Origin of the sequence: Deinococcus sp. Arct2-2, from assembly GCF_004801315.1 — a bacterium.
GTDB lineage: Bacteria > Deinococcota > Deinococci > Deinococcales > Deinococcaceae > Deinococcus.
The window spans coordinates 1-115,052 of sequence record NZ_SSNW01000004.1 but is presented as its reverse complement, the minus strand read 5'-3'; the positions used below and the strand labels follow the sequence as shown (position 1 = coordinate 115,052).

102 protein-coding genes, 5 tRNA genes and 2 pseudogenes (1 of these 109 running past the window's edge) are annotated in these 115,052 nt (G+C 61.9%); 65 read left to right on the top strand and 44 right to left on the bottom strand.

Translation table 11 applies throughout. The features are described from left to right. Both E7T06_RS03375 and E7T06_RS03370 read left to right on the top strand, forming a co-directional pair. On the top strand, positions 1-164 hold the 3' end of the coding sequence (locus tag E7T06_RS03375) for a cobalamin B12-binding domain-containing protein (protein ID WP_136364438.1). The gene continues 274 nt to the left of window position 1, outside the view; 164 of the gene's 438 nt are visible here — the last part of the coding sequence; its start codon lies off the left edge, out of view; the stop codon is at positions 162-164. A gap of 11 nt (positions 165-175) precedes the next feature. Next, positions 176-1,342 (top strand): MFS transporter, encoded by a 1,167-nt coding sequence (locus tag E7T06_RS03370; protein WP_136364437.1) that lies wholly within the window; start codon positions 176-178, stop codon positions 1,340-1,342. An 88-nt stretch (positions 1,343-1,430) separates the two neighbouring features. On the opposite strand, the gene E7T06_RS03365 is transcribed toward E7T06_RS03370, so the two are convergent. Both E7T06_RS03365 and E7T06_RS03360 read right to left on the bottom strand, forming a co-directional pair. Continuing rightward, a tRNA-Ser gene (locus E7T06_RS03365) sits at positions 1,431-1,520 on the bottom strand. Between the two features lie 84 nt (positions 1,521-1,604). Beyond that, positions 1,605-1,919 (bottom strand): twin-arginine translocase TatA/TatE family subunit, encoded by a 315-nt coding sequence (locus E7T06_RS03360; protein ID WP_136364436.1) that lies wholly within the window; start codon positions 1,917-1,919, stop codon positions 1,605-1,607. Positions 1,920-2,100: 181 nt separating this feature from the next. On the opposite strand from E7T06_RS03360, the gene E7T06_RS03355 reads away from it, so the two are divergent. Then, positions 2,101-2,643 carry a DUF2721 domain-containing protein gene (locus tag E7T06_RS03355; RefSeq protein WP_136364435.1) on the top strand — a complete coding sequence of 181 codons (543 nt, stop codon included), beginning with the start codon at positions 2,101-2,103 and terminating at the stop codon, positions 2,641-2,643. Positions 2,644-2,886: 243 nt separating this feature from the next. On the opposite strand, the gene rpoC is transcribed toward E7T06_RS03355, so the two are convergent. Beyond that, entirely contained in the window at positions 2,887-7,536 is a 4,650-nt protein-coding gene (gene rpoC, locus E7T06_RS03350) for a DNA-directed RNA polymerase subunit beta' (protein WP_136364434.1), read from the bottom strand. A gap of 211 nt (positions 7,537-7,747) precedes the next feature. Beyond that, positions 7,748-11,194 carry a DNA-directed RNA polymerase subunit beta gene (locus E7T06_RS03345; protein WP_136364433.1) on the bottom strand — a complete coding sequence of 1,149 codons (3,447 nt, stop codon included), beginning with the start codon at positions 11,192-11,194 and terminating at the stop codon, positions 7,748-7,750. Between the two features lie 508 nt (positions 11,195-11,702). Here E7T06_RS03345 and E7T06_RS03340 point away from each other — a divergent pair. After that, positions 11,703-12,494, top strand: coding sequence for a tetratricopeptide repeat protein (locus E7T06_RS03340; RefSeq protein WP_136364432.1), 792 nt, complete (start codon positions 11,703-11,705; stop codon positions 12,492-12,494). After that, positions 12,491-13,003, top strand: coding sequence for a hypothetical protein (locus E7T06_RS03335; RefSeq protein ID WP_168733346.1), 513 nt, complete (start codon positions 12,491-12,493; stop codon positions 13,001-13,003). The genes E7T06_RS03340 and E7T06_RS03335 overlap by 4 nt, the downstream gene beginning before the upstream one ends. A 97-nt stretch (positions 13,004-13,100) precedes the next feature. Here the strand turns inward: E7T06_RS03335 and E7T06_RS03330 are convergent, their stop codons facing one another. From E7T06_RS03330 to E7T06_RS03290, 9 genes and pseudogenes are all read right to left on the bottom strand, one after another. Continuing rightward, a complete protein-coding gene (locus E7T06_RS03330; RefSeq protein ID WP_019012057.1) occupies positions 13,101-13,361 on the bottom strand; it encodes a cold-shock protein in 261 nt (86 codons plus the stop codon). Positions 13,362-13,713: 352 nt separating this feature from the next. Beyond that, entirely contained in the window at positions 13,714-14,076 is a 363-nt protein-coding gene (gene rplL / locus E7T06_RS03325; protein ID WP_136364430.1) for a 50S ribosomal protein L7/L12, read from the bottom strand. Positions 14,077-14,268: 192 nt separating this feature from the next. Continuing rightward, a pseudogene (rplJ, locus tag E7T06_RS03320) lies at positions 14,269-14,760 on the bottom strand (50S ribosomal protein L10); the annotation flags it as partial. A gap of 196 nt (positions 14,761-14,956) precedes the next feature. Continuing rightward, entirely contained in the window at positions 14,957-15,649 is a 693-nt protein-coding gene (rplA, locus tag E7T06_RS03315; protein WP_136364428.1) for a 50S ribosomal protein L1, read from the bottom strand. Beyond that, positions 15,642-16,076 (bottom strand): 50S ribosomal protein L11, encoded by a 435-nt coding sequence (gene rplK / locus E7T06_RS03310; protein WP_136364427.1) that lies wholly within the window; start codon positions 16,074-16,076, stop codon positions 15,642-15,644. The genes rplA and rplK overlap by 8 nt, the downstream gene beginning before the upstream one ends. 185 nt (positions 16,077-16,261) lie before the next feature. Next, on the bottom strand, positions 16,262-16,834 hold the full coding sequence (gene nusG, locus E7T06_RS03305) for a transcription termination/antitermination protein NusG (protein ID WP_136364426.1): 573 nt from the start codon (positions 16,832-16,834) through the stop codon (positions 16,262-16,264). 10 nt (positions 16,835-16,844) lie between these two features. Continuing rightward, positions 16,845-17,024, bottom strand: coding sequence for a preprotein translocase subunit SecE (gene secE, locus E7T06_RS03300; RefSeq protein WP_136364425.1), 180 nt, complete (start codon positions 17,022-17,024; stop codon positions 16,845-16,847). Between the two features lie 82 nt (positions 17,025-17,106). After that, positions 17,107-17,274 (bottom strand): 50S ribosomal protein L33, encoded by a 168-nt coding sequence (rpmG, locus tag E7T06_RS03295; protein WP_019012050.1) that lies wholly within the window; start codon positions 17,272-17,274, stop codon positions 17,107-17,109. Between the two features lie 344 nt (positions 17,275-17,618). Continuing rightward, positions 17,619-18,791, bottom strand: coding sequence for an aminotransferase class V-fold PLP-dependent enzyme (locus tag E7T06_RS03290; RefSeq protein WP_136364424.1), 1,173 nt, complete (start codon positions 18,789-18,791; stop codon positions 17,619-17,621). 47 nt (positions 18,792-18,838) lie between these two features. Between E7T06_RS03290 and E7T06_RS03285 the strand changes: the two genes are divergently transcribed. The 7 genes from E7T06_RS03285 (at position 18,839) to E7T06_RS03255 (ending at position 29,819) form a co-directional block, all read left to right on the top strand. Further along, positions 18,839-20,233, top strand: a complete 1,395-nt coding sequence (locus E7T06_RS03285) for an FAD-dependent oxidoreductase (protein ID WP_136364423.1) — start codon at positions 18,839-18,841, stop codon at positions 20,231-20,233. Between the two features lie 129 nt (positions 20,234-20,362). After that, positions 20,363-21,169 (top strand): hypothetical protein, encoded by an 807-nt coding sequence (locus tag E7T06_RS03280; protein ID WP_136364422.1) that lies wholly within the window; start codon positions 20,363-20,365, stop codon positions 21,167-21,169. Continuing rightward, positions 21,166-24,657 (top strand): ExeM/NucH family extracellular endonuclease, encoded by a 3,492-nt coding sequence (locus tag E7T06_RS03275; RefSeq protein WP_240740822.1) that lies wholly within the window; start codon positions 21,166-21,168, stop codon positions 24,655-24,657. The genes E7T06_RS03280 and E7T06_RS03275 overlap by 4 nt, the downstream gene beginning before the upstream one ends. Positions 24,658-24,927: 270 nt before the next feature. Next, positions 24,928-25,611, top strand: coding sequence for an SDR family oxidoreductase (locus E7T06_RS03270; RefSeq protein ID WP_136364421.1), 684 nt, complete (start codon positions 24,928-24,930; stop codon positions 25,609-25,611). Then, complete coding sequence (locus E7T06_RS03265) at positions 25,608-26,273, top strand: HAD family hydrolase (RefSeq protein ID WP_136364420.1); 666 nt, start codon at positions 25,608-25,610, stop codon at positions 26,271-26,273. The genes E7T06_RS03270 and E7T06_RS03265 overlap by 4 nt, the downstream gene beginning before the upstream one ends. Positions 26,274-26,672: 399 nt before the next feature. Next, entirely contained in the window at positions 26,673-29,189 is a 2,517-nt protein-coding gene (gene hrpB / locus E7T06_RS03260) for an ATP-dependent helicase HrpB (protein ID WP_136364419.1), read from the top strand. Next, on the top strand, positions 29,190-29,819 hold the full coding sequence (locus tag E7T06_RS03255) for a class I SAM-dependent methyltransferase (protein WP_136364418.1): 630 nt from the start codon (positions 29,190-29,192) through the stop codon (positions 29,817-29,819). A 118-nt stretch (positions 29,820-29,937) separates the two neighbouring features. On the opposite strand, the gene E7T06_RS03250 is transcribed toward E7T06_RS03255, so the two are convergent. After that, positions 29,938-30,405 (bottom strand): DUF4188 domain-containing protein, encoded by a 468-nt coding sequence (locus E7T06_RS03250; protein ID WP_136364417.1) that lies wholly within the window; start codon positions 30,403-30,405, stop codon positions 29,938-29,940. 82 nt (positions 30,406-30,487) lie between these two features. Here E7T06_RS03250 and E7T06_RS03245 point away from each other — a divergent pair, with 82 nt between their 5' ends. Then, on the top strand, positions 30,488-31,054 hold the full coding sequence (locus E7T06_RS03245; protein WP_136364416.1) for a PadR family transcriptional regulator: 567 nt from the start codon (positions 30,488-30,490) through the stop codon (positions 31,052-31,054). Between the two features lie 191 nt (positions 31,055-31,245). Here the strand turns inward: E7T06_RS03245 and ddrA are convergent, their stop codons facing one another. The 3 genes from ddrA to E7T06_RS03230 form a co-directional block, all read right to left on the bottom strand. Beyond that, positions 31,246-31,845: a single-stranded DNA-binding protein DdrA gene (gene ddrA, locus E7T06_RS03240; protein ID WP_136364415.1), complete on the bottom strand. Its 600-nt coding sequence runs from the start codon at positions 31,843-31,845 to the stop codon at positions 31,246-31,248. A gap of 187 nt (positions 31,846-32,032) precedes the next feature. Beyond that, entirely contained in the window at positions 32,033-32,899 is an 867-nt protein-coding gene (locus E7T06_RS03235; RefSeq protein ID WP_136364414.1) for a serine protease, read from the bottom strand. 157 nt (positions 32,900-33,056) lie between these two features. After that, complete coding sequence (locus E7T06_RS03230; protein WP_136364413.1) at positions 33,057-34,643, bottom strand: S8 family peptidase; 1,587 nt, start codon at positions 34,641-34,643, stop codon at positions 33,057-33,059. A gap of 938 nt (positions 34,644-35,581) precedes the next feature. Here E7T06_RS03230 and E7T06_RS03225 point away from each other — a divergent pair. The 9 genes from E7T06_RS03225 to trpD all read left to right on the top strand — a co-directional run bounded on the left by E7T06_RS03225 (position 35,582) and on the right by trpD (position 43,819). Continuing rightward, entirely contained in the window at positions 35,582-36,040 is a 459-nt protein-coding gene (locus tag E7T06_RS03225; RefSeq protein ID WP_240740821.1) for a TetR family transcriptional regulator, read from the top strand. Positions 36,041-36,192: 152 nt separating this feature from the next. After that, complete coding sequence (gene hisB / locus E7T06_RS03220) at positions 36,193-36,813, top strand: imidazoleglycerol-phosphate dehydratase HisB (RefSeq protein ID WP_136364412.1); 621 nt, start codon at positions 36,193-36,195, stop codon at positions 36,811-36,813. Beyond that, positions 36,810-37,445, top strand: a complete 636-nt coding sequence (gene hisH, locus E7T06_RS03215) for an imidazole glycerol phosphate synthase subunit HisH (RefSeq protein ID WP_136364411.1) — start codon at positions 36,810-36,812, stop codon at positions 37,443-37,445. Before hisB ends, hisH begins: the two co-directional genes overlap by 4 nt. Positions 37,446-37,778: 333 nt before the next feature. Then, complete coding sequence (locus E7T06_RS03210; protein WP_136364410.1) at positions 37,779-39,764, top strand: 1,4-alpha-glucan branching enzyme; 1,986 nt, start codon at positions 37,779-37,781, stop codon at positions 39,762-39,764. Next, positions 39,751-40,044 (top strand): hypothetical protein, encoded by a 294-nt coding sequence (locus E7T06_RS03205; protein ID WP_136364409.1) that lies wholly within the window; start codon positions 39,751-39,753, stop codon positions 40,042-40,044. Before E7T06_RS03210 ends, E7T06_RS03205 begins: the two co-directional genes overlap by 14 nt. Positions 40,045-40,261: 217 nt before the next feature. Beyond that, positions 40,262-41,695, top strand: coding sequence for an anthranilate synthase component I (trpE, locus tag E7T06_RS03200; protein WP_136364408.1), 1,434 nt, complete (start codon positions 40,262-40,264; stop codon positions 41,693-41,695). Between the two features lie 36 nt (positions 41,696-41,731). Further along, the gene (locus E7T06_RS03195) at positions 41,732-42,115 is read left to right on the top strand and encodes a four helix bundle protein (RefSeq protein ID WP_136364407.1); all 384 of its coding nucleotides are present in this window, start codon (positions 41,732-41,734) and stop codon (positions 42,113-42,115) included. Beyond that, complete coding sequence (locus E7T06_RS03190; RefSeq protein WP_240740820.1) at positions 42,112-42,756, top strand: aminodeoxychorismate/anthranilate synthase component II; 645 nt, start codon at positions 42,112-42,114, stop codon at positions 42,754-42,756. Before E7T06_RS03195 ends, E7T06_RS03190 begins: the two co-directional genes overlap by 4 nt. 46 nt (positions 42,757-42,802) lie before the next feature. After that, positions 42,803-43,819: an anthranilate phosphoribosyltransferase gene (trpD, locus tag E7T06_RS03185; RefSeq protein ID WP_136364406.1), complete on the top strand. Its 1,017-nt coding sequence runs from the start codon at positions 42,803-42,805 to the stop codon at positions 43,817-43,819. A 7-nt stretch (positions 43,820-43,826) separates the two neighbouring features. Here trpD and E7T06_RS03180 read toward each other — a convergent pair whose 3' ends face one another. Continuing rightward, positions 43,827-44,333, bottom strand: coding sequence for an endonuclease V (locus E7T06_RS03180; protein WP_136364405.1), 507 nt, complete (start codon positions 44,331-44,333; stop codon positions 43,827-43,829). After that, complete coding sequence (locus E7T06_RS03175; RefSeq protein ID WP_136364404.1) at positions 44,330-44,791, bottom strand: Lrp/AsnC family transcriptional regulator; 462 nt, start codon at positions 44,789-44,791, stop codon at positions 44,330-44,332. Before E7T06_RS03175 ends, E7T06_RS03180 begins: the two co-directional genes overlap by 4 nt. Positions 44,792-44,971: 180 nt before the next feature. Here E7T06_RS03175 and E7T06_RS03170 point away from each other — a divergent pair, with 180 nt between their 5' ends. The 5 genes from E7T06_RS03170 to E7T06_RS03150 all read left to right on the top strand — a co-directional run bounded on the left by E7T06_RS03170 (position 44,972) and on the right by E7T06_RS03150 (position 49,685). Beyond that, positions 44,972-46,396: a KamA family radical SAM protein gene (locus E7T06_RS03170; protein ID WP_136364403.1), complete on the top strand. Its 1,425-nt coding sequence runs from the start codon at positions 44,972-44,974 to the stop codon at positions 46,394-46,396. 34 nt (positions 46,397-46,430) lie between these two features. Next, positions 46,431-46,928 (top strand): DUF4274 domain-containing protein, encoded by a 498-nt coding sequence (locus E7T06_RS03165; protein WP_168733345.1) that lies wholly within the window; start codon positions 46,431-46,433, stop codon positions 46,926-46,928. A 24-nt stretch (positions 46,929-46,952) separates the two neighbouring features. Further along, positions 46,953-48,341 carry an acetyl ornithine aminotransferase family protein gene (locus tag E7T06_RS03160; RefSeq protein WP_168733344.1) on the top strand — a complete coding sequence of 463 codons (1,389 nt, stop codon included), beginning with the start codon at positions 46,953-46,955 and terminating at the stop codon, positions 48,339-48,341. A 376-nt stretch (positions 48,342-48,717) separates the two neighbouring features. Then, positions 48,718-49,233, top strand: coding sequence for a type II toxin-antitoxin system antitoxin SocA domain-containing protein (locus E7T06_RS03155; RefSeq protein ID WP_136364401.1), 516 nt, complete (start codon positions 48,718-48,720; stop codon positions 49,231-49,233). Continuing rightward, positions 49,230-49,685, top strand: coding sequence for a hypothetical protein (locus E7T06_RS03150; RefSeq protein ID WP_240740819.1), 456 nt, complete (start codon positions 49,230-49,232; stop codon positions 49,683-49,685). Before E7T06_RS03155 ends, E7T06_RS03150 begins: the two co-directional genes overlap by 4 nt. Positions 49,686-49,857: 172 nt before the next feature. On the opposite strand, the gene E7T06_RS03145 is transcribed toward E7T06_RS03150, so the two are convergent. Together E7T06_RS03145 and serA are read right to left on the bottom strand one after the other, a co-directional pair. Beyond that, positions 49,858-50,745, bottom strand: coding sequence for an aminoglycoside phosphotransferase family protein (locus E7T06_RS03145; RefSeq protein WP_136364400.1), 888 nt, complete (start codon positions 50,743-50,745; stop codon positions 49,858-49,860). A 142-nt stretch (positions 50,746-50,887) separates the two neighbouring features. Next, positions 50,888-52,513, bottom strand: a complete 1,626-nt coding sequence (gene serA / locus E7T06_RS03140; protein ID WP_136364399.1) for a phosphoglycerate dehydrogenase — start codon at positions 52,511-52,513, stop codon at positions 50,888-50,890. A gap of 214 nt (positions 52,514-52,727) precedes the next feature. On the opposite strand from serA, the gene E7T06_RS03135 reads away from it, so the two are divergent. Further along, positions 52,728-53,978 carry an Nramp family divalent metal transporter gene (locus E7T06_RS03135; protein WP_136364467.1) on the top strand — a complete coding sequence of 417 codons (1,251 nt, stop codon included), beginning with the start codon at positions 52,728-52,730 and terminating at the stop codon, positions 53,976-53,978. Between the two features lie 156 nt (positions 53,979-54,134). Here the strand turns inward: E7T06_RS03135 and E7T06_RS03130 are convergent, their stop codons facing one another. The 5 genes from E7T06_RS03130 to E7T06_RS03110 all read right to left on the bottom strand — a co-directional run bounded on the left by E7T06_RS03130 (position 54,135) and on the right by E7T06_RS03110 (position 61,221). After that, positions 54,135-55,031 carry an aminoglycoside phosphotransferase family protein gene (locus tag E7T06_RS03130; protein ID WP_136364398.1) on the bottom strand — a complete coding sequence of 299 codons (897 nt, stop codon included), beginning with the start codon at positions 55,029-55,031 and terminating at the stop codon, positions 54,135-54,137. Between the two features lie 22 nt (positions 55,032-55,053). Next, on the bottom strand, positions 55,054-55,701 hold the full coding sequence (gene aat, locus E7T06_RS03125; protein ID WP_136364397.1) for a leucyl/phenylalanyl-tRNA--protein transferase: 648 nt from the start codon (positions 55,699-55,701) through the stop codon (positions 55,054-55,056). Between the two features lie 108 nt (positions 55,702-55,809). Beyond that, positions 55,810-56,241: a PaaI family thioesterase gene (locus E7T06_RS03120; protein WP_168733343.1), complete on the bottom strand. Its 432-nt coding sequence runs from the start codon at positions 56,239-56,241 to the stop codon at positions 55,810-55,812. 390 nt (positions 56,242-56,631) lie between these two features. Continuing rightward, the gene (locus E7T06_RS03115; RefSeq protein WP_136364396.1) at positions 56,632-57,426 is read right to left on the bottom strand and encodes a nitroreductase family protein; all 795 of its coding nucleotides are present in this window, start codon (positions 57,424-57,426) and stop codon (positions 56,632-56,634) included. Positions 57,427-57,774: 348 nt separating this feature from the next. Further along, a complete protein-coding gene (locus tag E7T06_RS03110) occupies positions 57,775-61,221 on the bottom strand; it encodes a DEAD/DEAH box helicase (protein ID WP_136364395.1) in 3,447 nt (1,148 codons plus the stop codon). Between the two features lie 558 nt (positions 61,222-61,779). On the opposite strand from E7T06_RS03110, the gene E7T06_RS03105 reads away from it, so the two are divergent. Then, the gene (locus tag E7T06_RS03105; protein ID WP_136364394.1) at positions 61,780-62,613 is read left to right on the top strand and encodes a hypothetical protein; all 834 of its coding nucleotides are present in this window, start codon (positions 61,780-61,782) and stop codon (positions 62,611-62,613) included. A gap of 189 nt (positions 62,614-62,802) precedes the next feature. Then, positions 62,803-64,293 carry an alpha/beta fold hydrolase gene (locus tag E7T06_RS03100; protein ID WP_136364393.1) on the top strand — a complete coding sequence of 497 codons (1,491 nt, stop codon included), beginning with the start codon at positions 62,803-62,805 and terminating at the stop codon, positions 64,291-64,293. Positions 64,294-64,509: 216 nt separating this feature from the next. Here E7T06_RS03100 and E7T06_RS03095 read toward each other — a convergent pair whose 3' ends face one another. From E7T06_RS03095 to E7T06_RS03085, 3 genes are all read right to left on the bottom strand, one after another. Beyond that, positions 64,510-65,433: an L-lactate dehydrogenase gene (locus E7T06_RS03095; RefSeq protein ID WP_136364392.1), complete on the bottom strand. Its 924-nt coding sequence runs from the start codon at positions 65,431-65,433 to the stop codon at positions 64,510-64,512. Between the two features lie 116 nt (positions 65,434-65,549). Continuing rightward, complete coding sequence (locus E7T06_RS03090; protein WP_136364391.1) at positions 65,550-65,891, bottom strand: hypothetical protein; 342 nt, start codon at positions 65,889-65,891, stop codon at positions 65,550-65,552. 95 nt (positions 65,892-65,986) lie between these two features. After that, on the bottom strand, positions 65,987-67,510 hold the full coding sequence (locus E7T06_RS03085) for a glycine--tRNA ligase (RefSeq protein WP_136364390.1): 1,524 nt from the start codon (positions 67,508-67,510) through the stop codon (positions 65,987-65,989). Positions 67,511-68,011: 501 nt separating this feature from the next. Here E7T06_RS03085 and E7T06_RS03080 point away from each other — a divergent pair. Continuing rightward, positions 68,012-68,560, top strand: coding sequence for a Rieske (2Fe-2S) protein (locus tag E7T06_RS03080; RefSeq protein ID WP_136364389.1), 549 nt, complete (start codon positions 68,012-68,014; stop codon positions 68,558-68,560). 11 nt (positions 68,561-68,571) lie between these two features. Here the strand turns inward: E7T06_RS03080 and E7T06_RS03075 are convergent, their stop codons facing one another. The 4 genes from E7T06_RS03075 to E7T06_RS03060 all read right to left on the bottom strand — a co-directional run bounded on the left by E7T06_RS03075 (position 68,572) and on the right by E7T06_RS03060 (position 73,207). After that, on the bottom strand, positions 68,572-69,390 hold the full coding sequence (locus E7T06_RS03075; RefSeq protein WP_136364388.1) for a metallophosphoesterase: 819 nt from the start codon (positions 69,388-69,390) through the stop codon (positions 68,572-68,574). A 145-nt stretch (positions 69,391-69,535) separates the two neighbouring features. Then, a complete protein-coding gene (locus E7T06_RS03070; protein WP_136364387.1) occupies positions 69,536-70,117 on the bottom strand; it encodes a YcjF family protein in 582 nt (193 codons plus the stop codon). Positions 70,118-70,417: 300 nt separating this feature from the next. Further along, on the bottom strand, positions 70,418-71,890 hold the full coding sequence (cysS, locus tag E7T06_RS03065) for a cysteine--tRNA ligase (protein ID WP_136364386.1): 1,473 nt from the start codon (positions 71,888-71,890) through the stop codon (positions 70,418-70,420). Positions 71,891-72,214: 324 nt separating this feature from the next. After that, entirely contained in the window at positions 72,215-73,207 is a 993-nt protein-coding gene (locus tag E7T06_RS03060; RefSeq protein WP_136364385.1) for a LysR family transcriptional regulator, read from the bottom strand. Positions 73,208-73,334: 127 nt separating this feature from the next. On the opposite strand from E7T06_RS03060, the gene E7T06_RS03055 reads away from it, so the two are divergent. After that, positions 73,335-73,652 (top strand): hypothetical protein, encoded by a 318-nt coding sequence (locus E7T06_RS03055; RefSeq protein ID WP_136364384.1) that lies wholly within the window; start codon positions 73,335-73,337, stop codon positions 73,650-73,652. A gap of 325 nt (positions 73,653-73,977) precedes the next feature. Here E7T06_RS03055 and E7T06_RS03050 read toward each other — a convergent pair whose 3' ends face one another. The 4 genes from E7T06_RS03050 to E7T06_RS03035 form a co-directional block, all read right to left on the bottom strand. After that, positions 73,978-74,817 carry a metallophosphoesterase gene (locus E7T06_RS03050; protein WP_136364383.1) on the bottom strand — a complete coding sequence of 280 codons (840 nt, stop codon included), beginning with the start codon at positions 74,815-74,817 and terminating at the stop codon, positions 73,978-73,980. Beyond that, the gene (locus E7T06_RS03045) at positions 74,810-75,286 is read right to left on the bottom strand and encodes an NUDIX domain-containing protein (protein ID WP_136364382.1); all 477 of its coding nucleotides are present in this window, start codon (positions 75,284-75,286) and stop codon (positions 74,810-74,812) included. Before E7T06_RS03045 ends, E7T06_RS03050 begins: the two co-directional genes overlap by 8 nt. After that, entirely contained in the window at positions 75,286-76,035 is a 750-nt protein-coding gene (locus E7T06_RS03040) for a helix-turn-helix transcriptional regulator (protein ID WP_136364381.1), read from the bottom strand. The genes E7T06_RS03045 and E7T06_RS03040 overlap by 1 nt, the downstream gene beginning before the upstream one ends. Before the next feature lie 279 nt (positions 76,036-76,314). After that, a complete protein-coding gene (locus E7T06_RS03035; protein ID WP_136364380.1) occupies positions 76,315-77,349 on the bottom strand; it encodes an ion channel in 1,035 nt (344 codons plus the stop codon). Between the two features lie 108 nt (positions 77,350-77,457). On the opposite strand from E7T06_RS03035, the gene E7T06_RS03030 reads away from it, so the two are divergent. After that, a complete protein-coding gene (locus tag E7T06_RS03030) occupies positions 77,458-78,885 on the top strand; it encodes a dipeptidase (protein ID WP_136364379.1) in 1,428 nt (475 codons plus the stop codon). Positions 78,886-78,985: 100 nt separating this feature from the next. Continuing rightward, on the top strand, positions 78,986-79,618 hold the full coding sequence (locus tag E7T06_RS03025; protein ID WP_136364378.1) for a phosphoribosylglycinamide formyltransferase: 633 nt from the start codon (positions 78,986-78,988) through the stop codon (positions 79,616-79,618). A gap of 118 nt (positions 79,619-79,736) precedes the next feature. Here the strand turns inward: E7T06_RS03025 and E7T06_RS03020 are convergent, their stop codons facing one another. Further along, on the bottom strand, positions 79,737-80,141 hold the full coding sequence (locus E7T06_RS03020; protein WP_136364377.1) for a hypothetical protein: 405 nt from the start codon (positions 80,139-80,141) through the stop codon (positions 79,737-79,739). Between the two features lie 156 nt (positions 80,142-80,297). Between E7T06_RS03020 and E7T06_RS03015 the strand changes: the two genes are divergently transcribed. The 9 genes from E7T06_RS03015 (at position 80,298) to E7T06_RS02975 (ending at position 88,942) form a co-directional block, all read left to right on the top strand. Beyond that, the gene (locus tag E7T06_RS03015) at positions 80,298-80,858 is read left to right on the top strand and encodes a DUF402 domain-containing protein (RefSeq protein ID WP_136364376.1); all 561 of its coding nucleotides are present in this window, start codon (positions 80,298-80,300) and stop codon (positions 80,856-80,858) included. 113 nt (positions 80,859-80,971) lie between these two features. After that, on the top strand, positions 80,972-81,490 hold the full coding sequence (locus E7T06_RS03010) for a DUF4442 domain-containing protein (protein ID WP_136364375.1): 519 nt from the start codon (positions 80,972-80,974) through the stop codon (positions 81,488-81,490). 137 nt (positions 81,491-81,627) lie between these two features. Then, positions 81,628-83,127, top strand: a complete 1,500-nt coding sequence (locus E7T06_RS03005) for a YifB family Mg chelatase-like AAA ATPase (RefSeq protein ID WP_136364374.1) — start codon at positions 81,628-81,630, stop codon at positions 83,125-83,127. Positions 83,128-83,209: 82 nt separating this feature from the next. Then, positions 83,210-84,304: a sorbosone dehydrogenase family protein gene (locus E7T06_RS03000; protein WP_168733341.1), complete on the top strand. Its 1,095-nt coding sequence runs from the start codon at positions 83,210-83,212 to the stop codon at positions 84,302-84,304. A gap of 4 nt (positions 84,305-84,308) precedes the next feature. After that, positions 84,309-84,809, top strand: coding sequence for an HNH endonuclease (locus E7T06_RS02995; RefSeq protein WP_136364373.1), 501 nt, complete (start codon positions 84,309-84,311; stop codon positions 84,807-84,809). 130 nt (positions 84,810-84,939) lie between these two features. After that, positions 84,940-85,206 (top strand): hypothetical protein, encoded by a 267-nt coding sequence (locus E7T06_RS02990; protein WP_136364372.1) that lies wholly within the window; start codon positions 84,940-84,942, stop codon positions 85,204-85,206. After that, on the top strand, positions 85,203-87,095 hold the full coding sequence (locus tag E7T06_RS02985; RefSeq protein WP_136364371.1) for a site-specific DNA-methyltransferase: 1,893 nt from the start codon (positions 85,203-85,205) through the stop codon (positions 87,093-87,095). The genes E7T06_RS02990 and E7T06_RS02985 overlap by 4 nt, the downstream gene beginning before the upstream one ends. Positions 87,096-87,196: 101 nt before the next feature. Next, entirely contained in the window at positions 87,197-87,808 is a 612-nt protein-coding gene (locus E7T06_RS02980; protein ID WP_136364370.1) for a hypothetical protein, read from the top strand. Positions 87,809-87,913: 105 nt separating this feature from the next. Then, positions 87,914-88,942: a hypothetical protein gene (locus E7T06_RS02975; RefSeq protein WP_136364369.1), complete on the top strand. Its 1,029-nt coding sequence runs from the start codon at positions 87,914-87,916 to the stop codon at positions 88,940-88,942. Positions 88,943-89,049: 107 nt separating this feature from the next. On the opposite strand, the gene E7T06_RS02970 is transcribed toward E7T06_RS02975, so the two are convergent. Together E7T06_RS02970 and E7T06_RS02965 are read right to left on the bottom strand one after the other, a co-directional pair. Beyond that, positions 89,050-89,595 carry a mismatch-specific DNA-glycosylase gene (locus tag E7T06_RS02970; protein ID WP_136364368.1) on the bottom strand — a complete coding sequence of 182 codons (546 nt, stop codon included), beginning with the start codon at positions 89,593-89,595 and terminating at the stop codon, positions 89,050-89,052. Continuing rightward, positions 89,576-90,169 (bottom strand): sulfite oxidase-like oxidoreductase, encoded by a 594-nt coding sequence (locus E7T06_RS02965; protein ID WP_136364367.1) that lies wholly within the window; start codon positions 90,167-90,169, stop codon positions 89,576-89,578. The genes E7T06_RS02970 and E7T06_RS02965 overlap by 20 nt, the downstream gene beginning before the upstream one ends. Positions 90,170-90,452: 283 nt before the next feature. On the opposite strand from E7T06_RS02965, the gene E7T06_RS02960 reads away from it, so the two are divergent. Further along, positions 90,453-91,373, top strand: coding sequence for a DUF4032 domain-containing protein (locus E7T06_RS02960; protein ID WP_136364366.1), 921 nt, complete (start codon positions 90,453-90,455; stop codon positions 91,371-91,373). Between the two features lie 222 nt (positions 91,374-91,595). On the opposite strand, the gene E7T06_RS21455 is transcribed toward E7T06_RS02960, so the two are convergent. Together E7T06_RS21455 and E7T06_RS21620 are read right to left on the bottom strand one after the other, a co-directional pair. Next, complete coding sequence (locus E7T06_RS21455) at positions 91,596-92,168, bottom strand: hypothetical protein (protein WP_136364365.1); 573 nt, start codon at positions 92,166-92,168, stop codon at positions 91,596-91,598. Positions 92,169-92,198: 30 nt separating this feature from the next. Next, positions 92,199-92,900: pseudogene (locus tag E7T06_RS21620) on the bottom strand (transposase). 305 nt (positions 92,901-93,205) lie between these two features. On the opposite strand from E7T06_RS21620, the gene E7T06_RS02940 reads away from it, so the two are divergent. From E7T06_RS02940 to rsr, 8 genes are all read left to right on the top strand, one after another. After that, positions 93,206-93,541: an Asp23/Gls24 family envelope stress response protein gene (locus E7T06_RS02940; protein WP_026299144.1), complete on the top strand. Its 336-nt coding sequence runs from the start codon at positions 93,206-93,208 to the stop codon at positions 93,539-93,541. Between the two features lie 4 nt (positions 93,542-93,545). After that, the gene (locus tag E7T06_RS02935) at positions 93,546-95,165 is read left to right on the top strand and encodes a DAK2 domain-containing protein (RefSeq protein ID WP_205750796.1); all 1,620 of its coding nucleotides are present in this window, start codon (positions 93,546-93,548) and stop codon (positions 95,163-95,165) included. A gap of 113 nt (positions 95,166-95,278) precedes the next feature. Next, complete coding sequence (locus E7T06_RS22045; protein WP_276605546.1) at positions 95,279-95,401, top strand: hypothetical protein; 123 nt, start codon at positions 95,279-95,281, stop codon at positions 95,399-95,401. 41 nt (positions 95,402-95,442) lie between these two features. Then, positions 95,443-95,517 (top strand) — tRNA-Glu (locus E7T06_RS02930). A 37-nt stretch (positions 95,518-95,554) separates the two neighbouring features. Continuing rightward, positions 95,555-95,630, top strand: a tRNA-Gly gene (locus E7T06_RS21100). 248 nt (positions 95,631-95,878) lie between these two features. Continuing rightward, positions 95,879-96,018 (top strand) — tRNA-OTHER (locus E7T06_RS21095). A 240-nt stretch (positions 96,019-96,258) separates the two neighbouring features. Next, positions 96,259-96,335 (top strand) — tRNA-Arg (locus E7T06_RS02925). 80 nt (positions 96,336-96,415) lie between these two features. Then, positions 96,416-98,047 carry an RNA-binding protein Rsr gene (gene rsr / locus E7T06_RS02920; RefSeq protein WP_240740818.1) on the top strand — a complete coding sequence of 544 codons (1,632 nt, stop codon included), beginning with the start codon at positions 96,416-96,418 and terminating at the stop codon, positions 98,045-98,047. A gap of 164 nt (positions 98,048-98,211) precedes the next feature. On the opposite strand, the gene E7T06_RS02915 is transcribed toward rsr, so the two are convergent. Continuing rightward, positions 98,212-99,951, bottom strand: coding sequence for a bifunctional metallophosphatase/5'-nucleotidase (locus E7T06_RS02915; RefSeq protein WP_136364361.1), 1,740 nt, complete (start codon positions 99,949-99,951; stop codon positions 98,212-98,214). Positions 99,952-100,157: 206 nt separating this feature from the next. Between E7T06_RS02915 and murF the strand changes: the two genes are divergently transcribed. The 11 genes from murF (at position 100,158) to aroQ (ending at position 113,089) form a co-directional block, all read left to right on the top strand. Continuing rightward, the gene (murF, locus tag E7T06_RS02910; protein WP_136364360.1) at positions 100,158-101,447 is read left to right on the top strand and encodes a UDP-N-acetylmuramoyl-tripeptide--D-alanyl-D-alanine ligase; all 1,290 of its coding nucleotides are present in this window, start codon (positions 100,158-100,160) and stop codon (positions 101,445-101,447) included. Between the two features lie 269 nt (positions 101,448-101,716). Beyond that, positions 101,717-102,457 (top strand): hypothetical protein, encoded by a 741-nt coding sequence (locus E7T06_RS02905; RefSeq protein ID WP_136364359.1) that lies wholly within the window; start codon positions 101,717-101,719, stop codon positions 102,455-102,457. A 482-nt stretch (positions 102,458-102,939) separates the two neighbouring features. Beyond that, positions 102,940-104,118 (top strand): type IV pilus assembly protein PilM, encoded by a 1,179-nt coding sequence (gene pilM, locus E7T06_RS02900; protein ID WP_019011135.1) that lies wholly within the window; start codon positions 102,940-102,942, stop codon positions 104,116-104,118. Continuing rightward, positions 104,111-104,818 (top strand): fimbrial assembly protein, encoded by a 708-nt coding sequence (locus E7T06_RS02895; RefSeq protein ID WP_136364358.1) that lies wholly within the window; start codon positions 104,111-104,113, stop codon positions 104,816-104,818. The genes pilM and E7T06_RS02895 overlap by 8 nt, the downstream gene beginning before the upstream one ends. Then, positions 104,815-105,474 (top strand): type 4a pilus biogenesis protein PilO, encoded by a 660-nt coding sequence (gene pilO, locus E7T06_RS02890; RefSeq protein ID WP_136364357.1) that lies wholly within the window; start codon positions 104,815-104,817, stop codon positions 105,472-105,474. The genes E7T06_RS02895 and pilO overlap by 4 nt, the downstream gene beginning before the upstream one ends. Next, positions 105,471-107,024 (top strand): hypothetical protein, encoded by a 1,554-nt coding sequence (locus tag E7T06_RS02885; RefSeq protein WP_136364356.1) that lies wholly within the window; start codon positions 105,471-105,473, stop codon positions 107,022-107,024. The genes pilO and E7T06_RS02885 overlap by 4 nt, the downstream gene beginning before the upstream one ends. A gap of 3 nt (positions 107,025-107,027) precedes the next feature. After that, positions 107,028-109,268 (top strand): secretin N-terminal domain-containing protein, encoded by a 2,241-nt coding sequence (locus tag E7T06_RS02880; RefSeq protein ID WP_136364355.1) that lies wholly within the window; start codon positions 107,028-107,030, stop codon positions 109,266-109,268. Positions 109,269-109,398: 130 nt separating this feature from the next. Then, entirely contained in the window at positions 109,399-110,547 is a 1,149-nt protein-coding gene (aroC, locus tag E7T06_RS02875; protein ID WP_136364354.1) for a chorismate synthase, read from the top strand. Between the two features lie 309 nt (positions 110,548-110,856). Beyond that, positions 110,857-111,444, top strand: coding sequence for a shikimate kinase (locus E7T06_RS02870; protein ID WP_136364463.1), 588 nt, complete (start codon positions 110,857-110,859; stop codon positions 111,442-111,444). Next, complete coding sequence (gene aroB, locus E7T06_RS02865; RefSeq protein ID WP_240740817.1) at positions 111,431-112,534, top strand: 3-dehydroquinate synthase; 1,104 nt, start codon at positions 111,431-111,433, stop codon at positions 112,532-112,534. The genes E7T06_RS02870 and aroB overlap by 14 nt, the downstream gene beginning before the upstream one ends. A 123-nt stretch (positions 112,535-112,657) precedes the next feature. Further along, on the top strand, positions 112,658-113,089 hold the full coding sequence (gene aroQ / locus E7T06_RS02860) for a type II 3-dehydroquinate dehydratase (RefSeq protein WP_019011128.1): 432 nt from the start codon (positions 112,658-112,660) through the stop codon (positions 113,087-113,089). Positions 113,090-113,194: 105 nt separating this feature from the next. On the opposite strand, the gene E7T06_RS02855 is transcribed toward aroQ, so the two are convergent. Continuing rightward, complete coding sequence (locus E7T06_RS02855) at positions 113,195-113,602, bottom strand: hypothetical protein (protein ID WP_136364353.1); 408 nt, start codon at positions 113,600-113,602, stop codon at positions 113,195-113,197. A 230-nt stretch (positions 113,603-113,832) separates the two neighbouring features. On the opposite strand from E7T06_RS02855, the gene rplM reads away from it, so the two are divergent. After that, positions 113,833-114,258 (top strand): 50S ribosomal protein L13, encoded by a 426-nt coding sequence (gene rplM, locus E7T06_RS02850; protein ID WP_136364352.1) that lies wholly within the window; start codon positions 113,833-113,835, stop codon positions 114,256-114,258. A gap of 2 nt (positions 114,259-114,260) precedes the next feature. Then, a complete protein-coding gene (rpsI, locus tag E7T06_RS02845) occupies positions 114,261-114,662 on the top strand; it encodes a 30S ribosomal protein S9 (protein WP_019011124.1) in 402 nt (133 codons plus the stop codon). The last annotated feature ends 390 nt before the right edge of the window (positions 114,663-115,052 follow it).

Here is a 115,052-nt window from a genome sequence, read left to right as displayed (position 1 = left end):
ACATCATCGTGTTTGGCGGCGGGATCATTCCCGATCAGGATTTGCCCACGCTGAAGGAGTTGGGCGTGGGCCGCGTGTTTACGCCGGGGGCCAGCACCGAAGACGCCGCCACCTACCTGAAAACGGCGGTGGCCGAGCGTTGGCAAGCGCAGGGCGAAGCGTAGATGTCCCTTCAATGAGCGCCACCACCACACCCTCTCCCCACGCCGATTATTTGCGCCTCGCTCCGCTGTACACGGCTCAGGCCTTGGCTACAGGCGCAACCACCGTCAGTACCGTGCTGGCCAGCCTCGTCATGAGCGGGCTAGGCAGCGAGAACTTGGCGGGGCTGCCCAGCACCCTGATCAGTGCGGCGGCGGCGCTTTCGGCGGGTGCGTTTGGGGCGCTGATGCTGCGCTCTGGGCGGCGCTTGGGGCTGGGGCTGGCCTTTGCTCTGGGGGCGGCGGGCGCGGTGGTGGGCTTTGCAGGAGCGCGGGCGGGCGTCGTACCACTGTTCCTGCTGGGCGCAGTGATGATGGGCGGGGCGCAGGGCGGCTACCAACAGGCCCGCTACGCCGCCGCCGAAAGCGTGCCCGAATCGCGGCGCGGCACGGCGCTGGGCGCACTGATGCTGATGAGCGTGCTGGGTTCCTTTCTGATGACGGGCGCGTCGGGCGTGGTAGAAGGCATCGGCGCGGGCTTGGGCGTCAGTGCGGAGGTGGGCGGCTGGCTGATGGGCGGCCTACTGCTGGCGGTGGCCGCCGTGCTGATGGCGTTTTGGAAACCGCTGGTGGCTCCGGTAAGTGCAGCAGTGGCCGTGCGCCTGCCGCTGCGGGCTGCGCTGGCAACTCCGGGCGTGCGGTCTACGGCGCTGGCTGTGGCTGCTGCACAGGGCATCATGGTGACCCTCATGAGCCTGACGCCGCTTCGGGCACACCATGAGGGCATGGATCACACCGGAATTGCCGTCCTGATTTCGGGCCACATTCTGGGCATGTTCGGCTTCGGCTGGCTCACCGGGCCGCTGATAGACCACTTTGGCCTGCGGCTGGGCTATATAGGCGGCTCGGTGCTGCTGGTGGCGGCGGCGCTCACGGCTCCGTTGGCGGGTTCGGCGTGGCTGGGGGCCAGCATGTTCTTACTGGGCCTCGGCTGGAATCTGGCGTTTGTCAGCGGCTCCAAAGCCCTGACCCGTTTCCCCGCCGTGCAGGGCGTCACCGATGGCCTAGGCTACGTCGCGGCAGGCACAGGAACGCTGCTGGGCGGCTTCGTCATCGCCCGCGCCGGATTCCCGCCCCTAGCTTACGCCTGCGCCGTGCTGGCCCTCCTGCCGCTCGTAAGCGCTTGGCGGGTGCGGCGGTAGACCTTCACACCACAGCAACAAGTAGGGCCGCAATCCATAGAGGTTGCGGCCCTACTTTAATTCCAGCTTACTGTTAAGCAAGCTCTTTTGGCGGAACGGGAGAGATTCGAACTCTCGAACAGGTTGCCCCGTTACACACTTTCCAGGCGTGCTCCTTCAACCACTCGGACACCGTTCCAGCGCACGCCAATCTAGCGGAGGCGCGGCCAAAAATCAAATGCCTGATGGCGTGGCTGATGGGTGCAGACAGCTAAAGCGTGTACTAGACGTGTTCTGGCGCTTTTTCGGTGGTAACAGGGGTAACGGCTTGTGCGGGCTGAGGGGTCACTTCTTTAGCCATCACTACGCCGGGCGTCACCGCAGAGGCAGTGATGGTCTGCACAGGCGCGGGGGCCGCCGACTGCGCGGGTTCGCGCATGCTGCCTTCAAATTCTTCTTTCAGGCCAGCGGTACCTTTGCGGAACTCGCGGATGCCTGCGCCGAGGCTTTTGCCCAGTTCGGGCAGCTTGCGCGGGCCAAAGACCACGAGGGCGATAATCAGAATAACGAGGATTTCTCCGGGGCCGATATTGGGCATACTAGGTACCTCCGTGACGTAGATAACGCGGGTGGGCGGCGTCGTGCCCCTATCTTACGCCCCATGTCGCTCCGTCAAACGCAGCATGGATGATAATTTGCCAGCCCTATTCCAGAGGTGAACGGGGCAGCGTCGGGGGTGTCTGACTGCCCCGCTGCCCGCCAAGCCTTACCCTAGTGGCATGGCCGACCCCAGCCTCGCTGTTCTGACTGCCATGATTACGCCCGCCGTCCTCATCAGCGGCGCGGGCACTTTGTTGATGAGTACCAGCGCCCGCTTAGGCCGCAGCACTGACCGGGTGCGTGTCCTCACTGCCCGCTTCAAGTTTTTGGTGAGCGAGGAAGGGCAACGGGAGCCGCTGGCCCGAGAAGAAAAACGCATGATCATCGAGCAATTGCCGCGCCTGACCCGCCGCACGCGCTATATCCAGCGGTCTATGCAGGCCTTTTATCTGGCTGTCACGCTGCTCGTGTGTACCAGCATCCTCATCGGCGCAGGCAGCCTCGGCAAGTTTGACACTGGTCTGGTGCCCATCCTGCTCGCCATTTTGGGAGCAGGCGGGCTGGCTTACGGGGCGCTGCTCCTCAGCTATGAAGCCACCCTGAGCGCCATTACCACCCGGCAAGAAATGCGCTTTTTGGAGAAGCTGGGGGCGCACTACGCGGGGTTGTATAACGAGGCCGCAGAGGAAAAGGCTGAGCAGAACAGTGAACTTCGGGTGTAGGGGACTGGTCTAAGGGTGGAGGGGTCTAAGGAAAAGAGTGCAAACCGTTTGGGCCGCCGTTGCCCTCGCCTCTCGTCAGACTGGCAGAGCGGCAAAGCGGGGCAAGGGCTGGTGAGCGCAGCGATTGCCCTTCCTTAGACCCTTCGATCAACGCCCCCAAGCCCCCCAATCAACACACAGCCAAAAAAAGCCCCCACCCGTTTCCGAGTGGGGGTCTTCCCTACTGACCTAAATGTAGAGGCTTCAGCCGCTAAAGCTGATGGTCGGCGTGCTGGTGGGGCGGGTGTCGTCGTAGCGCTGGGTTCCGGTGACGGCGTCGGGGCTGACGCTGCCTTCGCCGTATTTTTCCAGTGTGCGCTCGTCGGCCACCTGCATTTCGCGCACGGTACGGAGGCCCGTTCCGGCGGGAATCAGTTTGCCCAAGATCACGTTTTCCTTCAGGCCGATCAGTTCGTCGACCTGACCCTTCATGGAAGCTTCGGTGAGAACGTGGGTGGTGTGCTGGAAGCTGGCCGCGCTGAGCCACGACTTGGTGGTCAGGCTGCTCTTGGTAATGCCGAGCAGCACGGGCTTCCACGAGCTGGGGGTCTGGCCTTCGGCAAGGGCGTCGTTGGCCTGATCGACTTCCCAACGCTCCACCGTCTGGCCTTCTAGCAGTTCGGTGGAACCGCCGTCGATGACTTCTACCCAGCGCAGCATCTGCCGCACGATGATTTCGATGTGCTTGTCGTGCACCTTCACGCCCTGAGAGCGGTACACGCGCTGCACTTCTTCCACGAGGTAATGCTGGGCCGCGCCGCTGTCTTTGTAGAGCAGCAAGTCGTGCGGGTTCACTGCGCCGCGGGTCATGGGCTGTCCGGCTTCCACACGGTCGCCGTCCTTCACGATCAGGCGCAGGGTCTTGGGCACTTTGGTCGCGGTCTTGGCCGAGTACTGATCGTCGTCGGCCTCAATCTTGATCATGTAGCGCTCTTCTTCTTCCTCGATCCGCACCAGGCCGTCACGGTCAGCCACAACCGCCTGCGTCTTGGGCTTGCGGGCTTCGAACAACTCGATCACGCGGGGCAGACCCATCGTGATGTCGCCGCCGCCTGCCACGCCGCCGGTGTGGAAGGTACGCATGGTGAGCTGAGTACCGGGTTCACCGATAGACTCGGCGGCCACCACGCCCACGGCTTCGCCCATGCTCACGGGCTTGGCCTGAGACAAGTCGTAGCCGTAGCACTTCTGGCACACGCCCGCTTTTACGCGGCAGTTCAGAGGAGTACGGACATACACGCTTTCGAGGGCGCGGGCCTGCTTGGCGATCAGCTTCACGTCTTCAAGGTTCAGCATTTCGCCGGAAGGCACCACGCGGCCATCTTCGAGGGTCACATCTGCGGTCAGGGTGCGGCCATAGATGCTGGTTTCGATTTCGCTGGCCTTGCGCGAACGCCATTCGCCGGTGCGCTCGTCGGTGGCCCCGAGGAAGATTTCGGTGTAATCCGTGCTTCCGCAGTCCACGTCACGTACCACGACTTCGTGGGCCACATCGACCAGTTTGCGGGTCAGGTAGCCGGAATCGGCGGTACGCAGCGCGGTATCGGCCCCACCCTTACGGGCACCGTGCGTGCTGATGAAGTACTCGGCCACGGTCAGGCCCTCACGGAAGCTGGCCTTGATCGGCACTTCGATGGTGCTGCCGTCCGGGCGGGCCATCAGGCCGCGCATGCCCGCCAACTGACGAATCTGCTGGGGGTTACCACGCGCACCCGACTGGCTCATGATCCAGAGGGGGTTGAAGGGGTAGTTCTGCGAGAAGTTTTCGAACACGGCGTTCTTCACTTCGTCGGTGGTGTCGTTCCAGAGCTGCACGACCTGCTTGTAGCGCTCCTCGTGGGTCATAAAGCCGAACTCGTAGTTCTGCTCGATTTCCTTGAGTTTCAGGTCGGCGGCGGCCAGCAGCGCGGGCTTGCTGGGGGGCAACACGATGTCGTCGATGCCGATGGTGATGCCCGAAGTCGTGGACAGCTTGAAGCCGCTGTCTTTCAGACCGTCGAGCAGGCCCGCCGTCGCTTCGATGCCGAGGTGCTTGAAGCAGGCCATGACCATATCTTTCAGGGCGTCTTTTTCGTAGGTGGTGTCGAGGTCTACGAGCGTATCGACGAGGCTGGCCTGATTGCCCAGAGCCTCCTGCACGATCCGGCGGAAGCTGACGCGGCCCGCGCTGGTTTCGTACATCTTGCCGTTCAGGCGAATCAGGACGTGATCCTGATTGTCGATAGTGCCGCGCTCGACGGCCATGATCGCTTCATCGGGGCTGGAGAACACGTAGCGCAGACGACCGGGGCTGGTTTCCTTGCCGCGCAGCATGACTGGGCTGTTCAGGCTCAGGATGCCGCTGTCGAGGGCTGCCAAGATGTCTTGTTCGCTGCTGTATTCCGTGCCTGCGCCGGGAATGTCGCGGCGAAGCTGGGTCAGCGTAAAGATGCCGAGGATGATATCGCGGCTGGGCTTCACGTTGGGTTCGCCGTTGGCGGGCGAGAGCAGGTTGTGAGAGCTGAGCATCTGAATGCGGGCTTCGGCCTGCGCCTGTGCGCTCAGCGGGACGTGAATCGCCATCTGATCACCGTCGAAATCGGCGTTGAAGGCTTCACAGACGAGCGGGTGAAGCTGGATGGACTGGCCTTCCACCAAAACAGGCTCGAAGGCCTGAATACCGAGGCGGTGAAGCGTAGGCGCACGGTTGAGCAGCACGACCTTGTCTTCAATCACTTCTTCGAGGGCGTCCCACACGCTGTCGCGGGTGTCGCGGTAGCGCTCCAGCATCTTGCGGGCCTGCTTGATGTTGGTCACTTCGCCCTTCTCTTCCAGCACCTTGAACAAGAAGGGCTTGAAGAGTTCGAGGGCCATGCGCTTGGGCACACCGCACTGATGCAGGCGGAGCTGCGGGCCGACCACGATGACCGAACGGCCAGAGTAATCCACGCGCTTACCCAACAGGTTCTGACGGAAGCGTCCCTGCTTGCCGCCCAACAAGTCGGTCAGCGAGCGCAGGCTGCGGTCGGAACCGGGGTTGGTCACGGGGCTGCCGCGCCGTCCGTTGTCGATCAGTGCGTCCACAGCTTCCTGAAGCATCCGCTTTTCGTTGCGAATGATCATGTCGGGCGCGCCCTGTCCGATCAGCTTCTTGAGGCGGTTGTTGCGGTTGATCAGGCGGCGGTAGAGGTCGTTCAGGTCGGACGTGGCAAAGCGTCCACCGTCAACTTGCACCATCGGGCGCAGGTCTGGCGGCATCACCGGAACCGTGTTCAGGATCATCCACGAGGGGTGGTTGCCGCTGCGCTTGAAGGCACGGGTGACTTCCAACCGCTTCCGGGCCTTGGCACGCTTATGACGGCTGGAATCCTTCATCATCTCGCCGAGTTCGGCTTCCAGCGTATCCAGATCGAGTTCGTCCAACAGTTCCTTCACGGCTTCCGCGCCCATCTTGGCTTCGAAATCGTAGGACTCGATCACGCGGACTTGCTTGCGGACGAGGTCGATCTCGATGCGGCCCGAAATCTCGGAACGCAGGTTGCCGCTGTCGGCCAACTCGTCGCCGGGTTCCACACGGTCACCGATGACCACGAGGGGTTCATCGCTGTACGGGTAAACTTTGGCCTTGCTCACGATCACGCTGGCGGGCGCGTGCAGGGTAATGACCCCGGCGGCCTCGGCAATGATTTCTTCTTCCTTGTCGATTGCGCCCACGACTTTCTGGCCCTTCTTGACTTCGCTGCCATCGCCGACCAGCACGTGCATGGTGGGGTTGATGGGGTACTCGGCGCGGCGCATCCAGTGGGCGGTGACCGTAACGTCGCCCTTCTTTTTGGGGAAGGTGACGGCGCTCAGGCGGCTGTCGCGGCTGACGCGCAGGCGGCTTCCGGCGCTGGCCGTAGCCAACGTGGCACCCGCTTCCACGATCTCGCCCTGCGCGACCTGCACGTCCATGCCGTGAGGCAAGTACACGCGGGCCAACACTTCGCCCAGCGGCGCGGCGGCTACTTCCTGCTCTTCCTCGCCTTCTACGGGTTCGGGGGCGTCCACGCTGGCGCGGATTTCCACCATCACCGAGTCTTCGCCGAGGTCATGCAGGAAAGCGGTGCCGTCTACGGGGGCCGTAATGGTCACGTCGGCTTCCAGTTCGGCCAAGATTTCTCCGGCCCGGAAGGCTTCTTGCTCCACCAGCACATCGGCGGGCAGGGGCAAAGCGGCCTCCACTTCTTCGCTGTACGCAATTTCGGCGCGGCGCGGGAAGCGGTACTGGGCGAGGCCGTCCATCTTGGCGACCACGTTGCCGCCCAAGATTTGTCCACGCGTCACGTACTCGCCGTCACGAATCACGGCTTCTTGCCCGCCGGGAATGGCGTAGGTTTCCTGACGGCCATACCGCAGTTCACGGTACTCGTCGTCGGTCAGCAGTTCGCCGCGCTTCAGGGGCCGCCCGTCTTTCTGGGCGTTCAGGGGCTGCGTCACGAGGAACGAAGAAAAGTACAGCACTTTTTCCAACTGTCCGGCGCTCAGGTCAAGCAGCGTGCCGATCTTGCTGGGCGTGTCCTTGACGTACCAGATGTGCGCGGCAGGCGTAGCAAGGTCGATGTGACCCATGCGGTAGCGGCGCACCTTGCTGGACGTGACTTCTACTCCGCAACGCTCGCAGACTTTGCCTTCGTAACGCTGGCGCTTGTACTTCCCGCAGGCGCACTCGTAGTCCTTGATTGGCCCAAAGATTCGCTCGTCGAACAGACCTTCGCGTTCGGGCTTCAGGGTGCGGTAATTAATGGTTTCGGGCTTTTCGACTTCGCCAAAGCTCCACTCGCGAATCTTCGCGGGGCTGGCGATGGCAATCCGTACCTTGCTGAAATCTTTCAAAGCAGTAGCTCCTGTGGTGGGAGGCGTGGTGGTGCTTGTGTGGGCGCGGTCTAAGGGTCTGAGGTGCTGGGGCGGTTGGCCTTTCGGGTGAACCCCCCCGTTGCTCTGCAACGCCCCCCATTGAAGGGGAGGACAAACCCGTTGCCGTTGTGCTGTTCTTAGACCCTTAGACCCTCGACTCTTAGACGCTGTTGCTAGACGCTCTGTCCGATCAGCGCTTGGGCATCATGCCTTCAAAGATGTCCACGTTCTTGTCGTAGCTGTCGAGCACTTCGACGTCCAGACCGAGCGAGTGGAGTTCCTTGACCAGCACTTTGAAGGACTCGGGAATGGTGCTGCCCGACACTTCTTCGCCTTTCACGATGCTCTGGTAGGCGGCGTCGCGTCCGTCGATGTCGTCGGACTTGATGGTCAGCATTTCTTGGAGGGTGTGCGCCGCGCCGTAAGCTTCCAGCGCCCACACTTCCATTTCCCCGAACCGCTGTCCGCCGAACTGCGCCTTGCCGCCCAACGGTTGCTGGGTAATCAGGCTGTAGGGGCCAGTGGAGCGGGCGTGCAACTTGTCTTCAACCATGTGGTACAGCTTCATGACGTACATGGTGCCGACCACTACGGGGCCGCTGATCGCTTCGCCGCTGCGTCCGTCGTACAAGACGCTCTTGCCGGTGCGGGCCAGTTGCATCTGTGCGGCGTCGTAATCGCCGTTGGGCGAATCGATGACACCCGTTTTGCCCGCACGGTCTAGCACTTTCTGCTCGCGGGAATCCAGCTCGAAGCCGTCATCCTTGCGGACTTGCAGGCGTTCGGCAGAAGCCACTTCCAGCATTTCCTTGATGGTCGCTTCGGTCACCGAGTCGAACACGGGCGTTTCAAACTTCTGGCCGGTCAGACGGGCGACTTCTCCGAGGTGGGTTTCCAAAATCTGGCCGAGGTTCATGCGCGAAGGCACGCCGAGCGGGTTGAACACCAAGTCGACGGGCGTGCCGTCTTCGAGGTAGGGCATGTCTTCGGGGGGCAGAATCTTGGAGACCACGCCCTTGTTTCCGTGACGGTTGGCGACCTTATCCCCCACCTGCAACTGACGTTTCTGGGCCACGTACACGCGCACCATCTCGCGCACACCCGGCTTCAGGTCGACGCCTTCGTCGCCCCGGCGGAAGCGCACGGTCTTGACGACGATGCCGCCCTGACCGGACTGCACGCGCAGCGAGGTGTCTTTCACTTCGCGGGCCTTCTCACCGAAGATGGAGCGCAGGAGGCGTTCTTCGGGGGTAGGCTCGGATTCACCCTTGAAGGAGGTCTTGCCCACCAGAATGTCGCCGGGTTTGACTTCAGCTCCCACACGCACAATGCCGTCTTCGTCAAGGTCGCGCAGGGCAGCCTCAGACAGTCCGGGAATGTCGCGGGTGATCTTCTCTGGCCCCAGCTTGGTGTCGCGGGCTTCGATTTCGTCTTTCTCGATGTGAACCGAGGTGTAGAAATCCTTGCGGATCAGGCCTTCGTTGATGCAGATGGCGTCTTCGAAGTTGAAGCCGTCGAAGGGCATGATGGCGATGGTGATGTTCTGGCCCAGCGCGAGGCGGCCCAAATCGGAGGCGGGGCCGTCGGCGATGACCTGTCCGGCCTTCACTTCGTCGCCCGTATCTACGATGGGGTGCTGATCGAGGTTGGTGCCTTGGTTGGAGCGGGTAAAGCGCACCAGTTCGAAGGTACGGACGTTGCCCTTCACCATTCCGGCGGTGGCCGAGTCTTCGCTGAGCGTGACCTGAATCACGCGGGCGTCCACGTAGCTCACGCGGCCCGTCACGTCGCTGACCACGCTGGTTCCGGAGTCGGTGACCACGCGGGTTTCGACGCCCGTGCCTACGGCGGGGCTATCGGCACGCACGAGTGGCACGGCCTGAGACTGCATGTTCGATCCCATGAGGGCGCGGTTGGCGTCATCGTGCTCTAGGAAAGGAATCAGCGAGGTGTTGATGGACACGATCTGCTTGGGCGAAACGTCCATGTAATCGACGTCTTCGTGCTCGTAGTAGGTCGGATCGCCTTTCTTACGCGCCAGCACACGCTCTTCGGCAAAGGTGCCGTCGGTGTTCAGCGCGGTGTTGGCCTGCGCGATCACGTAGCGGTCTTCGATGTCGGCGGTCATGTAGATCACTTCGTCGCTGACGACGCCGTGATTCACCTTGCGGTAAGGAGCCTGAATAAAGCCGAGGCTGTTCACTTTGGCGTAGCTGGAGAGCGAAGAAATCAGGCCGATGTTCGCGCCTTCCGGCGTTTCGATCGGGCAGATGCGCCCGTAGTGCGTGCGGTGAACGTCGCGGACGTCGAAGCCTGCACGTTCACGGGTCAACCCGCCTGGCCCCAGCGCGGAAATACGGCGCTTGTGGCGCAAATCGGAGAGGGGATTGGTCTGATCCTTAAACTGGCTCAGCTGGCTGCGTCCGAAGAACTCGCGCATGGCGGCCACGATGGGACGGTTGTTGACGAGCTTGGTGGGGGTCGCGGCGTCGGGGTTGCCGAGCAGCATCCGCTCACGCACGCCACGCGCCATCCGGCCCATGCCCACGCGCAGTTGGTCGGCCAGCAGTTCGCCCACCGTCCGCACCCGGCGGTTGCCGAGGTGATCGATGTCGTCTTCGGCTACAGGCACTTCCAGAGCGCCTTCCTCGATCTTGACGGTCTCTAGGCCCTGCTGAAGTGCCAGCAGATAACGGATGGTATCCACCAGTCCGGCGTCGCTGAACTTGCCGTCCACGAAGGTCAGCAAGGTGCGCTCAGGACGGTTGACGCCCAATTTGGTGTTCATCTTGAAGCGGCCCGGTTCGCCCAAATCGTAGCGGCGGGGGTCGGCCAAGAGGCCGTAGAGGTACTGAATGGCCTTGTCGCGCTTCGGTGGATCGCCGGGACGCAGCACGGTAAACAGGCGCAGCATGGCTTCGTCGGAACCCATGCCCGCGCTCTTGTCTTCAGGCAACTCTAGGTTGGGGTCAAATTCGGTAAACAAAGCTTTCAGGCTGGCGTCGTCGTAGCCCAGCACCCGCAGCAGCATGGCCACGGGGAATTTGCGCTTGTTGACCTTCATTTCCAGCACGCCGCCGTTGGATTCGAGTTCGATCCACGGGCCACGCTTGGGCATCGGAATAATCGCGCCCGTGTACATCTTCTTGATGCCCTTGTAGGAGCTGGTGAAGTACACGCCGGGGCTGCGGTGAATCTGCGAAATGACCACGCGGTCTGCACCGTTGATGACGAACGAGCCGTCAGCGGTCATCAGGGGCAGGTCACCGAGGAACACTTGGTCTTCTTTGATCAGGCCGCTGTCTTTATGGATCAGTTGCAGCTTGGCGTACATCGGGGCCTGATAGGTCAAATCTTTTTCGCGGCACTCTTCAGGCGTGTAGGGCACGTCTCCGAGGCGGTATTCCAAGAAATCTAGAACGAGGCCCGTGCTGCGGCCTTTTTCGGTTTCGTCGATGGGGAACACTTCGCGAAACGCGCTTTGCAGGCCCACATTGTCGCGGGCGTCCGGTGCGCGGTCTGCTTGCAGGAACGCCTCAAAAGAGTTCCTCTGCACTTCGGTGAGATCAGGAAGCGGGATCACTTCGGTGATCTCACCAAAGCGTTCGATGCGGGGCTTCTTACCAATAAAACTCATGCACACCTCGCGGGGCACCCTGATGGGAACATTGCACTCTTCCGGGGCAGAGAACAGCGCAAACGGGACAGCAACCTTTGGCTTTTACTCGCTCGCGGTTGCGTCCCAAACAATCTAATTAGTTGTGCGGTGCTGACTCGTACAGTCCAGCCGGTGTTGACGCCGTGCTGATTGGCACATCACTCCCGTCCAACCCATCATGGTCGGCCACAGAAGAATATAGGGGGTTTTGGGGCGGGTGTCAAGGGGTGAGTGCGAGGGAAGGATGGTCTGAAGAAGGACAATCGCTGGCGCTCACTCACCCCCCTCTGCTGGCGCAGCTCTGCGAGTCCCAGCCTCCCCCTCAAGGGTAAGGAGCTAAACCCCAGATATCTTGCCCTTGCCGTTTGCCCTCGCCCCTTGCGGGAGAGGGGCGCTCCGCTAGGAGCGGGGTGAGGGGGCAATTCCGCCGCGATCCCGCCTCAGCCCCCAACACAACTGACTCACCCGCCTTCTGTAGAGTAGAGCCATGAATGTCGGTTCCATCTTCAACCAAGCGCCGTGGCTGTTTACGGTGTTCTACGCGCTCAATATCTTGTTCCTCATTCACGCCATCGCCACCCGGCGCGGCGTCATTTGGATTGCCGTGCTGGGGTTCAGCCTGTTCGTCGGTGGATTTCTGGGGCCACTGATCTACTTTTTCTTAGAGTTTCTGCCCACTTTGCGTGGCGGGCGACGGGCAGCTACGAATGTGCTGCAAAGCGGCCTAGAGGCGATCAAACCACTGGATACCCGCATTCGGGAAGCGCAGGAGGAATTGGCAGAAAGCGATACGCTGGCCCACCGCGCCGATTTGGCCGGGTTGCTGGCCCGTGCAGGCCGCCCCGACGAAGCGCAGGCCACGCTGAATCCGCTGCTGGTGGGCATCTACGCCGACGATCCGGTGGTGCTGCTGACCAGCGCCGAACTGGATTTGGCACGCGGCAACCCAGCCGACGCCGAGGCCCGCCTGACCCGCGTTGACCTGCGAACAAGTGCTGCCACACGCACCCGCACCCTCACGTTGCTGGCTCAAGCGCAGGAGAAACAGGGCAAGGTGACCGAAGCCGACGCCACCTATATACAGGCGATGGTAGCCGCCACCACCGAGGAACCCCGCACCCGCTACGCCACCTTGTTGGTCGCCCAAGGCCGACGCGAAGAAGCCGCAGAACTGCTGGAGGCTCTCGCCAAAACAGAGCGCCGCGCCACCAACCTCTACAAGCGTCAGGAGCGCGAATGGTTTGCCTTGGCCGCCGAGCTACGGCGGAATTTGAAGTGATTTTGGCCGCGCCGCAATACATCTCTTCATTTCCCACTGAGAACGACTCTCGTTGGAAGGTGAGACGAGTTGAGAGTGGTCAGACCATCTGGGAATATATTTTGTCGCCTGATTTAGCGCAGAATTCGGCGCAATTGGCTTTGGACGGTCTTTTTCTGACCGTTTGTCCTACAAACTCCATCATTGCTACCAATCAATGTGAAGTTCTACGCCTTGATCCATTTACAGGCAAAATGCAGACCAGCTACACGGGCCAACTCTGGAAGGCAACCAAGGACTACGCGCTTATTTTTAATGACAGTTCTAAGACCTTCGCGGCACTTGATTACTTCAGATTCGATGCACAAGTCATCTTGCGGGCCAAAGTGATGACGGCCAGCGGTAGCCTCAGCTCTCGCCAAAAGTGCGGTGGATTTGACGTTTTGGGCGCACGATTCGATGAAGGCGTAGTTTCTCTGACTTGGAGGGACGTCTGCGGATTAGGGCAGACTTCTTTCACGGCTAAATAGCATTGCCAACCATTTGAAATACGCTCAGCGACAACGCAAAATCCCCCGGCCTTTCAGCTGGGGGATCAACATTTAAAATGTCAGAGGGTGTTGGGGATTACCAGCGGTCGTCGCGGCGAGGGCGGTCGCTGAACGCAGGTGCAGGAGCAGCCTTCGTGACAACGATGTTCTTGGCCTGGGGGCCTTTTCCGCGCTGGCCTTCTTCCACTTCAAACTCCACTTCGTCGCCTTCGTTCAGCTTCTTGAAGCCGCTGCTCTGGATCGCGCTGAAGTGTGCAAACACGTCGGGGCTGCCGGGTGTTTCGATGAAGCCAAAGCCTTTCTCTGCGTTAAACCATTTCACTTTACCTGTAGCCATCTTGATACTCTCCTTGCTGCTTCCAGCATTCTCAACCCAGCGGTGTCGGGCTTGCCAAGAACTTTTCCTGACCTGCCGTCTCAAAAGACACACCGGAGTAGAACTCGTGAAGAATAGTGTGCCCTTTGGCCGCAAAACGTATCTTGTATTACATTGAGATGCATAGGCTAGGCGGCTTACGCTGAAGGAAGACAGCAATTCAAGCAGCTTTGAACAGAACTGCTCCTATCCCACTGCTTACACACGCCATCGGCCACACGCTACACAAATAGGAACCCCCAACCACTTGGGCTGGGGGCCGCACTCCCGGTACTGCTTTTAAAGCTGGTACTGCTAGAACAAGTTTAGAAGATTACTTGAGTTCAACGCGTGCGCCAGCTGCTTCGAGCTGGGCCTTGATCTTCTCGGCTTCTTCCTTGGGCAGGCCTTCTTTCAGTGCGCCGCCCTTCTCGCTCATGTCCTTCGCTTCCTTCAGGCCGAGGCCCGTGATGGCGCGGATTTCCTTGATGACGTTGATCTTGCTGGAACCGGCGTCGATCAGGATGACGTCGAATTCGGTCTTCTCTTCGACCACTGCGGCGGCGGTGGCGGGGCCACTGGAAGCCACAGCTGCGGTAACGCCCCAAGTTTCCTTCAGGCCGTCGATCAGGTCGGCGAGTTCCATGATGGTGAGGGTGCCCAGTTGGTCGATAAGTGCCTGTTTGTCGTATGCCATGATGTCTTCCTCCGAATGTTGGTTTTGGTGGTGAGTGTTAAGCGGGTGCAGAAGCTGGGGTCAAGACGCGCCGGAGCGGTCTTAAACAGTGGCTTCGGGGGCGCTGTCGTCTGGTGCGGCGTCGGCGCTCAAGACTTCGGCGCTGACAGCTTCGGTGTCGGCAACAGCTGAGCTGGTGTCCACAGGAGCGCCCGCGCCCTCTTCGAGCTTGGCCTTGTAGGCTTCCAGAATTCCGACGAAGCTCGACAGGTGGCTGGACAGCACACCCACGAACTCGGACTGAAGGCTCTGCTTGCTGCCGAGGCTGGCAAGGCGTTCGATGACTTTCACATCGACGCGGTTGCCTTCCACGAGGCCGCCTTTCATGGCGGGAATGCCTTTGTCGTTGGCTTTGGCGGCGTCGCTGAGGGTCTTGGCGACTCCAGCGGGGTCTTCATGGGCCAGAACGAGGGCACTGGGGCCTTTCAGGGCGTCGGCAAAATCACGGCCACCATCCTGAAGGGCGATGTTGATCAGGGTGTTCTTGGCAACGATGAGCTGCCCACCCTTTTCGCGGATGTCTTTACGCAGTTTGCTCAGTTGCCCTGCGGTCAGGCCTTGGTAATCGACGACGTAAAACGTGTCGACGCCCGAAAGGCTGCCCCGAAGGCTGCTGAGGTTCTGCTGGTTTTTTTCGTTCGCCACGCGGTGAACCTCCTTTGTGTCGAACAAGTCCGGGTGCGGTAACTGCGCCCTGACAACTCGGCGGGATGTTTAAACTTGGCAAGAGTCCCCGCTGTCACGGAAGCCGGTCTAACGGTGATGCTGTTAAAAGGTGCAGAACGCACCGGGGTGCTGAAGTCAGCGGGGGCAGAGGCCAGAGCCTAAACCCCCGAAAAAATTACGCCGTGGTGAGCGAGAGGGGAATGCTCGGCCCCATCGTGCTGGTCATAAAGGCGCTGCGAACAAACACGCCCTTAGCGCTACCGGGTTTGGCTGCTTCGACGGCCTGAATCAGGGCCGCGTAGTTGGCGGTCAGATTGGCAGGATCGAAGCTGGCCTTGCCGATAGGCGCGTGAACCACGCCCGTCTTGTCGTTACGGAACTCGATGCGTCCGGCTTTCAGGCCGCGCACCATGCCCGTCACGTCAGGGCCGACCGTACCGCTCTTGGGGTTGGGCAAGAGACCACGAGGCCCCAGCAACCGCGCAAGCTTCTGGCCGACTTGGGCCATCATGTCGGGGGTGGCAACAACGGAGTCGAACTCCATGAAGCCGCCCGCAATGCGCTCGATCAGGTCTTCGCTGCCGACGACATCTGCGCCAGCGGCTTCGGCCAACGCCACATTTTCACCCTTGGTGATTACGGCCACGCGCACGGTGCGGCCCGTACCGTGAGGCAAGGCAACCGTACCGCGAACGTTCTGGTCGCTCTTGCGGGGATCGATGCCGAGGCGGAAGTGGATTTCTACCGTTTCGTCGAACTTCGCGGTGGCGATGTCCTTGACGAGTGCGGCGGCTTCGTCGATGGTGTACTGCTTGTTGCGGTCAACCTTTTCGGTCAACGCGCGGTACCGCTTACCGTGCTTAGGCATTCGGGGCCCCCTCGATGGTCACGCCCATAGAGCGTGCCGTGCCTGCCACGGTGTACGCGGCGGCCTCGATGCTGCCTGCGTTCAGGTCGGGCATCTTGGTTTTGGCGATTTCCAGCACCTGATCCCAGTTCAACTTGCCGACTTTGGCTTTGTTGGGGGTAGGGCTGCCCTTGCTCAGACCTGCAGCCTTGCGGATCAGGTAGCTCATGGGAGGGGTTTTGGTAATAAACGTGAAGGAGCGGTCTGCGTAGATCGTGATCTCGACGGGGATGATCGCGTCACCCTTGTCGGCGGTCAGCGCATTGAACGCCTTCGTAAATTCCATGATGTTCGCGCCGTACTGACCGAGCGCGGGGCCGACGGGCGGGGCGGGTGTCGCCTTGCCTGCCGGGAGTTGGAGTTTCACCATTCCGGTAATTTTCTTCATGTCTTGCCTCCTTAGCTCCCCCAGAACGCACCAAAAGGTGGCGGTGGGGTGCTGACGCTAAGTTCTGCCTGCCCGGTTGAGGGCTTCACTCTGAAAGTGAATTGACAGCAACTTTTTGATTTTACCGCCCGTTGCCCCTGTTTGCCTAGTCCCCAGTGGAAAGACAACTGTGGGGCAACACGGCTTTACTTGCTGACTTGTGCGAAATCGAGTTCGACAGGCGTTTCGCGGCCAAAGATGCTGACCAGCACCTTGACCTTGGCCTGCGGAGCGTTGACTTCGCTAATGATGCCGCTGAAGTCGGCAAAAGGCCCGCCCGTAACCCGAACCAAATCGCCGGGTTTGAGGCTGACCTTGATGCGCGGGGCTTCTTCGACGACGGGCTGGGCGGCCACGCCCACCGAGGCCAGCAGACGCTGAACCTCATCGTGAGAGAGGGGCACAGGGCGCGTAGCGGTGCCGACGAAGCCGGTCACGCCGTTGGTGCCGCGCACCACTTCCCACGATTCACCCAGTTCGCCGGGTGCGTCATCGTCTTCTACATCCATCTGCACGAACACGTAGCCCGGAAACAGCTTGCGCTTGACGGTTTCTTTCTTGCCGCCTTCACGCAGTTCTACGGCTTCCTCGCTGGGCTGCAACACCTGAAAAATCTTGGTGTAGTACATGCCCAGTTTCTTGGCCCGGTCCATCAGTTGGTCTTGCACGCGGTCTTCCTGACCCACGTAGGTATGCACGGCGTACCATTCAATACTCATGTCAGCCGCCTTATGGGAGGAGCGCACGAACGGCGGTGCCGAACACACGGTCCATGAAAAACACGATCAGGGTGAGTGCCACAACGAAGATCAGCACGGCCTGCGTGCCTTCCAGCACTTGCTGGCGGGTGGGCCACGTCACGCGGGACAATTCCGCGCGGGCGTCCCGGAAGTACTGAATCAAGTTCATGCGTTCACCTGCGCCTAGAAGAAAGAAAGCCGAACGGGTGGAGTCGCCTGACCGAGACTACGGGCAAGGCGGCCCCAGCAGATCAGACTTTCTTCTCCTTGAAGACGACGTGCTTTTTGGCAACGGGGTCGTACTTACGCAGTTCCAATTTGGTCTGCGTGGTGCGGCGGTTTTTGGTGGTCGTGTAGTAAAAGCCTGTTCCAGCGGTGCTTTCCATCTTCACGATAATACGGGGGCCGTCTTTCGCCATGTTCAAACTCCTTTCGCGGGGGGAAGCGCACGCGCCCCAAACCCTGCTCCCAGCGCTCCGCTGCTGCGGGTAAACCGGTGGGCTGCCTGCCAGTTGGTCAGGTGCCCGGTGATTGCGCTGGTAAAGAACCCGCCTTTTGGCGGGCAACATTCCAAGTATAGAGATCCGGGGGGCAAGTGTCTAGGGTTGGGTCACGTTTTGGGGGATGAGGGGATTGGCGTTTGTGGGCGAACCCCCCCATTGCTCCGCAACGCCCCCCCTTAGAGGTGGAGACAACAGCTGTTGCGCTCCCCTTAAGGGGGGCTGGCTGCGAAGCAGACTGGGGGGTTTACACGCGACTTAACTCATACCCGCAGCGCCGCCCAAGCCGCCTGCACCGCCGCCCCGCGTTCCACGTTCACGCCGAGGCCCGCAAAGCATTCTTCCAAGATTCCGGCAATCGCTAGTGCGTCGTAGCGGTCTGCATAGCCCATCGTGGACACGCGGAACACGGTGTCTTCGTGCGGAGCCTGACCGGGCAGGGCGCGTTGCCCCATTTCGGCAAGGCGGGCGGAGACTTGGCGGCCCGTGATTCCGGCGGGCGGGGTCAGAACAGCGACGGCGGGGCTGGTACGGGCGGCCCAAGCAGGCGCACCCAGCGCGGTTCCGGCGGCGATCAGGGCGTCGGCTTGACGGCGTTTTTCGGCCCACAGCACGTCCAGCGGCACGCACAACAGGCGCTCCAGCGAAAGCGAAAGCGCATAAATCAGGTTGATGGCGGGCGTTTGGGGCGTGCTGCCCGCCTTTTGCCCAGTCAGTTCACGGTGCATATCGAGGTAAAACCCACGCGGCGTGTTCTTGATCAGGCGGCTCTGGACTTCGGGGGAAAACAGCACGAAGCCGAGGCCGGGGGGCGTGGCGGTGCCCTTCTGGCTGCCCGACACGATCACGTCTACGCCCCACGCCGCCGGGCGTAACTCTGCCACGCCGTAGCTGGTAATGCAGTCGGCGATGATGATCAGGTCAGGGTTCCCCGCGCGGGCCGCCTGCGAAATCGCCGCCAGATCGTGCAGCGCCCCGGTGCTGGTTTCGCTGTGGGTGATCAAGAGGGTGTGGGCATCTTTGGCGGCGTCGGCCACTTCCTGCGGGTCAAGAACTTCGCCCCAAGGTTTCGCCACAATCTGCGCGTCGTAGCCCAAGCGTCCAGCCATTTCGCCCCAGCGTTCGCTGAATTTTCCGGCCTGCGCGTTCACGACTTTGGCCCCTTCTGGAACGAGGCTGACGAGTGCGCCCTCAAAGGCTCCGGTGCCGCTGCTGGTGGTGATCACGGCGTCGTAGGGATCGCCCAGCAGTTGGGTCAGTTTGGCGCGGGCTTCCATCAATTTTTCTATGCCTGCCGTCGTCCGGTGGTGCATCTGAGGCTGGGCCAATTCCAGCAGCACGCGGGGGTCTACCTCGACTGGGCCGGGCGCGATCAGGCGTTCCCGGTTGAGGGGGATGTAGGCGGGCAAACCGGGGCGGGCGGCGGTATCGGTCATAAGATCATCGTAACGGCCCCGGCGCGGCAGCGGGGTAGCCTGCCTGTATGGGCGCAAAATCGGCGGCGGGCAGCACGGGCAGAATCGTGATCATCGGCGGCGTGGCAGCGGGCATGAGTGCGGCCAGCCGCGCCAAACGCTTCGATCCGGCGGCGGAAGTGGTGGTCTTCGAACGCGGCGAATACATCAGCTACGGCGCGTGCGGCCTGCCGTATGTCATCGGCGGCGAGGTAGACGACTTTGACGACTTGATCGCCCGGACGCCCGAACGGATGCGCGGCCAAGGCATCGGCATTCGCACCGGGCATGAGGTGACGGGCGTAGATGCGAAAGCTGGAACCGTGACCGTGCTAGACCGCGCCGCCGGACGCACCACCACCGAACCTTTTGACCGCCTGCTGATCGCCACCGGAGTCCGCGCCGTGCGCCCCGACTGGGCACAGACCAAGTTGGGCGGCGTCCATGTATTACGCGATATTCCAGACGGACAGGCGATAGAAGCCAGTTTGCAGGGAAAGGACGGCAAAGCGCCCAAACGCGCCTGCATCGTGGGCGGCGGCTATATCGGGCTGGAGATGGCCGAGGCCCTGCACGCACGCGGCCTGAGTGTGGTGTTGCTGGAAAAGGGGCCGGAAGTGGCGGGGCGAATGCTGGACACGCAGTTGCAACGCCGCGTGCGGGCAGAGTTGGAAGCCAAAGGCGTGGATGTGCGCTGCGGTACGGCAGTGGAGGGCCTGACCGGAGAAGGGCACGTGACGGGTGTGCAGACCTCGAAGGGATTGGTGCGGGCCGATCTGGTGATCGTGGCAGTCGGCGTGAAACCCAATACGGAACTGGCAAAAGCGGCAGGCGCACGACTCGGCAAAACGGGCGCGGTGGCCGTCAACATTCGGCAGGAAACCAGCGTTCCGGGCATCTACGCGGCGGGCGACAACACCGAGAGCCTGCACCGGGTCACGCGGCGTAAGGTGCATATTCCGCTGGGCCTGACCGCCAACCGCATGGGCCGCGTGGCAGGCGTGAATATGGCGGGCGGCGACGCTACTTTTCCCGGCATCGTGGGCACCGCCATTTTCAAGGTGTTCGAGCTTGGCGCGGCCCGCACGGGTCTGACACAAAGCGAAGCTGACTCACTGGGATTGAACGCCATGAGCGTGGATGTAGACAGCACCGACCACGCCGGGTATTACGGCGATTCACGCCCGATTCATGTGCGCCTGACCGCCGAAATGGGTACGGGAAGGCTGCTGGGCGTGCAACTGGTCAGCCCGCGCCACATCAGCGTGAAGCGGGTGGACGTGGTGGCCGCCCTGCTGCACCGCCGCAGCACCGTTCAGCATCTCTTCGATACTGACCTTGCCTATGCCCCGCCCTTTTCTGGCGTGTGGGACGTGCTGCTGGTGGCCGCCGACAAACTGAACCGCAAGATCAAAACGGCTTAGATTCAGCCCTCAACCCATAAGCGCCCGCTCAAGAACACTGTGCTTCACACCCAGCATTAACATTCCTGACATTTCGCGTTTAGAATTGGGTGCTTCAAGCCAAACTCACTGTTGTTTTCCAAGGACGCTATGAAACGAACCCTGTTGACCCTCACCTTGCTGGCGGGCCTCGTGGCCTGCACGCCCGACCCCACACCCCTTCCAGAACCCACCCCTACACCCACGCCCAACGGCACCGCGCCCATCGTGGCCCTGACCATCAACGGCGTCGGCACGCAGGTACTTGGGAGCAGCCTGACCGTGCTGGGCGGTAACCTGAACGCGCAAGACACATCGGCGCTGACCTTCACGCTGGACTCTGTTCAAACCTTTACAGCCACCGTGAACGGGCAAGATACGCGCCACTTTCACGCGGCTTACCGGGTGGGCAACGTGGGCAGTGCGCCGCTAGCCTTCGTGCCCGTGAGCCTGTTGGACGATGCCAAAGTGGACGAAATGGGCAGCCCCCTGACCGAAGGCAATACGCCCTACACGCTGATTCGTCTGTTCAACGGCACGTCTGCGCCTGCTTACGCCTCATCGCTGATGCTGGGGCAACCCAAAACGTTTAATGCCGCCACAGGAGTCGTAGAGAACGTGACGACTCCCGGCGCAAGCGTGTATAACGACGTTTCTCTGACCACCACAGGGGCGAAAAGTCCGGCGGGCACACTGGCAGGCTATCCGGCGGGCACATTCTCAGCGGGCCAGTACACCGGGAAGGCCTTTATCACGCAGGGCACGGGCGCGACTCGGCCCCTGAATGTGGGCCTGACCCTCAACCGCACTGCCCACCCCGGCGCTGAACCCTTTTCGGTCACGCTGCTGCTGACGGCCATCGAATCTGCACCGACCAGCGCCACACCACTCAATCTGCCTACCCGGAGCCAGCAATGATGCCCAACAAGATGTACCGCAAACGCCTAATTCTCGCTGGCCTCTTGGCCCTGACCGCCTGCGGCCAACCCAGCGTGCAGACTCCCAACGCCAGCCAACCCGGTGCTACTCAGCCGGGCCGCGCCGCGCCCACCAACCTCGGCACCTACGAACTCCGGGTCACGGACGCTACCTCCGCCACGCCCACCATCAGCGTGCAGGCCGTGCAAAGCCTTCAGCCGCAGGCCACCGCCGTCAACGATCTGCTGTACACGCCGCTCTCGGCGGGCACGCTGACCGATGAGGCGAACCGGGTGCGCTACCTGCGGGCTTCATTCCGGGTCAAAAACACCGGAACCGCCACGCTGACGGCCCCCACCTTCGTGCCTGTAGACACGGCGGGCGGCGACGCGACCAATACGGCCACCGTCTCCTCTACCCCATTTAAGGACGTGAAGCGGTTCGACGGTTCCCCCGTGTCCGACGCGCGCGCCGCCGCCCTGAAACCCGATACGGGCCGTGAACTGACCTACGTGGGCGGCATGCCCACCTTTGCGCCTGACCCCAAAGCGACGCCGCTGGTGACCGGGCTGAATACAGGTGACTTGGCCGTGACCCTGCCCGCTGGCCTGCAAGTGGCGGGCGTGGCGCATCAGGGTTGGCAGAGTGCGGCGACCCTCGCGCCCGGAGCCGAAACAGTGGTGACCTTCGCCACCCAGATTCTGATGGCCGCCACCGCCGCCGAAGACCCCCACGCCTTCAGTCTGGTGTTCAGCGCCACCGACAATCCCGGCAGCATCTCTCTGAACAACATTGGAGCCGTGCAGGGCAGCACCCCCAGCGGCAACGCCCCTAGCCCGCTGACCGGAGCCGTGACCGTAGAAGGCGTGGTGACCAGCAACTTGGTGGCCGGAACCTTGCGCGGCTTTTTTGTGCAGGAAGAAGGCATAGACGCCGACAACGACGCCCAAACCAGCGACGGCGTGTTCATCTTCTGCGGTTCTACGGGCGGCAATTGCCCCACCCTGACCACCGGAGACCGCGTGCGCGTGACCGGAGCCGTGAGCGAGTTCGTGACCGCCACGCAGATCAGCCCCGCCAATGCTGCCGCCGTAGCTGTACTCGCCAGTGGAACAGCCCTGCCCGCACCCCAGACCCTCACTTTGCCTCTCCCCTTCTCGGAGCGCGAACGCTTCGAGGGCATGCTGGTCACCGTCAGCGGCACCGTGACCAACAATTTCACGCTGGGACGCGGCGGCAGCTTCGATCTGGCCGACGAGCGCCTATATACCTTCAGCCAGATCAACGCGCCCAGCGTGGCCGGACTGGCAGCATTCAATGCCAACTTGCCCAACCGCTTTATTCGGATCGACGACGGCACACGGGCACAAAACCCTAACCCGCTGATTTTTGGACGCGGCAACCAACCCCTCAGCGCGGCCAATACCCTGCGCGGCGGAGACAAAGCCACCACTACGGGCGTGCTGACCTACAGCAACGATGGCTGGACGGGCAGCGGCAGTCTGGATACCTACCGCATTCACACCACCGCCGCCAGCACCACCATTACTGCCACCAACCCGCGCCAACCCGTGCCCGAAGCGGTGGGCGGCAGCCTGCGCGTGGGCAGCATGAACGTACTGAACTACTTCACCACGCTGCTGACCACCAATACGGGCTGCACTCCCAACGGCACGGGCAGCACGGCACGCGGGGCCAACAACTGCGACGAATTCCTGCGCCAGCGGGCCAAAACCGTGGATTCTATCCGCAAGCTGAACCCAGACGTGTTGGGCATTCTGGAAATGCAGAACGATTACGCCAAAGGTGCGAACAGCAGCCTCGCCAATCTGGTGAATGCGCTGAACGACCCGGCCACGGGCGGCACGGCGGGTACTTACGCTTACATCAATTCGGCGGCCAACATCGGCACCGACGCGATTACCGTTGCCATGATCTACAAGCCCGCCGCCGTAACTCCGGTAGGCAATCTGGCGATTCTGGACAGCACCTTTGACCCGGCCTATATCGACACCTGCAACCGCCCCACGCTGGCGCAGACCTTCCAGAGCAACGCGAACGGCGGGCGCTTCACGGCGGCGATGGCTCACCTGAAAAGCAAAGGCAGCGCGTGTGCGGGCGACACCGATCAGTTGGACGGTCAGGGGGCCAGCAATGCCACGCGCCTTGCCGCCGCTGACGTGATGACCAAGTGGCTGGAAACCAACCCGACTGGTGTGGCCGAGGCAGACCGCATCCTGTTGGGCGACTTGAACGCCTACCGGATGGAAGACCCGATCATGCGCCTGATGCGCGGGGCCGACAACACGGCGGGCAACACCGACGATCTAGTCAGCGTGTTTGGCCCCGAAAGCTACTCGTACCAGTTCGATGGCACGTGGGGCAGCCTCGATCATGCCATCGTGAGCCAGAGCCTGAACACGCAATTGACGGGCAAGACCAAGTGGCACATCAACGCCGACGAACCCGTGATTCTGGACTACAACACGGAATTTAAAGCCGCCGAGCAGCAGGCGTCCTTCTTCGCACCCGACGCCTTCCGCAGCAGCGACCATGACCCCGTGCTGGTGGGCCTGAACCTCACGGCAGACGCGCCCATTTCCACGCCGATTGCCAGCCTGACCCTGACGCCAGAACTGGGCAACGCCACCGTGACGGTAGGCGGCGCAGCCGTGACCCAGAGCTTTACGGCCAGCAACGTGAACGCCAGCGGCCCCATTACCCTGAGCGTAACGCCCACCAACGGCGCACCGGCCATCGTGAGCGTGCCCGCCACCGTTGCCAGCGGTGCAGCCTTCAATGCCACCGTTTCGGCCCCCGCTGGCACGGCCCCCGGCAGCTACCAGTACACCATCACCGCCCGCGACGGCGCACTCAGCGACAGCAGCACCCTCAACGTGACCGTGAACCCCGCAGCGGCAGTGGCAGGCGGCGCACTCGTGATTCGGCAGGTCTACGGCGGCGGCGGCAACAGCGGCGCTCCGTTCATCAGTGACTTTATCGAACTGTTCAACCGCAGCAAGCAGCCTGTGAGCACGGCGGGCATGAGCGTTCAGTACGCTTCGGCGGCAGGCACGTTCGCTGCAACGGCCACCGCTTCCATCGCCCTGCCCACCTTCACCGTGCAGCCCGGCCAATCCTTCCTGATCCGCATGTCGGACGGCACAGGCCCAGCGGCGGCCCTGCCCACGCCCGACGCCAACTTCACGGGTACGGGCGTAGCGATGTCGGGTACCAACGGCAAAGTTGCGCTGGTGGCCGACGCCGTAGCGATTACTGGCTTGGCTGACCCTGACGTGCTGGACTTCGTGGGCTACGGCAGCGCCAACGCCTTTGAGGGCGCTGCTGCGGCTCCGGCCCTGAGTAACACCACAGCCGCCACCCGCGCCGGAAACGGCTGCACCGACGCCAACAACAACGCCAGCGACTTCACGGCAGCGGCTCCTACGCCCCGCAACAGCGCAAGTCCGGTCACGCCCTGCCCCTGAGTTGAATGGTGAACCCCCCCGTTGCTTTGCAACGCCCCCCCTCAAGGGGAGGACAAAGGCTGTTGCGCTCCCCTTGAGGGGGGCTGGCTGCGAAGCAGACTGGGGGGTTTGCCCGAATCGTCAACGCTAAATCTTTGCCACTCGGCAATTCTTGAACGTTGCTCAGGCTTACAGGGATCAATAAGATTGAGCTTCACCCACCGCCGCACGCCCTCGCCGGATGCGGCGGTTTTCTGTGCCTCCACCCGCCAAGTGCGCTAGCGTCTGCCCATGACCAAGCCCGTAACCCTCATCACCGGCGCAACTGGCGGCATCGGTGCAGCCCTTGCCCGCGCTCTGGCTGGCGCACACGATCTGATTTTGGTAGGACGCGACCCGGCCAAACTGCAAACATTGCAGGCAGAAGTGGGCGGCGAAACGTTGGCCCTCGATCTGACCCGTCCCGAAACATTTGCCGAAGCAGTAGCCGGACTGGGCCGCGTGACCAACGTCATTCACAACGCCGGAGTGGTGGAGTTGGGCGCGGTGGCCGAGCAGCATCACGCGGTGTGGACGCATACCCTGACCGTGAACGTGGTGGCCCCCGCTGAACTGACCCGGCTGTTGTTGCCGCGTGTGCGGGCAGAGCGCGGCACGGTTCTGTTCGTGAACAGCGGCGCGGGCCTGCGGGCCAATGCAGAGTGGGCCAGCTACGCCGCCAGCAAGCACGCCCTGAAAGCTTTGGCCGACGCCCTGCGCGACGAGGAAGCACCGCATGGGGTACGGGTGACCAGCCTCTATCCGGGACGCACCGCCACCGAAATGCAGCGCAAAGTACGCGGGCAGGAAGGCGCAACGTATGACCCCGTCGCCTTCGTACAGGCCGAAACGGTGGCCGAAGCCATACGCAACGTACTGAACTTGCCGCGTGATGCCACCATCCCCGACCTGAGCATTCGTCCGGGGCCGCGTTGACTCCGGTACGCGCCGTTCTGTTCGATCTGGACGGCACTCTGCATGACCGAAATGCCACCGTACAAGGCTGGCTGAGCGGGCATATGGAACGGTTTGGGCTGCCCGCCGGGTATGCAGAACGGTTTACCGAGTTGGATGATTATGGGTATAGGCCCAAGCGGGAAGTCTTCCCAATTTTGATAGGGGAATTTGGCTTGCTGCACGACTCCGACAGCTTACTGGACGATTACCAATCCCAGCTTCTGGCTGCTCCTCATCTGATGGCCCACGCGCTTGATGTCCTGACCAGATTGAACGCGAACAGCATTCAAACCGGAATCGTTACCAACGGATTGACGGGCTGGACAGGCGCACAAGCTCTATGCATAGAACGCTTGGGCCTCACCCCGTTGTTTGACACCGTACTGAACAGCGTAAATATCGGATTCAGCAAACCCGACCCGCGCATTTACACACTAGCGCTAGAACGATTGGGGGTGTCGGCGGCGGAAACGTGGTTTGTAGGCGACTCGCCTAAAAATGACGTGTGGGGGCCACAGCAAGTGGGAATGCGGGCGGCCTTCCTGCCCACCGGACATGCGCTGAGCGGGGAAACGCCAGATGCCGTGCTGAATGATTTGCGGGACGTGTTGCAGTTGGAAGGGCTGGCTGTTCCGGCATAGGAAACGGCCCAACTGCTGAAAGGCAGAAAGGCCGTCAAATGTAGGAGTTTAGGCACACGCAACCGGGGCGCGAGAGGGCTGTCAGAACCGCCGCCAAGCCCATCAGCCCGAACCCATCAGCAAAGTGCCTACCGCTGCTATGACCGCAGCAACGTCACTCGGCTTGATTGGCTTGCGCGGGCGTTTTGGTGTAACCTTACGTTGTTTAGGCATAAGGAAATCACCTCCTTTTCTGAAGCGCCTGGATCGCAACTCCGGGCGCTTTCACGTCCGTGCTGTTCCCGCTCTTGCCCCGGTTGTCATGCGCCGCGTCCCTTGCAGGACAGCGTGAGTGTCACAATTTGCTGAACAGGCGTTCTATTCCTCTCCCCGCCCACCCGCGCTAGCATGATCGCCGTCATGTCCGCTTTTCCCCTGCCGCCCACCGATTTGCCGATTGCCGAAGTGATTCCAGCGGTGCGGGCGGCGCTGCAAGATCAGGGGTTGGTGGTGGTGCAGGCTCCTCCCGGCGCGGGCAAAAGCACGGCGCTGCCGCTGGCACTTTTGCACGAACCTTGGCTGGCGGGCCAAACCATCGTGATGCTTCAGCCCCGGCGGGTGGCGGCGCGGGCGGTGGCGTCCCGCATGGCCGAAACGTTGGGCGAAGAAGTCGGCCAGAGCGTGGGCTACCGCGTGCGCTTCGAGTCGCGGGTGTCGGCGGCCACGCGCATAGAAGTCGTGACCGAGGGCATTCTGACCCGCCGCTTGCAGCGCGATCCTGAACTGGCGGGCGTGGGATTGGTCATTCTGGACGAATTCCACGAACGCAGCCTGAACGCTGATTTGGCGCTGGCCCTGCTGCGGGAAGTGCAGGGAGCCTTGCGCGACGACCTGCGCGTGCTGGTCATGAGCGCCACCCTGAACGCCGACTTGCCCGCCCGCCTGAATGCCCCGCTGATCGAGAGCGCGGGGCGGGCTTACCCGGTGGAGATGCGCTACCTCAGTGCCGACCCGGTTGGGCGGGTAGAAGACGCGGTGAGGCGGGCCGTGCGCTCGGCGCTAGAGGCCGACCCCGGCGACATTCTGGCCTTCTTACCGGGCGTGCGTGAGATTCGCGGGGCGGCGGGCCAACTGGCCGACTTGGAAGCGGCGGGAATCGCAATTTTGCCCCTGTATGGTGACTTGCCCCTTGCGGCGCAACGGCGGGCCTTGTTGCCTGACCCAGATGGACGGCGCAAAGTCGTTCTGGCGACCTCTATTGCCGAAACCAGCCTGACCATCGCGGGCGTGCGGGTGGTCATCGACGGCGGGCAAAGCCGCACCCAGCGCTTCGATCCGGCATCGGGGCTGTCGCGCATGGTCACGGGCCGGGTCACGCGGGACAGTGCCACGCAGCGTGCAGGACGGGCCGGACGCACCGCACCGGGGGTGGCCTACCGCCTCTGGAGCGAGCGCACGCATGCCCTGTTGCCCGCCGCCAGCCTGCCGGAAGTGCTGGAAGCCGACCTCGCCCCGCTGACGCTGGAATTGGCGCAGTGGGGCACGCCCGACCCAGCCACGTTGAATTGGCTGGACGTGCCGCCCGCCCCCCGCGTGGCCCTCGCCCGCACGTTGCTGCACGATCTGGACGCGCTGGACAAGGCTGGACGGGTGACGGCAGCGGGGGCAAGATTGTTGGACTTCCCGACGCATCCCCGCTTGGCGCACCTGCTGAATGGGGCTGAAGATGGCGCACTGGCCGCCGATGTAGCCGCCCTGCTGGAAGAACGCGACCCCTTGCCCCCCGGTTCTGGGGCCGACTTGACAGAACGGGTGGCAGCACTGCGGGCGTGGCGACGCGGCGAGCGCACGGCGGCAGACGTAGCCGTGCTGGAGCGAGTAGAACGCTTATCAAAACAGTGGCGCACGCTGCTGAAAGTCCGGCCCGATTCCAGTTCCCCGGACGGCTACGACGTGGGCGCGTTGGTGGCGCTGGCCTACCCCGAACGGGCGGCGCTGGCCCGTGAAGACGGACGCGGGCGCTTTTTGCTGGCAGGTGGGCAAGGCGCGGCGCTTCCTGAAGGCGACCCGTTGGCCGGGGCTTCAGCGTTGGCGGTGGCCCATTTGGACGCCACACCCGGCGCAGCACCCAAATATTCCGGCAGTGCAGAAGGCCGGATATTTCTGGCCGCCCCATTAGACCGCGCCGCGCTGGAAGCCCGCGCCGAGGCTGCCGATGTGGTGCGCTGGGACTCGCGCACGGGCACGCTGCTGGCCGAACGGCAACAGCGGGTAGGCGCGTTGGTGCTGGGCAGCCAACCTCTGCGTGACCTACCTGCCGGGGCGCGGGCCGGGGCACTGACCGGAGCCATCCGCGCCGAGGGGCTGCATCTGCTGAACTTCTCACCGGAAGCCGCGCAACTTCGCACCCGTGTGGAATCGGTGCGGCACTGGCGGCCTGATGACAGCTGGCCCGATCTATCTGATAAGGCGCTGCTGAACACGCTAGAAACGTGGCTTAGCCCGCATCTCGGAAGTGCCCGCAGCCGCGAGGATTTGGGGCGCATTCACCTGCTGCCCGCGCTGCAAGCCCTCTTGCCTTGGCCGCTGCCCGCGCAACTGGACGAATTGGCCCCCACGCACCTAAGCGTGCCCACCGGAAGCCGCATCCGGCTGGAATACCGCCCTAGCGACGCGCCGATTTTGGCGGTGAAGTTGCAAGAATTGTTTGGGCTGGCCGAAACGCCCACCGTGAATGGGGGCCGGACGCCCGTGCTGCTGCATCTGCTGTCGCCCGCCGGACGCCCCGTGCAGGTCACGCAGGATTTGCGTTCGTTCTGGAATTCCAGCTATTTCGAGGTTCGCAAGGACTTACGGGGCCGCTATCCCAAGCACCCTTGGCCCGAAGATCCTTGGACGCACGCGCCGATGAAAGGCATCAAAAAACGGGGCGTGTAGGTGCGGGTCTGGGCCTCCATCGCCGCCGCCCTCTACGGCCCAGTCGCGTGGCGGCGGGCGGCAGATTTGGCGAGCCGAATCGCGCCGCACATTTCAGGCGGGCAGGTGTGCGACTTGGGCGCAGGCTCCGGCCACACCGCCGCGCTGCTGAGGCTCTGGCACGGCTTTCATGTCACATTGTTGGATGTGCCGCCCCACCCCGGCGCGTTCGGGCAACGCTGGATCGCCCAACCGATTGCCGCGCTGCTGGCGCAAAAGTACAGCCTGCCGCGCCACAGCTATGACGGCCACTCCGTCCCTTTCCCCGATGACAGCTTCGACACCGTGCTGCTGGCCTTCGTGCTGCACCATTGCCCTGACCCGGAGCGGGTCTTGCGTGAAGCTGTGCGCGTGTCGCGGAGGCGCGTGCTGGTGCTGGAAGACACGGGCAGCCAATCACATTGGGCCGACGCCCTGATGAATCTGGAATGGAATCACCCGCAGCAGGAGCACACGCGGGCGGAGTGGCTGGCCCTGTTTGCGGCGTGTGGCTTAAGCGTGCAGCACGAGCAAGACTGGACTTCTCACTATGGGGTGCGGGTGGCGCATACGCTGTTTGTGCTGGAAAAAGGGGATGGCGGGAGAAGGTGAACCCCCCCGTTGCTGACGCAATGCCCCCCCTTGAGGGGAGGACAACTGCGCTTTTGCGCTCCCCTCAAGGGGGGCTGGCTGTACAGCAGACTGGGGGGGTTGCCCGGATACTCGCCCCTCACACCACAGGTGAACTGATGCGCCCCGCCGCCGTTTCGCGCCGCCCGCTGGCAGGCACCAACTTGCCCGCCTGCCCCAGCCCAAAGGCGGGCATATCTACATACACCGTTTCGTATTGGCCCGCTGCTACACGGTAAGTTTCGTGCCAGATGCCGACTGCGCCTTTGGCCCGGCGGGCGTTTTGGTTGAAGGCCCGCCAAGCCGGGAGATGCTCGTTCTGGCGCGACTGGGCATAAGCGTTCAGGTGTTCGGTGCTGCGCCAATACTGAATAAGCGTCATGCCTGCAAAGCGCCCGCCCAGCAGGCCCATTTCTGGATGTTCCGCCAGTTCCTTCAGCATTTTGGGCATGGCCCGGAACACAGGCAGCCAAGCCGAAACCCGCCACAACGTGTTGATGCGGAAGCCGATCAGGAACACCACGAAATCGCCGTCTAATTCTGCCGTCAGCCGTGTTGTCGGGTTCATTTGGTCTTCTCCTTCGCCGCAAGCCACCCTCCACTCTGAATGGTCTACTTTGGACGGTCTGAAGTGAGTGTATGCTCTTGCTATGTCAGATGCAAGTGTTTCTCTCGCCCCTGTTGCCGCCGATGCTGCTGGTATAAACGGACAGGCCACGCTCGGCCCCTCGGCTTACATCGTGCTGGGGCTGCTGGGTCAGTGCGGCCCCGGCACGTCTTACGATCTGAAGCGCTGGGCCGACGAATCGGTGGGCTATTTTTGGACATTTCCGCGCTCTCAGCTCTACGCCGAACCTCAGCGCCTCGTGGGATTGGGGCTGCTGGAAGAAACCCAAGAAGACGGCGGGCGGCGCAAACGCACCTACAGCATCACGGTGGCTGGGCGTTCGGCGCTGGCACACTGGCTCTCGCGGCCCGCCGGGTTTCCCGAACTGCGGGACGCTGGCCTTCTCAAACTGTTTTTTGCCGGGCAGGGGCCACCGCAACTATTGCCGCAACTGGCGCAGGAGCAACTGGACTTGCACCGCGCCCGCCTAGCCGAATACGAGGATCGGGCGGCGTGTGTGCCAGAAGGCAGCTTTGAAGCCCAGCCACTCCGAATGGGGCTGCTGTACGAGCGGGCGAGCTTGGCATTTTGGGCCGAATTACTGGCCTAAGCGTCGGCCCTCGTCAGATCACTTGGCCCAATCATGGTTCGCCACCCAACAAGAACCCCGCCTACCGACTACACGGCAAGCGGGGTAAATTTATCCTGACTCTTACAGCATTCCGGCAATCGCGCCGCCCAGCAACATCAGGCCCAACACGGCCAGCATGACCAGTCCGGTTTGGCGGGGCGTAGGAGAATTCATGCGGCCTGCCCTGCGCCTTGGCCGGGGTGAATACTGCCCAGCGCGGCCTTCAGGTGCTTGTACACTTCGCGCTGAAGGTCGAGGTCTTCGGGCAACTCGTAACGCAGTTGCTCCATCGCCTGCACCAAGTGCGCTCCGCCGGGGCTGCGCTCGTGGTCAGGGCGTGCCCATTCGGGCAGTTCGGGCGGAGTCACGGGTTCGCGGCGGCTGTCGTTCCAGTCGACCCAAACTTTGGGCAGGTCGTACAAGTAGCGCCCGATGCCGAATTGCACGGCGCAGCGCTTCAGGGCATCACTGCTGGCGGCCTTCAACGTGCCGAGGTCGCCTTCGGGGGCTTCTCCGATGTCTTCACGAATGACGCCCAGCACGGTCAGGCGGCCTTTCACGGTGGGGCGGGCGGCTCCGGCGATCACTTCGATTTCGAATGTCCAGCCATCGGGGCAGATGGCATCGAGGCGGTCTTGGACGGCGCGGGCATCCACGTGGGCCAACATCAGGGCGCGGGTGCGGTCTTTGGTGAAGGCTTGCGGTTTCCACGCCACCAAATGAGCGGGAAACGGGGCTTGGAGTCGTTTCTGAACATCGCTCAGCTTCATGCATTTAGTTTATAACAGAATGTGATTACGGTCAAGACAGAACGGGTCTGCCAGAGTTCCAATTTTGCACATCCAGTCTTCACGTTCATAGAGCCGCTAAAACACCAAGCAGGAAGCGGGATTCAGGCGCACCCACACGCCGAATCCCGCTTCCTGCATTGTTGCTGTACCGAACGGTTCTCTGTGTTTACTGAGCAGCAATTCCTGTTTGCTGAGCGATCCAGTTGATGTAGCCGTTGACGCGGGTATACACGCCGTAGCCTCGGCACTCGACTGGGCCGTAGCTGACCACGCCCAGCACGTACATTTTGCCGTTGTAGGGCGCGGCAAGGGGGCCGCCGCTGTCGCCGTTGCAGGAGTCGCGGCCCGCCGAATACTTGCCGCAAATGGTGTTGCCGGGGCGCGTGCCGCAGTCGCTCCCTGTGGGCGTAATCGGAATGGTCACTTCACGCAGGGCACGGGGGCTGGACGCGCCCGTTTCGGTCTTGCCCCACCCGCTGACCGTGGCCGATTTACCGTTCACGTCCAGCACACTCTCGGCGGTGCTACCGGGCAAGGCGGCAGGCTGCACCGTGCTTCCCAATACGAAAGCGCTGCTGACCTTGATGAGCGCGATATCGTAGGCGTCGCTGCTGGCCGAGCGTCCGGGATACAAGATGATGCGCGAAGCCGACTTGAGTTGCCCGCTGCTGGTGGTCAGGTCGTTGATTCCGGCCCGCACCCGCATGCTGGCTGTCGATTGACCCTCGACACAGTGAGCGGCGGTCAGCACCCAATCTTTGCTGATCAAGGTGCCCCCGCACCAGCCGCCCGCCAACGAGTTGGAAGGCGTCACGCTGACCTGATAGGGGCGAGTCGACACGCTTGTGACCGTGCCGTACACGATTTGGGGTTGAAGGCCTGAAAAGGCCAGTTCGGTGCCTGTTACAGTTTGTGATTCAGCGGGCGCGTCTAGGGTAGCAGCGGGAACCACGCTGGCCGTGTTGCAGGCCGTCAAAGCCAATGAGCCGAGGGTAATGAGGGAGATCAAGCGGGGCAAAGTAGGACGGATCATGGGTTCTCCTGATGAATGTGGTGGGCAGGGTTAGGCAGAGGCATGGGCTGTGCAACATTCGCGCTGCTGCACAGCCCATGCCTTTTTGTAACAACAGTCAAAGAGATGCAGGTCAAACGGGCTGACTGTGCGCTTCTCTGTCAGCCCCGCCTCAGCCTTATTTGGTTTCTACCAGCGTGTAGTTGCCGCTGCCGCTGTAGCCGTACACTTCCCAGCGGTAGGTGCCGCTGCCCGCTGCGTAGGTAATGGCTTCGGTGCTGCTGCCGCCCTCGCTGCTAGCCACATCGGCCCACGCGCTGCCGTTAAATTTTTGCAGGAACAGGTCAAAATCGGTGCCGCTGGCCGCGCTCAGGTTGCCCTTGAGGGTGCCGCCCGCATAACTGAAGCCGCCCGTGCCGGGTTTGTAGCTGCTGGTGCGGCTGCTGACGCTGCCCGTGTAGGTGGTGGTCGTGCCGGTGGGCGGAGGCGTGGTGCCGCCACCTGTGCCCGTAAACAGCAGGCGGTTGGGGCTGCCCGTGCCTGCGCCCGTGACCTTGTTGGGCGTGCTGGCACTGATCAGGCTGGAGGTAATGGCGCTGGTGGTGGCGCTGGGCGTGCTTTGCAGCAAGAGGGCCACTGCGCCCACCACATGCGGAGTCGCCATGCTGGTGCCGCTGATGGTGTTGGTGGCGGTGTTGCTGCCGATCCAAGTGCTGGTGATGTCGCTGCCGGGGGCGAAAATATCGACGCAGGTGCCGAAGTTGCTGAACGAACTGCGGGCGTCGGTGCGAGTGGTAGAACCCACCGTTATGGCGCTGGCGGCGCGTGCAGGGCTGACGTTACAGGCGTTCTGGTTCTCATTGCCTGCGGCCACCACCATCACCAGATTCCGTGAGGCAGCCGAGTTCACAGCGTCGTCTACCGCTTGGCTCGCGCCCCCGCCGAGGCTCATGTTGGCTACTGCTGGCCCTGTCTTATTGGCTACAGCCCAGTTGATGCCCGCAATCACGCCCGAGTTGCTGCCGCTGCCCGTGCAGTCCAGCACCTTCACGGCTACGAGTTTCACGGCCTTGGCTACGCCCCAAGTCGCGCTGCCCACCGTTCCGGCTACGTGTGTGCCGTGCCCCTGACAATCCGAGTTGTTGCCGTCGCCGCTGGCATTGGTGCCCCAGACGGCCCGCCCGCCAAACTCGGTGTGCGTGGTATTGATGCCTGTGTCGATGATGTAGGCCGTGACGCCGCTGCCCGTATTGGTATAGCTGTAGCTGCCGTTGAGGGGCAAATCACGCTGATCAATGCGGTCTAGACCCCACGTCGCGCCCGTTTGGGTAGCGTTGGCCCGCACCACGCCGTCTTGCTCTATATATTTCACCCTTGCATCAGCCCGTAGCGTTTGCAGGTTTTGGGCGCTGAGCTTGCCCGCAAAGCCTTCGATGGCCTGCGTGTACACCTGCTGCACCGTCACGCCCTGAGGGTCAAGCGACAGGGAACGAATCAGGCTGCCCGCATTCTGGGCACTCAATCCTTGTGCGCTTAGGCCGCTCACGCTGCCTTCACTCATCACCACGATGTACTGGCCGGGAATGGCGTCTGGGTTGGCCGTGCCGAGCAAGGGCGCTTCCACGCGGTCTGCACGGCTAGGCCCGCTGGCCTGAGCTGCGTCGGGAGCGGCGCTGACAGGTTCGGTGGGCTGGGAGCCGCAGGACGCGAGGAGCAGGGTGAGCGACAAAGTGCAGGCCGAAACAATAGGGGTCAGACGTGCCATCACAAAACCTCCAAAAGGTAGATGGAATGCGGGTGGAACCGTTAAGTTATGCCGACGCGGGAGGTCTATCACGTTTAGAATCGTTCCCTAGTCACAAAAGGCTAGACAACTTATCAAATGAAACGTGAAGTTTTACATGTGAAACTCAGAATATATATAACGCTGCCGTTCGAAAAGATAAATGAATGTTATTTACTCTATTAGAGTTTGACGGAAATCGTACAATGTTTAGCTGTGAGTAAGGTGTGATGTAAAAACCTCTCAATAAATGCGCTCGCATATCTCGCTTTCTAATGCACAGAGGTCTTAGATAGAACGGGTGCAATAGATCAATAAGCAGAAGTATTTTTCACAAAGCAGGATCGTTTAAGATCAATTCTTACAACACTTTCAATCCTCGTGATAATTGTTACAATCTGGCGTAACGAAGCTCAACTATTGATTAAGAAGTGCTCCACAAAGCTCAACAGTCTGCACAGTCATCTGGAATGGTGGCTTCAGTAATTAGCCATGTGGAGTATTTCACTTCGCTGGCCCTAGAGATAAGTCAGACTAAGTTGGATCTTTCACACTGGCGAGTAATTTAGTAAGCGCCCTATGAAGGTGACGCCGTGTGCTTTTTAAGATTTAGGTTTGCATCCGACAAGCTGAAAATTGAGAACGTACCAGTCATTTCCGGCTTTAAGCCCTTTAATGTGACGGCGTCAGTGTGAATTGAGGCGTAAGCTCGCAATCTGGTCACCGCGCTTTCCCTTGTTGCCTGTTGCGGCTGAATGTTGTGAACTTTCCCACCGGAGATCAGGCTAAGATATAAACTCGGCTTCACACACTTGGATAGCTATTTTCAATTCCAAGGTGCAGAATCTAATCAATGCGCTAAGTCACCCATTGTTCAGCCGAAAAAACTGAAACAGTGTTCAGCAGAAAGGCGGTCTAATATGAAACTATCTGAAGGAATGACAGAAGAACGCTCCAAACGTACCCGCGCCCGCTCGCCGCAGGCCAAAGCCGCCATGAGAACTCGCCTCCTCGACGCCACTCTCGCCTCGCTGCACCACGCAGAAGGCTGGAGTGTGAATGCCGCTGCCCGTGAAGCAGGCCTGAGCAAAGGCACCGTTTATCTGTATTTCGATAATGCTGCCGCGCTTTATATTGCTCTGCTGAAAGAAGTGATTGAGAACCGCGACAATACGCAGGAAGCTGCCCTTGTTCTTCGTCATGCCCATGTGTTGGCCGACGCCAGCGAAGACGAGCGTATGGAAGCCACCCGCCTTGTGCAGATTCTGGAATCGCGCCTGACTGGGCAGCCCGCCCCTGATGACGGCAACTGGCCCGCCTGCGCCGCCCTGATCGGCAGCACGATCTTTAAGGAAAGTGGCCTGCGCGAACTGATCTAAGCCTCTCGCTTAATAGGTTGGCAGCAACTTAGAGCCAAATTGTCTTCGGGCAGTTTGGCTCGTTGCGTTTTGGGAAGTGTCAGGAAGTGTGCGGCATCCATGCTGTCCATCTTGCGGCCCGCGTACCTTCCCTATCCGCCGTAGCATGAGGTATGAGCGCCACGCCTGACTCTCCCCTCCCGGCTTCTGGCCGCACCAGCCGGGTCAACCGCCACACCAGCGAAACCGACATCACGGTAGACCTGAATCTGGACAGTGTTTCTTTCTCGCCGCCCTCTACCGGGCACGGATTTTTTGACCATATGCTGGACGCTTTGGCCCGGCATTCCCGAATGGGGTTGACTGTTCAGGCCACCGGAGACCTGCACATAGAGCCTCACCATCTGATCGAAGACACTGGGATTACGCTGGGGCAAGCACTGTCGCAGGCACTCGGAGACCGCAAAGGCATCGAGCGTTACGGCAGCGCCTTCGTCCCGATGGATGAAACGTTGGCCCATGTGGTGCTGGACTTGTCGGGCCGCGCCCACCTTGCCTTCGAGCCGGAAACGCTGGACGTGTGGGGCACGGCGGGCGGCATGACCCACTACCATCTGCGGGAGTTCTTGCGGGGGTTTTGCAACCACGCCGGGGCCAACCTGCATGTGCGCGTGCTGGCAGGCCGTGAGGCGCACCACGTGATAGAGGCGATTATGAAAGCCTTTGCCCGTGCCCTGCGCGACGCCGTACAGGTCACGTCCGATCAGGTGGCGAGTACCAAAGGATCGCTATGAATGACCAACCAGAGGTTCTTCTCCTCGACTACGGCGCGGGCAATGTTCGCAGCGCCGCCAAAGCCTTGGCGCGGGCCGGAATGCGCGTGCAGGTCAGCGCCGATCCCGCCGATGTGCCGGGGGCGCGGGCGGTGGTGGTACCCGGACAAGGCCACTTCCGGCAAGTGATGGAGGCCTTCGAAAGCAGCGGATTCCACGCGCCTGTGTTGGCCGCCGCGCACGCGGGAACGCCCATTTTGGGCATCTGCGTGGGCATGCAAATGCTCCTCACCGACTCCGAGGAAGCGCCGGGCGTAGCAGGGCTGAACCTGATCTCCGGCACCGTTCGCAAGTTTGAAGCCGCGCCGGAACGCAAAGTGCCGCAAATGGGCTGGAATTCGATGCAGAGCGTGGGCGACAGCGCCCTGCTGCGTGGTTTGCCTGCTCCGGCCCACGCCTACTTTGTGCACAGCTATTACGTTCCCGCCACCGTCAAGGTCGATCACGGGGCGCTGACCGACTACGGCGTGCCGTTCTGGGCGGCGTTCAGCGTGGGCAATCTGCACGCTACACAGTTTCACCCGGAAAAGAGCGGCGCGGTGGGGCTGGCTATTTTGGAACGCTTCCGGCGCAATGTCCTAGAAACGTATTGATTCCTGTACGGCTGAGCAATGTCCAAACTTGACGGTTCCGGGCGAACCCCCAGTCTGCTGTGCAGACGGCCCCCCTCAAGGGCAGCGAAAAGTCTGTTGTCCTCCCCTCAAGGGGGGGCGTTGCGTCAGCAACGGGGGGTTCACCTCCCAACTCAATGTGCACAAGCTGTTGCCAAGCCAAGCAAGAGTCAATAGGTTGTAAGAGACTAAAGCCGCTGAAGAGCTTGAGGTATTGAAGACAGAAGCAACACAATCCTCAATAAAGTCTTCATATCTGGCGGACGTATGCACGCCGCGTTCTGTGGAGAGGGGGCTTCCGGCTACACTCCCTTCATGAGCCAAACCCTGCCGCTAGATCATGAGCATCTTCAAAAGCTGGTGACCTCCGATCTGGTGCGCCCCGACCAGATGTTGGGTGCACACCAAGTCACCGAAAACGGCGTGGCAGGCGTGCGCTTCGGCGTGTGGGCACCGAGCGCCCAGCATGTGAGTGTGGTAGGCGATTTTAACGGCTGGAACGGGTTCGACAACGCCATGCAGCGCCTCGATTTCGGCTTCTGGAGCGCCTTCGTGCCTGCCGCCCTGCACGGCCAACGCTACAAGTACCGCGTGACGGGGGCCAGCGGCCTGACCGAAGACAAGATGGATCCTTACGGCACCTTTTTTGAAGTGCGCCCCAGCACCAGTTCCATCGTCTGGGATCAGCCTTTCGACTGGCAGGACGGCGCATGGATGGAGGCCCGCACCCAGAATTTTGACCGCCCGGTGAGTGTGTACGAGGTTCACGCGCCCTCGTGGGCCAAGCGCGACGACGGCTGGTTCCTGAATTACCGTGATTTTGCCCACCGGCTCGGTGAATACGCCAGCTATATGGGCTACACGCACGTGGAACTCTTGGGCGTCATGGAGCATCCGTTCGACGGCTCGTGGGGCTATCAGGTCACGGGGTATTACGCGCCCACCAGCCGAATGGGCAGCCCCGAAGATTTCAAATACCTCGTGGATCATCTGCACTCGCTGAATATCGGCGTGATTCTGGACTGGGTGCCGGGCCACTTCCCCACCGATACGGCGGGCCTCGCCAATTTCGACGGCGGGCCGTTGTTCGAATACGCCGACCCGCGCAAGGGCTACCACAACGACTGGAACACCCTGATCTTCGATTATGGGCGCAACGAAGTCGTGATGTTTTTGGTGGGCAGCGCTCTGAAATGGCTGCAAGACTTCCATGTGGACGGCCTGCGAGTCGATGCGGTGGCTTCTATGCTGTATCTGGACTTTTCGCGCACCGAATGGATTCCCAACATTCACGGGGGCCGCGAAAACCTAGAAGCGATTGCCTTCCTCAAGCGCCTCAACGAAGTGACGCACCACTTGGCCCCCGGTTGCATGATCATTGCTGAAGAAAGCACCAGCTTTCCGGGCGTCACCACGCCTTCTCCGCACGGGTTGGGCTTCGATTACAAGTGGGCGATGGGCTGGATGAACGACACGCTGCGTTACTTTGAAGAAGACCCCTTGTGGCGCAAGTACCACCACCACGCCCTGACCTTCTTCAATGCCTACCGCACCAGTGAAAACTATGTGCTGGCGATCAGCCACGACGAAGTGGTACACCTGAAGAAGTCGCTGGTGGCGAAAATGCCCGGCGACTGGTACATGCAGCGGGCCAACTACCGCGCCTTCTTGGCGATGATGTGGACGACGCCCGGCAAAAAGCTGCTGTTTATGGGGCAGGAGTTTGCCCAGCCCACCGAATGGAACCATGACGCAGGCCTGCCTTGGCATCTGGCCGACGTGCCCGATCACCGGGGCATCATGAATCTGGTGCGCCGCCTGAACGCCCTGTACGTGGGCCGCGCCGACTGGCACGCGGGCGATACGCTGGACGAAGGGTTGCAGTGGATCAGCGCCGACGACGTGGAAAACAGCGTGTACGCCTATATCCGCCGTGATCCGAACAGCGGAGCGTGGTCTTTGGTAGTCGCCAACATGACGCCCGTGTACCGTGACCTGTACCCAGTGGGCGTGCCCGAAGCCGGGGAATACCGCGTGCTGCTGAGTACCGATGACGGCGAATACGGCGGCTTCGGCACGCAGCAACCCGACCTGAGCGCCAAAGCCGAAGCGTGGAACGGCCAGAGCCACCATCTGCGCCTGAATCTGCCCCCGACAAGTGTGGTGGTTTTGGAGCTGGTGCAAGATGAGGCCGCCAAAGCCACCGCCGCCCTGACCACCAAAGCCGCGCCGAAGAAGGCCGTGGAAATAGAAGCCATGCTGCCCAAATCCTTGCAGGTCACGTCCATTGAACCCGTCTGAGCCGCCCAACTCTGAGCCGCCCCGCAAGAGTGCCCCCGACGCCCTGACCGTCGCCAGTTTCGGGCTGCTGGGGCTGGTGGCTTTGGCGCTGCTGCTTCCCCTGCTGGGCGGCCCGACTCCTAGTCCCTATTTAGTCATCGTGCTGCTCATGGCGCGGCTAGGCGTGCAATTTCTCCGCTCGCGCCGTGACCCGAACCTGCGCCGTCCGGCCAGTTGGGCCTTCGACGTGATCCTGATTGGGTTGCTGTTCTATGTGGCCTCGAATCAGCCGGGGGGCTGAGCGTTGGGGGGATGGGCAACGTGCCTAAACACGCCTTCCCGCTCTGGCTCTCGCCGCGCTACTATGCGGGCATGACCGTAACCGGTGCGTGGTGGTGGCCCAGCTCTGCTTGGGCTTAAGCCGCGCTGTCCTTTTTTGCCGACTGCAACGCGCCCAAGTGGAGATCAATCCACTGGGCGCGTTTTCTTTTGATCCTTTCCCCCATCCAAGGAGCCACATGACTGCACCTTCTTTTCCTGCCCCACGCACCGCCCTGAAGGTGGCTGTGCGCGAACTGAATGCCGATCTGGACACTCCCGTGACCGCGTACCTGAAGGTGGCGCAGGGCGACCGCGTCAGCTTTTTACTGGAAAGTGTGGAGGCGGGCGAGAAATTGGGCCGCTACTCGTTTATTGGCGTGGGCGAAAGCGGGCGCTTTGAGTACCACGCCGGACAGGTGCGGAGTACAGGCGCATTTGGCGACTACGAGGGCGCGGAAGCCGATCCGCTGGCCCGCCTGTATCACTCGGTGACCCGGCCCGTGCGTGTCCCCGCCGGACTGCCCGCCCTGATCGGCGGCGCGGTGGGCTACGCGTCTTACGACATTATCCGCGCCTACGAACGCCTGCCCGACACCAACCCTGACGAACTGCAGGTGCCCGACGCCCTGTTTATCGCGCCGCGTGGCGTGGTGATTTACGACCACCTGCGGCACCGGTTGCTGGCGGTGGCGACTGCTGAGGCGCAGGAAGAGGCCGAAGCGCAGGCCGACACTCTCTCGATGAAGCTGCGGGGGCCACTGCCCGCCGAGATTCCCGGCACAGAAGCCACCGACGCGCCGCAGTTTTCCAGCAACTTCACGCCGCAGGGGTACATGGACGCCGTGGAGCAGGCGTTGGAATACATCCGCGCTGGAGACATTTTTCAGGTGGTGCCCTCGCAACGGTTTAGTGCCGACCTGACGGTGCATCCGTTCGCGCTGTATCGGGCGCTACGCCGAGTGAATCCCAGCCCGTATCTGGGGTATTTGGCGCTTGGAGACGTGACGTTGGTGGCCAGCAGCCCCGAAAGCCTGCTCAGGAGCGACGGCCAGACCATCATCACCCGGCCCATCGCGGGTACACGGGTACGCGGCCAAACCGACGAGCAGGACGCCGCACTGGCCGCTGAACTGCTGGCCGACGAAAAGGAACGCGCCGAACATCTGATGTTGGTGGACTTGGGCCGCAACGACATTGGCCGGGTCAGCACCTACGGCAGCGTGCGCGTGCAGAACGCCTTTTCTATCGAGAAGTACAGCCACGTCATGCATATCGTGTCCACCGTAACGGGCCAGTTGCGGGAAGGCCAAACCCCGCTGAACGCCCTTGCCAGCGTGCTGCCGATGGGCACCGTGTCGGGCGCACCCAAAATCCGGGCCATGCAAATTATCGACGAACTCGAACCCACCCGGCGCGGGCCGTATGGCGGAAGTTTCGGCTACATCGCCTTCGACGGCAGTTTGGACATGGCTCTCACGCTGAGGACGATGGTCATTGCGGGCGGCAAAGTGCATATTCAGGCCGGAGCCGGAATCGTGGCCGACAGCGACCCCGCCAGCGAGGAGCAGGAAACGCGCAGTAAAGCGGCGGCACTGATGCGGGCGGTGGAGATGGCGGCAGGGGGGCTGTGAAGGGATCGTGGATCGTAGATCGTGGATTGGGTGGGCATGACCGTTCCCGCCGAGTCTTCGCCGGGAAGTTTGAAACGACTGGAAGTGTGGCGCGACGGCATGACCCTGACTGAAGGCGTGTACAGCATCAGTAAAGTGTGGCCTAGAGAAGAGATTTACGGCCTGACCTCACAAGCCCGCCGTGCCGCCGTATCTATTCCGGCCAACATTGCCGAGGGCGTTGGGCGCGGATCGCCACGCGAAATCATGCGGTTCACACGTATTGCGCTGGGCAGTGCCTACGAACTCCATACCCTGCTTCATCTGGCTCTGCATCTCGAATACGGCGACCTGCCTGCCACAACCACGATCCTGACAGACTTAGACCGCCTCTTCAAACGTTTGAACCGTTTCATTACTTATCAGGAGACCCGACTGTGACTTCCCACCACGATCCACGATCCACGATCCACGATCCGATCAGCGTCCTTCTGATCGACAACTACGACTCCTTCACCTACAACCTCGTGCAGTATTTTGGCGAACTGGGCTGCGAACTGACCGTGTGGCGCAACGATGAATTTACGCTGGAGCAGGTGCGGATGCTGAACCCGGATGCGGTGGTGGTGTCGCCGGGGCCGTGTACGCCGCTGGAAGCAGGCCTGAGCGTGGATGTGATTCGGGAGTTGGGGCCAAGCGTGCCGATGCTAGGTGTCTGCCTCGGTCATCAGAGCATTGGCGAGGCGTTCGGGGCACGGGTGGGGCGGGCCATCTTGCCCGTACACGGCAAAACCAGCCCCGTGCAGCACGACGGCTCCGGCCTGTTCGCGGGGCTGGCAAACGGCGTGACCGTGACCCGCTATCACTCGCTGGTGGTGCGCGACTTACCGCCCGAATTGGTGGCGACGGCGTGGACGCAAGACCCGCAGGAACAGATCGTAATGGCGCTGCGTCACCGCGAGTATCCCGTGTACGGCGTGCAATTTCACCCCGAAAGCATTGCCACGGAAGGCGGTATGGCGATGCTGGGCAACTTTTTGGACGTGGTGCGGCAACACCAAGCGGCTAAGGTAGGGGCATGATCTCGGATTTTGCAAGAGCTTGCGCCCCCACTCCATCGGAGTTGTTATGATTCACACCCGCCTGATGAACAGCGAGCAATTGACGCAGGAAGAGGCGGCGGGCTTTATGCGCGAGGTGATGGCGGGCGACGTGAGCAGCGTGCGCTTGGCGGCGGCGTTGGCGGCCCTGCGCGTGCGCGGCGAAACACCTGCCGAAATTGCCGGATTTGCACAGGCCATGCGCGAAAACGCCGTGCGCGTGAACGTGACCCCGCGTGAAGTGTTGTTAGACGTGGTGGGCACGGGCGGCGACGGGGCGCACACCTTCAATATCAGTACCACGACGGCTTTTGTGGTGGCTGGAGCAGGCGTCCCCGTTGCCAAACACGGCAACCGGGCCGCCAGCAGCCGCGCCGGAAGTGCCGATGTGCTGGAATCGCTGGGGGTGAATCTGGACGCCGGGCCAGACCTGATTGCCGAGGCCGTGAATACGCTGGGCGTGGGCTTCATGTTCGCCCGCAACTATCATCCTGCCCTGCGCCACGCCGCGCCCATTCGCGCTGATTTGGCGGCCCGCACAGTGTTCAACATTCTGGGCCCGCTGTCTAATCCCGCAGGGGCCACTCATTTGGTGGTGGGCGTGTATAGCCCCGCCCTCACGCGCCCGATGGCCGAAGTGTTGCGCTTGCTGGGCACCAAAGGCGCGATGGTGGTCAACGGCAGCGGGCTGGATGAATTTACGGTCAGCGGCCCCAATACCCTGACCACGCTGCACGGCGGAGAACTCACCGATTCGGTGCTGCATCCTGAAGACGTGGGCGTGAGCCTGCACCCCAAAGAGGCGATTGTGGGCGGCACGCCTGCCGAGAATGCCGAGATTACCCGCGCCCTCCTGACAGGTGGCGGAACAGCGGCCCAGCGCGACATCGTGGCCCTGAATTCGGGGGCGGCCCTGTGCGTGGCCGGACAGGTGGGCAGCATCCGCGAAGGCGTAGCGCAGGCGCGGGCGGTGATGGCAAGCGGGGCGGCGTGGGAGTTGTTGCAGCGGTACGCGGCGTTTACGCGGGGGGAAACGTTGGCCTAGACTTGTCTCAGACGGCTTCCCGGCACGCCCGGTCTACCCGCCCCAACAGCGTTGGGATGCGGTGAGGGCCAGCCATCTGCCGCAGATGCTCTGCTGCGTCCAGCACGTCTATTCCGGCGGCGGTGACATACAGGGGCCGAATGGCCGACCCACGCTGCACCGCCTGTGCATGAGCCGACCCCCGAAAAGCCGTTTTAGCCACCCCAATCACCGGAACCGCCCCACCCAACGCATCAAACAGATGCCAGCCTAGGCCGGGGCTTTCCTGTGCGTCTAGCGTCACGTAACCATCTATGACGACTGCGGCCAGTTGCGGGGCCAGCGGCTCCAGCACAGGCAGTAAGCAGGGCAATTCCCGCTTATAAAACGCCCCCGGTACGTAGGGCGCGGTCTGCGGGACAGTGTGCAGCCTGACCTCCGTTTCCTGCGCGTCGCCCCAATTTTCAAACAGCAGTGCGGCGGTGCGGGCGCTGCCATCTTCGCGGTAATCCACGTCTACGCAGGCCAGAATCACTTCGGCGGCAGCATCAGCTTGCCTTCCAGCGGGGTACTCAGCACGATGCTGGTATCGCAGGTAAAACCCATCTGAATCAGTTCGCCCAGCATGGTTTCCAGTGCGCCTACATCGGGCACCGCCACCTTTAGGATGCAGGAATTGTCGCCCGTGACCGAGTGGCATTCCAGCACGCTATCGCTGCGGGTGGCCCAGCGCACCAGCGTCGGATCGTTGCGCCCGCTGTCCTGCACGCCAATAAAGGCCGTGATGGTGCGGCCCAGTGGTTTGGGAGCCACGCGAATACCGTAGCCGAGGATAATTTGGGCGTCTTCTAGGCGGCGCACACGTTCGGTCACGGCGGGAGCGCTGAGGCCCACGCGCCTGCCCAGTTCGCGCATAGACAGGCGGGAATCGGTTTGCAGTTCTCCCAAAATACGGTGATCAAGAGGATCGAGCGACCCGCCGGAATGCTTCATCCATGCAGCCTAGCACCCTGTATTGGCATATGAAAAGTCCAGCATGGCGTTTGAGAGTTTTCTGTGCGCCAGACCCGCTGCTCTGCCCGGTGTGCGCTCCTTCCAAAGGGCACGCTGGGCAGCCAGAATAAAGGTCAATCAGATCACGTTTTCCTTCTCCCAGACACCCCGGAGGCGTCCATGCCCAGTGCCCATACCCTGCACCCCCAAGCCACCACCCGCTCCCAAATGATGCTGCCCCGCAACCACCGCGCCCCCAAATGGGCCGACGTACCCGACGAGCAGTGGTACGACTGGAAATGGCAACTAAAGAACCGCATCAATACGGTAGCCGAGCTGGAAGAAGTGATCCGCCTGACCGAGTCCGAGCGCATCGGAGCCAGCGCAGAAGGCATCTTCCGGCTGGATATCACGCCCTATTTTGCCAGTCTGATGGACGCCGAAGACCCGACTTGCCCGGTGCGGCGGCAAGTCATCCCGACCCATCACGAATTAGAGCCGTTTATGTCGATGATGGAAGACAGCCTCGCGGAAGACAAGCATTCGCCCGTGCCCGGCCTTGTTCACCGCTACCCCGACCGCGTGCTGATGCTGGTGACGACGCAGTGCGCCTCCTATTGCCGCTACTGCACCCGCAGCCGAATCGTGGGCGACCCCAGCGAAACGTTTAATCCTGCCGAGTACGAAGCGCAACTGAATTACCTCCGCAACACGCCCCAAGTCCGCGACGTGCTGTTGTCGGGCGGCGATCCGCTGACGCTTGCGCCCAAAGTGCTGGGCCGCCTGCTGGCCGAACTCCGCAAGATCGAGCACATCGAAATCATCCGCATCGGCACCCGCGTGCCCGTGTTTATGCCCATGCGCGTGACGCAGGAACTCTGCGACGTGCTGAGCGAAAACCACCCGGTCTGGATGAACATTCACGTGAACCATCCCCGCGAAATTACGCCGGAAGTGGCCGATGCCTGCGACCGCTTGACGCGTGCGGGCGTGCCGCTGGGCAACCAAAGTGTGCTACTGCGCGGCGTGAACGATCACGCGGTCATCATGCAAAAGCTGTTGCGCGAACTGGTCAAAATCCGCGTGCGGCCTTACTACATCTATCAATGCGACCTCGTGCACGGCGCGGGTCACCTGCGGACTACCGTCAGCAAGGGGCTGGAAATTATGGAAAGCCTGCGCGGGCACACCAGCGGCTATTCCATTCCCACCTACGTGGTAGACGCACCCGGTGGCGGCGGCAAGATTCCGGTGGCCCCCAACTACGTCCTCTCACACAGCCCCGACAAGCTGATTCTCCGCAACTTTGAAGGCTACATTGCCGCCTACAGCGAGCCGAACGACTACACCGGGCCAGATATGGCCGTGCCTCCGGAATGGCAGCGCAAGGAACCCGGCCAAAGCGGAATTTACGGCTTGATGGAAGGCGAGCGCATTTCCATTGAACCCAAAGAGTTTGCCGAAAGCCGCCACCGCCCCGGCTCCACGCAGCACCGCCTGAACAGCCGCGAAGACAAATGGGCCGCGCACGGGATCGGCGTAGAGGTAAGTGTCACGGACACCGCGCCGGATGGGATGGTTCAGGTGCCGATGAGTGGGGACTGAGCGAGAATAGGGCATGGAGACTTACGCCCGCCTCATGATCGAATTCCTGCCCAATGCCCCTGATGATGCTTGGCTGTGGTTCGCCTGTGATTCCAACTATGACGGTAATGGTCAGTTGATCAAGTGGATGATCGAGCAGCCTACCTGCCCAGAAGCGGCGGCCTTGGCAATCTATTGGTATTCGGGAGCAGGGTTTTACGCTCAATATCAGACGCGGGAACAGGTGCCAGATCACAGCCGAGACCAATTTGATGTTCTGCAAAGCCTACAGCAGAGATTCTTGGGTGGGTTCTACCGCAAAACTGCTGTGGGGTTCGACCCCAGAAACGACCCTACGCCGATTGGCATCCTAGAAAGGCCCGGCTACGATTGGGTGGCCGGAGAACCTCACGCTGAATCTCTGCCTGCTGGTGTGAAGAACGCCTTAGCTGGAACTCAGTTTGGTGTGATGAATATGCCCGAAGGCTGGGTAGAAGGGATGCCCCTAGAGATCAACGCCGTAGTTGAGCAGGAATATGAAGACGAAGAATAAATCTGCATGCACTCAGGAGTTTTTATGACCACCATCCCCCAACCTAAAACCCAACCCCGCCAACCCATCCTCAAAACTCCGCTTCCCGGCCCCAAAACCGCCGCCATCATGGAGCGGGACAGCAAGCACCTGTCTACGTCCTACATGCGCCCTTACCCCTTCGTCCCCGATCATGGCGAGGGCGTCTGGCTGACCGATGTGGACGGCAACACCATGCTGGATTTCTTCGCGGGAATTGCCGTAAGCACCACCGGACACGCGCACCCGCATGTCGTGAAGGCTGTGCAGGAGCAAATCACCAAGTTTACCCACGTGTGCCTGACCGACTACCCGCAGGAAATTACAACCAGTTTGGCCGAACGCCTGATCGCGCACGTAGAAAAGCCGGGCGAGAAGTGGCGGGCCTTCTTTGGCAACAGCGGGGCGGAAGCAGTGGAAGCCGCCGTTAAACTGGCCCGCAACCACACCGGGCGCACGCACATCATTTCTACACTGGGCAGTTTTCACGGGCGCACCTACGGCGCAATTACGCTGACCGGCAGCAAAACCAATTACAAGCGCGGCTTCGGGCCACTGCTGCCGGGCGTGTCGCACGTGCCGTACCCCAACCCCTTCCGCCCACCGCTGGGCAGCGACGCCCAATGGTGTGGCGACGCCGTGCTGGATCACATCAAGCTGCTGTTTACCACCGTCATTCCTGCCGATGAAGTGGCCGCGATCATCATCGAGCCGATGCAGGGCGAAGGCGGCTACATCATTCCGCCGATGGGTTTCCTGAAGAAGCTGCGCGGCTTGTGTGACCAGCACGGCATTCTGCTTATTTTTGATGAAGTGCAGTCGGGCATGGGGCGCACCGGAAAAATGTTCAGCTTTCAGCAATTCGAGGAATACGGCGGCGTGCAGCCCGACATCATCACGATTGCCAAGGGGATCGCGTCGGGCATGCCCATCAGCGCCATGCTTGCCAAAGAAAGTGTGATGACGTGGCCGGTGGGATCGCACGGCAGCACCTTCGGCGGGAATCCGGTGGCCGCCGCCGCCGCCCACGCCACGCTAGACCTGCTGGAAGGCGTGGTCAAGCACCCCGGCTGCGGTTCCGACCTGATGACCAACGCCGCGCAGGTGGGCGACTACATTCTGAGCGAGCTTCGACAGATGCAGACCGAGTTCCCGTTTTTGGGCGACGTGCGCGGCAAGGGGCTGTTTATCGGCATGGAGTTTGTAAAGCCCGATGGTTCCCCAGATGGCAAACTGCGTGACGCGGCCAGCATGGCCATGTTCGAGCGCGGCCTACTGAACTTGGACTGCGGTGAATCGGTGATCCGCATCAGCCCGCCGCTGACGCTGACGCGCGAAGAGGCGGCAACGGGGTTGGAAATTATGCGGGCGGCTTTGCGGGGATTGGGCGGGTAAATTTTCATTTGAGTTGGAAAGTGAACCCCCCCGTTGCTGGCGCAACGCCCCCCCTTGAGGGGAGGACATAAGCTGTTGCGCTCCCCTTGAGGGGGGCTGGCTGCGAAGCAGACTGGGGGGTTTACACGCGGCTCAAATTTGACTTGGAAGGTGAACCCCCCCGTTGCTTTGCAACGCCCCCCTTGAGGGGAGGACAATTGCTGTTGTGCTCCCCTCGAAGGGGGCTGGCCGCAAAGCAGACTGGGGGGTTTCATTGAGGGCTTGGTCTGAATCAGATCCGGCTCTCAAACCTTTTTACTCTGCCCGTGTTACGCTGTGGTCAGAACGGCGCAAGCATTAGCCCCTCAATCTCGCCCCCCAAAAAGGAGGATTCCCCATGACCGCCATCCAGACTGAATCTCCCTCCGCACCTGCCTACGGCGACCCGGCCCGCACCGGGTACGCCGCTGAGGTGGTGGCGAATGCCTTTTTGGAACTGGCACGGGCAGAGGGCCGCACGCTGACGCAGATGCAGGTGAATAAACTGGTGTTTATCGCGCATGGGTGGGCATTGGCGCTGATGGGCCGCCCACTGACCTACAACACTTTTCATGCGTGGCAGCGCGGCCCGGTGGCCCCCCGGCTGTGGGAGCATTGGCGCACGCTGGGACGGCAGCCTATTCGTGAAACGTTGCCCGTGTCGGCAGCCGAACCCCGACTGGAAGACGACGCAGACGCGCTGAATTTGATTCGGGGCATCTGGGCTACGTATGGGCAAAAGAGCGGTGAGGAACTGTCGAACCTCACGCATCTGCAAGGCAGCCCTTGGGCGCGAACCTACGGCCTCTCCAACGACCTGATTCCCAACGAGATTACCCGTGAGTACTACGTGGATCTCCTGCGCGGCGCGTGACCTCAGAGCCGCCCAGCACCCAAACATCTGGCACGCAGACGCCCATTTCTCCCCCGCCCTCAACCCTCGTGCAAACCCTGCAAGGTGGCCTACACCGCGAAGAACAACGCACGCAGCAGCAGCGGCAATTGGATCTGGCCCGCCGTACCGAAGAATTCAACCAATTTCGTGCCCTGTACCGTTGGCGGCTATGGATTGGGAGCGCTGTGTTTCTGATTGCGGGAACGTGGTTGGTGGCCGACGTGGTGCTGACGCTGGCAGTAGGCTGGGGAACCTTGAAAGGCTCGCCCTTTAAATTGGAAAGCAGCGTGGTCATCGCCTTTTTGACGACCAGCACAGCAACGGTGATCGGTTTATTTTTGGTCTTCTTGCGCTGGCTGTATCCGCAGGGGCCAGAGCGCAGCACCCCAGAACGAACCGATGAACCGAAAGGGGCAGACCGGGCAGGCTGAGACGAAACTCAAACCAGTTCAGAGCATGTGGCGAGTCCGCCTTGAGGTGGCCCCCTCACCCCTTGCTTCGCAAGGCCCTCTCCCACAAGTGGAGAGGGAGAGTCTTTTCTGCTCCCTATCAAACGGCTTTTGGTTACCAACCTCTAGGCCCTGAACCCAAAGCGCATCGGCATCAATTCTTCTCCATCAGCACTTCATCCAACACCCGCCGCACTTCCGCCGCCTTCACCTCGTCACTGAATCTGTATTCGGCTAGCGTAATCAACGCCTTCCAGAGTGCCCAGCCTCGGCCCCTTGCCCAAGTTGCCCCATCCAGCGGCAGCCCAGCGCGGAAGGCTTGGCGGCTCTGGCCTTCAAACAGCGTCCACGCGATGCTGAGGTCACAGGCGGGATCGCCTACGCCCGCACAGCCGAAGTCGATGACGGCGCTGAGGCGTCCACCCTGCACCAACAGATTTCCGGCAGCCACGTCGCCGTGAAACCAAACAGGTGGGCTATGCCAACTGGCAGACAGAGCCATTTCCCAGACTTCTAGCGCGGCCTGTGCATCTATGTCGCTGCCCAAATCGGCGATAGCCTGCCGGGTTCCTCTGTCGTAGGTGGTCAGTGGCCCGCCCCGAAAGGCGCTGTGCACACCGGGCGGCGGGCCAGCAGAGGCGTCTATGCTTTGCAGGGCGACTAAAAACTTAGCTAGGGCCATTGCAAACGCGGTCAAATCGCTGGGAGGCCGTTGCAGCGCACTCTCCTCTTCCAGCCAGCCGTACACCGACCAAGGCCAAGGGTAGCCCTCGGCAGGCACACCCAATGCTATCGGTTCGGGGATGGGCAGCGGCAACAGCGAAGCCAACACGGGCAGCCAGCGGTGCTCCTTAGACACCTGCGGCGCGTACCCCTCGGCACTGGGCAAACGCACCAGCAGCTCTGACCCCAAATGGAAGGTTCGGTTGTCCCAGCCGCCCCACGCCACAGGCGTGACGGGCAGGTTGGCCCACTGCGGAAACTGGCCCGCAATAAGCCGCCGAACGAGAGTAGGGGTGATGTCTGGAGTGGGAACGGTCAAAGTGGGGCCAGTCTAAGGGTCTAAGAGTCGAGGGTCTAAGGGCGTGCGGCGGTGGGCTCCTAGCGGTAAAGCCAGCCGACGCCCGAACATTTCGGTTCAGTCCCATCCTGAAAATATCTGCGACAAACTCAAACCAACCTGCTTACACCCGCACGATGTACGCCGAATCGATCACGTCCAGATCGCGGATGGCCTGCAATTGCTCTTGGGTCAGGCCGTCATCGAGGGTCAGGGTAAACAGCGCCTCGCCGCCCTTCTGTGCGCGGCCCAGCGCCATGCCTGCAATGTTTACACCCCATGTGCCCAGCAGGTTGCTGAGTTTGGCGACTGCGCCGGGCTTGTCTTGGTTGCTGGCGATCAGGATAAAGCCCTGCGGTTCCAGTTCCACGCGGTAGTCCCGCAGGCGCGTCAGGCGGGGGCTGCGGCCAAAGACGGTGCCTCCCACCGTGCGGGTGCGCTCTTTTTCCTCGCCACCGCCGCTGAGAACCTTCACGATCACTTCGGTCTGGTAGTCGGGGCTATCGGCCACCTCGCGGATCGCCACGTTCAAGCCGCGTTCTTTGGCTAGGGCGCGGGCATTGATCATGTTGGGCAATTCGTCGGTGCTGCCGCTCAGGTAGCCCACCAACACCGCCGTCACCACCGGGGCCGGGTCTGCGGGGAATTCGCCCTGAAAGGTCACCTCTATGTCGTGTGCGCCAGGGAGCAGTTGCGCCAGAATCCGGCCCAGTTTGCCACCCAAGTCCAGATGCCCGCCCAGCAATTCCAGCGTTTTGGCGTCCAGCGCGGGGGCGTTCACGGCTCCCTTGCTCACGTCGCCTTGCAGCGCGGCCAGCACGCGGGCCACGATTTCCGCGCCCACCCGCTCCTGTGCTTCGCGGGTATTTGCGCCAAGGTGGGCGGTAATTCCCAAGTTGGGGGCAGAGAGGAAAATATGGTCAGCGGTGGGCGGCTCGTCTACGAACACGTCTACGCCCGCGCCGAACAAGTGGCCGGAATGCAGCGCGTCTACCAGCGCCTGCTCCTCGATAATGCCGCCGCGTGCCGCATTCACCACGATGGAATCGGGGGGCATCAGGGCCAGTTCGCGTGCCCCGATCATGCCCGTCGTCTCGTCGGTCAGGGGGGTATGCACAGTCAAGAAGTCCACTTGGGGCAGCAATTCATCCAGCGTAGCGGCCCGTTTCACACCCAAGCGCTCAAATTTGCTGTCTGGTACGTAGGGATCGAAGGCCACCACATTCAGGCGCAGGCCCTGTGCGCGGTCGGCCACGATGGAACCGATGCGCCCCAAGCCCACGATACCCAGCGTGCGGTCTTTGAGTTCCAGCCCCAAAAATTTGCGATCCCACACGCCTTGCCGGGTCTTGCTGTCGCTGCGGGTCAGGCCACGTGCGGCAGCCATCAAGTGCATAATCGCCAGTTCTGCGGCGCTCACATTGTTGCTTTCGGGCGCGTTCAGTACCAGCAGTCCGCGCAAGCTGGCGTAATCCAGATCGATGTTGTCTACACCCACGCCGCCGCGTCCGATCACTTTCAGGCGCGGGCCAGCGGCGTCGATCAGTTCGCGGTCGACTTTGGTACGGCTGCGGGTAATCAGCGCGTCGTATTCGGGCAAGCGGCGCAGGATTTCTTCACGCGGCATATTACCCTCGTAATCTAGCTCGAAGCCGTCATGCACGAGGTTTCCGGGGTTCATCTCGTCGCAGATCAGCACGCGCAGGGGCGTGGTAGGTACGGCAGGAGCAGTGGGCAGGGGCGCAGTCATAGTGTCAGGGTAAGCGTCCGGGCGAAGGCGTGCAGGCAGATGGCTAGGGCAAGGGTAGGTTTCTCTGCACTCGGCCCTCTCATGAAGTCTTCATGGGTGTGATGGGGGATAGATATATTTTTTAGGCGCGCCTAAACTTAGGCCCATGTCTGTGCCCCCGCCTGCTTCTGGCTCCACTGCCACTCCCCCGCCGCCCTCCACTTTAGACAGCCGCATGACTGCCCGCGCCACCGAGATTTTGAACAAGCGTGGCAATCGGCGCGGCGTGGCCCGCATCCTGCCGTTTATGGGGCCTGCCATCATCGCCTCTATCGCCTATATGGATCCGGGTAACTTTGCCACCAATATTCAGGGCGGAGCGCAGTTTGGCTACGGCCTGCTGTGGGTCATTTTGGTAGCCAACCTGATGGCGATGCTGATTCAGAACCTCAGCGCCAAACTGGGCATCGCCACCGGAAAAAACCTGCCCGAACTGATCCGCGAACGCTGGCCCCGCCCGCTGGTGTGGGCCTACTGGGTGCAGGCCGAAATCGTGGCGATGGCGACTGATTTGGCCGAATTTCTGGGCGCGGCATTGGCTATTCACCTGCTGACCGGGCTGCCGATGATCTGGGGCGCGGTTATTACGGGCATCATTACGTTTTGGCTGCTGACCCTGCAAAACAAGGGCTTTCGCCCGCTGGAAATTGCCATTGGCGGCTTTGTGCTGATTATTGGTGTGGCGTATTTAGTACAACTGCTGATCGCTCGCCCTGAACTGGCCGCGCTGGGCGGCTTTATCCCCAGTTTTCAGGGGCAGGCCAGCGTGTACTTGGCGGTGGGCATCATCGGCGCAACGGTCATGCCACACGTTATTTACCTGCATTCCGCGCTCACTCAGGGCCGCGTGCCTACCGCCAACGACGCCGAAAAGTTGCGTCTGTCCAAGCTGAACCGGATAGACGTCTTGGTGGGGCTGGGCTTCGCGGGCCTCATCAATATGAGCATGCTGGCCGTGGCCGCCGCCACCTTTTTTGGAAAGGGAATCGAGGACGCCGGAAACTTGGAGACCGCCTACCGCACGCTGACGCCTTTGCTGGGGCCAGCCGCCGCCATCGCCTTCGCCGTTGCCCTGCTTGCCAGCGGCATCAGCAGCAGCGCGGTGGGCACGATGGCGGGTCAGGTCATCATGCAAGGCTTCGTGACCTTCAGCATTCCGCTGTGGCTGCGGCGCACGATTACCATGATTCCGGCCTTCGCGGTCATTCTGGCCGGGCTGGACACCACCAGCGTCTTGGTGCTGTCTCAGGTCATCTTGAGTTTCGGCGTGCCCTTCGCGCTGGTGCCCTTGCTGATGTTTGCCGCCAACCGGGGCGTGATGGGCGTGTTGGTCAGTCGCCCGGTCATTACGGCGCTGGGCTGGTGCTTTGCGGCCATCATCATCGGCCTGAACGGGTATTTGCTGTGGGGGGCATTTACGGGGTGAGGGGGAAGGGCGTCTAAGGGTCTAAAGGTCTATGGTCTAAGGAGGGGCAATCGCTTCGCTCACTCACCCCCTCCCAACCTCCCCCCTCAAGGGTGAGGAGCTAACAGCCCAAGACCCTTGACCCTTAGACCCTTTCCCCACAAACGCCCTCACCACTCACACCTCCTCATCCTCCAGCACGGCCTGAATAGTATTCCGCGCAATCTCGGCAAACGCAGGATTGGTGTGAAGGTAATACGGCAGGGCGCTGAGGGCAATGACTAAGGCCAGCCCCCGCGCCCGCTGCCATGTGCCTTCGTCTACATTCAGGGCGTGCCGGAACACCTGCCGCGCTTCCGGCGGGAGAATGCTCCACGCGACATTGAAGTCGCTGGCCGGATCGCCTGCACCCAGCGAACCCATGTCTATGACGGCACTCAGCCGCCCATCCTGAATCAGCAGGTTGCCGGGCAGCAGATCGGCGTGAACCCACACGGCCTGCCCGTTCCACACCGGAGCTAGGAGTGCCCGCTGCCATGCCTGCGCTGCGGCCTGCACGTTGATCAGGCCATGCGACTGGGCCAAGCCTTCACGGGCGGCAGCATCCAAATCGGTAAGGGTTCTGCGCCCACGCTGAGAAGGCGGTGCGCCGTGCGTGTCCAGCGATTGCAGCGCGGCAATGAACGTCGCCAACTGGGCGGCAAAAGCGCGCGCGTCGGGCAACTGCCCCGGCAGCGGATTCTCTCCGTCTAGCCACGAATAAATAGACCAAGAGCTAGGGTAGTCGGCAGTCGGTTCGCCTCTGCCCAACGGCGCTGGAATCGGCACGGGTAGCAGCGGGGCCAAGCGGGGCAGCCACTCGTGCTCTTTATCCACTTCAGCTTCGTCCACGCCAATTCGGGGCAGGCGCACCACCATGTCATTCCCTAGGCGGTAGAGGGCATGCACCGTGCCGGGCGACAACACGCGGCGTAGCGGCAGGGCGGCCCACTGCGGAAATTGCCCCACCAGCAAGCGTTCCACCAGTACCCCGCTGATGTCAAATTCATTGGCGTGCAGCTTGGGAACGCTCATCGGGGGCAGTGTAGCGCCCGCCTTACTTCAGCACGCCCACAGCCTCTCCGGTCAGGCTCACGTCTTGGGCCAATGCCACAGCCAATTTGCCCCGGTACGCTTTGGCACTGACTTCGTGTACGCCGAGGCGGGCCAGATGCGAGTTCTGAATCTGAGCATCAAACAGAGAAAAGCCCTGCTTGCGCAGATGCGCCGCCAACTGCACCAACGCGACTTTGCTGGCATTGGTGACACGGTGAAACTTGCTTTCGGCAATGAATGCGCCGCCTAGGGCCAAGCCCAAGATGCCGCCCGCCAGTTCGCCGCCCTGCCAGACCTCGAAAGAATGGGCCAGCCCGGTGGCGTGCAAGTGGCTGTACAGGTCGGCCAATTCCTCGCTGATCCACTCGCCGTCGCGGGGGGGCGCACCGGGCAACACGCCCCGGCAGCCCTGCACCACATCGTCGAAGGCGGTGTCTATGCGGACTTCAAAGCGCCCCAATTCGCGCCTCAGCCGCCGCGCGATGTGCAGGCCTTCTTCTTCGGTCAGCGGTACCAATGCCCGCGTAGACACCGTATACCACTGCAAGCCGTCGCCGTTGTCCATCAGGAATGCGCCGCCCGCATACTCCCGCGCCACCTCGCGGGTGATGGGGTCGGAGTGGCGCAGGAAGGGGTCAGCGGTGGGCATAGGGGAAAAGACAGGGCGGGAGTTGTGGATCGTAGAAAAAGCAGGAGAAGGACATCAAGTTATCCTGAATCTACCTGATGTTGGCCCCGATCACCGCCCCTTTCACGCTTAAGCCTTGTACAACACCGCCTGCGTACACCGGAACAGCGCCATCACTTTGCCGTTGGGTGAGCGCACTTCGGCGTCCCAAACTTGCGTGGTGCGCCCAGCATGGACGCTGCGGGCCTCGCAAGTCAGGGTGCCTTCGCGGGCCGTGCCAAGGTGGTTGCTTTTCAGTTCGATGGTGGTAAAACCTGTGGCCGTTTCGGGCAATAACAGCCGCGTGCCGTAGCCGCAAGTGGTATCGGCCAGCGCAATGACGGTAGCGGCGTGAAGAAACCCGTTGGGGGCCAACAGTTCGCGGCGCAAGGTGAGTTCGGAACGCATCAGGCCCGCCTCGGCGTGTGTGAAGCGGATGCCGATCAGTCCGGGCAACATGCCTTCGCCTTGCGCGTCAAGTTCCTGAATGGTGGGGAGCGGGCGGGTGGAGGGAGTGGACATGGGGCCAAGGGTAGCGTGACTGGGCGGGGGTAGGGGGCTGAGGCTGTTGGAGCTTGGTCTAAGGGTCTGAGGGAGGGCAATCGCGTTGCTCATTCACCCCCTCCCAGCCTCCCCCCTCAAGGGTGAGGAGCTAAACCCACGACACCGCCACCTCACAACGTTCCTGTCCGAATGCGTGTGAGGCCGTCGTCCACGCAGTGGGCGGGCCAATTCCATCTCAGAATGAACTGGCAATTCCGCTTCAGATGAACGATTCAGCCGACTTAAAACGCGACAAGATCAATCCTCCCGAGCGGAGCGACCAACTCCCCTGACCCCTTTGGGGGCGGGGGCTGGGGGGTGGGGGAGTCCAACGTGGGACAAGCCCTGACATCCTCAATCAAATCAATCTCAGTGCCTAGGCCCAGCCGACTCCTCCCCCGCCCACATCCGCTGCCGCTTCAACGCCATCCGCAACCCCGGCTCGCGCCCCTCCATACCCCCGCCCGCGCCAAAGTACGAACGCAACAGCCTCAACCAATCGCCGGGTTTCCCCTCACGGGCCGCAATGGGATTCATGATTTCGATACCTGCCAAGAGTTCTTCAGAAGCGGCGGGGCGGTAAGCGTCGGTGTGAATGACGAGTTCGCGGGGCAGGCGTGGGCGGTGCGGAGCTTCTTCGGCGGGCGTGCCGATGGTCAGGGCGGCAAAGGGCAGCACTCCGGCAGGCAGCGCCAGCACATCTATCAGGCCGTCCAGCCCGTTCATGACGCCGCCGATCCAGCAGCCCTGATAACCCAAGAGTTCGGCGGCCAACAGCAAGTTTTGGCCCGCCAGCACCGCGTCGCCAATGCCAAAATGCACGGCGATGGCGGGAAAGTCTCCCCCGGTGTGGCCGCCCACTTCCAAGAGCCGCGAGACCCGGTGGACGTCGGCGCAGACTACGAACGCCTCGGAAGCAGTGGCAATGTGCGCGTTGGTGGTCAGGGCGGCCACCGCCTGCCGCGCCACTGGGCTGGTCAGCCGAATCAGCGAATACAGTTGCGCGGTGGCGTCGGTGGGCGCACGCTGCGCGGCGTGCAGGATGACCTCTAGGTGTTCGGGCGGCAAAGGCAGCGGCGAGCCGTTTTCTTGCGTGCGGTACTGCCGAACAGTGCGATGGGCGTCAAAAAAGGCGCGAACTTCATCGGGGGTGCGGGGGAGCATGGCAGGAGTCTAGAGGGTGAATCGTGGAGTGAACAGTTTGGGTTGATAGGCAATGCCAAGGGCGTGGTTTTTCTTGTGGCTAGCCCAGAACACCGCCGCCAATTCCGTGTGAGGCCGTCATCCGCGCAGCGGGTGAGCCAATTCCAGCTTAAAGACGACTGGCAATTCCGCTTCAGATGAACGAGCAAGCCGAGTCTGAATACGACAAGATCAATCCTCCTCAGCGGACTCGCAGAGCTGCGAAGCAGAGCGACAAACTCCCCTGCACCCTTTGGGGGCTGGGGTGTGGGGGAAGCCAACGTGGGACAAGCCCAAAAAACCGCCCTTCCCCCCGCAGACGCCCCCGCCCTAGTCCTCTTCCCCATCCTCCAACGGAGCAAACAGACGGTCTAAGTCCTGCGTCGTCAATTGCGTGGCGTCACTTAAACCGCCATCTAGAATCCCGCGTGCCAGCGCCGCTTTCCGGGCCTGCAAATCCAGAATCTTTTCTTCAACACTGCCCGCTGCAATCAGCTTGTACACGAAGACGGGCTTGTCTTGCCCAATCCGGTAAGCCCGGTCGGTGGCCTGATCCTCGGCGGCGGGATTCCACCACGGATCGTAATGAATAACGGTATCGGCGGCGGTGAGGTTCAGGCCCACGCCACCCGCTTTGAGCGTAATCAGGAAGACGTGCGTTTCTCCCGACTGGAAGGCGTCGATCTGCTCCTGACGCTTCTGCGTTTGCCCCGTGATCTTGGAATACGGAATGTTGCGGGCCTTGAGGGTGTCTTCCAAGTGACCCAACAACGTCGCAAACCCGCTGAAAATCAGGACGCGGCGGCCCTCTTCAATCATTTGCGGCAAGTTGGATTCCAGCCAGTCCAGCTTGGCGTTGCCCTTCACCTTGCGGGCGGCGTCCAATTTCACGAGGCGCGGATCGGTGACGGCCTGCCGGAGTTTGAGGAGAGCGTCCAGAATGGCGATGGTAGACCGCGCCAGCCCCCGCGCCTGCAACTCTTCGCGCACGCGGCTTTCCATCGTCACGCGCACGGTTTCGTAGAGGTCGCGCTGATCGCCGTCCAGTGTCACGCGCACCGGAATCTCGGTTTTGGGCGGCAACTCGCGGGCCACATCCCGCTTTTCGCGGCGCAGGATAAACGGGCGCACGCGGGCAGCAAGGGCGGCGCGGCGGTGCGGGTCGCCCTTCTTTTCTATGGGCGTGCGGTACAACTCGCGGAAGGTGCGCTCATCGTGCAGCAGCCCCGGCGCGAGGAAATTGAACTGTGACCACAACTCGCCCAGATGGTTTTCCAGCGGCGTTCCGGTGAGGCACAGGCGGTGGCGGGCGTCCAGACTTCCGGCGGCTTTGGCGGCAGCCGTCTTGCTGTTTTTGATGTTCTGGGCCTCATCCAAAATCAGCATGTGGAAGGCGTGCCCACTGAGGAGTTCCACGTCGCGGGGCAGCAACGGGTAGGTGGTCAGGATCAGGTCGGCGTCGGGAATGCGGCCAAATTCGCTGCGGCGGTCTTTGCCATGCAGGGTCAGCACGCGCAGGCTGGGGGCAAAGCGGGCGGCCTCGGCCTGCCAGTTGCCGATCACGCTGGTGGGGGCCACCACCATGCTGGGGCGGTCTGCACGGCCCGCCGCCTTTTCGGTCAGCAGGTGGGCGAGGGTCATCACCGTTTTGCCCAGCCCCATGTCGTCGGCCAAAATGCCGCCCAGTTCGTACTCGCGCAGGAATTGCAGCCACGCCAAGCCCTGCAACTGGTACGGGCGCAACTCGGCATTCAGGGTCACGGGCGGCTGGACGGGCTGAATGCCGCCAAAGTCTCGCAGCTTGCGCCCCAATTCCAGCAGGCGTTCCGCGCCCACCCAGCGGGCCTGCACCGCACCTTCCAGTTGGGCCAATCGGGCGGCGTCCAGCAGCGGAAGGCGCAGGGGGCCATCGGGAATATCGCGCAAGTTCAGTTCTACCAGCACGCTCAGGATGGCCCGCACCCGTCCGGCAGGCAGGGCCACGCGGCGGCCATCGCCCAGCGCGGCGTAAATGGTTTCCTCGTCCTTCAATTCATTCAGAGCTTCGGGGGTAAACAGGTCAGGTTGGCGGGCGATCAGGTCGGCTAGGACGGGAATCAGGCTCACGCGCTCGCCGTCTACGACGATGCCCAAATCCAGCGTGAACCAGCCGTTGCCGCCGCCTTCCTCGGTTTCGCCGTACCAATCGCTGATTTCGGCCACCGCCAGCGGAAAATCGGGGTGAATATGGATGGTAAAGCCCCGCGCTTCGAGGTCGGTGCGGCCCCCGCGCATAAATTCCAGCCAAGATTCATCGTCGCCTAAAGTCAGCAACTCGCGCAGTTCCCTCGGCACGGCATAGTCTTCGCCATACACGTCCTGCATGGTGGCAAAGCCCGCGCGGGACAGGGCGCGGGTGGCCTGCTTCTCGGCAGCGGGGTCACGGGGCACACGGGTCAGGATGCCGTCGCGGTACACGGTGGGCACGGGCAGCGTAGACACGTCGCGCCCTGCACCCGCACCCGCATCGCGGCCCCGGTTGGCCGCCGACACCACCGGCTCCTGCGGAATAGGCAAACCGCCATACGCGGGGCGCAACTCGGCCAGCGGGAAGGTTTCGGTTTTCATGACCATCGTCCAGCGCTCGTAGGTGGGACTGGTCACGGTGCGGCCCATCAGGTGCAGTTGAGGCGTGAAGGGCAAGCGTTCCTCGCGCACCTGCACGGTTTGGGGCACGGGCAAGGGCGCACCCGCCGCCGTAATCGCGTGGGCCAAGGCTGCGGCCTGCGCGGGCGACACGGTGGGGCCAGCCAAGAAACGGGCCACCTGTTCGGGCGCGGTGTGGGTGGTCACGCGCACCAGTTGGGACTCGGTGGGGCGCACCAGCCAAGGCCGGGGCAAGGGCAACACCACGCCGCCCGCTGTACTGCCCTCGACTGTCAGGGTCGGAAACTGCATCCCGCGTTCGTCGGTGGCCCACCCCGGCATACCCTGCACCGACTCGCCCCGGTGCAGCGCGGCGTCGGCGGTTTCCCAGCACAGGCGGCCCGAATCCAGCATCAGCTCAATCAGCAGGTCGGTGGCCGGGTGGTCGCCCAGCGCGTGCAGGGTTTCGTCCCAGCGGCCCGGCAGGTGGGCAGCGGTAGCAGCCACTTCCAGCAGGCGCAGCAAATCGGCGTCGCGGCGGGCAAAGGCCGGAGCTGCCGACAGGTTACGCGGCAAACCGTAATGCTCGGCAGACCGCGCCTCGGCCACGTCGCCGCGCACGGGCACACGCATCACGCCCACCGCCACGCGCCGAATGCTGCCGGGGCCACCCTGAGAAGTCACGGGCATAATCCGCAGCACGTAGCGCAACTCGTATTGCCGCCCGCGCCCACCCGACTTCTTTTCATCAAAACTGGAGAGCCACTGTTGGGCGCGGGCATCCAGCGCTTCTACAGCGGGTGGGCTGGCTGCCCCTGCCTGACCCGCATCCGGGCCACTCCCTGTAACTACAGCAGATTTCAGCGCGGGGCGGGGCGAATCGGGCGCGTCGGCAGACAGCACCAGCGCCGCTACATGACGGCAGCGGTAGCGCCCGCAGGTGCAGCCCGTAGAGCGCAGCACCGGATCGGGCGGCGGCGTCAGTTCGGCCATCGCGTGGTAATCGGTGCCGCCGTCGCGCACAGTCGCGGTGGCCCGCCAGCCTGCATCCGTCCACTCGCGCACCACGTCCGACACGGCTTCTTGGCGCAGCGCCAAGGCCTGCGCCGCCGTATCCAGCCCAAAGCCGGGCGGCAAACGACTGAGCTTCACAGCGTCCCCCCAACCAGCAAGGGGCGCTCTAGACGGCAGGCAGCAAGAACAAACACATCCTGAAGTCTAGCGCAGACTGCGATTGAAACTGCTTGACTTGATTCCTTTTGGGGGAGTTGGGGTGTGGGCTATGGGTGAACCCTCCCGTTGCTCCGCAACGCCCTCCCTTAGAGGTGGGGACAACTGCAGTTGCGCTCCCCTTGAGGGGGGCTGGCTGCGAAGCAGACTGGGGGGTTTACACGCCATCGTTATTCTGAGTTGGAAGGTGAACCCCCCCGTTGCTGGCGCAACGCCCCCCCTTGAGGGGAGGACTAGAGATTTTGCGCTCCCCTTAAGGGGGGCTGGATGCGAAGCAGACTGGGGGGCTTACACGCCAACGTCATTCTGAGTTGGAAGGCGAACCCCCCGTTGCTGGCGCAACGCCCCCCTTAAAGGTGGGGACAACGGCTTTGCTGCACCTTAATCGGACGTTGCTCAAGGCCCAAGCCTTCCTCTCCCAGCCCTGCTTCGTAACCCAAGCGGCAACTTTTCACACCTTGGGCGCGTACTTTAGAGAATATGCCGGACATCAACGCTGCCACGATTTTCACTGTTGCCCGCACCGGCTCCCGTGTGGTGCGGTACTTAATTCGTCCTGCACAGCGTTTGCCCAACAGTTCCATCAGTCTGATGAAGGGCGGGCGTGATCCGTGGTTGCCTGCACCCACCGGGTCTGCCGCCGATACGGCCAGCCGTGCCAGACGCGCTGGAAGCCGAGTTCGGCGAATGTTGGGACTGGTGGCCCTACTGATTCTAGGCTTGCTGGGAGCCTTGCTGATTGGGCCTTTGCTGCTGCTGCTCGGCATCGGCACGGCGTCGGGCAGCGACGTAGCCGGAATCTTGCTGGCCCTTACGTTGGCGGTGGCGGCGTTCGGCACGTACTGGACGGCCCGCCGCGCCCGCCAGATTCTTCATGCGCCAGAAGACACCCTGCCGCCCACCACACTCGATATGGCCGGAGCCGCCGCCCACGACGAGGCCGCGCTGCTGGCAACCCTGCGCCTGCACGAGCGCACGCTGCCTGCCCCGGCCCGCGCCGCGCTGCACGCCACCGCCATCGCCACCCGCGACGCCCTGCGCGTCACGGCCCACGATCAGGCGCTGGGCCGCGACACCTACGACGCCCAACAAGCCGCCCGCCGCGACCTGCCCGACCTGCTCAGCACCTACCGCGCCGCGCCACCCACCGCCGCCGCCGACCTAGAACTGCTGATGCAACTGGGCCACATCGAGCGCCGAATGCGGGCCGTGAGTACCGAGCGGGCCGGACAAGGCCAGCGCAAATTGGAAGCACACGGGCGCTACCTGAAAGACAAATACAGCCTCAGCGAAGACCTTAAGGAACCGAAGTAGGCCAAAGTTTATCTGGTTATCTGGAAATGAACCGAGCCAAGACCGAAAAAGGACAACGGACTTAGTCGCTCAGAGTGGCTGCTCTACTCCGGTACAGCTTCCGAATGAGGGTCAGCTTCAGGCTTGATCTAGGCATGCTGTTGGCAGGGGTACGGTCTGGCGGGCTGCGGAGCCTCAGGATGAAGTGTGATGTTTTTCTCTGGGCGTGCCCCCCTCCTTCTGACCGCTTCTCTGCTGTTGGGCGGGGTGGGTTTAGCGCAGGCCCAAGCTCTTGCTACCCCGTCCGGAGCCGCACTGGACAGCATTCCTGTTGTTCGGGTGGTGCGAACGGGTGAGGTGGTGCCGGGTACGCCCGCCGACCTGAACGCCAGCATTACCGTGCGGTACGGGCCAGCCAAGCCGAATGCGGTGCTGCTGCTGATGCCGGGATTCTTGGGCGGTGCGGGCAGTTTTGACCGACTGGCGCGGCAAATCGTGGCGCTTGATGGGGGGGTGGCGGTGTGGGCCGTAGACCGCCGCTCCAACTTGCTGGAAGCGGGCGCGGCTATTGCCAACGCCAACCCCGCCGAACTTGTCCGCATCGTGCAGCAGGGCCTTCCGGCGCGGCCCACTCCTAGTTTGACCTTTATGAAGAATTGGGGACTAGATACTACCCTGCGCGATTGGCGCGAAGCCGTGCGCGAGGCCCGCACGTTGACGCCAAATGTGTTTATCGGCGGGCACTCGCTAGGCGGCACATTGACTAGCCTGTATGCCGGATACGATTTCGGCAATGCCCCGTTTGGCGCGGCTCCTACGCCCGACGACCAGATCGGCTTTAAGGGCGTGCGCGGCCTGCTGATGCTGGACGGCGCACCGGGCAACACCACTTCTGACCCGATTTCTTGGGATCAGTATCAGAACGGCAGTGTGGGGCGGCTGGGCTACGTTCCCGGCGTGAACCGCTTAGATCAGATTCCCTATGTCAACAGCGTGGTTTTTAATCCAACCTTTGCCAGCCGCGCCGCTGCTCAGGCCCGCCTTGCGGCTACCGCGCCCGATGCATTGGCTCCGGCAGGAGGCTTGGTGTCTTATCCGGCCACCAACCTCGCGGCGGGCCTGTCTCAACTGGAGCGGCAATATTCGCTACTGCCCTTCCTGACCCTGCGAACCGGGCAGGCCACCAACGCGAGCGCCATTCCCAATCCGTTGCCGCGCCTGTTGGGGGCTACAGAAAACAGCCAATTCGTGCTGGGGCCAGCCAACCAAAGCCAGCCCGTAGGGTGGAAGACAGACGCCGACGCCGCCACCGACCCGCTAGATTTTGTGGGGCGGTTCTGGAATCCGGTCAGCGATTACGCCGAATGGTACTTTCCCATGCGCCTGAGCGTGGATGTGGGCGCGGCGCAACTGGACACGGTGGGCACGCCGTTTGCAACCACTTTGCGCGTTTGGCACACCCGCGCCGTGTCTACCCCGATTCTGGGCATCTCTGCCCAATACGGTATTACCACCGAAAACGACTACCGCCGCTTTGCCGCCTTTACCCGCGCCACCGTGACCACCCACACGCTGCCGGGGGCCAGTCATCTGGATATTACCGTTGCCAAAAGCGATCAGGTGGCCCGCTGGACGCTGGAATGGCTGCGCGGAATTACGGGGCCAGCAATCACGCAGACGGCGCAGACTCCAAACCCCTGATACGCAACTCTGTATTTAATTTCGCTTGGCAACAGTTTTGAGTCGGAAGGTGAACCCCCCCGTTGCTGGCGCAACACCCCCCCTTAGAGGTGGGGACACAAGCTCTTTCGCTCCCCTTGAGGGGGGCTGGCTGCGAACTGGTACAGCTCCGTAGGAGAGCAGACTGGGGCGGGTTACACGTAATCGTCAACCCTCAACGCTTATCGAACTTAGCAGTTATTGGATGTCGCTCTGAGCCGACAGTTCCGGCAACCCCTTCGCCGCTTCCATCAACACCGCTGCGCTGCGTTCCAGTGCAGCCTTCTCCCCTTCCGACAGATCGGGCGTGAGGGTGGCCCCGATGCCGCCCGCGCCCACCACACGCGGCAGGCTGAGGCACGGGCCATACGGCGACGGCCCGCTGACGGTGAGGACGGCGCGGCGATCTCTCAGCACCGCTTCGGCGATCAGGGCCAACGCCGCGCCTACGCCGTAGTTGGTGGCGTGCTTCCCGGCAATAATTTGGGCCGCCGCCCCGCGAGTGCCGTCTTCTATCTCCTGTTTTACGGCGTCGGTCAGGTCAAGCACCTGCGCCAGAGGCACGCCGCCCACGCTGGCACTGCTCCAGCCCAACACCTCGGAGTCGCCGTGTTCGCCCAGCACCGAGGCGTGAACATGCTGCGGGGCCACGCCCACTTTTGCGGCGATCAGGGCACGAAAGCGGGCGCTGTCCAGCACCGTGCCTGACCCAATGACAGGCTGATTCGGCGCGAGTGTGGCGGTCAGGGCCGTCATGAGGTCAACCGGATTGGTGGCTACCAGCAACACCGCATGGGGCGCGGCCTGTGCAATTTGTGGCACCATCTCGCGGAAAATATCGGCGTTGCGCTTCAGCAGACTCAGGCGGTCTTCGCCGGGCTTCTGGTTCGCGCCCGCTGTGAGTATGACGACGCTGGCCCCGGCCAATGCCTCAAAACCGCCACTGCTGACCCGCACCGGATGAGAGACGGGCGTGGCATGCGAGATGTCCTGCGCTTCGGCCTGTGCCCGCGCCGCGTCCTTGTCTACCAATACCAGTTCGGTGCAACTACCCCGCAGCACCAGCGCAAATCCCGCCGCGCTGCCCACCATACCCGCCCCAACCATGCCCACTTTTGTCATGCGGCTAGCGTAGGGGAACAGGTGAGGGCGGAATGTCAGGATGAAGGAACGGGTGGGAGTGGGAAGAAAAAAGCCCCCGCACTGTGCAGGGACAATCGCTTCAGAATTAAACGGTCTTAAAAATGCAGAAGGTGATCTTCCGGCAAACAAAGATCGCACAGCAACTTCCCATTGTACGTCGTTCCTACATTGAGCAATGTGTATTCTGGGTAGAGCTTCTCGTTTCTATCTGAAGTCCAGACACCACATTTGGCGCATCTATCAGATGTTTGTGTAGGTAGTTTGCCAAATCCGGCTGAAATAGACTCGACATTCGGCCCATTGGATTCCAAAAGATCGTCAATTTCTTTAAGCAGTTTGCTGACAAGAGGAGACATGCCAGAATCTTCGTCTTCAGGATCAGGGTCAGTGACAACGAATGTGATGGTGATGAGTTGCGGTGATGGAATGTCAGTCATATTTGAAGGGATTATGCGGCCCTCTCCGACTATAAATGCGAGTATTTTTTATAGCCGCTCAGCACATATATTCCACTGAACGGCCACATATTTCCTTACTTCAAATGCGCTGCAATCCATCCCGACAGTTCACTAATTTTGATTCTTTCCTGCGCCAACGTGTCGCGGTCACGAATGGTCACAGTGTCTTTCAAACTCTGGTCTGCGCCTTCCGCACTCTGGCCGATGGTGTCGAAGTCCACGGTCACGCAGTACGGCGTGCCGATCTCATCGTGACGGCGGTAGGCCTTGCCGATATTGCCGCTGTCTTCCAGCAAGATTCGCCCTAGCCCCAGCTTTTGCAAGTCAGATTTAATAGAGCGGGCCAGTTCCACCAGTTCAGATTTGTTGCGGGCCAACGGAATCACGGCCACTTTAATGGGCGCAAGGTGCGGCTTCAACTTCAGCACGATGCGTTCGTTGCCGTTTTCAAGTGTTTCTTTGGTAAAGGCCTCGCTCAGTACCGCCAATAGCGCCCGATCTACACCCGCAGAAGGCTCGATGACAAACGGCACGACGGGCTTATTGGTTTCCGGGTGCGGAATGGTCAGCTTGGCAATGCTGTCATTGTTCTCTTCCACGCGGGCGGTCAGATTCAGCTCACCCTGCGCTTTGGTGTGGCTGCCCAAATCGTAGTCACCCCGGTTGGCAATGCCCTCGATTTCCTCGTAGCCCAGCGTGGGGTAATCGTACATCAGGTCGTAGGTGCGCTTGGAGTAGTGGGCCAAATCCTCTTTCGGCACGTCCAGAATGTCGATTTTGCTGCGCGGGATGCCCTGCGCTTCCCACCAGCTCAGGCGTTGTTCCAGCCAGTGCTGGTGCCACGTTTCGTCGGTGCCGGGGGTGCAGAAGAACTCAATTTCCATCTGCTCCAGTTCGCGCACCCGGAAAATAAAGTTGCGGGGCGTGATTTCGTTGCGAAAGGCCTTACCGATTTGGGCGATGCCGAACGGCAGGCGGCGAGAAGTGCTGTCCACGACGTTCTTAAAGTTGACGAAAATGCCCTGCGCCGTTTCGGGCCGCAAGTAGCCGTAGCTTTCCTCGTCGGCCACCGGGCCAATCGTGGTCTTGAACATCATGTTGAAGGGCTTGGGTTCCGTCCAGTCCCCCACCTCGCCGGAAAAGGGATCGCGCACGCCAGCCGTTTTTAGGGCAGCGCTGGCTTCGGCGGGCTTCTTGTTCAGGGCGGCCACCACTGCCGGAAAATTCGCCACATCTTCACCGATCAGTTCCGCGACTTTGGCGATCACATCGGCCTTCTGATCCTTCACCAGATGATCGAGGCGGTAGCGCTTGTTGTTCTTCTTGTTGTCGATCATCGGGTCGGAGAAGGTGGCTTCGTGCCCGCTGTGGCGCAGGACTTGGCGATGCATGATGATGCTGGCGTCGAGGCCTTCCATATCGTCACGCTCGTAGACGTTGGTGCGCCACCAAGCGGCCTTGATGTTGTTTTTGAGTTCTACACCCAGCGGGCCGTAATCGTAGAAGCCTTGCAGGCCGCCGTAAATCTCAGAGCCTTGAAAAATAAAGCCCCGGCGTTTGCACAAACTGACCAGTTCTTCCATAGACATTGCGGGCATGGTTGCTCCTTTTGGCCGCCCGCCGGGGCAACAACAAAAAGAACACGCCCCGGCGATTGGCTCGCCTGGGGGCGCAGTGTGGACTTATGTAGTCCTGCGCGGTTCCACCCCAGTTCCCCGAAACGCTGCCGGGGCACTCTGAAACATGTTGTCGGGCCACATCACACAGCCCGCGCTCCCCGCTGCCCTTCACGGCCCGACTTCCCGCCTGACTCTCACCGCCACAGGCTCGCTCTTGGGGTCGTGTGCCGCTACTTCTGCGGATCGACGCTGCCGCTAGTGTGCCCCACCGCCCGCGCCCCGGTCAAGCGGCAAGCCGTTCGATTGCCTCTTGTGTCCCTCATGCGGAGGGGGTACGGTAAGGGCAGGTCTTTCAATGTAGAGGAGTTCTGGCCGCCGCAGTGGGCGGGGTGGAGCCTGTAGTTGTCGTTTTTTGCCGTGCTGAATCGATTGGCCGCCCCCTTCTGCGCCTCTCCCCAGTTGCCCCCGGAGGAATCCCCTATGACCCCGAACCCCGAACAAGTCACCGCTACCCCACACGCCACCGCTCGCCGCACTACCGTCAAGTTGTTGGGCGGCGCGGTGCTGTTGACCGGATGCGCCCCGATGATGCAGCCCATGATGAAGGCCGATACGCCTGCTGCGGCCCCGGCTCCTGCGGCGGCAACCCCCGCGCCTGCTGCTGCTCCGGCGTCTACGGCCTCGCCTGCATCCTCTTCTGCACCGATGGGGGCCGCCACCCTCGCCGCTTTTCCAGCAGTGGGCAGCACCGTGTTTTTGCAGCAATCGGGCAAAGGCGTGGTCATTGCCCGAATCGCAGCGGCACAGGCAGGCGCGGCCACCAGCGGCGATATTCACTTGCTGGCCCTCAGTGACCGCTGCACCCATTTGGGCTGTGGCGTGCAGGCGGCAGCCAGCGGCGGGGGCTACAGTTGCCCCTGTCACGGCTCGGCGTTTACCCTCACCGGAGACGTAGTCAAAGGCCCTGCCGCCCGCCCGCTAGACCGCTTGGCAATCCGAATCGAGGGCGATCAGGTGTTTGTGGGCTAAACACCGAAAACTCACTTCATAGGGGTCAGATGCGGCGTGATCTGGCCCTCTGCGTTGACCAGAATCAGCGCCAATTTTTGCTGTGCTGGACTGACATCCAACTGATACGCCGGGTTGTCTTCGCTGTCCAACAGTGTCCAGAGATCCGGCGTTTCCATGTGGCCGTGCAAACTGGCAATGAACTCGGGCGGCAGCGGCGGCAAGGAGCGCAGGCGTGCGCCGTTGTCACTCTCCAATCCAAGCGGAAACCACACCACATCGTCATCCCCGTCGCTGGGCATCAGGTCGGTTGCCCGGTTTAGGCGGCTGGCGTACCGCTGGGGCGTGGGCCGCGTCGCGTGCGAAACCAAAATTCTGGCCCCCGGCGGGCCGATCTCCAGCCACAACCGGGCGTGCTCTCGCAGCCAGATCAAGTGGGCCCTCAGCGCAGGCGGATTGCCCCGGCCATCCCAGCCATACGACGCGGCGGCTTCCCGGCCCCCCACCTTCCACCACAGGTTCATCAGCGGGCGGTGATCGTCCAGCACACTCGCGGCGGCCATCACCTCATGGTTTCCCAGCACCACTTCGGCGCGGCCCGATTCTACCAACCCACGCACTGTTTCCAGCACGAGACGCGAATCGTCAGCAGCACCGGGACTGGGCGGCGCACGGCGGGCCACTCGGCGGCGCGGGGAATCATCAATCAGGTCGCCCAAAAAGACCAATTTGGACGCCCGAAAGTGCTGCGCCGACTTGAGGGCCACATTCAACCGAGCCGCGTAGCCGTGTAGGTCGGGAATGACCAGCCAAGAGCCGTCCCAGTCGGTTTCGTTCCAGCGGTTTGGCATAGGGAATTATGGGCTGTTACGGTGGAAGGTGAACCCCCCCGTTGCTTCTCAACGCCCCCCCTTAGAGGGGAGGACAAAAACTGTTGCGCTCCCCTTGAGGGGGCTGGCTGCACAGCAGACTGGGGGGTTGTTCCGACGCCCAACCTTAGTTCATGCTGCTGGGGCCGTTGCCTTTGCTTTTTTCTTCGGCGCGGCGGCGCAGCTCGGAAGCCAGATCGGTGAAATCCTGTGCGCTCGGCAGGGCGCGGCGGGTTTGCTGTTTGGCTTCCTGTACCACTTTCACCTGATCGGGTCGGGCAAAAGGCAGGCCCTGACGCTTGCGCTCGAAGTAGTTTTGGGCCACACGCCCCAACGCAAACGTCCAGCCGTACACGGCAGGGGCGGTAATGATGCCGCCGATGACCGGCAAGGCCAGTTTTGCCAGCCCACGCATCACCTGACGGGCCGCCATGCCGTAAGCCAGCGTCACGCCTAATTCCTGCGCGATTTCGCGGGCGCGTTCGGCGGTCACGTCGAAGCCGTAGATTTTGCCGATGTGCAGCACCATTTTGGCCTGCAAGGGCGTGATCAGGAGCATGTCGGCAAAGGGAATCGGCTCTACGGCAATCGCGCCAGCCAACAAGGAAGCACTCTTGATCACTTCGTCGGTGTTTTCTTCCGGGGTGCGCCCCGAATCCACGTCGAAGTTGAAGTTATCGAGTACCTGCCTGACGAGCGGAGGAAGCATAGGCAAAGTGTACGCCCACTGACCAGACGTGCGGTGAAGTGAAAGATGATACTGGGTTCACATAGTCGGGGGTCGGCCAGCTTCTCCCCTGCCACAAGCCAAAAAAGCGGGCACGCCTAAAGGGGGGGTAGCGTGCCCACAGGGGGAAGAACGAATGACGCTGCGTCACCGCTCGGCCCTTAGCTTAGCGGGCCAAGTTGACAAGGTTCTGACAAAGAAGTGAGGAAGTCTCATGGGCTGCCTTGCCCGGACTCTCATTCACGCTGCTATCCGGCACAAGTTGCTCCTTAATTGACGAGGTTATTTGCGCCAGCGGGGGCCGTCTTTGGTGTCCTCTACCGTCACGCCTACGCGGGTCAGCGTTTGACGAAGTTCGTCGGCCTGCGCGTATTGCTTGTTCAGGCGGTAATTTTGGCGGGCCTGCAACACCAGTTCCATCAGGGCGTCTACAACCGGGGCTTCGTCGGCCTGCGCTGCTGCCCCGGTAGATGTGCCAGAAAACAGCCCCAGCACACCGCCGCCCAACGTGCGGTACACCTCACGGGCGGCGTCCAGCGTGGCCGCACCGACTGGGCCAGCGTTGATGGCAGCGTTCATGTCGGTGGTCAGACCAAACAGCGCGGCAATAGCTTTGGGCGTATTGAAATCGTCGCGTAGGGCGTCCTCGAATGCCTTGCGGTGGGCGGCAATCTTGGCGTCTAGGGCGGCGTCGTTGCCTGCGGGAGCTGTAGGTAGGTGGCGCTCTATCTCGTGCAGCGCTTCGCCCAGTCGGCGGTACCCACTGCGGGCGCTCTCGAAGGCTCCGTCGCTGAATTCGGTAATAGAGCGGTAGTGGCTGGACACCAACAGGTAACGAATAACCATCGGGTCGTGCTGCATCAGCAAGTCTTTGAGGGTCGTGAAGTTGCCCTTGCTTTTGCTCATTTTTTCGCCGTTGATGGTCAGCATGTTGTTGTGCATCCAGTAGCGGGCGAAGGCGTGCCCCGCCGCTTCCGACTGCGCGATCTCGGCCTCGTGGTGCGGGAATTGCAGGTCTAAGCCGCCGCCGTGAATATCGAAGCCCTCGCCCAGATACTTCAGGCTCATGGCGCTGCATTCGATGTGCCAGCCGGGAAAGCCCACGCCCCACGGCGAATCCCAGCGCATGATGTGTCCGGCTTCGGCCTTCTTCCAGAGCGCGAAATCACGCGGGTCACGCTTCTCGCCGCGCACCTCTTCCCGCGTTCCCTCGGCCTGATCGTCCAGCTTGCGGCCCGACAATTTGCCGTAGTCGGGCCAACTCCGCACATCAAAATACACACTGCCATTGGAGGCGTAGGCATGACCACGCGCGATCAGTTCCTCAATCAAGGAAATTTGCTCGGTGATATGCCCGGTGGCGCGGGGATTGATGCTGGGTTTCAGGATGTTCAGGGCGTCCATATCGCTGACAAAAGACCAGAAATACTTATCGGCCACTTCCATCGGCTCCAGTTGCTCTAGGCGGGCGCGGGCCAGCAATTTGTCCTCACCGTCGTCGGAGTCGTTTTGCAGGTGGCCCACATCGGTGATGTTGGTCACGTAGCGCACGCTGTACCCAAAGTGCATCAGGGCGCGGCGAATCACGTCAAAGGCGACTTCTTTTTTGGCGTGGCCCAAATGCGCGTCGCTGTACACCGTCGGCCCGCAGAGGTACATCCCCACGCGCCCCGCTGTGGTGGGCACAAACCGCACTTTCTGGCGCTGCATGGTGTCGTACAGGAAGATATCGGGGTCGGGCTGTGTGTGGGTCATGGTCGCTCCGGTGTGGGTGGCACTTTAAATGAGAAGATAGAAAAACGCCGCGCCAGACAACTTGGCGCGGCGACAGGCAAGCGTGCCCTGCTTTACCGCAAGGGCAGACAACACAGGGAGAGGGAGGGCACGCGCTTCATGGGGGGAGTGTAGCAAAGTCCGGCGAGGCGTGACGAATCAGGCTTGCGGGTGAACCCCCCGTTGCTCCGCAACGCCCCCCCTTAGAGGGGAGGACAAAAGCTGTTGCGCTCCCCTTTAAGGGGGGCTGGCTGCGGAGCAGACTGGGGGGTTCACCTTCCAACGCTGAATGCAAACCCCCAGCCCTTAATGCCGCACGCGCTCGCCCCCCTTCCCCTCCAACACAACCACTTCCGACACACTCGGAGTCAGGGCGGCCTGCGCCTGCACGCTGTCCAGCAGCACCCGCGTGAAGGCCCGCACCAAGGGCAACCCCGCCCGCTGGGGCAGCACGGCCAGCGATAGGGGCCGCGCCAATGGTTCGGGCAGGGGCAGGGCAATCAATCCGGGCGGCAGCGGCGACAGCGCCAGCCGGGGCATCACGGTGATGCCGAGGCCGTAGCGCACCATGCTGAGAGTCACGCTGTCCTGCTCGACTTCCATCAGGTCGGTGAGGGGAATGGCGTGGGCCTCCAGATAACCGCGCACCCGCTCGAAACAGGGGTCTCGGTGGGGGGGTAAAATCATAGGTGCGGCGGCAAGATCGGCCCACGACACCGGGTGCGGGCCGCGACTTTCGGGGGCCACGTACAGGTATTCGTCTTCGGCCAACGGGGTCAGCAGCAGCCCCGGCACTTGCCGCCCCACCACCACCGACAGGTCGACTCGGCCCGCCCGCACCGCCGATTCACTGCCGCCGTGCGCCTCGCTGTCCAGCAGCATCACGGTCACGCCCGGATACTGCGCCCGGAACGAGGCCAGCGCGGGCGGCAGCAAATGGGTGGCGGTAGACCGGAACGACGACAACCGCAGGCGGCCCGACAATGCGCCCTCATCCTGCGCGGCCAGCAGGACATCGGCGGCGGCCTGCACGGCAGCGCGGGCATGCACCAGCACCCGCAAGCCCGCCGCAGTGGGCACGGTTCCGCCCGGCGTGCGCCGCAAGAGTGGCCTGCCTACCGCTGTTTCCAACTTACCTACCGCTTCACTTAGGCTGGATTGAGACACCCCCGCTTCGGCTGCCGCTTCGCCAAAGCCGCCTGCCTCTGAAACCAAGAGGAGTGCCCGCAACTGGGCCAACGTGGGCTGGGCCGGAAGCGCCGAAATAGACGGAGTGGCTTGCTGACGGCGTGGGGTCATAACACATTCTAAGGCCCAGTTGTCCCGGCCCTATCGGATAACCCGATATGCAAGCCAGTGCGTCTGGCACGCTGCCGATGTCCTGTAGAGCAGCAAAAGCGCAAGCTATGTGCAGGAGGTTTTACCCATGACTTACCACGTTCCCCGCCCCGCTACTGCCCCGATGCCCCTCTTCAACACCGCCCCTGTGGCTCCCCGCGTGGCCCGGCCCGACTCGGCCCTCTTCGGCGCATTCGTGCTGGAAATCACCACGCCCGACAGCACCCTGACCGTGCCCGCCCTTGATGGCTGGCAACTGCGCGTATGGCCTGTGGCCCGCCTCGGAGACGCCACGTTGGAAGCCCGCCCGGTAGACGCCCACCAGAACGCCGCCGACTTGGTTCACGCCCTGCACGCGCACGGCTACGGCACGCTTGGCCCGGTTCGGACTCGTAGAGCATGCTAAGAACCCCACCTGCGCCACTTCACCCCCGCCGGAGCTACTCCACGCGGGGGCTTTTTTTGGCTCCTATCCGTCCTGACCAGCACCAACCGCAGGCCAGCGTTTTAAACGTTTCTTCAATTGCATAGAGCTTAGATTCAACCCCCACGACGCTTTTCCCACTTATACGGACTCCATATGATTCCCGTACAGTCGGAACAGCACCGCCTGCCCGTCCATCTCCCAGAGTCCGTACTTTTCCTACTCGCTCCGCTCGAATGAAAAGCCAAAATGCACGACTTTTCATCGGAATCCGTATTACTCCTGACCACTCACCACTGACAGAGAATCAGTGTAGCGGTGCGCCACTCGGAAAAGTCACCACTTCGGCAATGCCCGTGCCGTCCAGCCGCGCTATGAATCCGGCGTCGTCGCGGTAGGCCATGCCGCTGTCCATCGCTACGCACAGCCGCCCCGCATAGGGAATCGGTGCGCCGGGGCCGAGGGTAGGGCCGTGCATGTTTTCATCGAGCAGGATGTACACCGGCGTATGCCCATGCACCAGCCTATCTCCGCCGAGGGTTCGCAGGAATTGCCACGCCGATTTTTCTCCGCCGCCCATAGAAAAGGCGAAGCGGTCAGCGAAGGCATTGGCAAAACTGCCCCACGCTTCGGGTTCGTTGGTGCGCAGCAGGGCGCTGATGGCCGCGTTGATGTCCTCGATGCTGCCGCCAAAGCGGGTGTACATGCGCGTGTCGGCGTGCATCAGCAACCAGTTGCCTGCGCGGGCCAAGGCGGGGCGCTCGCTGAGCCACGCATGGTCGCCAGCCTCCATCCGGGCGGCGTCGCGGGGTTGGCCGCCGTTGCTGATCCAGTAGTCGTGAAAGCCGTATTGATCGTCTGGGTCGGTGCGCCGGAAGCGCTGCGCCGCCAAAAACATCACTTCATGATTGCCGAGAAGCGCCGTAACTTGCCCGCCCGCCAACCGCGCCTGAATCTCCAGATTCCGCACGAAGCGCACCACGCCGAGGCCGTCTGGCCCCCGATCCATGTAATCGCCCAAAAAGACCAGATGGGCGTCGCCTGCCGTCCACGCGCCGTCAAAATCGATCAGGCCCGCCCGCAGCAAAATGGCCCGCACCTTCTCGTAAGCGCCGTGAATATCGCCCACCACCCACAGATCAGGCATAGGCGGCCCCGGTTTGAATGGCAACCAAGTAACGCTGCGTAGCAAGGGAGAGATCGGCGGGCAAGGCGTCCAACGGCCCCCACGCCACCGCCGCCGCGTCATCGCCCGCACGCGGAGGTTCACCGTTCCAGTGGGCAGAAAACAAGACCGTGACCCACTCCACGACGTTGCCGTCTGGATAGGTATGCTGAAATTCTGACCCACTAAACACGCCCCGCAGTGTAAGGGTTCCGGCCCCCAAAGCGGTTTCTTCGCGCAGTTCGCGCCGGGCGGCGTCCTCCTCCACTTCGCCCGACTCCACTGCCCCACCGGGAATATCCCACAGTCCGTTGTCGGGGCGGCGAATCAGCAGAACGTTCTTGCCGTCCAGCACGGCCACACCCGCGCCAACTCGTTGAGTCTGAACAGGTTGCCTCCCATTCGGAGCAAGGACAGAAACAAGAGCCGCACCGTCCAGCACTCCCGCCATCAATCGCCGCCTTTAAGTGCTGGAGCGGGTATCTGCTCGTCGGCTGGCTCGTGCGCCTCGGCTTCCGGCGCAGGCAATTCGCGCCATAAGGTCATGCGTTCCGTGATGTCGTTTTGCAACTTCTGCACGTTGCCCTCTAAGTGGGTGCGTGCGCCGTCCAGCGCGTGCCGGAGCCGCATAATCTCCTCGACGCCTGCCAGATTCACGCCGAGTTCCTGCGTCAGACGGCGGATTTCGCGCAGGTGGTCTATATCGCGCTCGCTGTACAGCCGGGTTTTGCCGCTGCTGCGTCCGGGCCGAATTAGTTGCTTGCGCTCGTACAGGCGCAGCGTTTGCGGGTGCATGTCTACCAGTTCGGCGGCAATAGAGATCACGTACACCGGGCGGTCACGCGGGTCGAGTTTTTCGCCGGGGGCAGGCAAGGCTTTTTGCTGCACCTGCTCGCGCAACTCGCCCTCGATGCGCTCGATCTCGGCTTCGAATTCGCCTTGCATGTCGTCAAGTTCGTGTTGCAGGCGCATCACTTCTTCCACACCCGCCAAATTCACGCCGAGTTCTTGTGTCAGGCGGCGAATTTCGCGCAGATGCTCTATGTCCCGCTCGCTGTACAGCCGCGTTTTGCCGGTGCTGCGGCCCGGACGAATCAGCCCTTTGCGCTCGTACAGCCGCAGGGTTTGCGGATGCATATCCACCAGCTCTGCCGCGACAGAAATCACGTAGACCGGACGATGCTTAGACTGATTTGCCATACCTTCCCTGAGTATACCGGAAGCAAGATTGCTGACCGTGACGGGGAACAGGGATGACCCACCGGACGGCATGTTTCTGGCCTGTCGCGGCTCAAGGAGATTGCACTTTGAACAGGCTGTTGATTCTTACTCAGTCTGGAAGGTGAACCCCCCCGTTGCTGGCGCAACGCCCCCCCTTGAGGGGAGGACACAAGCACTTTCGCTCTCCTCTAAGGGGGGCTGGCTGCGAAGCAGACTGGGGGGTTCACCCGGAATCGTCAACGCTGGGACATCGCCCAACTACGTCTGCGGCGGCAATTCGGCGGGTTGAAGGTCATGCAGCAGGCGGGCGTCGACGGCCAGCTGCCCAGCTTCGCGCACGTACATAGAGGCGAAGCGGTGACCAGAACGAATTTCGGTGGCGTGGTAGCTGCACCTTGCCTGAATACTTTGCTGGCTGGCTTCTTCGGTGGCCCGCAATACTACTACCAGTTCGGCTTCTTGGCGCAGCAAATCGGCCAGTTCTAGGCCGTACAGGGGGCTGTGTTCGTCTATAGGGTGCACAATCGTCCATGCCAGCGGAAAAAAGGTAACCCGGTCACGCTCTAGGGTCAGCGGATAAAAAGAGCGGTTGCCCATGCCTTTGTTGCCCGTTTTGATAGCTGCCCCGCCGGGATCGTGGCGCAGGGTCAGGATCACTTCGGCGGTGATGTCCAGCAGATCGGTGCGCCGTCCGTTCATGACCCGGAACATCAGGGCGCGGCCTTGCGGGTTGCCGCCCACCGAATGCGGGGCAAGAATGGCGTGGTGGCTAAACAAGACGCGGTGTGTAGGCCGGGAAAACCGCGCAAACAGCACCCCCGTCACCAGCGCCACGCCCATCAAGCCCACGAACGCTTCCATCGTCACCAGCACGTTGGCGGCCAGCGTGCTGGGGTACACATGCCCGAACCCGATGGTGCCGAAAGTCTGCACCGAAAAGAAGAAACAGGCCAGCAGCCGCGCCCCTGTGCCGATGGGCATTTCGCTGAGGGCAGCGGGGCCGAGCGAAAAGTACAGCAGCCCGAACAGGGCATTGAGCAGCAGATAGAGGGTCAGCGACACCCCGAAAAAAGTAGACCAGCGCATGGTCAGAAGATCGGCATAGGCGCTGAAGGCCCCGCGCCCCAGCCCGCTGCGGTGGGCATTGAAAGTGCCGTCGCGGTTCAGGAACCGGGATTCGGATTCGAAGACGCCCGACAAGCCGAGATCAGCGGGGCGGTGGGATGCTTCAGCCACAGCTGGGGATGAGACCGAGACAGGAGATGCGGGGGCAGTGGCGGAACGCTCGGTCATTCTCAGAGTCTATAGCCGAGCTGCGGCGCGTTCTGTCCAGCCAGCAGAGACGCGGGCCACCCGCACAAATCGCGCAGGCCCAGTGCAGCGCCCGCTATGATTCCGGGCATGACCACCTCTGAGCACCTGCCGGGTTCTTCCGATCTGTCGGCCCACCTTGACCGCGCCGGGGCCGAAGCCGAATTGTTTGACCTGCTGAGGATTCCCAGCGTCAGCGCCGACCCCGCCCACATTCCCGACATGGCCCGTGCCGCCGACTTTTTGCGGGCCAAGCTGGAAACGCTGGGCTTTGTGGTGCGCGTGGACGCCACGTCCCACACGGGTAAAAGCGGGCAGGCGGTGGCCGGACATCCGGTGGTGTTTGCCGAGAAGCAGGTGGACGCCAACAAACCCACCGTGATGATCTACGGCCATTACGACGTGCAGCCCGAAGCCCCGCTGGAAGAATGGGTCTCGCCGCCCTTCGAACCCACTGTGCGGAATGGCCGGGTTTATGCACGCGGCAGCACCGACGACAAGGGGCAGGCCTATGCCCATGTGCGCGGCGTGGAACTGCTGCTGTCGCAAGGTGAGTTGCCCGTAAACGTCAAGTTTTTGCTGGAAGGTGAGGAAGAAGTGGGCAGCCCCAGCCTCGCCGCGTACTTGCGCCAAAACGTGGAGGCGCTGAAGGCCGATGTGATTGTGATTTCGGACGGCAGCCGCTTTGCCCCCGACGTGCCCACCGTGACCTATGGCCTGCGTGGCCTGAGCTACGTGGAAATTCATGTGCAGGGTGCAAACCGTGACCTGCACAGCGGCAGCTACGGCGGGGCCGCGCCCAACCCGATCAATGCGCTGGCCGAAATCATCGCCAAACTCAAGGATGATCAGGGCCGCGTGACCATTCCCGGTTTTTATGACGGTGTAGAAGAAATTACGCCCGCCGAACGCGAGATGTGGGCCAAACTGCCCCAAGACGATGCCGCGTTTGCCGCTTCCATAGATGTGCCTGCCTTGCCCGGAGAGGCCGGATACAGCGTGCTGGAACGCCTCTGGGCGCGGCCTACGCTGGATGTGAACGGCATCTGGGGCGGCTATCAGGGCGAGGGCAGCAAAACCGTGATTGCCGCCAAAGCCGGAGCCAAAGTGAGCATGCGGCTGGTGCCGGGGCAAGACCCAGACCGGATTACGCAGCTCATCACCGACTATGTGCCCACCATCGCCCCCGCAGGCATGAAGGTAGAAGTGAAGTCGCTGCACGGCGGCCAGCCGATTAAAGTGGACGCCGATTCTCCGTTCGTGCAGGCGGCGGGCCGCGCCCTGAAGCGGGTCTACAACCGCGACGCCGCGTTTGCCCGCACCGGCGGCAGCATTCCCATCGTGGCCGATTTCCGCTCTATTCTGGGTGCACCCGTGCTGCTCGTCGACTTCGGCCTGAACGAAGACGCGCCCCACTCGCCCAATGAGAGCTTTGCGCTGGAGGATTACCACAACGGGATTCTGACGGGGGCTTATTTGCTTCAGGAGTTGGGGCAGGTTGGCGAGCCGGGGCAGTGAACTTGAGAGCAGCGAGACTGGCCGAACGTGGAACGTGGATCGTGGAAACAGCCCAAACCACGATCTACGATCCACACTCTCCTGACCGCGTACAGCACCTATGAAGTTGGCTTTCCTCGCCTCACACGGAGGAAGCGCCGCCCGGCATATCGCTTCGGCTTGCGCTTCCGGTGTGCTGAACGGCATTCCCGTTGCGCTCGCCTCCAACAACAGCCGTTCTCCCGCGCTGCTGTGGGCGCAACAAGCGGGCCTAAAGTGGGCGCATCTCAGTTCGGCCCGCATTCCAGACGCCGACGCGCTGGACGCCGCCATTCTGGAATTTTTGCTGGAATCGGGGGCCGATACGCTCGTGCTCAGCGGCTATATGCGCGAGTTGGGGCCGCGTGTGCTGGGGCAATTTGCGGGGCGCGTGGTCAACGTGCATCCCAGCCTCTTGCCCCGGCACGGCGGGCGCGGCATGTACGGAGACCGGGTGCATGAGGCGGTGCTTGCGGCGGGCGACACGGAAAGCGGCGCGACGGTGCATCTGGTGACGCAGGGCATAGACGAAGGCCCGGTATTGGCGCAGTCGCGGGTGTCCGTGCTGCCCGGAGACACGCTGGAGAGCCTGAAAGCCCGTGTGCAGGCCACCGAGGGCGACTTGATGCTGGAGGCACTTAGGACGTTGCAAGACGTGGGCAAGGGCAATCGCTTTGCTCATTCACCCCCTCCCAGCCTCCCCCCTCAAGGGTGAGGAGCTAAAAGCCGCTGCCTCCGCTTCTATCTTTCTCAGCCCCTCTTGAGGGGGGGGCCGTTGCGAAGCAACTGGGGGGTGAGTGAGCAACGCGACTGCTTTCCTAACTACCCTCCCCCTACTCCGCAGGCCACCCAAACTTCCGCCCATCCTTCAGCCTCAGCAACACGGTGGGCGGCTCTGTTCCTGTGTCCCGAATCACGCACTCTGCCGTTTCAGGCGGCGGATCGCCTACGCCACTTTCAAACCCGCTGACGCTAAGGCAGGGGCCGGAAGCGTCGCGCTCGTCTTGACCCAGCACATCGGCGGCGATGCCCACCTGCCGCACGTATTCCTGAAACCGTACCGGATCGGACTGGTGGTAGCGTTCGGCATCTGCCTTGCGCTGCTTTTCTTGCTGCGTGGCTTGCTGCTGTGCTGCACGCGATTGCTGTACGCTGCCCCAGACACTCAGACCGCCCAACAAGGCCAGCATGCCCAGCAAACTCAGCCACAGGCGCAGGCTCCGCGTTCGTCCATTCATACTAAATTGCGATGAGTCGAAGACGAATCCAAGTGGAACGAGTAGCAAGGAATACGGGCTGGCGGAGATGGACGAACATCCGGTGCCTTTGCGGATGTTCGGGAATCAGAGCAAGTTCGTATCACGCCCTTATGGTAGCGGGCTTACGCTAACGGCATGAAACGCAAGATTTTTGACCTCCGCCCGTGGGCACGCGTGACCGCCCATACGCAGACCCAGACCGCCATTCCGGGCTACATAATTCTGGATTTCACGGCCCACACGGTCATCAGGCCGCTGGATGTGCCGCGCCCCGCCGGGGAGGGCATCGTGCGTGTCCTTGATAACGGCTTTCGCTGGGTGCGTGCCCACCCCACTGGAACAGGCGAAGGTGTGATGAGCAGCGCCTTGACGGTACAACTGGACGAACGCGGGCGGCCCGTGCAGTTTTATGTGGACATCCACACGGGCGAGGGCGTGGGCGAAGACGGCCTGCCTTGGCACGACGACCTGTATCTGGATGTGATCGCGGAACCCCAAGCAGGCGGCTGGGGTGTGGCCCACACGAACATCATCGACGCCGAGGAATTGGAGGAAGCGGTAGCGGCGGGGTTAGTGACACCCGAACTAGCGCAAACGACGTGGGCACAGGCGCGGGCCGTAGAAGCCGAACTGCACGCTGGAACGTATGCGCCACTGGGGGTGCTGCGGCGGTATTTGGAAGACCCGTATACCTGAAGGAAGGATCGTAGAACGTGGATCGTGGTTTGGGCTGTTTCCACGATCCACACTCCACGTTCTGCCCTTATACTCAGTTCAAATTTTCCAGCTTGTCCCCCGGAGGTTCCCCCATGACACAGCCTGACCTTGCTCCTGACCCTGCCGCCGCCCGTCCTGCCCTGCCCGGTTTTGCCGTGAAAGCCGTAAAAGCCGCGCTGCACGCCATTCCTATGAATGCGACGGTGGGCGTGCAGATTACCGATGTGGGTGTGGGCTGGGCCGAGGGGGCGTGCGCCGATACCGCGCCGTTTCGCAACCACTTGGGCACGATTCACGCTGGGGCGCAGTTTTTGCTGGCCGAAGCCGTGAGCGGGGCCGCCTTTGCCGGAGCCTTCGCCGCGCAACTGGCTCAGGCCGTACCGCTGATAGAAAAGCTGGAAACCCATTATGTGGCCCGCGCTCAGGGCGACATCACGGCGCAGGGCCAGATTGATCCGGCCACCTTACCCGCCGCCTACGCCGAGTTCGCCGAACACGGGAAGGCCCGATTAACTGTCAACGTGACCGTGAAGGACGCTGAGGATAAAGCGGTGATGCGGGCGGTGGCACACTGGTACATCCGCGCATCGGGCCAGAAGCAAGGCAGCTAGAACCTACTCAAGCTCAGGACACCCCCAAACGGCCCCATATACAGCGTGTGATCTTTTTCTCATTCTGGCACTAAACTGACGGGTGTGACATTCCCGCACCATGTTCTGCTTGCCGCCCCCATCTCTAGGCGCGGCTGATGCTGGCGCGGGCGCGGAGTGTGGCCCTGATCGGTGTGGACGCTGTGCCAGTCGAAGTCGAAGTGGATGTCAGCCCCGGTCTGCCCGCCTTCAATGTGGTGGGCCTGCCCGATCAATCGGTGAGCGAGGCGCGGGAACGGGTGCGGGCGGCGATTCGGAACGCGGGCTTGCCTTTCCCGGCGGCGAGGATTACGGTCAATCTGGCCCCCGCCGACCTGCGAAAAGAAGGCCCGCTGTACGACTTGCCCATCGCATTAGGGCTACTGGCGGCGCAGGAACTCTTGCCCGCGTCGGCGCTGGAAGGCACGTTGGTGGCGGGCGAACTGGCGCTGGACGGCACCTTGCGGCCCATTGCGGGGTCAGTGAATCTGGCGCTGTTGGCCTCCAGTTTGGGCCTGCCTGCCCTACTACCCGCCGGAAACGCCCGCGAAGCCGCCCTGATCGACGGCGTGACCGTGTTCGGAGCCGCCACTTTGCTGGAAGCCGTGCGCCACCTGAGCGGCCAAGTCCTGCTCAGCGCCACCGACCCGCCCCTGCCCGACGCCCCAAGCGACCTGCACCCCGATTTGGCCGACCTGAAGGGCCAGAGTTCGGCCCGCCGCGCCCTAGAAATCGCGCTGGCGGGCGGCCACAACCTCCTGATGATCGGTTCTCCGGGCAGCGGCAAAACCATGCTGGCCCGCCGCGCTCCGGGCTTGTTGCCGCCGCTCACACGGGCTGAAGCGCTGGAAGTGACGCGCATCCATTCGGCGGCGGGCCTGCTCACGGCGCGGGGCACGCTCACTTTGGCGGCTCCTTACCGCACGCCGCACCACACCGTTTCGGATGCCGGACTCATCGGCGGGGGCAGTGTGCCGCGTCCGGGGGAAGTGTCGCTGGCCCACCGGGGCGTTTTATTTCTCGACGAATTTCCCGAATTCAGCCGCAAGGCGCTGGAAACGCTGCGGCAACCGCTGGAAGACGGCACCGTCACCATCAGCCGGGCGCGGGCAACGGTGGAATATCCGGCCCGCTTTCAGTTGTTGGCCGCCATGAATCCGTGTCCCTGCGGGCATTTTGGCGATCCCGAGAAAACCTGCACCTGTACGCCCCTCCAGCGCACCCGCTACGCCGCACGCCTCAGCGGGCCACTGCTAGACCGCATAGATTTGGTGGTCAGGGTTCCCCGATTGACTATTGATGAGCTGACGCGTGCGCCAGAGCCGGAAGGAAGCGCCCCCGTTCGCGCCCGAATTACCGCCGCCCGTGACTTGATGCTGGAGCGGCAGGGTGGGCGAAATACCGACCTCGCAGGCCAGCACCTCCGCAAACACGCGCCGCTGAATCCCGGCCCGGACGCCTTCCTGCGGGCAGCGGCGCGGCAGTTGGGCCTCACTGGGCGCGGCTTTGACCGAATCTTGCGCGTGGCCCGCACGGTAGCCGATTTGGCAGGCGGCGGTGACATCCGCGAATCGCACTTGGCCGAAGCCGTGACGTACAGACCGCGTGACTTGACGTAAGCCCGAGGCCCCTCCCCTCCGTCAACCCCCGTTTATCTGGCTCCCCGCCGCCTCTCACCCGGCTTTGCTCTACTCGGGGCATATGGTTCGCAATCTGTGTTTATTCGGCGCACTCGCGCTGGCGGCTTCGGCCTGCGCCCAAACTGCTGCTCCATCGCCCTTCAAGGTGCCGGACGGCTTCCGGGTCAGCCTGTTTGCCGAGGGTTTTAAACAGCCACGTTTTATGGCGGTGGCTCCCAACGGCGATGTCTTTGTTTCGGATCAGGGGGCGGGCACCGTAACCGTGCTGGCCGATGCCAACCGCGACGGCAAGGCCGATGGCAAAACCGTATTCGCATCCGGCCTGAACCGCCCACACGGATTGGCGTTTCATGGCGGGTTCCTGTATGTCGCCAACACCGATAGCGTGGTCAGATTTCAGTACATGACGGGCGACGTGAAGGCCAGTGGCGCGGCGCAAAAACTGGTGGACTTACCCAGCGGAGGCGGGCACTCTACGCGCACCGTAGAATTTGGGCCGGACGGCAAAATGTACGTGGCGGCGGGCAGCAGTTGCAACGTGTGCGAGGAAAGCGACCCCCGCCGCGCCGCCGTGTGGGTCTACGACGCCGATGGGAAAAACGGCAAAATCTTCGCGTCGGGCCTGCGAAATGCGGTAGGACTCGAATGGAATGACGGGACGCTGTACGCCACCAACAACGGGCGCGACCAACTGGGCGACGACATTCCGCCCGAAGGCCTGTACAAACTGAAGGCGGGCGCATTTTTCGGCTGGCCGTATTGCTACACCACGCAGGCCGGGAAGCCGCAAGTGTGGGACAAGGATTTTGGGCGCAAAACTGCCGACACCTGCAAAACGGCCACTCCCGCCTTCTCGCTGACCACCGCACACGCCGCGCCTCTGGGCCTTGCGTTCTATACGGGCAAAACCTTTCCCGCCCTGTACCAGAACCAGATGTTCGTGGCGCTGCACGGCAGTTGGAACCGCTCGCAAAAAAGCGGCTACAAGGTCATTATGGTTGACCCCAAGTCGGGCAAAACCACAGATTTTCTGACCGGATTCCTGTCGGGTCAGAATGTGGTGGGACGGCCCGTAGATTTGGTCACGGCGTCCGATGGCAGCCTTCTCCTGACCGACGATGGCGAGGGCAAGATTTGGCGAATTCAATATCCCTGACGGCGTGCAACAAGCAAATGAGGGAAACGGTGAGAGAGTCCGGACGCCCCCGCCACGCCTCAGCATAGAACTGGTTCCGTCAAGCAGTTGGTACACCAATGTCCGTTCTGAAGTCAGCAAGGCGGCGTGGGACAGCCTGCGCCATGCCTGTTACCGGAATGCAGGCCACCGCTGCGAAATTTGCGGCGGGCGCGGCCCACAGTGGCCTGTAGAATGTCATGAACTCTGGGAATACGACGATGCACAGGGCATTCAACGGCTCACAGGTTTGACGGCGCTGTGTCCAGAGTGTCACCGGGTCAAGCACTTCGGGTTGGCCCGCGTGAAGGGCGAGCAAGAACAGGCCGGACGCTGGCTGATGCAGGTCAACGGCTGGACACGCCGAGAAGTCCATGAGTACGTGCAGGACGCCTTCCGCGTATGGGAACAGCGCAGCGCCAGAGCATGGAAGGTGGATATTTCGTGGCTGGATCACCGCGAGGCCAGACCCGCTCCGGCTGAGTAGCCCGCCAATATTCTTTGGGTTAAACAGCACTTCTACTAAGAGTGACACGTCCCTCGTTTTTACCCACGATGTAGCTACAAATAACCCACAAAACTGCCTGATGTTTTATCGGGCGTGGTAGGTTGGCGGCGTGAGTGTACCGCCCGAAACTGTACCGCCTGAAGACGACCAGCAGAAGAAAAGTCAGACGATTCGGTTGCGGGTGTCTCCAGCGCAGAAAGAGCAGCTTCAGCGGGTGGCGCAGCAGCAGCACCTCAGCCTTTCTGCGTGGCTGCGGCAACTGGCCTTGAGGCAAATCGGTGGAGGGGGAACACTAGAGCTTGCCGCCAAAGTTGGCCGGAAGAAGGCTTCAGCAGCACACACCCCGCGCACGAAGGCTGAGCAGGACGCCGAATGACTACCCTTCATACCAAGTACGATCACCTGACCCGCGAAGACCTTGTGGCCTTATTGGTTCAGCGCGACACAGAGCGTCATTTTGGCTTGGTGTGGGAACGGGACGCTGCCGAACACGAACAGGCTTTGAGCGCCGATGTCGTGGCCCTCGATCTGGACGAAAGCCTGAGCGTGGGTGACGGTGCCTACCGCAACCTGATCATCGAAGGCGACAACTTTGACGCCCTCCGCTCCCTGAACCTGACCCACCGGGGCCACATCAAGTGCATTTACATTGACCCGCCGTATAACACTGGGGGCCAAGAGTTTGTTTACAACGACCGCTACAACGACAAAGAGGACAGGTTTCGGCATTCGACGTGGCTGGAGTTCATGTTCCGCCGCCTTCAACTTGCCAAAGAACTGATGACCCCTGACGGCGTGTTGCTCGTGTCTATAGACGACAACGCGGTGGCTCCCCTCACGCTGCTGCTGGATCAGTTGTTTCCGGGTGGCAAGGTCGGCACCTTTGTTTGGCGTCGCCGCAGCGGAAGCAACGACGTGCCCGACACTTTTGTCAGTGTGGATCACGAATATGTGCTGTGCTACGCCCTGCCGGGGTTTTCGTTTGCCGGAACGGACAAAGCGTTGGCCGACTACAAGGACTTCGATCCGGGCAATCCAGACCCGTGGAAACGCGGCGACCTGAGCAAGCCGCACACGCTGCGGGCGCGGCCCAACGGCTTTTACCCCGTGTACCACGCCGCAGAAGACATCTGGTATCCCCCCAACCCTAAGCGGGTGTGGGCCTTCGCCTCTGCGGGCACCATGAAGGAGGGCCAAAAACTGCGGCGCGGCACGATGGAAGACCTGCTGGCCGAGGGGCGGGTGGTGTTTCCGAAAAAAGACGATCCCGTCGTGTACGCCACCTTAGAGGCCTTGCGGGAAGCGGTTCAGGCGGGCACTGCGCCCCGCTACCTGCAACTGGGGTTGTTCGAGACGCCAGAAGAAGAGGAACGCTACCTGAGCTTCTATATAGGCAAGCGCTTGGGGTTCGGCACACCCGGCTACAAACGCTTTCGCTCGGAAGTGAAGACCACCAGCAAACCCATTTCCACTTGGCTCAGCGGCCTGAAGGACAAAGTGGACAAAGGAGACGAGGAACACGTCACGGTGTCACGCACTGGCCTGAATGCAGACGGCGGCACCCTCTTGGGGCAGATGTTTCAGAACACCACGCTGGAATTTAGCTACCCCAAACCGCTGTCGCTGCTGCAAACGCTGGTGGCTCAGGCCACCGGGCCAGACGACATCGTGCTCGATTTTTTTGCGGGAAGCGGCACGACCGGGCACGCCGTCCTGAGCCTCAACGCCGCAGATGAACTGTCGGATCGGCGCTTTATTCTGGTTTCCTCTACCGAAGCCACCCCAAAAACACCACTTAAAAATATCTGCCGCGACGTGACCCGTGAACGGCTTCAGCGGGCCATTGCGGGCTACACCTATCGGGGCCGCAGTGGAAATGTGGCGGTAGAGGGGCTGGGCGGAGACTTCGCTTACCTGAAGACTCGGCAAATTCCCAACGATCAAGCGCCGCAAGAGATTCAGCATTCGCAGGTGTGGGGGGCGCTGCAACTGATTCACACCCACACGCTGGAACGGTTTCTAGAACACCGCCCTGTTCAGTGCCTCCAAACCGACGCCTTGTTGCTGCTGTACCTCACCGAAATTGACGGCGAGAGCTTGGCAGAAATCCAGCGCCTCGCTGCCGCCGATGACGGCCCAGTCGTGGTGTACAGTTGGCAACCACTTCTGGTAGAGCAGTACGTTGAACAGCACGGCAGGCCGAAGAATCTGACTGTAAAAACTATTCCCGACAATGTGCGGGACTGGTTCGGAAAGCGGGATTGAAGCTGAAAAAGGTAGAGAGAAGGCTGCTGCTGACCCCTTTACTGAACAGTCAGTAAGACAAGTTGAGGCACGTTCGCTGCCCCCGTGCTACGACTGGCGCTATGACGGTAACGCCGAACGACGTGATTCCCCTCTCAGATTTGCAATTGACGCATGACCTGTTCAGCATCACTGTGAAGACGGCCCTAAAGTTGACGCCGCATATCGTAGACCGCCCCGATTTGCATGGCCGCGACGTGATGGAACGCTTTTATAATGTGCTGAACGGCGAAATTGCAGAGCAAGCCGTCATCGCCTACCTGCACCGACAGGGCAAATTTGCCGAGTCGGCAGTAGACAAAGACGCCGCTCGGCCCGATCTGGGCCACGACATTCATGTGCGGCGGCTGGACGGCACACAGGCCACCTGCTCCATCAAATCTTCGCTCTCCTACAAGTTCGGGGTAGAGGGCATCCTGCGGAACTTTCGCCCGGCCTTCAAACCCAGCGAACTGCGCGAGTTTAATATTCAGGTCTATTACCACTACACGCTCGATCAGCCGCCCCGCCTGACGCTGCCCGCCTTTTCCGGGGCCGACATCATCGGGTGGGGCAGCCTTGAAGACCTCTCTATCGTGTCTGCAACGGCATATCAGGGCGAGCAACGAAAGGTGGTGGACATTAGGCTGGCCCAGATGTCACCGATGGCCGCACTGCTGAGACTGCTGAGCTGAAGCACCTGTGGCGAAGTGTGGGAAATTGAGTCTGCCGGGAGTTGCGCCAGAAACTGACCCGGATTCAGTCACGCAGGCCGCTTGGGACAGGATTAAACTTACTGCATGACCACCATCCAGCCCGCCGCCGTGCCCGCCGCTGCCACAGGCCGGGCCACCTCCACTCAAAACCTAGTCACGGTGGGCCTCGGCTGGTGGTTGATGATTGGAATCTTTGTAGACGGGTGGGCGCACAACAACTTAGGCGAAAGCTTGGAAACCTTTTTTACGCCGTGGCACGCGCTGTTTTATAGCGGCTTCGCGGCAGTGGCAGGCTGGACACTGTGGCTGACTTGGCAGGGTATGAAGTCCGGACGGCGTGGGGTAGCGGCCTTTCCGGATGGCTACTGGCCCGCCGCACTGGGCGTGCCCGTGTTCGCGTTGGGCGGCGTGGGCGATCTGCTGTGGCACACCATTTTTGGCATAGAGGTAGGCATAGAAGCCCTGCTTTCGCCCACGCATTTGATGTTGTTTGCAGGGTCGGTACTCATTCTGAGCGCCCCACTGAACGCCTCTTGGCGAATGCTCACGCCGCGCCGTGCGCCTGCCGGGGTGGTGTGGCCCGCGCTGATGGCCGTCACCGCCATTCTCTGCTTCACCTCATTTATGCAGATGTACTTGTGGGGCTTCCTTCGTGCTCCGCAGGGCCTCGGCTACGTACAACTGCGGGCCGAGTTAGGCGGAACCCTGCTGACCGCGCTCATTTTGGCGGCCCCGGTGCTGCTGTTGCTGCGGCGGTTTCGGTTGCCGTTTGGGGCCGTTACGGTGATGTATACCCTCAATACCCTGCTTATGACGCTGATGCTGGTGCCGGGAACGTGGCGCGAGCCGGTGCTAATGCTGGCGTGCGGTTTGATCTTGGATGTGTTGCTGCTGTGGCTCGATCCGTCGCCGCGCCGCCCCGCTGCCTTCCGCGCCTTCGCTTTCCTGTTGCCGCTGCTGGTGTGGGTACCTTACCTCGCCCTAAACGTGTGGCTGGGCCTCAGCAACCTGAGTCTGGAACTCTGGCTGGGCGTGGCAGTCATGGCCGGGCTAGGCGGCTTGGCGCTAAGTGTGCTGGTGCTGCCGCCTGCTTTGCCACCGGAAAGCGCGTAACTGGGACAAAGGTCTGAGAAGGGCATTCGCTGCGCTCACTCACCCCCTCCCTTCGGGCTGTCCCAGTCAAGGGTGAGGGAGTCAAAACAAAGATCTGCGGGCCACCCTTAGACTCCCATCTCCCGCAGCGCCGCCACCCGCTCCCCTAGCGCCTGCCAAGGTTCCAGCACGAAATGGGTGTGGCCCAATGGACTCGTAGACGGCAACACCCACACTTCTGCTCCTTCCAATGGTTCGGGCTGCACGCCGTAGGGCAAGCGCCCGGTGGCTTTGCCCAGCACTTCGGACGCGCCGCGTTTGCTGGTGAAGGCCACCACCTTCGGCGCATTTGTCCGAATCTTCAGGCGCAGTTCTTCTGGTGCCCACGCTTCGGCGGGCAGGGCGGCGTCTACGCCCGAATGCCGTTTGGCAACATCGGTGAGGCCAATTCCCCAAGTAGGGAGAAGCGCATAGTCGTGGGGCGACAGTTGCCGAGGCGTCAGGCCTACCGTGTGCAGCACACTCCAGAACTTGTTTTGAGGGTTGGCATAGTAAGCCCGCGCCCGCGCACTGATCTTGCTGGGGGCCGTCCCAACCAATACCAACGTCAGCCCCGGCTGCAATACGTCGGGAACGAGGTAAGGCGCAGGCAGATCAGTCGCTATACCGCTCATCTTTAAACGGATCGCCGCGCATGTGGTAGCCGTTGCGCTCCCAGAATCCGGGCTGGTCAGCGGCCATGAACTCTAGGCCGGTCAGCCATTTGGCACTCTTCCAGAAATACAGGTGCGGCACGACCATTCGCAGCGGCCCGCCGTGTTCGGTTTCTAGCGGCTCGCCGTTAAATTCGTAGGCCAGCAGGTTTTCGGGGCGCGTAAAGTCCTCTAGGCTCAGATTGGTGGTGTACCCGCCGACGCTGTGCTGCATGACGTGCGTGGCTCCCGGCTTCAGCTTCAGGTGTTCCATCAGGTCTACGACACGCACGCCCGTCCAAGTCGTATCCAACTTGCTCCAATGGGTGACGCAGTGGATATCGTAAGTCAAGGTAGTTTGCGGCAACGCCATCAATTCGGCCCACGTCAGCGTTTTTTCCTCGGCCAGCCCCGTAATGCGGATCACCACATCCTGCGCGGTGTAACGTTGGACTGGCCCGTAAGTCAGCACCGGGAAGCGTGTAGTCAGGGTCTGACCGGGCGGCACGCGGCCCCCCATATCGTTGTCTGGTTTCTTGAAAAATCTGCCTAACATATCCGGTATTCAACGCCGCTCACACGTGTTGGGCTAGAGGCCAAGCCTCAATTCTGGGCAAGCGGCGGCTTAGGTTAAGGCTTCCGATAGACTCATATTTCGCGCTTTTGTACAGCGGAGCTTCAGCAGACGGCCACCTGACTGAACTTGTCAGGATGAGGTAAGGGCAGGGCGCGTATAATGCTCTCAAGTCCGGGGCCGATTTCTCTTTCCCCGGAGGAGCGTTGCCCTTGGTCTTAGCAGTTTCGCCCATTCAGGTCAGAGCTGCGAGGAGTACACCACCATGCACGCCAACAATCAGGCCAGACATGAAGTCGAACGTGCCCGCTTGCTCGCCGATGTGCGGGACTTGCTGGGCATCTTGCGCCGTGAACCCAATGAACTCTTGCCCTTCGACTGGATCAAACATCTTGGCCCCCAAGGTGAACACCAGTTGGGCTTAAAAGCAATTCCTGTCGAGCAAATCACCGGTTCTGTCGACCGCTATCGCGAGTTTGACCGCCACTATTTGCCCAAAGAAAAACACCTCGACGAACGCTGGATCGGCGTCCGCAGTGCCCAACTGGAAGGCAAGGAGCTGCCGCCCATTCAGGTGTACAAGGTGGGCGACCTCTACTTTGTCAAAGACGGCAACCACCGCGTCAGCGTGGCGCGTCGGCAAGGCCAAAAATACATCGACGCCTACGTGATCGAATTGAACGTGACCGTGCCGCCCGAAGAGCACGACACCCTCAAAGACTTGATCATCAAGGGCGAATACGCGCACTTTTTGCGTGAAACCAACCTTGACCGGATCGTGCCCGACCACAGCGGCATCCTGTTTACCACGCCGGGCCGCTACGACCGCCTGCTGGAACACATCCGCACCCGGCAGTATTTCCTAGACCGCAAGCCCGGACGCGAAGGCCTGCCGCCCGTAACGTGGGAAGAAGCCGTGGAAAGCTGGTACAAACGCCTGTACCTGCGAATCCTAGAAAACATAGACAAGCACGACGTGATGACCCGCTTTCCGGGCCGTACCGAAGCCGACTTGTACCTGTGGATCATGGATCACCGTTACTTTTTGACCACCCAAGAAGGCCACGACATCGGCAGCGAGGAAGCCACCAAAGATTTCCGCGCCCACTACGCACCGCCGCTGTACAAACGCTTGGGCCAGCGCGTGCAACTGCTGCTGAAAGGTGAACTCGATCCGGTGACGTAAAGCTTGAACGTGGAAGGTAGACCGTGGACTGTGGGCGAAAGTGGCTTGCAGTCCACGGTTTTTTTGTGGCTGTGGGCGGTAAGAAGGATTGGTAGTTGCTTGGTGAGCATTGAAGGCAACGTGGAAGGCGAACCCCCCCTTTGCTGACGCAACGCCCCCCCTCAAAGGGAGGACAAAAGCTGTTGCGCTCCCCTCTAAGTTCGACTTTGCCCATTTTGGAAATCAGGCAGCGTAACACAACGCGTCTGACATGCGCTCAAAGACCTGTCGAGGGACTTTTACGGTGTCCCGGCTCCACCGGGACACCGTAAAAGTCGGCTGACGCCATATCGCTCGCCTGACCGTTGCCAGGGCATCCGAGAAGGTCGGCAGGGTCTTGCTATACCAGGCCGAAGTCCTGACCTCCACGTCCCCCCGTGACCAGAGACGCTGCTCGCGCAGCGTCACGACGGAGAACAGTCCCAGCAGCAAAGGTGTGGTTCGGGCAATGGTCAATGCGGCCCACCCTCGGCCCGTTTCCACGCCCAGATGAGCGCGACTCTCCTCAAAGGTCACTTCAACTTGCCAGCGCATCGGAAACCAATTCACGATGTCGAGTGCGCTGATCTCGGCATCTGTACAAAATAAGCCCTGCGTTTGAAAGCGGCCCAGGGGATCGCGCACCATGACCCAGCGGCCATCAACGGACTTCCTGGCGCTGTGATACCACAGCGCCTCTCTACTGCACCATTCCACCTCGCGCCCTGTTTCTCCGTACCAGTGCTGAATTCGCGTGCTGCTCCAAACCGTATTCACAGCCTCGCGCCGTATCATCAAATTCGGCTGTCACTGCCCCCGTTGACGGGGGCGGCCCATCTGCCCTGGTGTTCGAGGCATTGGAAGGTCATACAGCGCCGCATCCATACGGAGTCGGGTGATCACCGTGATGGGCTGGCGACGTTTCAGGCGAGCGAGCCACTCCTGGACGGCAAAGCCCCCATCCGCAAGGACAATGAGCTTGCGTTCTGGACACCAACGCTGAACCAAGCGAAGCAGTCCATAGGCGACATCGGTCAAGGTTCAATGTCGCTTCCCCTGGGTCTGCGCATAGCGTGATGATGGAACAAGAGCAGTCAGAAATGGCAAGGCCCAGACGCGTCCGGCCTGGGGGATGGGAGCCAGAAGCATGAGGCTGAGCCAGCGGAGACCGCTGGCCTTGACGAAGTGACCATGACTGGATCGAACCGGATCGCGGTAGATTCCTCTGGCTGCGATTTTCCTGCCATGACGCCGTTCAAGCGTGTCGTCCACGCCGATGAATATCGGTCCGCTGGGTACGAAATTCGCGAGCAGTTGATTGAGGAGGATTCGACTGCCCTGAAGTGGGAACCACCTGGCTTGACTGAGGAAACGATGGAATTTGGCAAATCCAGTTTCCTCGCCCAGACCAAGCAGGCTCAGAAGCGCAGAGATGGTGCGTTTACGGGGGGCAAGGATCGCTCCGATCAGCAGCGTTTGTGCGTTGCTCCAGGTGGGGCACGTAAACATCTCGGCAAAGGGCGCGATAACATCGCAGAACCATTTTGGGGTTTTGAACATCTTTAGATGGTGTCAGGCGGGGCTGAGGGAAACCTCAGCCCCGCCTGAAAAAATGGCAAAGTCGAACTAAGGGGGGCTGATTGCGAACTGGCACAGCTCCGGAGGAGAGCAGACTGGGGGGGTTCACACGCAATCGTCAATCTCTGGATGCCCGCCTGTCTCGGCCATGTTCTAGGGAAATTCACCCTCACCCCTTACCCCCATTGAACCGCCCCCACGCCCTAATCTGCCCGCCCTGTATACTGCCGGGTACTGTGACTGGCTCCATCCATATTACCGAGGCGGCCCTCGCCTCGCTTATCGGCCTGACGGCCCACGAAATTCCGGGCGTGGTGGGCATGGCCCCCGCGAATCTTAAAGAAGGCCTGTCGCGTGTGCTGGGCCGCGCCAACGTCAGCGACGGCGTGGTGATCTCTAAAGACGCGCAGGGTGGCCTCACCGCCGACCTGTATATCGTGGCGGCCTACGGCGTCAGCATTCCCACCGTGGCCCGCAACATCGTTGACCGCGTGGTACACACTGTGCGCGGGCAAGCAGGCATAGAACTGAAAGCCACCCGCGTTCATGCCGTGGGGGTTCAACGTGCATAAGCCTATGAATAAAGAGATGTTGACGCTTTCTCCGGCAGATTTGGCGCACATGCTGCGAACCGCCACCGACTGGCTGGGCGTGTACCGCGAACAGGTGAACGCCCTGAACGTGTACCCCGTGCCCGACGGCGACACCGGAACCAACATGCACCTGACCATGCAATCGGTACGCCGCGAACTCGATACCTGCGATGAAACCCTGATGCCCAGCGTGGCCCGCGCCATCAGCTACGGCGCACTGTTGGGCGCACGCGGCAACAGCGGCGTGATCCTGTCTCAGCTTCTTAAAGGCTTTGCCGAAACGCTGAAAGACCAGAAAACGGTGGACGCGACCACACTGATCGCCGCCTTTGCCGCCGCCCAAAAAGCCGGATACGGGGCCGTGATGAAACCCGTAGAAGGCACTATTTTGACTGTAGCGCGGGGTGTGGCCGATGGCGCGGCCACCGTGAAAGACAAGGCCGCCACCATTGACAAAGTGCTGGAAGAATCGCTGTTTGGCGGCCAGAAACTCTTGGATCAGACGCCTGAAATGTTGCCCGCGCTCAAGCAGGCAGGCGTCATCGATTCGGGCGGTCAGGGCTACTTGTATCTGGTGCAGGGCATGTTGGCGGCCCTGCGCGGCGACACCTTGCCCGAAGCGCCCGACGTGACCAGCTACGCCCAGCAGCAATTCGACAACGAAGAGTTTGGCTACTGCACCGAATTTCTGATGAGCGAGGCTACCAAGCCCATTGAAGAAATCCGCGAACTGGTGACGCCGTTTGGCGACAGCCTGCTGGTGGTGGGCGCGGAAGGCTACGTGAAGGGCCACATTCATACCAATGAACCCGACGCGCTGCTGGCGATGGTGGGCCGCTACGGGCGCATGCTGAAAACCAAAGTGGAGGACATGTCCGAGCAACACACCGAAATTTTGGGCATGGCCGGAGCCGCCGCCCGCGCCGAAGAAGAAGTGCCGGAGTCGGGCTTGGTGGCGGTGGCGAGTGGCTACGGCTTGGTGAAGCTGTTCCGTAGCCTCGGCGCACGCATCGTGTCGGGCGGGCAAACGGCCAACCCCAGCGTGCAGGATATCGTAGACGCGGTTCGCAGCGTGAGCGCCAAAAAAGTGCTGATTTTGCCCAACAACAAAAACGTGCTGATGGCCGCCGAAAAAGCGATGGAACTGATGGAAGGCCGCGCTGTGGTGGTGCCGACGCGCACGCTGGGGCAGGGCGTGGGCGCGGCACTGGCCTTCAATGCCGACGCAGACGCCGAAAGCCTGAAAGCCGAGATGACCGAAAGCGCCGCGAAAGTCACGACGTTTGAAGTCACGCGGGCCAGCCGAACCACCAACATCACCACCAAAGATGGCCGCACGTTGGCGATTGCCGAGGGCGACATTATTGGGCTGCAAGACGATGAATTGATGCAGGCAGGCGGCAGCCCCGAAGACAGCGTGCTGGAAATGCTGAACCGGGGCTACAGCGGCCAAGAAGTGATTACGGTCTTTGGCGGCCCCCAAAAAACTTTGGAAGATTTGGAAGCCTTGTCGGGCCGCATAGAGAAGGAATTCCCGATGGCCGAAATTGAGGCCCACGCGGGCGGGCCAGATTTGTACGACTATTTGGTGACCATCGAGTAGTCCGGATTTGCTTTAAGGAACGGCTCCTTGTGTGATTACACCGGGAGCCGTTTTCTATGAATGAGCAGAGGCGCGGCGCTTTGGCTTACTGGCTTCTAAGCTAGACGGCGAATGTGCCCCCGCTTACGCTCGCCTACACTGCTGGGCAGGAAGACGCCAAGTCCCGCAAGACAAACGCCGATACCGACTGGGCCGAAGATTCAGGGTTATCCCCAACCTCGGAAACCTACCCCTGATTCATCCCTTGCCCAGTCTTTTTCATCCCGTTTCTTCGTTCGCTCCCATCGTCCAACGGTCAGGGCAACTGATTTTCACTCAGAAGACGTCAGTTCAATTCTGACTGGGAGTACCAATTGGCCCGGTGTCTACCAGCATCGCGCCTCACTTATGCAGGTTTAGTCCAAGCAGCAAGACGCCCGGCAACCAGTCGGGAAATGACGGTGCAAGTCCATTCAACCTGCTCCATCCGTCATCACTTTCGCCCTTTTTCTGCGCCTACGGCTGGCGCTATCCATCGTGGGGACGATGGTGGAGTGGTTAAACACAGTTGTCTGCCCTTCAGGATTCACTCTTTGGGGGCTAACTCTTTCTCACCCCTTGCCTGCCCTGCACACCCTTGCAGCGGGCCGATGCAGAAAGGTTACCGGAACAAGCGGCGTAAAGCCTTCGCAGGTTCGAATCCTGCTCGTCCCCCACTCTTCACAACGTTTACGGGAACGGTAGCTCAGTGGATAGAGCGCTAACCGCCTGACCATTCCTTGCTTGCCTGCGGCTGTGCGCCGCTGGGCCGAAGGTTCAGGCTTATCGACTGCGGATCGGGAGGTGGCGGGTTCGAATCCCGCCCGTTCCCCCACTGCACCGCTGCAAGCCACACCACCAAGTATCACACCGCGCCGGAGCGGTAGCTCAGCTGGTAGAGCGTTCGGCTGCCTCACGGCAGTTTCCCTGTTCGTACCTTTGCCCAAGCGCCGTAAACAAGCACCGGGCCGACAGGACAGGGTTACCTCTTAATCGAATGGTCGCGGGTTCGAACCCCGCCCGCTCCGATCTTTTTTCACCATCAACACAACTAAATCAAACACGGCCCAGACCTGAAACGGTAGCTCAACTGGATAGAGCATCCGGCTACGAACTGGAAGGCTACAGGTTCGATTCCTGTCTGTTTCACCATTTGGCGTACTCCTGCGCCCCGTCGCCGTCAGCGATTCTGACGCTCCTTGCCCCTTGACCACACCAAAGGAGGGCCGATCATGATGAAGAATGTGCTGAACGCCATCGCCCCCAAGCGCCACCCCCAGACCCAACGGCTGGATGAGCGTCAGGTGCCCAACAACGCGGGGGGCTTCGTGTACACGCTGGCCGATGAAGGCCGCCTGACCCGCTTTCTGGTGCTGGGCACCGAGGGCGGCACGCTGTATGCGGGCGAGCGGGCGCATACGGTGCAGGCCACCGAATTCGTGCGCCAATTGGTAGTGCGCGACGCCCCCCTCGCCCTGCGCGTAACGCTGGACGTGGTGCGTGGCAACCGTGCGCCCAAGCCTGACCCGGCGCTGCTGGTGCTGGCCCTGATTGCCAAAACCGCGCCGAATGTGGCCGACCGCAAGGCCGCATGGAACGCGCTGCCCGAAGTGGCCCGCACCGGCACGATGCTGCTGCACTTTTTGGCCTTTGCCGACAGCCTCGGTGGGTGGGGCCGACTGACCCGGCGCGGTGTGGCGAACGTGTACGAAACGCTGCCCGTAGAAAAGCTGGCGCTGTGGGCCGTGAAGTACAAGGCCCGTGACGGCTGGGCACAGGCCGACGCCCTGCGCCTGAGCCACCCCAAAACCACCGATGCGGGCCGGAACGCGGTGCTGCGGTTCATGGTGAAGGGCACGCTAGACGCTGAAGTTGTGTCTGTTGAAGCCGTACCCAGTGAAACTCTAACTCCTGCCTTGCGTGTCATCGAAGGTCATCTGTTGGCCGCCGCTGCCACCAGCGACGCAGAGGCCGCCCGCCTGATGCGTGAGTTCGGAGTGCCCATCGAAGCTGTGCCGACGCATCTGCGCGGTGCCGAAACATACCGGGCCGCACTGGAGACCAACGGCCTGACGTGGTTGCTGCGAAACCTCGGCAACCTGAGCCGCGTGGGGGTGCTGACCGCCAACAACCGTGATGTAGTGGCGCAGGTTATCGGGTGCATCACCGACGCGCAGGCGCTGAAGCGGGGCCGTGTTCACCCGCTGGACGCACTGAAGGCCCGTTTGGTGTACGCGCAGGGCCGGGGCGTGAAGGGCAAGGGCGAGTGGCTGCCCGTGCCGCGTGTGGTAGACGCACTGGAAGACGCTTTTTACACGGCTTTCGGCGCGGTTCAGCCCGCTGGTACTCGGCATCTGCTGGCGCTGGACGTGTCGGGCAGCATGACGATGGGGCAGGTGGGCGGCGTGCCCGGACTGACTCCCAACATGGCCGCCGCCGCCATGAGCATGCTGGCCCTCCGCACCGAGCAGGACGCGCAGATCATGGGGTTTTCCACCCAGTTCCGGGCGCTGGGCATCACGCCCAAAGACACGCTGGAAGCTGCCATGAAAAAGGCCCACAGCCACAGCTTCGGAGCCACCGACTGCGCCCAGCCGATGCTGTGGGCCGCGCAGCACCGCCAAAACGTGGAGACCTTCGTGGTCTACACCGACAACGAAACGTGGGCAGGCCACGTCCACCCCACGCAGGCGCTGGATCAGTACCGCCAGAAGATGGGCCTCCCCGCACGCCTGATTGTCGTCGGCCTGACTGCCACCCGTTTCACCATCGCTGACCCCAACCGGGCCGATATGCTCGATGTCGTGGGCTTCGACACCGCCGCCCCCAGCATCATGAGCGCCTTCGCACGGGGCGAGGTGTAGGCGTAGGGAAAAGATCAGAATTCGCATCAATAGAGCAGAGAGTCTCGTGTGTTGGCCGCACACGGAACTCTCTGCTCGGTTTTGAAGTGTTTTGAAACTGTGGCCGTCCCACACAAGTCAAGCAGGCCGGGGCGTGAATGCTCCGGCCTGTTTTAAATCTGCTCCTACTTCTTGGTAATACGGCCTTTCACCGTGTTGGTCAGGGTGCTGCCTTTGGCCTTCAGGTACTGTGCAAAAGCGTCCACATCGGACAGGTTGGGAAGCTGCACCACGTTCTTGCCCTGCGTGAACACGCTGAAGAAGTCGCCGCCCGCCGCCAAGAAGTTGTTGATGGCGACGCGGTACGTGCCCGTAGGATTGATGGGCGTGCCGTTGAATTTGATGTCGGCGATGTTGACTTTGCTGCCTGCGGGCGCGGCGTCGGTGTAGATGTAGCTAAAGCCTTCGCTGACCTGAAGCAGCTTGACGGCGGTGGCATTGCTGCCGCTCCACTGCTGCTCCAGCACGTCTTTGATCTGCTGGCCGGTGAGATCCATGACCACCATCGTGTTGCCGAAGGGCTGCACGGCGAACACGTCGCCAAAGTTGATGGCGTTGCCGGGCTTGATCTGGGTGGTGTCGGGCAAGTCGGCGCGGATGCCGCCGGGATTCATCAGAGAAATCTGGCTGCCCTGCGCCTGCGTCGCAAAGACCTGTGCATCGGCAATCACGTCGCCCAATGCGGATTCGGTGTTACGAGCGTTGCTGATCCCGCGCTGAATCTGGGGCACGCCGAGGTTCGCCACAAACACCGATTTGACGGCGGCGGTTTTGGCGTCAGCAGTGGTCACGAGCTGCGTCATACCGAAATCGAGGGTGTTATTGGCTTTGCGGGCCGTGTAGTCCACCACCAAGTTTTGGGCGCTGGCCTTCATCACTTCATGGTTGGCCTTGTCTACCGTCAGGTTCAGGCGCTGAAGCAAGTGGCCGTAAAAGTCGCCCTGAATCACGATGCGGTCATTGCCTTTGGGATCGGGGACGAGGCAGTTGTAGCCCTGATGGCTGTGGCCGCTGATGATGGCCGTCACGGCAGGATCGACGCGCTTGGCGATCTGCACGATGGGGCTGCTATCCTTGAGGGTCTTGCAGCCGACGGTGCTGTAGTTGTCGGTGCCGCCCGTGGAAATCTCGCCGCCCTCATGAATCAGCATGACGATGGCGTCTACTTTGGCGGCCTTCAGTTCCGGGATGTACTTGTTGACCGACTCGGCCTCATCCAAAAAGTTCAGTTCCTTGATGCCGTCGGGGGATACGAGGCCAACGGTAGACACCGTGACTGCGCCGATAAACGCCACTTTCGCGCCGCCGATGTCCTGAATGGAATAGGGCTGGAAGGGGTTCGTGCCGTCTGCTTTGTAGGTCACGTTTGCGCCGAGCCACTTGAAGGTTGCGCCGCTGAAATTGGGATCGAATTTGCAGGCTTTAGCCATATCGTTACTGTCGCAGCCGCCGTTTTGCATGCGGAACAGTTCCTTCAGGCCCTGATCGAATTCGTGGTTGCCCAAAGAACTGAGTTTGAGGCCAATCTGGTTCAGGGCGTAGATGCTGGGTTCGTCGCGCAGCAGGCTGCTGATGGCCGGGCTTGCGCCGATCAGGTCGCCGCCGCCCACCAAAATGGTGTTGGGGTTGGCTTTGCGGGCGTCGTTCACTTCTGCGGCGATGGCTTCTACGCCGCCCGCGCTGATGGCCGTCTTCTCGCCTGCTTTGGTAAAGCTGGTGGGCTGCAAGTTGCCGTGAAAGTCGTTGAGGCCCAGCACGGTGATGTCTACGGCTTCGGCGGGCAGGCGCTGGTCACCCGGAGCGCAGGCCGTGAGAGCAAGGGCCGACGTGAGCAGCAGCATCGCGGTCTTTCTGAATTGGTTCATATATGGCTAATAAATCACATTTTTGTCAGGAATGGATGAAACTACTCGCCCCTCCACAGACCAATGGAGTCCTGAACGCGAAAAGCCCCCTTCAGCATTGGCCTTCCGGCTGATTCGGCGCACCGATAGCAAGCCCTCCACTTCCGCACCGTTATGTGGCTCTCTCTGGCAGTTTCAGCCCCCGCCCGCTCTGCTACCTTCTCCCTATGCTCGATCCACACGCTTTACCGTTTGCCGCTGCCGTTCATTCCTCGGCGCGGCCCGCCCTGCGCCTGACTTGGGATTCGCGGGAAGCCTCGCCGGATGTGGCCTTTGTGGCCCTGCCCGGCGAAAAGATGCACGGCAACCGGTTTGTAGAAGCGGCGTTGGCGGCAGGCGCACCATTCGTGCTGACTGACCTAGACGTAGAGCGGGCCATACGTGTGCCAGACGCACAAGCGGCGCTATTTACGTGGGCGCGGCACGAGCGGGCCAAAAATAAATTGGTGGTAGGCATCACGGGCAGCGCGGGCAAAACCACCGCCAAAAGCTACGTGGCCGCCGCACTAGACGCCCAGTTTATGCCCGTCTTCAATACCCTGCCCGCCATCGCCTGCTTTCTGATTGAGTATGGGGCCAGCGCAAAACCGTTGGTGGTGGAAATGGGCATAGACCGCGTGGGCGAAATGGCCGAACTTGTAGACCTCGTGCGGCCCGACGTGGGCGTGATTACCACCATCGGGGCCACGCACCTAGAGGCGCTGGGAACGGTAGACAACGTAGCGTTCGAGAAGGGCCACATTCTGCGGAGCGTCACAGGCCAACCCATTCGCTCCCTCGTGGGCATGCAGGCTGCTGCGTATTTTCCGGGGGTGGACAGCTACGGCTTCGGGGGCGCGACTTTTGCTGGACAGGAGTTAGAAGTGACGCCAGAGGGCGCGAGTTTCACGTTTGCGGGCCAAGCCGTGAGCCTGCGCCGCGCCGCCACCGTACAGGCCGAAGCCGCCGTGCTGGGGCTGGCGCTGACGCAGAGTGCCGGAATTCCGCTGAATGAGGCCGCTGTACGCATGGCCGCCGTACAGGTTCCGGGCGGGCGCTACCGGGTGCATCCGGGCCGCTACACGGTGATAGATGACGCCTACAACGCTTCCCCGATTGCCGTAACCGCCGCGCTAGACGCCCTGAGCGGCTCTCCGGGCCGCCGCGTGAGTGTGCTGGGGCGAATGCTGGAACTGGGCGAAACGGAACGCGCCCTGCACGCCGAAGTCGGGGAGTATGCGCGGGCCAAAGCCGACGTGACCTACGGCGTGGGCGCATTTGCCGCCGAGTTGGGAGAACGGGCCTACCGCAGCGTACCCGAGCTGTTAGCGGCACTGCTACACGACACCCAAGACGGCGACGTGATTCTGGTGAAAGCCAGCCGGGGCATCAGCTGGACGCCGGATCAGCGGGCGGCGGAGGGTGTGGGGCTGGATACGGTGGTGGCGGCGCTTTTGGCGGGGCGGAAGGATGTCTGAGGGTCTAAGAAGGGCGTAGGGGCAATCGCTGGCGCTCATTCACCCCCTCCCCGGCCCTCTCCCGCAAGGGGTGAGGGAGCAAAACCAAGCTCTTTGCCTTTAGCCCTCACCCCTTGCGGGAGAGGGGCGCTGCACCGCAGCGGGGTGAGGGGAAGTGAGCGAAGCGATTGCCCTTGACCTGCCTTAGACCCTTCGACCCTAGACCCTTAGACCCGCCCCTCACCTCCCAATCCTCACCCACCCCACCTCCGCATGAGCTGAAATGCCCTATGCCCACGCCCACCCGTTTGCTGCCCCTGCTTACCCTGCTGCTCTGCGCCTGCGCTCCGGCCTACTCGCCCCCCACCGGAGACGCGGCGTTCCGGGCGGCATTTAGCGGCGACGGTGTGACTTGGGTGACAGGCGGGCGGGCCTGTGTGGCGCGTGCGCCGGGATTCCGCGTGGTCTGTCCCAACCTGCCTACCGCCGTAGACGTGGCGTGGAATGCAGGCGAAGCGTGGGCCGCCGTGCCGAGTGCGGGCGTGGTGGTCACACTTGACCGGGCCGCCCGTAGCGTGGCGGTGGGCCGAGTGGTGGCCCTCAGCAGCACACGGGCCTACCGTGAAGACGGCAGCGCCGTGAACTATGAAGGTACGGCGGCGGTAGGCGTAGCGGGCGCACCATCGGCGGCCATCACGGGGGGTGACGGCGCAGACTATGTGCTGCTGGCCGGAAACTTGCGCCGCGTCACCGACGACGTGGTGACAGAAGTGAGCGCCGCAGCGTTTTTGGTGGCGTTGCCCACAGGCGCACGCAGCGCAGATGTTCCTACCGCCGTTACCCCAACCGGAACCTACCGCCTTGCCAACGGACGCTTGGAGCGCGGCGACGGCACAGGCCGAATCCTGAACAGTGTGGCGCACGGAGCGGGCCGAGTCGGACAGGTAGGCAGCACCATCGTCACCGTTTCGGCAGAGGGCAGCATCCCTGTGTTTTCCGAAACTCTGCAATTGCTCCATGAGACTCGGTAAGTCTGGCCTCTAGCCTGCTTCATGAGTCGCTGATGATATTAAAAAATCTTTACTCCTCTCAGAAATGGGGCAGAGCATAGAGGCAAACTGACAAGCTGCAATGTTGCCGAACATGAAGATCAATCTGCAGCATTTTTCACACAAAAACCGCCGAATTGGCAGTGATGGGGGGCCATTCAAGCCAATGGGCCGATTTCTTCACGGCTGTGTGGCCCGCATCCCTTCACAGTTTGGGGGTGAAGCAGTGGCGGCAGCGGCGAAGACAAACGCACGGGGCCAAATGAAGATTCGGGGTAAGGTGTGCGTGCTGGACGGCTGTGGAATAGCTCTCACCTGTCAGAGTTAAGTAAGCAGGCGAGTGATTGCATGAACCGTTCATGTCACTCCCAGACCTAGACCCTCACTCTCACCTCTCATCTTCCTCTGGTCGCAGACCGTGCCAGATGAGTGAATGCTAAAATCTGTCTGACTCTGGAGGGAGAATGTCGAGCTTCTTGAACCGCCTACTCAATCCGCGCCCATCTGCTATCGGCGTGGAAATTGGCACGAGCGCCATTAAGGTTGTCGCGCTGCGTCCCGGCTCTCCCCCGTCCTTGCTGCATGCCGTCATGGTGCCCACGCCCATCGGCAGCATGCGCGACGGGCTGGTGGTCGAGCCTCAGGCCGTCGCCACCGAACTCAAGAATTTGCTGGCTCAGCACCGCATTACCACCAAATACGCTGTGACCGCCGTACCCAACCAGTCGGCGGTCACGCGCAACATCATGGTGCCGCGCATGGAACGCAAAGACCTTCAGGAGGCCATCAAATGGGAGGCGGAGCGCTACATTCCGTACCCCATCGATGAGGTCAGCCTAGATTTCGACGTTCTGGACGACATCAGCACCATTCCGCCCGATGGACAGATGGAGGTCGTGATTGCCGCCGCGCCCACCGAAGCCATTGCGCGGCAGGTAGAAGTATTGCGGTTGGCGGGGCTGGAACCCACCGTGGTAGACCTCAAAAGCTTTGCCACCCTGCGTGCCCTGCGCGGCAACCTGCTGGGCGAACACCTGACCAAAAGCACCCTGACCGGCACCAACTACACCGAAGCTGGAGAGGTGGCCTTGGTCATGGAAATCGGCGCAAGCAGCAGCGTGATTAACTTGGTGCGCGGTGACCGCGTGCTGATGGCCCGCAACATCAACGTGTCTGCCGACGACTTTACGACCGCCCTGCAAAAAGCCTTCGATCTGGACTTTACCGCCGCCGAAGACGTGAAGCTGGGCTACGCCACCGCCACCACGCCCACCGAAGACGAAGAAGACCTGCTGAACTTCGATATGGCCCGCGAGCAGTACAGCCCCGCCCGCGTGTTCGAGGTGGTGCGCCCCGTGCTGGGCGACCTGATCACCGAAATTCGGCGTTCGTTGGAGTTTTACCGGGTGCAGAGCGGCGACGTGGTCATCGACCGCACGTTCCTTGCAGGCGGCGGGGCCAAACTGCGCGGTCTAGCGGCGGCCATCAGCGACGCACTGGGCTTCCGGGTAGAAGTGGCGAGTCCTTGGCTGACGGTGCAGACCGATCAGGCCAACGTGGATACCGGCTACCTGCAAACCAACGCGCCCGAATTCACGGTGCCGCTGGGCCTCGCGCTGAGGGGGGTGATGAGCCGTGGTTGAGATCAACCTACTGCCTCAGCAGTACCGTAAAAATAACGAGCCAAACGGCTGGCGGCTGGGCACTTACGCCCTGATTCCCATCACCATCGCCGCCATCCTGATTCCCGAAGTGGTGACCGCTACCCGTGTGGGCGACCTGCAAAAGCAGCGCGACTCCCTACAAGGCGAAGTGGCCGCCCTGACGCAGTCCAAGCAGGAATATGACACGCTGACCGCTACCGAAACCCAGCTGAAGCAGGTGACCGATATTGCTACCCAACTGCGTGACCGCAAAACCTACTGGTCAAACGATCTGGCGACCTTTACGGCGCAGCTTCCGGCGGGCGGCAACGTGGCCCTGACCAGCATGAACGTGCGGTCTATAGAACCAGCGGCCCTGACCGGACTGCAACAAGGCGGCATTTACAGCGGCAAAAACGTACAGCGCGAAATAGAACTGTCCGGCACGGCCCGCAGCCAGCAAGCGGTGGTGAACTTTCTGAATGCCTTCGAGAGCAATCCCAAATTCGGCGTGAACTTCAAGAGCCTACAAAACGACGCGACTGCCGGAAACTATACCTTCGGCGCGTCGGTGGGCGTGGTGGCCGCAGAGCCTCTGGCCGCCGTTGCGCCCGGTGGCGCTGCTGGCGGCACTGACAGCGCAGGCACGCCCGGCGCTCCGGCTCCAGCGGCGGCACCTGCTGCGGGGACTAGCCAATGACCCCCAGCAAACTCGATGCCCGCTCCATTTTCCTGATTGCGCTCGTGTCGTGCATGGCCCTCATCGCGGCATGGTATTACCTGCGCTTTCAGCCCCGGCAGGCCCAAATCGTGCAACTTCAGGGCGAAGTGGAGAGTGCCCAGTTGCAGGCCGACCTGTACCGCACCGCTTCTCAGAAGTTGCCCCAACTGCGGACGCGTGTGGCCGCCCTGCAACTGGAACAGAGCCAGTTCTTAAGGGCGCTGCCCGACGCCGCGCAGTTTGGCACTGTGCTGGACGAAGTGCGCCGCAACGTGACGGCTGCCGGAGCACAACTGAACACCGTTAACTTTCAGCCCGGTACCGGCACCGATTTGCCCAGCGGCGTGCGGCCCATCGCGCTCACGGTGGGCGTCAGCGGCCAGTTCGCGCAGGTGTTTCAGGCGCTGCGGTCTATAGAAACCATGAACCGCTTTACCAATGTCACTGCTGTGGGCATTCAGGTGCCGCAGGCCACCAGTTTCAATCCTCCCCTAGAAAGCACAATGGGCCTGACCGTGTACACCTTCGATGCGGCTGCGGCGACGGCCACTGCAGCGGGCGGCACGCCTGAGGCTCCGGCAGCAGGCACAGCGCCCGCGCCCGCCGCAGACAGCACCTCTGGAGGTGTCCGGTGACCCGCGCCCGCGCTCCACTGAACTTAAAGCTGTCCCGTGAAATGAAGATTCTCCTGATTTTGCTGCTGATGGTGGCCCTGATCGGCGGCTGGTACGTGTGGACGAGTACCCGTAGCGCCAACGTGATCGCCAACAGCGGCACAGGCACGACTGGAACTGGTGGCCCCGACAACGGCGGCACTGAGGGCGGCACAAGCGGCCCCGTGCCTATCGAGGGTGCGCCCGCAGGCAGCAACACCGGTGGCACGACTGGAACTGGCACGGCAGGAGCAGGCACCGTCAACCCAGCTTTGGGTACGGCAGGTGCAGGAACCACCACCAATCCTGACGGCACCAGCACTGGAAACGGCACTGATCCTACTGGCACAGTAGGCGGAAGCGTGGCCCCCGACGGCACCGTGACCATCCCCACTCTGCCCCCACTCGGCAACGTCGACGGCACGCTGGTTGGCCCCAACGGAGAAGGCACCACCGTTGCCACGCCTGCACCCGGCGGCATCAACCCCGACACCGCTCTGGTGTTGCTGCCCGGCGTGAACCCCTTCCGGCCCCTGAGCGTGAAGGCAGACCCCACCGCTGCTGGCACCACGCCCACCGGCAGCGTAACGGCCAACGCCAACCCTGCTGGCAACGGCAACAGCACGCCCAACAACACGGGTACGCTGGACAACAGCGGCGCAGCAGGCAACGGCGGGCTTGATCCTCTCGGCACCACCGGCGGCGCAGTGGCTATCTCCCCTATTCCCGGTTCGGGCGACACCGTTCCTGCCGATTCGGTAGACGTGACGGGCGGCGCGTTCCCTCTGCCTACTATTCCCGGTGGGGAAGGCAACGCTACAGACATTCCAAACACAGACGGCGTGATCATTACGCCCGGCAACCCCACGGTTACTCCTGATGACACTGTGACGGCCAACAACGGCGGCACGGGCAACGGCGCAACTGCGAGCAATGGCAGCGGCAATGGTACAGGTAACGGGACTGGCACGAGCAACTCTGGCAGCGACAACTCCGGCGACACGACTAGCGGCAACGCTGGCACGGGCACGACCCCTCCGCCTGTCGAAGTGGTTTTGCCGCCCATCAAACCGCCCGTTGCAGGCGTCCGCGTGCCCGGTGTAAACCGTGTGCCCAACCTGACTGCCAACGCTGGCAGCGGAAACAACGGAGCCGCTTCTGGCGCGAACGGCACTGGTACTGGTGCGGCGGGAACAGGAACAGGTGCGGGCGTCATCGCCTCCTTGCCCACCACTGCGCCGCGTCCCGGTACGCCGCAAGTCATCACCGAACTGACGCCCCTCAGCACGGGCACGCCCGCCGAAACCACTCGCCCGCTAGATCAGAACATCGCCGCCCGCGAACTGGCCTTCAATGCTGTGGTTCTCGGCCCGGTGAATACCGCGATCTTCCGCTCTAAAGACGGCTTCTTGGTGGTGTCGGTGGGGCAAACCCTGCCCGATTCCGACATCGTGATCAAAGAAGTGACGGCGACCAGCGCCACCCTCGCACTCGGCAATGATACCCAGACCCTCGAACTGGACAAAAGGTGAGCCATGAATAAACGTCACGCCCTCTTGCTGACCGCCGCACTCGGCATGGCCGCCGCGCAGACCAGCACCACGACCACACCCACCGCCTCTCCTGCCACCACCGCTGCTCCCACACAGGCCGCACCCGCAGCAGCCACCACGCCCGACCCACAACTCTCTAAGGCCAGCGTGACCGTAAATGTCGGCGTGTACACCGGGCCGCTGTCTAGCCTGCTGGCCGCCCTCGCCAAAGCCGCCGGATACGAAGTCATTTTTGATGCCAACGTGGACGGTCTGAACACGGCTGCGAATCTGGCCGCCACGCCTGCCGCTGGAGTGGCCGCCATTCCCGCGACTCCGGCTTCCGGTGCGGCGGCAGGCAGCACCACTGCTCGCCCACTGGTGCTGTCCTTTACCGACAAGCCCTTCAATGAAGTCTGGCCCCTGCTGATGGACGTGTACGGCCTGAGCTACCAAACCCTGCCCCTCGGCGGCAAAACGGTGCTGCGCGTAGGCAATACGCCCCCCACCGTGCAGCGCATCTACACGGCTCGCGGCACACAGGCCGATGTGTTGGCCCTGATTACGGCCCAGTACCCCACCCTGCGGGTTTCGGCAGTGGGTCAAACCGGACAACTGGTGCTGAGTGGCCCGCAAACGGAAATCGATTCGGCGCTGGGACTGTTGGCACAAGTCGACCGCCCTGTCATCAGCACCGTAGACACCTCGCCCGCCGTGCAGCGCGTGTACACCGTGAATGGGCAGCAAGCCGACGCTGTGACGCTCCTGACGGCCCAATTTCCGACCCTGAAGGTCACGGGTGTGGGCCAAACCGGACAACTGGTGCTCAGTGGGCAGCAAAGCCAACTGGACGCCGCGCTTGCACTGCTGGCGCAAGTTGACCGCGCCCCCGTGCGTGCCCCCGAACCCGCCCCCACCACCCAACGCGTGTACTCCGTCAAGGGCCAGCAGGCCGACGTGACCACGCTGCTGACCTCGCAGTTTCCCGGCCTGAAGGTGACGGGCGTGGGCCAAACCGGACAATTGGTACTGACCGGGGCACAAAACCAACTGGAAGAAGCGTTGGCGCTGTTGGCTCAAGTCGACCGGCCTGCTCCGGTGGCCGCCTCCACCACCCAGCGCATCTTTACGATTGCCAACGGCAAGGCCGAAGAAATCAAGGCCGTGCTGGAAAACACCTTGGCCGCCAGCGCTAGCGCCACCGCCAATTCCAACGTTCAGAGTGCGGCTGGGGGTGCGGCAGGCAGCGGCGGCATCGTGACCGGAGTGAATGTGGGCACTACGCCTACCACCCAACCGGCGGCCCCGGCGTCTGCCCAGACCCCCGCCGCCACTTTGGGCACCCTCTTGGGACAGGCGGCGGGCACGGGCCAAGCGGCCACAACGCAGGTCAGCCCCGCCACCATCATTGCCGACAAGCGTACCAATACCCTGATCGTGCGCGGCACGGCGGAGCAGGTAGCGCAGGTGGCCGAACTAATTCCCACCCTCGATGTGCGCGTTCCCCAGATCAACCTTCAAGTCCGCATCAATGAAATTACCGAAACGGGCCTGCGAACCCTCGGCGTGGGCTACAAAGCCTCGCTGGGCGGCTTCAACGTGTCACTGACCAACGGGCAACTGGCCGCGTCCTTCGATCCTCTGCGGGCCTTTACCGGCTTCAACCTCGGCGCAACGCTGGACAGCCTAGAGCAGCAGGGCATGACCAAGCGCGTGTACGACGGCACCGTGATGATGCAGAGCGGCCAGACCAACGGCAGCGGCACCAGCGGCGGCACCTTCCGCTGCGGCAGCCCCGACGACCAGAGCAATATCGCGGCGGCCTCGCTGCAATCGGGCGGACGACTCGACATCAACATTCCCGGCTCGGGCGGCAGCGCACCCGTTGTGCGCAACATTCCCTACGGCGTCAACATGTACTTCCTTGACCCCAGCGTGAACGCCGACGGCACCGTCAGCGTGCGCCTGTGCGGTCAGGTGAACCAACCCCGCACCGCCATTACCAACACGCTGCCCAACCTGCTGGACTTTGCCAACAGCAGCGCCCAAACGGTGGTCAGCTTTAAAAACGGCGAGACCTTGCTGCTAAGCGGCCTGCTGGGTTCCAACGAAGTGTCTACCCGCAAAGGCCTGCCCTACGTCAGCAGCATTCCCGTTGTCGGCGCTTTGCTGGGCGGCAGCGAGAACGTGACCAAAGACAGCACCCAGTTGTTGGTCATCGTGACCGGAACCGTCGTCAAGTAAATCTCCCCTCCTTGTGCCCGGACGCTTTCCCAGTAGTGGGGGCGTCCGGGTTTGTTTGGCTGTGCTATGTGGCCGGGTTTGTTTGATCATGGCCCCTGCCCCGCCCCCACGCGGGCGCTAAAGTCGGAGCATGAGGTATTTGACCGCCGGAGAATCGCACGGGCCGCAATTGACGGCCATCATCGAGGGGTTGCCGTCGCAACTGCCGCTGGGCAAGGCCGACATAGACCCTTGGCTCCGCAAGCGTCAGGGCGGCTATGGGCGCGGGCGGCGCATGATTATCGAAACCGACGAGGCCGAGATTCTGAGTGGCGTGCGGGCCGGACGAACCACCGGTGCGCCCATTACGCTGGCAATTGCCAACAAGGATCACCGCAACTGGACAGAAATCATGTCGCCGGAACCGGGCGGAGAGCCGCGCAAAAAAGCCCTCACCGATGCCCGCCCCGGACACGCCGACCTGACCGGGGGCATCAAGTACCGCCATAAAGACTTGCGCGACGTGCTGGAGCGGGCCTCGGCACGGGAAACGGCGGCGCGGGTGGCAGTGGGTTCGGTGGCCCTCAAACTGCTGGCCGAACTGGGTGTGCAGGGCGCGAATTACGTGTCCAGCCTCGCCGGAATAGAGACCAAACAGGGCTTTAGCTGGGACAACTTGGAAGCCATCGAAGAATCTGACCTCCGCACGCCCGATGCCGACGCCGCTGCCCAAATGCGCGAACGCATCGATCAGGCCAAGAAAGACGGCGACACCCTCGGCGGGATTCTGGAAGTGCGCTTCCGGGGATTGCCCGTGGGCCTCGGCAGCTACGTACACTGGGATCGCAAGCTGGATGGCCGAATCGCGCAGGCCTGCATGAGTCTGCAAGCCATGAAAGGTGTGGAAATCGGGCCAGCCTTTGAGAATGCCCGCAAGCCCGGCAGCGGTGTACACGACGCCGTGTATTACCGAGACGGCACCTACGCCCGCGATACCAACGGCGCAGGCGGCCTAGAAGCGGGCATGACCAACGGTGAAGAATTGGTGATTCGGGTGGCTATGAAACCGATTGCTACCCTGATGAAGCCGCTGCCCACCGTGAACGTGGTGTCTCATGAGCCCAGCGACGCGGCGCGGGAACGCAGCGACACCACCGCCGTGCCCGCCGCCGGAGTGATCCTCCAGACCATCATCGGCTGGGTCATTGCCGACGCCATTTTAGAGAAATTCGGCGGCGATACCCTGCCGGAACTGCAAGAGCGCGTGGCCGCCGCACACGCCTTTTCGCGGGATTTCTAGGCTGTGCTGGCAGGCGTTTCGGCGGAACAGATCGAGGCGGGGCTGCATGCCTACTTGCAGGAGCCGCCCGAAGACCCGGACTGGGCAGCAGGGGGCCGTTTCCCCGAAGAAGGCGGGCCAGACCGTGCCGCTGTCACGCCGCAGCGGGGCCAGTCTCGTACACTGTCCCCCATGACCGTCCCGCCCGATTCCATGTCGCCTCAATTTGGGCCGCTTCAATTTGGGCCACCCGAATATGAGCCGCCTGAGTTCGGATCGCCCGATTCGGAGGCCAACTCCGGCCCGGCCCGGCCTGCCCCCAGCTTCAGCATGGGCCTGATCGAGCGCCCCGTGAGTTGGGTGGCCTTGGCGGGTTTTATGGGCACCGGCAAAAGCCGCGTGGGGTGGGAACTGAGCCGCGCTCTCGCCCTGCATTTCGTAGACACCGACAAGCTGATTACGCGGGTGGTGGGCAAATCCATTCCCGAAGTGTTCGAGCAGGAAGGGGAAGCCTACTTCCGCGCCTGTGAGCAGGAAGTGGTGCGGCGCGTGTCGCGGCTGGATCACGCGGTGGTGAGCCTCGGCGGGGGCACCTTTATTCACGAGGAAAACCGCCGCACGCTGCTGGAGCGCGGCCCGGTGGTGGTGTTGTGGGCTACCCCGGAAACCGTGTACCAGCGCACCAAACACAGTGACCGCCCGCTGCTGGCGACGGCTGATCCCCTGTCGCGCATCCGTACCCTGATGACGGAGCGCGAGCCGTCTTACCGTCAGGGCACTATTCATGTGCACAGCGACGGGCGGCCTTCCGAAGAAATCGTGGAAGAAGTGATTGAGCGGTTGTGGGACTGGGCCGACGTGAACGCCGCGTGGGGCGAGGACAGCGAGAACTCGGAGGGCGAACGTGCAGCCGACTGAAGCTTTGACCGTCCGGCGGGTTGAAGTGGGCGGAAACGTCCCTTACACCGTCCACGTCGGCCCCGGTGTGCTGTCGCGTGCCCATGTGGACGCCCGACAAATCGCCCTGATTCATGATGAAGCCGTGCCACAAGCTTGGATTGACCGGCTATCGGCGGCGCTCTCGCCTGCGCTAGTGCTGACCATTCCCGTACCGCAGGGGGAAGCCTGCAAAACGCTAGCGGTCTTGGCGGGTGTCTTGTCCAAACTGGCGGCAGCCAACTTGCCCCGCGACGGTGCGGTGGTAGGCTTGGGCGGCGGCGCGGCAACTGATTTGGCAGGCTTCGCGGCAGCCAGCTACTTGCGCGGCGTGGCGTTTTATACGGCCCCAACGACTTTGCTGGGCATGGTAGACGCGGCGGTGGGCGGCAAAACAGGCGTGAATCTGCCCGAAGGCAAAAATCTGGTGGGCGCGTTTCATCCTCCCCGCGCCGTGTGGTGCGACACCGACACCCTGACCACCCTGCCGCCCGCCGTGTTCCGAGAAGGAGCCGCCGAAGCCTACAAACACGGCCTGATCTCCGATCCCAGCCTGATGCAGCGGGTGTTAGCGCCCGACTTTGTGCCGGGGTCAGCCACCTTTACGAACACCTTGGCCGACGCCATAGCGGTGAAAGCAGGCGTCGTGACCCGCGATCTGACCGAGCAGGGCGAACGCGCTTACCTGAATTTTGGGCACACGCTGGCGCACGCGCTGGAAGCCGTGACCCATCACGCCGTGCCACACGGAGACGCAGTGGGCTACGGCATGCACTACGCGGCGCTGCTGTCATTGGCACAGGGCGGCGAAGATTTGACTGAACATACCCGCGCCTTCTTGCGGTGGCAACAGCCTGCGCCCCTTCCAGCCCTCACTTACGATGAAGTTCAGCCCTACATGGCCCGCGACAAGAAAGCTGACGTGGAAGGCGTGCGCTTCGTGCTGCTTCATGCGCTGGCCCGCCCGTACCTGACCCGCGTGCCGGACGCCGTGCTGCGCGAGCAATTTGGGGTGTGGCAAGTGGAGATTTGGGGGGGAGGCTGGCTCCGAGCCGTGGACTATACGCCCTGAAGACCACTCTCGAAGTCTGACCAGAACACCTTGCCCACTGGTTTCACAGCTCAGAGTTTATGGCGCAGAGTTTATGGCGCAGAGCCTCAAGAATCGCCCCACCACTTTACGGAGGTTTCCCCCTTGCTGCTGATCATCAACGGCCCTAACCTGAACCGCCTCGGCCTGCGCGAACCGGGCGTGTACGGCCTGCAAACGATAGAAGACCTAGAGCGGCAATGCGAAACGTGGGGCGCGGAGTTGGGCGAACCCGTGACCTGCCGCCAGAGCAACTTTGAAGGCCAGATTCTGGAGTGGGTGCATGAGGCGCAGGAACAGGGATTTGGCGGCATCGTCATTAATCCGGGGGCGCTGACGCACTACAGCTACGCCCTGCGCGACGCGATTGCCAGCCAACCGCTGCCCGTCGTGGAAGTGCATATCAGCAACGTGGACGCCCGCGAGGAATTCCGGCATACCTCCGTGACTGCCGCTGTCTGCCGGGGCAAAATCAGCGGTTTAGGCTTCGTGGGCTACCGCCTAGCGATGGAGTATCTGACGGAATTGGAAGGCTAGAGCATTTGACATAAAAGAAGTTTGCCCGGTGGCCCCCTCACCCGTTGCTTCGCAACGCCCTCTCCCACAAGGGGCGAGGGAAAAACACCCTTTTATCTCTACAATTCACGGCTGACGCGCCCTCAACAATTCGCCCACTGGCACAGACAAAGTGACCGTGCTGGTGCGTTCTTCCTCGGCGGGCATCTCTAGGCGCACGCGGCATTCCTGTGGGCTGGCTTCCACGATGAACACCGAACGCCATTCCCACGACGACTGAGATTGGTGGGGATCGGTGTCTGTACCTAGCACCACCACTGGCAACAGGCACCACCACCGCCCGTTGAGAGTCATCAGGCCGCGTTCTTGCAGCAGAGCAGCGGCAGTGGCTTGAGCCTGCGCCTCACCTAGGGGCGTGCCGATCAGCGTCACGGGAACAAACAATTCTCCGGTGGGTACGAGGTAGCCGACAAGTTCATCGTCGTCTGTATCGTCGTCTGGGCGGCGGCATTCTTGCCAAGTGGAGGGAATCACGCCGACTAGTATTGCTCACCACCCCCTATCTCTGGTACATTGGCGTTTAGTGTCTCGCGCTTGGTAGAGCCGAGATAACCGGGAGGCTCCCGGACGCGCACGACCCTTTTCCCCCAGACGAGGCGGGGCGCGCTCACAGCCACGGTGCAAGACCCGCCAGATGCCAGCCTTGTTGGCAGACCGCAGGAACTCTGCGCCACCAAATCCCACTTTCTTTACGGAGCAAAACGGTGAAAACCTACACCCCCAAAAACGACGAGCAAAACTGGATCGTAGTCGACGCCACGGGCATTCCCTTGGGTCGTCTCGCCACCTTGATTGCCAGCCGCATTCGTGGCAAGCACCGCCCCGACTTTACGCCCAACATGATTCAGGGCGACTACGTTGTTGTCCTGAACGCCTCGCAGGTGGCCCTCACCGGCAACAAGATGGACGGCAAGGTCTACACCCGTTACTCCGGCTACCAAGGTGGCCTGAAGACCGAAACCGCCCGTGAAGCCATCGCCAAGCACCCTGAGCGCGTGATCGAGCATGCCGTGTTCGGCATGTTGCCCAAGGGCCGTCAGGGCCGCCAGATGCACGGACACCTGAAGGTGTACCCCGGTTCCGCCCACCCCCACGCCGCGCAAAAGCCCCAGACGCTTGAGGTCAGATAATCATGGCGATTCAACAAGTTGAGCAGTTTTATGGCACGGGCCGCCGCAAGACCGCCGTTGCCCGCGTGTTCCTCCGCCCCGGCGAAGGCAAAATCATCGTCAACGGCAAAGAGTTTCAGACCTACTTCCGTGGTCTGCTGCGTGCCGTTCACGCCCTGCAAGCCTTCCGCGAAACCGGAACTGCTGGTCGCTACGACGCCGTCATTACGGTGGCAGGCGGTGGCCCTACCGGTCAGGCCGACGCCATCAAGCTCGGCATTGCCCGCGCCCTGCTGAAGGTCAACCCTGACTTCCGCGCGATGATGAAGCCCAAAGGCCTCCTGACCCGCGATCCCCGCGAAGTCGAGCGCAAGAAGTACGGCCTCAAGAAGGCCCGCCGCGCTCCTCAGTTCAGCAAGCGCTGAATTCAGGAAAGCAACTGCCTCCCCTGCCGGTTGGTGGGGGATTTTTTGGTTTGGGGTAAATTCAGTACAACACCAATAGCTGCTGAAGGTTAAGACGATTATTCAGTCAGAATAGTGGAGGCAGTCTTGATGCACACTGTTATGCAGCTTGAACAACTAAGGAATTTTCGAATATGGAATTTTTCGATTAGTCACCGTCAATTGAGAATGAGAAGTGCAGGCGCACGCTTTCCTACTCCTGTTCAGCAGATAGAAATTTATTTTCAGGCAGTGGTAAGGCTAGACTTAGACTCAGAATTTGTTGCGGATTCTGTAGAGGAAAATACAACTATACAACCCCGTTTAGGGGTTGAGCAGCTCTAGTTTTACCCGCACCCAGACGATAAAAAG

Bases quoted from the DNA above. Each gene is read 5' to 3' on its own strand.
- E7T06_RS03370 (WP_136364437.1), top strand. From the start codon at position 176: ATGAGCGCCACCACCACACCCTCTCCCCACGCCGATTATTTGCGCCTC.
- E7T06_RS03360 (WP_136364436.1), bottom strand. From the start codon at position 1,919: ATGCCCAATATCGGCCCCGGAGAAATCCTCGTTATTCTGATTATCGCC.
- E7T06_RS03355 (WP_136364435.1), top strand. From the start codon at position 2,101: ATGGCCGACCCCAGCCTCGCTGTTCTGACTGCCATGATTACGCCCGCC.
- E7T06_RS03345 (WP_136364433.1), bottom strand. From the start codon at position 11,194: ATGAGTTTTATTGGTAAGAAGCCCCGCATCGAACGCTTTGGTGAGATC.
- E7T06_RS03340 (WP_136364432.1), top strand. From the start codon at position 11,703: ATGAATGTCGGTTCCATCTTCAACCAAGCGCCGTGGCTGTTTACGGTG.
- E7T06_RS03330 (WP_019012057.1), bottom strand. From the start codon at position 13,361: ATGGCTACAGGTAAAGTGAAATGGTTTAACGCAGAGAAAGGCTTTGGC.
- rplL (WP_136364430.1), bottom strand. From the start codon at position 14,076: ATGGCATACGACAAACAGGCACTTATCGACCAACTGGGCACCCTCACC.
- rplA (WP_136364428.1), bottom strand. From the start codon at position 15,649: ATGCCTAAGCACGGTAAGCGGTACCGCGCGTTGACCGAAAAGGTTGAC.
- rplK (WP_136364427.1), bottom strand. From the start codon at position 16,076: ATGAAGAAAATTACCGGAATGGTGAAACTCCAACTCCCGGCAGGCAAG.
- nusG (WP_136364426.1), bottom strand. From the start codon at position 16,834: ATGAGTATTGAATGGTACGCCGTGCATACCTACGTGGGTCAGGAAGAC.
- secE (WP_136364425.1), bottom strand. From the start codon at position 17,024: ATGAACTTGATTCAGTACTTCCGGGACGCCCGCGCGGAATTGTCCCGC.
- rpmG (WP_019012050.1), bottom strand. From the start codon at position 17,274: ATGGCGAAAGACGGCCCCCGTATTATCGTGAAGATGGAAAGCACCGCT.
- E7T06_RS03290 (WP_136364424.1), bottom strand. From the start codon at position 18,791: ATGACCGATACCGCCGCCCGCCCCGGTTTGCCCGCCTACATCCCCCTC.
- E7T06_RS03285 (WP_136364423.1), top strand. From the start codon at position 18,839: ATGGGCGCAAAATCGGCGGCGGGCAGCACGGGCAGAATCGTGATCATC.
- E7T06_RS03280 (WP_136364422.1), top strand. From the start codon at position 20,363: ATGAAACGAACCCTGTTGACCCTCACCTTGCTGGCGGGCCTCGTGGCC.
- E7T06_RS03275 (WP_240740822.1), top strand. From the start codon at position 21,166: ATGATGCCCAACAAGATGTACCGCAAACGCCTAATTCTCGCTGGCCTC.
- E7T06_RS03270 (WP_136364421.1), top strand. From the start codon at position 24,928: ATGACCAAGCCCGTAACCCTCATCACCGGCGCAACTGGCGGCATCGGT.
- hrpB (WP_136364419.1), top strand. From the start codon at position 26,673: ATGTCCGCTTTTCCCCTGCCGCCCACCGATTTGCCGATTGCCGAAGTG.
- E7T06_RS03250 (WP_136364417.1), bottom strand. From the start codon at position 30,405: ATGAACCCGACAACACGGCTGACGGCAGAATTAGACGGCGATTTCGTG.
- E7T06_RS03245 (WP_136364416.1), top strand. From the start codon at position 30,488: ATGTCAGATGCAAGTGTTTCTCTCGCCCCTGTTGCCGCCGATGCTGCT.
- ddrA (WP_136364415.1), bottom strand. From the start codon at position 31,845: ATGAAGCTGAGCGATGTTCAGAAACGACTCCAAGCCCCGTTTCCCGCT.
- E7T06_RS03235 (WP_136364414.1), bottom strand. From the start codon at position 32,899: ATGATCCGTCCTACTTTGCCCCGCTTGATCTCCCTCATTACCCTCGGC.
- E7T06_RS03230 (WP_136364413.1), bottom strand. From the start codon at position 34,643: ATGGCACGTCTGACCCCTATTGTTTCGGCCTGCACTTTGTCGCTCACC.
- E7T06_RS03225 (WP_240740821.1), top strand. From the start codon at position 35,582: ATGAAACTATCTGAAGGAATGACAGAAGAACGCTCCAAACGTACCCGC.
- hisB (WP_136364412.1), top strand. From the start codon at position 36,193: ATGAGCGCCACGCCTGACTCTCCCCTCCCGGCTTCTGGCCGCACCAGC.
- hisH (WP_136364411.1), top strand. From the start codon at position 36,810: ATGAATGACCAACCAGAGGTTCTTCTCCTCGACTACGGCGCGGGCAAT.
- E7T06_RS03210 (WP_136364410.1), top strand. From the start codon at position 37,779: ATGAGCCAAACCCTGCCGCTAGATCATGAGCATCTTCAAAAGCTGGTG.
- trpE (WP_136364408.1), top strand. From the start codon at position 40,262: ATGACTGCACCTTCTTTTCCTGCCCCACGCACCGCCCTGAAGGTGGCT.
- E7T06_RS03195 (WP_136364407.1), top strand. From the start codon at position 41,732: ATGACCGTTCCCGCCGAGTCTTCGCCGGGAAGTTTGAAACGACTGGAA.
- trpD (WP_136364406.1), top strand. From the start codon at position 42,803: ATGATTCACACCCGCCTGATGAACAGCGAGCAATTGACGCAGGAAGAG.
- E7T06_RS03175 (WP_136364404.1), bottom strand. From the start codon at position 44,791: ATGAAGCATTCCGGCGGGTCGCTCGATCCTCTTGATCACCGTATTTTG.
- E7T06_RS03170 (WP_136364403.1), top strand. From the start codon at position 44,972: ATGCCCAGTGCCCATACCCTGCACCCCCAAGCCACCACCCGCTCCCAA.
- E7T06_RS03165 (WP_168733345.1), top strand. From the start codon at position 46,431: ATGATCGAATTCCTGCCCAATGCCCCTGATGATGCTTGGCTGTGGTTC.
- E7T06_RS03160 (WP_168733344.1), top strand. From the start codon at position 46,953: ATGACCACCATCCCCCAACCTAAAACCCAACCCCGCCAACCCATCCTC.
- E7T06_RS03155 (WP_136364401.1), top strand. From the start codon at position 48,718: ATGACCGCCATCCAGACTGAATCTCCCTCCGCACCTGCCTACGGCGAC.
- serA (WP_136364399.1), bottom strand. From the start codon at position 52,513: ATGACTGCGCCCCTGCCCACTGCTCCTGCCGTACCTACCACGCCCCTG.
- E7T06_RS03135 (WP_136364467.1), top strand. From the start codon at position 52,728: ATGACTGCCCGCGCCACCGAGATTTTGAACAAGCGTGGCAATCGGCGC.
- E7T06_RS03130 (WP_136364398.1), bottom strand. From the start codon at position 55,031: ATGAGCGTTCCCAAGCTGCACGCCAATGAATTTGACATCAGCGGGGTA.
- aat (WP_136364397.1), bottom strand. From the start codon at position 55,701: ATGCCCACCGCTGACCCCTTCCTGCGCCACTCCGACCCCATCACCCGC.
- E7T06_RS03120 (WP_168733343.1), bottom strand. From the start codon at position 56,241: ATGTCCACTCCCTCCACCCGCCCGCTCCCCACCATTCAGGAACTTGAC.
- E7T06_RS03115 (WP_136364396.1), bottom strand. From the start codon at position 57,426: ATGCTCCCCCGCACCCCCGATGAAGTTCGCGCCTTTTTTGACGCCCAT.
- E7T06_RS03105 (WP_136364394.1), top strand. From the start codon at position 61,780: ATGCCGGACATCAACGCTGCCACGATTTTCACTGTTGCCCGCACCGGC.
- E7T06_RS03100 (WP_136364393.1), top strand. From the start codon at position 62,803: ATGTTTTTCTCTGGGCGTGCCCCCCTCCTTCTGACCGCTTCTCTGCTG.
- E7T06_RS03095 (WP_136364392.1), bottom strand. From the start codon at position 65,433: ATGACAAAAGTGGGCATGGTTGGGGCGGGTATGGTGGGCAGCGCGGCG.
- E7T06_RS03090 (WP_136364391.1), bottom strand. From the start codon at position 65,891: ATGACTGACATTCCATCACCGCAACTCATCACCATCACATTCGTTGTC.
- E7T06_RS03085 (WP_136364390.1), bottom strand. From the start codon at position 67,510: ATGCCCGCAATGTCTATGGAAGAACTGGTCAGTTTGTGCAAACGCCGG.
- E7T06_RS03080 (WP_136364389.1), top strand. From the start codon at position 68,012: ATGACCCCGAACCCCGAACAAGTCACCGCTACCCCACACGCCACCGCT.
- E7T06_RS03075 (WP_136364388.1), bottom strand. From the start codon at position 69,390: ATGCCAAACCGCTGGAACGAAACCGACTGGGACGGCTCTTGGCTGGTC.
- E7T06_RS03070 (WP_136364387.1), bottom strand. From the start codon at position 70,117: ATGCTTCCTCCGCTCGTCAGGCAGGTACTCGATAACTTCAACTTCGAC.
- cysS (WP_136364386.1), bottom strand. From the start codon at position 71,890: ATGACCCACACACAGCCCGACCCCGATATCTTCCTGTACGACACCATG.
- E7T06_RS03060 (WP_136364385.1), bottom strand. From the start codon at position 73,207: ATGACCCCACGCCGTCAGCAAGCCACTCCGTCTATTTCGGCGCTTCCG.
- E7T06_RS03055 (WP_136364384.1), top strand. From the start codon at position 73,335: ATGACTTACCACGTTCCCCGCCCCGCTACTGCCCCGATGCCCCTCTTC.
- E7T06_RS03050 (WP_136364383.1), bottom strand. From the start codon at position 74,817: ATGCCTGATCTGTGGGTGGTGGGCGATATTCACGGCGCTTACGAGAAG.
- E7T06_RS03045 (WP_136364382.1), bottom strand. From the start codon at position 75,286: ATGGCGGGAGTGCTGGACGGTGCGGCTCTTGTTTCTGTCCTTGCTCCG.
- E7T06_RS03040 (WP_136364381.1), bottom strand. From the start codon at position 76,035: ATGGCAAATCAGTCTAAGCATCGTCCGGTCTACGTGATTTCTGTCGCG.
- E7T06_RS03035 (WP_136364380.1), bottom strand. From the start codon at position 77,349: ATGACCGAGCGTTCCGCCACTGCCCCCGCATCTCCTGTCTCGGTCTCA.
- E7T06_RS03030 (WP_136364379.1), top strand. From the start codon at position 77,458: ATGACCACCTCTGAGCACCTGCCGGGTTCTTCCGATCTGTCGGCCCAC.
- E7T06_RS03025 (WP_136364378.1), top strand. From the start codon at position 78,986: ATGAAGTTGGCTTTCCTCGCCTCACACGGAGGAAGCGCCGCCCGGCAT.
- E7T06_RS03020 (WP_136364377.1), bottom strand. From the start codon at position 80,141: ATGAATGGACGAACGCGGAGCCTGCGCCTGTGGCTGAGTTTGCTGGGC.
- E7T06_RS03015 (WP_136364376.1), top strand. From the start codon at position 80,298: ATGAAACGCAAGATTTTTGACCTCCGCCCGTGGGCACGCGTGACCGCC.
- E7T06_RS03010 (WP_136364375.1), top strand. From the start codon at position 80,972: ATGACACAGCCTGACCTTGCTCCTGACCCTGCCGCCGCCCGTCCTGCC.
- E7T06_RS03005 (WP_136364374.1), top strand. From the start codon at position 81,628: ATGCTGGCGCGGGCGCGGAGTGTGGCCCTGATCGGTGTGGACGCTGTG.
- E7T06_RS03000 (WP_168733341.1), top strand. From the start codon at position 83,210: ATGGTTCGCAATCTGTGTTTATTCGGCGCACTCGCGCTGGCGGCTTCG.
- E7T06_RS02985 (WP_136364371.1), top strand. From the start codon at position 85,203: ATGACTACCCTTCATACCAAGTACGATCACCTGACCCGCGAAGACCTT.
- E7T06_RS02980 (WP_136364370.1), top strand. From the start codon at position 87,197: ATGACGGTAACGCCGAACGACGTGATTCCCCTCTCAGATTTGCAATTG.
- E7T06_RS02975 (WP_136364369.1), top strand. From the start codon at position 87,914: ATGACCACCATCCAGCCCGCCGCCGTGCCCGCCGCTGCCACAGGCCGG.
- E7T06_RS02970 (WP_136364368.1), bottom strand. From the start codon at position 89,595: ATGAGCGGTATAGCGACTGATCTGCCTGCGCCTTACCTCGTTCCCGAC.
- E7T06_RS02965 (WP_136364367.1), bottom strand. From the start codon at position 90,169: ATGTTAGGCAGATTTTTCAAGAAACCAGACAACGATATGGGGGGCCGC.
- E7T06_RS02960 (WP_136364366.1), top strand. From the start codon at position 90,453: ATGCACGCCAACAATCAGGCCAGACATGAAGTCGAACGTGCCCGCTTG.
- E7T06_RS02935 (WP_205750796.1), top strand. From the start codon at position 93,546: ATGAATAAAGAGATGTTGACGCTTTCTCCGGCAGATTTGGCGCACATG.
- rsr (WP_240740818.1), top strand. From the start codon at position 96,416: ATGATGAAGAATGTGCTGAACGCCATCGCCCCCAAGCGCCACCCCCAG.
- E7T06_RS02915 (WP_136364361.1), bottom strand. From the start codon at position 99,951: ATGAACCAATTCAGAAAGACCGCGATGCTGCTGCTCACGTCGGCCCTT.
- murF (WP_136364360.1), top strand. From the start codon at position 100,158: ATGCTCGATCCACACGCTTTACCGTTTGCCGCTGCCGTTCATTCCTCG.
- E7T06_RS02905 (WP_136364359.1), top strand. From the start codon at position 101,717: ATGCCCACGCCCACCCGTTTGCTGCCCCTGCTTACCCTGCTGCTCTGC.
- pilM (WP_019011135.1), top strand. From the start codon at position 102,940: ATGTCGAGCTTCTTGAACCGCCTACTCAATCCGCGCCCATCTGCTATC.
- pilO (WP_136364357.1), top strand. From the start codon at position 104,815: ATGACCCCCAGCAAACTCGATGCCCGCTCCATTTTCCTGATTGCGCTC.
- E7T06_RS02880 (WP_136364355.1), top strand. From the start codon at position 107,028: ATGAATAAACGTCACGCCCTCTTGCTGACCGCCGCACTCGGCATGGCC.
- aroC (WP_136364354.1), top strand. From the start codon at position 109,399: ATGAGGTATTTGACCGCCGGAGAATCGCACGGGCCGCAATTGACGGCC.
- E7T06_RS02870 (WP_136364463.1), top strand. From the start codon at position 110,857: ATGGGCCTGATCGAGCGCCCCGTGAGTTGGGTGGCCTTGGCGGGTTTT.
- rpsI (WP_019011124.1), top strand. From the start codon at position 114,261: ATGGCGATTCAACAAGTTGAGCAGTTTTATGGCACGGGCCGCCGCAAG.